Genomic DNA, 103,239 nt, shown 5'->3' with positions numbered 1-103,239 from the left:
CCACCGCGCCCTCCAACGCATCATCAACCAAGATCAACCGACGGCGGCTTGACACAGGGCAACTCATGCCGCGCGCCGCAGGTGGGTGGCCGGGTTTCGGCGCGGGACCTGTTCGGGGGTCGATCCACGCGGGTGGGATGAACCCGGGTAGCCCGTCGCGGATCTGGATGATCCACTCGCTGTCGTGTTGCAGCCGATGATGCGCCTTGCAGAGCAGGACGCAGTTGTCGAGGCTGGTCGGTCCGCCGTGTTCCCAGTACTGAATGTGGTGCCCGTCGCACCAGGAGGGTGGTCGGTCGCGGCCGGGCCAGGCGCACCCTTGGTCGCGGATGATCAACGCTTGCGGATGGCATCCGGGATGGTGCGGGTGGAGCGGCCGATGTCGAGCAACTGGCTGGATCCACCCAGGACGGTGGGGATGATCCCGGAGTCGCAGGCCAGCATCCGGAGCTCTTTGGCGGTGAGTGCACCGCCGAACTCGAGCACCGCCCCGCGGGCCCGGTTCTCCAGGTCCTCCAACGCGACGGTGACGTTCACGTGCGGTCGGTGCCCGCCTCGCTGCGGGACGTCGCCGCGGTCGAGGACGAACCCGCAGATATCGGCCAGCGCATCGGCCTGACGCTGCCCGATCGTGCGGAGGTCTTCCTTGCCGAGGGGCTTGGACTTGGCGTCGAGCAGTGCGGCGATGGTGGCGAACTTCAATGCGCAGCGGTCCTCGCGAGTCCGGCTTCGACGACCGCGAGGTCGTCAGGGCTGGCCCGCGACGCGGCCGAGCTGGCGGGTAACAGCGCCGGCAGCTCGGCGCCATCAAGCGCAACGCGCGGGCAGACCTGCTCCACGGCGACGGTATGGCGTCGGGCCTCAGCCCATTCGAACCCGAGCTGATCGACCAGTGCCCGGTTCACCGACTTGTAGCCACGCGCGACGAACGCGCCCCGCCGCTGCAGCTCGGCCACGGTGTCGACCGTCAACACGGTCAGCTGCCGCCCGACCCCTGCACTGACCCGCAGCGCGGCGAGCCGCTCGTCATCACTGCCGTTCTCGACCACGGATCGCAGCGCAACGGTCGCCTCGCGAAGGAGGCGGTGCGCATCGGCGACCGTGCTGGACATACCCACATCATACTCGAACGAATGTTCGGTCGATGGTGTTTCGAGTGGTATTTCTGCAGCTCAGAGCTGTTGTGCGTGTCGTGTCGGCCGTGCGCGCGCAGCGCGCACGCCGGGTGCAGAGTTCCCTCCCGGAGATCTGCTCCGCCGGTGAGGCGGCACGAAAGCCGGGCACGCCACCCAACCGCACCCGACCGGCGGCAAAGCCGGGGCACGCCACCCAACGCGACCCGAACGACCCGTACATCCACGCACCCCGCCGACCCCAACTCGCGGGCCAGTCCATCCCAACTCGCGGGCCGATCCGTCGCAACTCGCGGGCCGATCCATCCCAACTCGCGGGCCGATCCGTCGCAACTCGCGGGCCGATCCACCCCAACTCGCGGGGCCATCCGTCCGAACTCGCGCACGGCCCGAGCCACCCCTACCGCGCCATCACCGCCAACCGCACCGCCGACGTCCCGAACCCGGTGGGCAGCAGCCCGGCCGGTGTCCGCATCCGCTCCAGCTCTGCCGGGGTGTAGCGGATGCACTTGCGGTGCCACTCGAGGATCCCCGACATCCACTCCTTGAGGTCATCGGCGTGGCGGGTCAGGATCGCGCGGGCCTCCTCGTCGAGCTGTGCCTCCTCGAACAGCGCCGGTAGCCCGGTGGCGACGATGTGCTCGAACTGCTCCATGCGGGCCCGCATCAGGTCGGCGACGACGTCGCGCGCGACGATGCGGTCGACGCCGAGGAAGTGCTCCACCACCAGGACCATGTTGTGGATCTCGCCGTCGTACTGCACCTCCTTCTGGTAGGAGAACAGGTCGTTGGTGAACGCGGCGTAGTCCTGCGCGGCGGTCTCCAGCTCCCGCATCACGCGTGTCTGGTAGATCTCGGGCGCCACGGAGTTCGCGTGCGGTAGGCGGGTGAGGCTCGCGGTCAGGTCGGCGCCGAAGGTCCGGCGCCGCATCTCGATGTAGTCGACGGGGTCGGGGATGCGGTGCTGCGCGTCGTTGGCGAGCTCCCACAGCCAGCTCGACGTCATGTCCTCGACAGCCACCCGGAACTGCGCGCGGGCACTCGCCGGGAGCGGTCCGGCGGTGCGCCGCCAGAGATCCTCGAGCCCGCGCTCCATCGGGTTGAGCGGATCGGGCACCGCGGCGCCGACGTCGAGCGGCATGAACAGCGACAGCCGGTCGTTGGCCAGTTTCGCCGCCACCAGGTCGCGCCGGGTTCCGAAGATCAGCGGGAAGTAGTCGTCGGCGTAGGTGCCCCAGGCCAGCCAGTCGGACGAGACCTGCAGTTCCGGCACGCTCGCGTCGGCGTGGATCATCGCGGCGCAGTGGGCGAAGTCGAACCCGACGAACCGGCGCTCGTCCCAGACCCCGCCGGCCTCGACGCCCGGTACCGAGTCGAAGAAGCCGACGCTGCGCGCCCAGCCCACCGCGTAGTGGCGGATCTCGTCGAGGTGTGGGCTCGTCCGGATCGGATACGGCATGTACAGCTCGGGCAGCGGCAACTGTCCGACCGGCACGAACGAGGCGTGCGTGTAGGAGCGCGCCCGCACGGCCAGCCCGGGGGAGCGGGCCGCTGAGGTGCCCAACCCGGTGGGGCCGCCCAGCGCCGAGGTCGCCGCGGCGCCCTCGTTCATGTACCGGCTCGACCGCGCGTGCCACTCGTGCCCGCCCGCCTGCCAGTCCTGCAGCCCCTTGACGTACGCGGCGACGCCGAGAGCCTCGTGCGGCAGCACCGCGTTCTCCACGAGCAGTGCCGGGACCTCGATGATCGCGGTGTTCTCGAACTGGTGCAGCCGCGAGGTGAGCTGGTCGTTGACGAGCTCGGCGGCCTCCTGCGTCGGGATGTCGAAGAACCGCTCGAACACCAGCACGGCGTTGGAGTTCTCGCCCTCCTCCTGCACCTCCCGCTGGTAGGAGAACAGGTCGTTGCGCAGGTGCACGGCGTCGGAGAACGTGTCGGACAGGACGCGCATCGGCCGGGTCGACGCGACGCTGTCGGGGATCTCGGCGCCGACGGCCACCTCGACGAGGTTCGCCGACCACGGCGCCCCGCCCACGCGGCGGCGCATCTGGACGTACTCGATGGGGTTGGCGATGCGACCGCGGTCGATGTTGTCGAGTTCCCACATCGACTCGACCATGAGGTTGTGCGTGCTGGTGACGAAGCGCTGCCGCCAGCCGTCCGACATCGTGGGCACCGTGCGGGCCCAGAGGTCGGCGAGCCCGAGCTCGGCCGGGCTCGTCGGCTCGGGTGGTGAGCCCGTCATGAACAGCTCGAGGCGGTCGAGGTAGGCCTGCGCTCCCCGCATGTCGTGGGAGTACTTGAAGTGCTCGAGGAAGTGGTCGTCGAAGAAGAACACCCACACGTACCAGTCGGTGATCAGGTCGAGCATCGCGCCGTCGCAGTCGGGGTGCGTGTAGGCGCACATCAGCCCGTAGTCCATGCGGGCCAGCCGGTCGTCGTCCCAGACGAGGTCGCCGCCCGGGGTGGCCGCGTCGAGCATGCCCATGTCCCGCGCCCACGCTGCGCTGTGCGTGCGGGCGCGTTCCAGGTTCGGGTTGATCCGGGCCGGATGCGGCAGGTAGAAGGCGGGCAGTGTGAAGGCCTGCAAGGGAGTTCCTTCCGAACGGGTGGATCGACTACTGGGCCGGCTGCATCTGGTCGAGCGCCTCACCGAACGCGTCGGGACCGACGCCGAACAGGCCGTCCAACGGGTGGGTCAGCTGGATCGAGAGGAAGATCGTGGTGCCGACCATGAACGCGAGCATCCCCAGCACGGCCAGGTTCGTCGGCCGGGCGCTGATGCCCACGAGCAGCGGGAACGCGACCATCAGGACGGCCGCGACGATGGTGGCGCCCAGCAGCACGTCGTTGAACGGGTCGCTGCTGGTGGCGAGGTCGACCCGCGACCGGTGGTTCTCGTCGACCACGCGCATGTCGGACAGCCCGTTCTCCCGGGTGTACTGCGAGACGGTGTCGGTCACCGGCAGTGCCGCGAAATCGTCGCGCACGGTGGCGATGATCTCGGCGGTGCGCGGGTCGGCCTCGCCCTGCGCGAGCAGGCCCCATTCCGTGTCCGACACCCGCGCCGCGTAGCTGCGCAACTGGGCCTGCACGGCGCTGCGATCGGGCTCGGGCATGTACTGGGCCTGCCGGTACGCGTCGATCAGCGCGTTGGACTCGGTGTCGGCGCTGCTGCCGATGTCGGCACCGAGCTGCCAGGCGAAAACGATGTAGAAGGCCAGCACAACGGTGAACAATGCACCGATGATTCCGCCGACGAAGGATACGGAGTCGGAATCGGAATCGCCGGCGGACACGGGCTCACGACGACCTCGAAAGAATCCGATAGCGACGATCAACAAGGTGGGCAGGGCGACGAACAGGACGACGTCGAATACCACGTCGGATGCCCCCGGTCAGAATTCGCGGAACGTGTGGATGGTCGAATGCAGGACGTCAAGTTAGGTCACGGCCGCGCGCCCGGTGAAGCCACCGCCGCCGCGGTTCGCCGGATGGAGTGAACCGACACCAGCGGGGTTACCCGGCGGCAGCGGACGGTATAGGAACTTGCATCCGACGGTCCCGACGCGGCGCCCGTTAGTAGTTGATCATTGATCGCCGCTGCGCGGTGTCAACCCACCGTGACCCCGCCAGCGGGTATGACACGACCGATTGTGGGGCTCCATGTGAGGCACAGGACGCGAACGCTCGCGATCCTCATCGTCGCTCTCACCCTCGTCCTGATCGCCGCTCCGGGATGGGCCGCGGGCGCGACCCCGCGCGGGGCGAAGATCACCGTGACGACGGCCGTGACGCCGGGGCGGACCTGGGCGGGTGCGGCGGTGGTGCAGTCCGCGCAGGTCACGAACGTCGGTGCGACTGACGCCGTCCTGATCGCCGTCGAGCTCGATCCCCGGCTGCGCTGCCGGCGGCAGACCAGCCTGCCCGTGCCCGGAGTGCTGCGGCCGGGCGAGACCCTCGTCGCCTCCTGCCAGGGCAGAGCGCCGCTGTTCGACGCGAACCTCGTCGCGTTCGCGTGGGGCATCCGGCCGTCCGGGGTGGGGCTGCTGCGTGACCATGCGTTCACGACGCTGGAGATCCTCGCCCCGCCCGTGCCGGCCCCGGTGCCACCCGCACCGGTCCCCGCTCCGGTCGTCCCCGCTCCGGTCGTCCCACCGCCGGCGCCGGTCGCGCCCCTGCCCTCGCCGCTGCCCCCACCTGCGCCCCTGCCGTCCCCGCCGCCCCTGCCGGCCCCGGTGAAACCGCCGTCACCTGCACCTTTGTCGCCACCTGCGCTCCGGACTTCACCTGCGCCCCCGCCTGCGCCGGCTCCGCGGCCCATGCCCGTCTCCCCACCTGCGGCACGCCCGGCGCCACCCGTGCCCGCGCCGATTCCAGCGCCGATTCCAGCGCCGATACCCGCACCCCAGCCACCACCCACTCCACAGGCGGCGGCCCCGCCGGTGACGCGCGCGGTCCCCGCCCCGCCAGTTGCAGCTGCCCCGCCGGTCGCCCCCGCCGCACCCGTCGCTCCTGCGCCGGTGGTGGTGCCGCCACCGCCCGCCGCGCCTGCTCCGGTCCCGGCTCCCGCACCAACTGCGGCGCCGGCCCCTCGACCTGCGCCGTTGGTCGCGCCGCGACCCGTTCCGCAGGCGCTGCCGGAGCCGGCCGCGACGCCGCCGCCGGCTCCCGCGCCGCAGGCGCCGCTGCCGCCGCGTCCGGCCGTGGTCGCCAAGGTCAAGGCCGGGCCACTGGCCTCGCCCGTGCGCACCGCCGCGGTCATCGGCGTGCTCAGCGCGCTCGTCATGACCGTGAGCGTCGGGGCGATCCTCGCGGTGCTCCGGATCCGATGATCATGAATTCCGCACGGGAATTGTCGATCAAGAAATCGGACGCATTCGGCGCACTTGCATATCAACCGCAGGTGACTCTCCGATCCATCGGCCCCTTTCGTGTACTTGCCCGGCCGCAACGAATGGGTACGGTGAACACGGTCAGCAACTGACCAATCACGCGATGCGCCTCGCGTCGTCCGGTCCGCACAATTCGGGCATTCCGCCAGGAGCCCCGGCGGACAATTGTGGACGCCGCGCATCGCCCGGTAATCGACCTCTCCCGATATTCCCGAATTGGTGGTGTGTGGTGACTGTGACCGATCCGATCGGCTCAATCGTCGACGAGGTGGCGCAGCGGACGAGCCTGGACACCGCGGCGGCGCGGAACCTGGCGACGACGACGAAATCCGTTCCGCAGATGCAGGGCATCACCTCGCGGTGGTTGTTGCGCATGCTGGAGTGGGTGCAGGCCGACGGCGGCGTGTTCCGGGTCAACCGGCGGTTGAGCTACACCGTCGGGGACGGCCGGGTCGAGTTCGTGACCACCGGCACGCAGGTGCGGGTCATCGCGCGGGAGCTGGGCGAGCTGCACCTGCTGCGCGGCTTCGACGACGAGCCGGTGCTGCGGGCGCTGGCGGACCGGTTCGTCCAGCGCGAGTTCGCGCCGGGCGACGTGCTGGTGGAGGCCGGCTCCGTGGCCGACGAGACGTTCCTCGTGGCGCACGGCAAGCTCAACAAGATCGGTTCCGGCAAGTACGGCACCGAGACGATCATCGGCGTGATGGCCGACGGTGACCACTTCGGTGACGGGATGCTCGCCGACGCCAGCGGCGAGTGGCCCTACACCGTCAAGGCCGTGACGCCCTGCACGGTGCTGAGCCTCTCGCGGCAGGCGTTCGAGGAGATGAACGGCAACGCCGGTGGGTTGCGCGCCCACATCCAGCACCGGCTCGCGAGCACCGACCGCCCGCAGAACGCCGCCGGTGAGGCCGCCGTCGACGTCGCGTCCGGTCTGGACGGCGAGTACGAGCTGCCCAGGGCGTTCGTCGACTACGACACGAGCCCGCGCGAGTACGAGCTGAGCGTGGCGCAGACCGTGCTGCGCGTGCACAGCCGCGTCTCCGATCTCTACAACAAGCCGATGAACCAGACCGAGCAGCAGTTGCGGCTGACGATCGAGGAGCTCCGCGAGCGCCAGGAGCACGAGCTGGTCAACAACCCCGACTTCGGGCTGCTGCACAACGCCGACCTGCCCAACCGGCTCCACGCCCGTACCGGACCGCCCACCCCCGACGACTTCGACGAGCTGCTCTCGGTGGTCTGGAAGGACCCCGGCTTCTTCCTCGCGCACCCGCGGACCATCGCCGCGTTCGGGCGGGAGTGCTCCAAGCGCGGCATCTACCCGCAGGCCATCGACATGATGGGGCACCAGGTGCCGGCGTGGCGCGGCATCCCGGTGCTCCCGTGCAACAAGATCCCGATGAGCGCCGCCCGCACCAGCTCGGTGCTGCTGATGCGCACCGGCATGGAGAACCAGGGCGTCGTCGGCCTGCACCAGACCGGGCTGCCCGACGAGTACCAGCCCGGGCTCAACGTCCGCTTCATGGGCATCGACGAGCGGGCCGTCATCTCCTACCTCGTCAGCGCGTACTACTCGGCCGCCGTGATGGTGCCCGACGCGCTGGCGATCCTGGAGAACGTCGAGATCGCGCGCGAGGACTGAGATGACCCTCTCCGACGAGCAGGTCGACACGGCGGGCGCGCCGAAGACCAGCCTGGGCACCGCCGCCGCCCGCAACCTCTCGACCACCACCAAGTCCGCCCCGCAGATGCAGGGCATCTCCCCGCGCTGGCTGCTGCGCAAGCTCGCGTGGGTGGAGGTCGACAGCGGCACCTACCGCGTCAACCGGCGGCTGACCCACGTGGTCGGCGACGGTCGCATCGAGTACATCCAGACCGGCTCCGCGGTGCAGGTGATCCCCGACGAGCTCGGCGAGCTGCCCGCGCTGCGGACGTTCACCGACACCGCCGCGCTCACCGCGCTGTCGCAGCGCTTCGAGCAGCGGTCGCTGGCGGCGGGGCAGGTGCTGGCCGAGTTCGGCAACCCCGTCGACGAGATCGTGCTCGTCGTCCACGGCAAGATCAGCAAGCTCGGTACCGGCCCGTACGGCGACGTCACGACGCTGGGCATGCTCGGCGACGGCGACCAGCTGGGCTCCCAGCTGCTCAGCGACCGCGCCAGCATGTGGGAGTACACGGCCAAGGCCGTGACGCCCTGCATCGTGCTCGTGCTCGGCCGGGGCGCGCTCGAGGAGTTCCTCGCCTGGACGCCCGCGCTGCGCGAGCACCTCGAGCAGGGTTCCACTGAGCCGGAGCCCAGCGGCAACAAGTACGGCGAGGCACCCGTCGACATCGCCGCAGGCCATGCCGGTGAGGCCGTGCTGCCCAGCACCTACGTCGCTTACGACGCGGCCCCCCGCGAGTACGAGATGAGCGTCGCGCAGACCACCCTGCGCGTGCACACCCGCGTCGCCGACCTGTTCAGCAAGCCGATGGACCAGACGCAGCAGCAGTTGCGCCTCACCGTCGAGGAGCTGCTGGAGCGGCAGGAGGACGACCTGCTCAACAACCCGGACTTCGGGTTGCTGCACAACGTCGCGTTCTCGCAGCGCATCCAGACCCGCACCGGCCCGCCCGGCCCCGACGACATGGACGAGCTGCTCAGCCGCCGTCGCAGCACCGCGTTCTTCCTCGCCCACCCGAAGGCGATCGCCGCGTTCCGGCGCGAGTGCACCAGCCGGGGCCTCTACCCGGCCGACGTCGACGTCGACGGGAAGCAGCACACGGCGTGGCGCGGCGTGCCGGTGCTGCCGTCGAACAAGATCCCGATCAGCCCGGAGGGCACCAGCTCGATCCTCGCGATGCGCATCGGCGAGGACTCGTCGGGCGTGGTGGGCCTGCGCCCGGGGACGCTGCCCGACCAGCACGCGCCGGGACTCAACGTCCGGTTCACCGGCATCGACGACCGTGCCGTGATGTCGTACCTGGTCAGCAGCTACTACTCGGCCGCGGTGCTCGTGCCCGACGCGCTGGGTGTGCTCGAGAACGTCGAGCTCGGGCGATGACCACGATGGACACCGAGCAGCGCACGACCGGGATGTTGGGCACGACCGGGACGTCGAGGTGGCCTGCCGCCCGGCAGGTCGCCGCCGACGTGCTCGACGCCTGCAAGCGGGAGGTGGAGCCGGCGATGCGCGCCGCGGTCGACACGCTCCCCGACCCGGTGCGCCACATCGCGGGCTACCACCTGGGTTGGTGGGAACCCGACGGGCGGCCGTCGCAGGTGGGCGGGGGCAAGGCGATCCGGCCCGCGCTGACGCTGACGGCCGCCGCCGGCGTCGGCGGTGCCACCGGGGTGGCGGTGCCCGCCGCGGTTGCCGTCGAGCTGGTGCACAACTTCTCGCTGCTCCACGACGACGTGATGGACCGGGACACGACCCGGCGCCACCGCCCGACGGCCTGGTCGGTGTTCGGGGCATCGCCCGCGATCCTGGCGGGCGACGCGCTGCTGACGCTCGCGATGGACGTGCTCGCGGCGAGCCCGGCGGGCCGCTCGGGTGTGCGCGTGCTCAGCGCCGCGGTGCAGGAGCTGGTGGACGGGCAGATCGCCGACCTGGACTTCGAGCAGCGCAGTGACGTCGGGATCCCCGAGTGCCTGCACATGGCCGAGTGCAAGACCGGTGCGCTGCTCGGCGCGGCCTGCGCGCTCGGCGCGGCGGCTGGCGGTGGCAGCCCGGCGCAGGTTCAGGAGCTCGACCGGTTCGGCCGGGACCTGGGCGTCGCGTTCCAGTTCGTCGACGACCTGCTCGGCATCTGGGGCGATCCGGCGACCACCGGCAAGCCCGTGCGCAACGACCTGCGCTGCCGCAAGAAGTCACTGCCGGTCGTGGCGGCGCTGCGGTCGGGGACGCCCGCGGCGCGCGAGCTGGACCTGCTCTACCACCGCAAGCAGCAGTTCTCCGACGCCGAGCTCGAGCACGTCGCCGGGCTCGTCGAGCTGGCCGGCGGGCGCGCGTGGAGCAAGGAGCGCGCCGCGGCGCTGCTCGCGGGCGCGCTGAGCAGGCTGGGCACGGCGGCCCCCGGCGCGGACGCGCAGCTGCGCGCGCTCGCCGAGACGATGGTGCGTCGTGACCGGTGAGGGGCCCGCCCGCACCGTGCTGCTGGCCGCGCCCCGATCGTTCTGTGCGGGCGTGGAGCGGGCGATCGCCGCGGTCGAGCAACTGCTCGACGAGCACGGCGGCCCGATCTACGTGCGCCGCCAGATCGTGCACAACACCCACGTCGTGGCCGAGCTGGAGGCGCGCGGCGCGGTGTTCGTCGAGGAGCTCGAGGCCGTGCCGGAGGGTGCCGCGGTGGTGTTCGCCGCGCACGGCGTCGCACCCGAGGTGTGGCGGCAGGCCGCCGAGCGCGACCTGGAGGTGACCGACGCGACCTGCCCGCTGGTGGCGAAGGTGCACGCGGAGGCGCGCCGCTTCGCCCAGCGGGGCGACACGGTGATCCTCGTCGGGCACGCCGGGCACGAGGAGACCGTCGGCACGCTGGGCGAGGTGCCGCAGCAGACCGTGCTGGTGGAGTCGGTCGCCGACGTCGAAGCGCTGGTGGTGGCCGATCCGGAGCGGGTGTCCTACCTGACGCAGACGACGCTGTCGGTGGCCGAGGCCGCGGAGATCGTCACGGCGTTGCGGGCGCGGTTCCCGGCGTTGCGGGGCCCGGCGTCCGACGACATCTGCTACGCCACCACCAACCGTCAGCTCGCGCTCGCGGCGATCACCGACGAGGCCGACCTCGTGCTGGTGGTGGGCTCGCGCAACTCGTCGAACTCGGTGCGCCTCGTGGAGCTGGCGCGCCGCCGCGACACCCCGGCGCACCTCGTGGAGGACGCGGGGGAGATCCGCGACGAGTGGCTGACGGGGGTGCGGGTGATCGGGTTGACTGCCGGGGCGTCGGCCCCGCCTGCGCTGGTGGACGACGTGGTGAGCGCGCTGCGGCGCCGGGGCCCGCTGACCGTCGAGGAGCGGGTGGTGGCCAGGGAGAGCGTGCGTTTCCAGCCGGCGGTGCGCGCCTGACGGGGACCGGGAGGTGTCAGTTCCGGTCGACCTCCATGGTCTCGTCGATCGTGCTGACGGCCAGCAGCGCGCTCCCGCTGTGCTCCTCGCGCCGCTCCGCCAGCACCCCGACCGCGACGGCAGCTCCGGGGTGCTGCCGTCGGCGGCCCAGGTGACCTGCTGCCCGAACTCCCGGTCGGTGCTCGACGGACGAGCAGTCCGCTACCCGTTAGGGGATCCGGGCCCCGGAACGCAGAAACCCCCGGCACCGGTGGGTGGCGGGGGCTTCTGACTGCCTGAGGGATCAGGAGAAGTGGTGGTGCGACCAGGAGTTGAACGAGTCCTGGATGTGGCTGACGCTGTGCTGCGAGTCGTCGACCCAGGTGTTGCCCGAGTTCTCGGTGTGGGTGTGCTCGTGGGAGCTGTTGTCGCTCCAGTCGTTGTTCGAGTTGTGGGCCGAGTTGTCGACCCAGCTGTTACCCGAGTTGTGCGCCGAGTTGTCGGTCCAGGTGTTGTCGACGTTGTGCAGCGAGTTGTCGGAGTTGTCGACCGACGTGGAGCCGCTGCCCGTGTTGAACGCGCCGCCGTCGCCGACGGTGACCGCACCGGTGTGGGTGCTGGTGGCGTCGCCGTCGCCGAAGCTCGTGGTGTTGCCGTTGCCGTTGACGACGTGGTTGTTGGCGCCGACGACGTTGCCGTTGCCCGAGACGTTGCCGTTGCCGAGGATGTTGCCGCTGCCCGAGACGATCGTGGAGCCGGTGATCGCACCACCGGAGGCAACCGAACCGTCGCCCGCAGCCTTCACCGCGTGGTTGTCCACGTTCTGGGTGACGTGGACGGGGCGCTCGTGGTGGTTGTTGTGGTGCTGGTGGTGGTTCGTCAAGTTCTTCTCCGTCGATGGTGGGGAACGGGCCGACGGGGTGGGCCGGCCGCTGTGATCAAAAGTTAGGCCGGGGGGTGCGGGGGGCCATCGGGGATCGGCCCGGGTTCTCAACACGCTCCGTTTGGGGATCGGGGATCCTTCCCCCATAGGGGGTCGCCTGGGATCCGATCGGGTGAACGACCGCGGTGCTCCTGGCCTGCAGCGAACGACCCTGGGCGACGGAGTGTCACTACGGCGTCGTCGTGCTCGGCGCTCCGGGGCTCTCGGGATCCGCCAGGTGGATGCTGCGCAACGGCCGCGCCATGAGGTCGTGCACCAGCGGGGCGAAGTGCTCGGGCGGCTGGGTGTCGTAGATCGCGACCGAGTTCACGCTCTACTCCATCCGCAACCCGGACGCCGCCCGCGCGCTCGCGGCGGAGCTGCTCCGCGGGCTCTACGCACGCGTCGGGGTCGAGCCCGACGTCGACCTGGACGACCTCGCCCGCCTGGTCATCGCGGTGGTCGAAGGCGCGCGGACGCAGAGCTACGTCGAGCCCGACGTGCTTGCGCCGGGCCGGTTGGAGCAGCAGTTCCGGCCCCGGATCCTGCGTGGCCTCGCTGCCGGAACCTCAGGTCTGCCCCAAGTTCCTGGACCGCCGTCCGATCCCGGCCCTACCGTCGAAACCGCTCGCTGACGGGGCGTGCGGTTCGAGGAGGCATCGGCGATGGCTACGACGGTCGACACCCAGCTCAGTGCCCGTGACGTCGCGATACTGCGCGAGGTGGCGGGCGGGCGGGCCGAGTTCCTGCTCAGCGCCCTCTACCTGGAGGGCCGCTGCTGCTGCGACCAGGCCGCCGCGCTGCGGCTCGTCCAGGACGGGCTGATCGCACCGGTGTCCGACGGTGTCGCGGCCGGGCGCGTGCCGGCCCGGCTCACCGCGACCGGGATGCAGGCGCTCACGCCGTAGTCGCCCGCTCCGGGCGAATGGGAGGATCTTCCGAAGGCACGCATCGCCCGTCCGGGAGGTGCCGTGCCGGGACCCGGGGGAACCTCGCACGTGATCGGTCATCGAGCAGCACGGCTACTGGGCAGCGTCCTGATCGTGGGCTCCGCACTCGTCGGCTGTGCCACCGCGATCCCGGGCACCCCGGGCTCGGAACCGCCGCCGCCCGCCGTCACCACGAAGCCGGTGCAACCGCTGGTCGCGGCGCTGCGCAGCCTGGGATACGACTGCGGGCAGGCGGCGCAGGCTCCGGTGCCGGTCTGGCAGTGCTTCGCGACGGGCGACGGCGGCGTGCAGTTCAGCGTCGCGGTCCAGGCGCGTGCCGACGCCACCACCGGAGGGCTGCTGGTGTCCGGATCGCCCCCGGAGGGCGGCGGTGGCGCCACCGGTGGTCCCGTGCCCAAGCCCGCCACCGACGCCCTGATCTCCAGGTTGCTCCCGCAGGTGCTCGCCGAACCGCAGCTCGCCGGCGCGACGGAGTGGGTACGCATCTCGTCGGACCGGAGCGTGCCGGTGCCCGGGCTGCACATGAGCTACGGGCAGACCTACGGCAACGGTGCCAAGTTCGAGCTGCTCACCGCCGACAGCGCGACGCTGCAGGTGCAGGATCCGGCGCAGGCGAGCGCCAGGACGATGGCCGGTGTCGCCGTCCCCGCGCTCCAGGGGTTCGGGCAGGGCAACGGGATGGCGTGCGACACGAGCTCCAGGGGCTCGCTGAGCTGCGCGGACAAGGCCACCTACCTGCGGTCGATGAGCGTCACGCCCGGCCGCTCCGGCGGGGTCGACCTGGCCACGTTCACGCTGCGCACCGGTGACCGGGCGCAGGCCGTCGCGCTGTTCACCGCGTTCGCCACGGTCGTCTCCGCCGACGGCGCCGCCGACACCGCAGAGTGGCTGCGGCGCCGGGTCGGCGCCGACGGGGAGTTCTCGACGGCGGCCCCCGGCGGCGTCCGGTTCACGGTGCGGGTGGCCCGCTCGGCCGGGCTGGACCCCGAATACCGGATCCTGGCCGCACCCGTCCTGTTCTGAGATCCGAACCCGTTCGGGGCGCAGGTGTCTCAAGTTTCACCACATCCGCTCGTTCCGTCGCCCGGTGCCCCACACTGTCGCGATGCAGGCGATGCGAGTGCTGCGACTGGTCACCCATGCCCGGACCCGGCAGCCGGTGCTGCTGCTCGGCGAGGTCGATGGCGAACGCTGCGTCCCGATCTTCCTGCGCCGCCCGCAGGCCGACGTGATCGCGATCGGGCCGCGTGACGACAGCGTGCCGGGCATGACGCAGGACCTGCTCGTGCCCGTCGTGGCGCAGCTCGGGCACCCGCTCGTCGGCGTCGAGATCACGGCACTCGTCGAGGGGGCCTACTCCGCGGAGCTGGTGTTCGAGTCCGGTACGCGCGTCGAGGCCCGGCCCAGCGACGTCCTCGCGCTCGCCGTGCGGGAGGGCCTGCCGATCGGCATGGCGGAGTCGATCCTGGACGAGGTGGGCCAGCCGATCGCGGAACTGTTCCCCGACGGCGGTGACTCGCCGCCGGAGGAGCAGATGAAGGAATTCCGGGAGTTCCTCGACGACGTCTCGCCGGAGGACTTCAGCAACCCGTCCTCGTAGTCCTGCAACCCGTTCGGGAGGGTCCGCGTCACATCGGGCGCGGTGAACGGGAGCAGGTCGATCAGGCGTGGGTGCCGGTGCTCCACAGCGCCTTGTTGCCCAGCCCGTAGACCACGGCGTTGCAGTCGTCCTGGACGCCGAGCCACGCGCCGGGGTTGCGGCCGGTGGCGGAGTCCCAGATCGGCTTGTTCGAGGCCGAGCTGAGCACGAGGTTGCCGTCACCCTGCATCTGCAGCCGGGCGCCGGGGTTGCCTGCCGTGCGCGAGCTCCAGAGGTTCCGGTCGCCCACGGTCAGATTGAGCACCACGTTGCCGTCGCCCTGCATGCCCAGGTAGCACTGGTGCGACCGCGAGCGCACGACGTCGCCCGGTTCCAGGACGCCGCCCGCGGCAAGCTTGCCCAGCAGCACGTGGCGTGACCACAGCGCGACGCCGGACGCCGAGTAGATCACCAGGTTGCCGTCGTTCTGCACGGCCAGCACGGCGCCGGGGTTGCCCCCGGTCTCGGTGTTGTACAGGGCCTTGCCGAGTGCGGAGTAGACCACCAGGTTGCCGTCGGTCTGCATCACCGTCTGCACGCCGACACCCTGCGTGCGCGTGCTCCAGGCGGCGACGCCGGGGGCGCTGTAGAGCACCAGGTTGCCGTCGCTCTGCTGCACCAGTGTGTAGCGCCCGTCGGCGGAGTGCACCGACTTGTTGGTTGTCAGCACGGTGCCGCCGGTGAGCACATCGGATCGGGCGGCGGGGGCGGCCGAGGCGACCGCGGGCAGCGCCGCCACCGATGCCAGCACCAGAACTGCGCCCAGCATCAACTTCCTGACCAGCACGGAGCTTCCTCTTTTCAAGAATCGTGAAAGGGGTGCCGAGCAGGCGGGGAGCGATCTCGGCGGCTCATCATGGACTCCTCGCGGATGCTGTTCAACTCGCTTAAGCGAGAATTGAAGAATGCCGAAGGGTTCATTGCGGGAGGTGACCGGGAGCGATGTGTCGATGACGCGGCGTGGTGGCCGATTGCGTATCGGGGACAATGTGGTCATGACCGGAAAGAACGCTGCCAACCGAGGGCGCTGGTGGGCCGCGTACAGCATCGCCGCCGCGGCCGACACGATCGCGGCTGGGGCGGGCCGGGCCCGGATCCGCCGGTTCACGAAGCCGGCGCTCATGCCGCTGCTGGCGGTGGCCGGCGGCGCGCCGCGGGTCGCCGTCCCGATCGCGGGCTCCTGGGTCGGTGACGTCGCGCTGATGACGAAGAGCGATGCCGGACTGCTCGGTGGGGTGGCGGGGTTCGCGGCAGCACACGTGGCCTACCTGCGCGAACTTCATCGGATACGGCCGCGGGCGGCTCGTCGGTCCCGTGTCGAGAGCGTGACCGCCGTGGGATTCGCCGCCACGACGGCCGTCGCGGGCGCGGCGATCTGGCCCCGGCTCGCCGACCGACCCGCACTGCGCCTTCCCGTGCTCGGCTACGCCTGCCTGGTGAGCGCGATGGGCCAGGCCGCCGTCGGGACCGGCACCCGGATCGGGGGCCCCGACGGCCGCCGCCTCGCGCTGGGCGGGGCCCTGTTCGTGGTGTCCGATGCGCTGGTGGCCACGTCGATGTTCGGCGGCGACCGGCGCCGAATGGTGGATGCGGCGGCGATGGCCACCTATACCGCCGCGCAGGGGCTGCTCACCCACGCACTTGTTGCGCGATCACGGACAATGGCTGAAGGTCAGCCTTGATGGTCGAGGTCATCGCGAAATCGACGCACGAGATCGACGCCATGGCGGAAAATGGGCCGGAAATCCGCCACCACGTCGATCTCGTGCGTGTTCAGCGGCCCAGCGCGCGCGTCAGGTCGGCGACGATGCGCGCCGGCTCGTTGTAGATGTCGTACTTCGTGTAGCGGTAGATCCGCCAACCCTGGTCGACGAGCCGGGTGTAGCGCCCGGCGTCGCGCAGGACCGCCTCGGGCGTGGTGTGGTCGCCGCCCTCGTACTCGATGGCGATGCGGTGCTCGGGGTAGGCGAGGTCGAGCCAGATCGCGCTGCGAGCCGCGGGATTCTGCACCACCCACTGCACCTCGGGACGGGGGAGCCCGGCGCGGGTGATGATCAGGCGCAGTCGCGTCTCCATCGGCGACCCCGCCCGACGATCGGCGTGCGCGAGCGCCTCGGCGACCCCGGCGTTGCCGCGGGTGCGCAGCCCGTGGGCGGCGTAGTGGAGCAGGACGTCGGGGAGGAACCCACCGCGGTTGGCGAGTGCGTCGATGGCGACGACGCGCTGCCCGAGGTCGCCGCGGCGGGCGAGGTCGTAGGCGGTGCGGAGGTGGTTGGTGACCGGGATGCCGGCGACGTGCGTGATCTCGCCAGGGGCGAGGTCGGTGCGGTGCAGGAGCAGGCCGGGATGGCTGCGCTGGCCACGGGGCGAGACGGTGATCTCCGGGAGGGCGTCGAGTGGTGCGCAGTCGGCGCGCAGCAGCACCGCTGCCGAGTAGCCGGACAGCACGCCGCGGCCGTCGAGGTAGCGGTGGGCGGCGACCGAGCGCAGGCGCAGGTTCGGCGGGGTGGCCGCGGCGCGGACGAACGTGTCGGGGTAGAGCCGCAGGTAGCCCGGACCGCGGAGTCGATGACGGGTCGACAGTCCCGCGGCGACGGCGGCGGAGCCACGGAACGCGGTGGGCCAGCCCGGCACGTCGTCCACGCCGAAAGCATGACCGGCGGCGCGCCGCGGCGGGCCCGTTTCGGAAATCACGCACGAGATCGACGCCATGGCGGAAATCGGGCCGGATTTTCGGCACCACGTCGATCTCGTGCGTGGCGCGTCGCTGCACTGCCGGCTCACGGCGACGGCGCTAGCGTTCCCGGTGTGCGCACACTTGCCCGGAGCCTCCCACTTGTCGCATTGCTGGTACTCGTCGCGTGCTCGGCGCCCGCACCGTCGTCCGCCGCCCCCGTGACATCGACCGCTCCGACCGCCGGTGGCGCCGAGGCCGTGCCGTCGGTGGCACCGCAGACCGCGCCGCGGGTGCTCGCGAGCGGGCTCGAGGTGCCGTGGGGGATCGCGTTCCGGCCCGACGGGTCCGCGCTGGTCACCGAGCGGATGTCGGCGCGCTTGCTGCGGGTGACCCCGGCCGGGGTCGTCACGCCCGTCGGCACCGTCGCAGGCGTCGTGCCCGCCGGTGAGGGTGGCCTGCTGGGCGTCGCGCTGTCCCCGGCGTACGCCACGGATCGTGCGGTCTACGTCTTCTACACCTCCGCCACCGACGACCGGGTCGTGCGCCTCACCGCCGCAGCCGACGGCACCGTCGACGGGGCCGCGCAGCAGGTGATCGTCTCCGGGATCCCGAAGGGTGCCATCCACAACGGCGGCGGGCTGGCGTTCGGCCCCGACGGTCTCCTCTACGTCTCGACGGGGGAGGCCGGCCGTCGCGGCCCGGCCCAGGACCTCGCCGACCTGGGCGGCAAGATCCTGCGGGTCACGCCCGCGGGTGCGCCGGCGCCGGGCAACCCGTTCGGCACGCTCGTCTACAGCTACGGCCATCGCAACGTCCAGGGCCTCGCGTTCGCCCCCGACGGCACGCTCTACGCGTCGGAGTTCGGGCAGGACACCTTCGACGAGGTCAACCGGATCACCGCCGGTGGGAACTACGGCTGGCCGACGGTGGAGGGCACCGTGCACCGCGACGGGTTCGTCGATCCGCTGGCGGCGTGGAAGACCAGCGACGCGTCGCCCAGCGGCATCGCGTTCGCCAAGGGATCGGTCTGGCTCGGGGCGCTGCGGGGCGCGCGGCTGTGGCAGGTGCCGGTGTCCGGCGCGGTCGCCGGGACGCCGGTGGCGTCGCTCGCCGCGCAGTTCGGCCGGTTGCGCGCCGTCGCGACCACTCCCGACGGTTCGGCGCTGTGGGTCTCCACCAGCAACCGCGACGGCCGGGGCTCGCCGGTGGCGCAGGACGACCGGATACTGGTGGTCCCCCTGAGCTGAACCCCGGAACTGTCAGCGGTGCCCGGTACCGTCGGCGGTAGTCGAGGGGGAGGTGCCGGGTGGACGAGCCGGGGGACGTTCCGTCCGCTGTCCTCGCGGCGCTGCGGGCGATCTGCCTGGGGCTGCCGGAGGTCCATGAGGAGCGGGCCTGGGTCGGGGTGCGGTGGATGGTGCGCAGGCGCACGTTCGCGCACGTGCTCCCGGTGGAGGAGGGCCGTCCGCAGGCCTACGCCCGCGCCGTGGGTGCCGACGGGCCGCTGGTGGTGATCACGTTCCGGTCCCCGGCCGCGGAGATCGCGGCGCTCGTCGAGTCCGGGCCGCCGTTCTTCTGGGCCGGGTGGGGACGCGACGTGATCGCCATGGTGCTGGGCGACGGGCCCGGTGGCGACCCGGTCGAATGGAGCGAGGTCGCCGAGCTGCTCACCGAGAGCTACTGCGTGTTGGCCCCGAAGAAGCTGGTGGCCAGGGTGGATCGGCCCGACGGCGCGCTCGCCTGATCCGCCGGGTGCGCGGTCAGCCGAGCGTGGCCGCCACCGCCGCGAGGATCTCTGCGGGTTCGCTGCGGGTGATCGCGCTGGGCGAGACGCAGGCCGTCACATCTCCAGGCCGGCCTGGAACATGACGGGCCGCACCTCCACGGTCGTGGCGGGAAGGTTCGCGGCGATCTCGAGCGCGCGTTCGCGGTGCTCGCAGTCGATCAGGTAGTAGCAGGCCAGGTACTCGGGGGCCGCGAGGTGGGGGCCGGTGGTCGCGTCGGCCCGCCCGTCGCGCACGCGGATCACCACGGTGCCGGCCGGAGCGGCCAGCGTCCCTGTCGTGATGAGCTCGCCGGACTCGATGACCGCGTCCACGAACCGGCCGTGTCCCGCGGTCAGCCGGCGGGCGTCCCACGTCTCGGGGGCCATGTGCAGTGCGAGCAGGAACTTCATGGCGACTCCTCGGGGTCGGATCCCTTCACCCGGGGGTCGTAGCCGAGGCCGGCTCCTCGACGTCCGGGGCGTATATTCCGTAACGCGTACATAGCCGAGTACGTATGTTCGGGGTGTGACGGAGGCGCTCTGGACGGCACTGGTCGACCCGAACCGGCGAGCACTGCTCGACGTGCTGCGGCGGCAGGCGAGCGCGGTGGGTGAGCTGGTCGACGCGCTGGGCATGAGCCAGCCGATGGCGTCCAAGCACCTGCGGGTGCTGCGCGACGCCGGGCTGGTGCTCGTGCAGGTGCAGGCGCAGCGGCGGATCTACTCGATCAACGCCGCCCGGCTGGCCGAGCTCGACGCCTGGATCGCGCCCTACCGCCACCTGTGGAACGACCGGCTCGACGCACTGGGCGCGCATCTCGATGCCCACCCCGGTGCCCACCCCGACCCGAAGGAGACGTGATGGACCGCGGAACGTACCTCGAGCACGACGGGCGGCCTGCCGTGCGCTTCCAGCGCACCAACCCGCATCCGATCGAGCGGGTGTGGGCGGCCGTGACCGACCCGGGCGAGCCGTGCTCACCATGATCGACGTGCTGGGCAGCCGCGACGAGACGGCCCGCAACGCCGCCGGGTGGAGCGTCTGCCTCGCCGAGCTCGACAAGGTCGTGGCGGGCGCCGCAGCCGACGGACCGCATGCCGATACCGCCGCCTGGGAGCCGTTCTACGACGCCTACGTCGCCGACGGCGTGCCGTCGGGAGCGCCGGTCCCGGGCCGTCCCCAGCCCTGACGCCCAGCCCTGACGCCCAGTGCGGTGGGTCACAGCGTGCTGATCACGATCGCCCCGGCCGCCACCACCGCAGCCGCGACGGCGCGGCGCGCGCCCAGCCGCTCGCCGAGGAACAGCGCGCCGAGCAGCGCGCCCACGACGATGCTGGTCTCCCGCAGCGCCGCGACGGCGGCCAGCGCGCCGCTCGTCTGCGCCCACAGCACGAGCCCGTAGGCCACCAGTGCCACCGCGCCGCCGGTCAGCCCGAGCAGGGCGTGCTGGCGCAGCTGCCCCGGCAGCGCGCGGCCGCGCCGGGCCAGCGCGATCAGCGGTAGCACCGGGCCGTGCAGCAGGAAGATCCACGCGGCGTAGGTGAGTACCGGGGCTGTGGTGACGCCGATCCCGTCCACCACGGTGTAGGCGGCGATGAGCAGGCCCGTGCCGAACGCCGCAGCCAGCGCGGGCAGCTGCGCGCGGTGCACGCCGCCGAGCAGTACCAGCAGGATCAGGCCCGCCGAGACGACGAGCACGCCGATCAGCTGCGCCACCGGCAACGGCCTGCCGAGCACGACGACGGAGACCAGCGCGACGACCCACGGCGACGTCCCCCGCGCCAGCGGGTAGACCTGGCTGAACTCGCCGAGCCGGTAGCTCGTCAGCAGCATCAGCTGGTAGCCCGCCTCCAGTGCCGCCGAGACGAGGACGTACGGCCACGCCTGCGGGGGCGGCGGCCCGGTCACCAGCGCCGCGGTGCCGGCGATGGCCGTGACGGCGATGCCGATCAGGGTGAAGCCGACGAGGCGGTCGCCGATGCCGTGGGCGACCGCGTTCCACGCCGCATGCAGCACCGCGGCGGCCAGCGTGACGGCGACGACGCCGGCACCGAGCCCTGGCGCGAACACGGGTCAAGGGTTGATCGCGAGGAACAGGAACGCCGCCAGCAGCACCAGGTGGATGCCGCCCTGCAGGCGGGTGGCGCGGCCGGGAACCACCGTCAGGACGCTCACGACGATGGTCAGCGCGAACAGCACCAGCTGCGTGGACCCGAGCCCGAGCAGCAGCGGCTGTGGCAGCCAGATCGTGGCGATCGCGATGGCCGGGATCGTCAGCCCGATGCTCGCCATCGCCGAGCCATAGGCGAGGTTGAGGCTGATCTGCACGCGCTCGCGACGGGCGGCGCGCACCGCGGCGAGCGTCTCCGGGGCCAGCACGAGCAGAGCGATCACGACGCCGACGAACGAGGGCGGGAAGCCCACTGCCTGCACGCCTGCCTCGATCGCGGGCGACTCGATCTTGGCGAGGCCGACCACCGCGACGAGCGCCACGAGCAGCAGCCCGAGGCTCGTCCAGGTGGCGCGGGTCGACGGCGGCGGGGCGTGCTCCTCACCCTCGGCGGGCTCGGCGGGCTCGACGGCCGGGCCCGCCGCGGTGACGGGCAGGAAGAAGTCGCGGTGGCGCACGGTCTGGGTGAACACGAACATGCCGTAGAGCGCCAGCGAGGCGATGGCCGCGAACGTCAGCTGCCCTGCGGAGAACTCCGGTCCGGGGGTGCTGGCCGTGAACGTCGGCAGCACGAGGCAGGTGGTGGCCAGCGTCGCGACCGTGGCCAGCGCCGCTCCGGTGCCCTCGGCGTGGAACAGCGTCATCCCGTAGCGCAGCGCGCCCACCAGCAGTGAGATACCGACGATGCCGTTGGCGGTGATCATGACGGCGGCGAAGACGGTGTCGCGGGCCAGCGACGCCGTCTCCGGCCCGCCCGAGACCATCAGCGTGACGATCAGCGCCACCTCGATGACCGTGACCGCGACGGCGAGCACGAGCGACCCGAACGGCTCGCCGACCTTGTGCGCCACCACCTCCGCGTGGTGCACCGCGGCGAGCACGGCGGCGGCCAGCACCACCGCCACGAGTACGACCAGCACCACGCCGAGCTGGGCGGTCCAGGTGGCCGCGAGCACCACGAGGGCGAGCGGGGGTACGACGGTGGTCCAGGACAGCGACGGGGAGCGGGCCATGCCGTCCACCCTGGCAGAAGGCGTTGCGCCGACGCGGTGGCGTCAGCGGATCGGGGAGCGCTGCGGCCAAGGGTAGGCCGGCAGCGGTGCCGGACCGTGGTTGCGCGTGCCGCGCTCGAGCGCGGCCTGCAGCGGCCAGAGCCGCAGCGCGACGTTGCGCAGGCGCAGCGTCGTGAGGGTGCGGGGGATGCGCATGCCCGCTGCGGGTGCGATGCCGCGCTGCGCCGTGTGACCAGCGGTCGCGGCCGGGACTCGTAGGCGGCGAACGCGATCCGGTGGTCGCCGCCCGCCGCGGCGAGCTCGTCCGCGAGCAGGTAGGGGCCGACCATGCCGAGGCTGCTGCCCTGGCCCGTCAGGAAGGATCGTCGACGCGGCGCCGCGGAAGTTGTAGACGCCCGCGGTGGTACCCGGCGTGGAGTACAGCAGGGCCTCCCGCGCCCGGCCCATGCTCGAGTCCACAGTGGCCACGGCGACGTGCAGCCCGGGGTGGCGCACGAACGTCGACTCGGGCCCGGAGGCCAGCCGCCGAACCGGTACTCGACACTGTCGCCGACCGCCTCGTGCAGGATGCGCATCAGATCGCCGCGGGTCAGCTCCGCGTCCCGGCTCGCCCCGGCACGGCGCACGGCGCCCAGGTTCATCCCCGACACCCGCCGGCCCGCAGCATCCACGATGGACAGCCACTCGGTCTCGCCACTCGCTTCACGGATCCCGTCGAGCACGCCCATCCGCGCCGCGACGTCGATCGCCGGGCCGCGGACGTCGATGGGGTAGCCGCCTGCGCGCAGGTGCGCTATTCCGGGTTCCTGGCCGACCCCACGGTCTTCCGGCGCTTCAGCGGCGTGCTGATCAGGGCGACCGGGCTGGTGGCGGGCCCGCCCCCCGACCTCGCGGCGACGGTCCGCGCCAGCCAGGCCATCGCGGTGCTCGCCGACCCGATCGCCATGTACGCCGATGCGCCGCCGGAGCAGTTGTGCCGCGAGATCCTGCGCGGCGCCGACCTCCTGCTGGAGCCGCCCGGCTGACTGGTCAAGCGGGCTGGTGCTCAGGCGCTCGTCAGTCCCCGGCCGTTGCGACGGAGTGATCCCCCGCCAGCCCTGCCGTCCACTTCTCCTCGACGCGCCCGAACCGCCAGACCGCCAGCGCCACCAGCCAGGCGGCGACGAACAACGCGACGATCCCGTACCCGGCGTAGTCGAGCGGGATCGACGCGATGGCGGCCAGCGGTCCGGAGTCGATCCCGGCCTGGTCGGTGAGCACGCTGATCAGCTCGATCGTGCCGATGATCAGCGCTACGGCAACCGACAGCGCGGTGATCGTGATGTTGTAGAAGACCTTGCGCACCGGCTTGGCGAACGCCCATCCGTACGCGAAGTTCATGAACACGCCGTCGAGCGTGTCGAGCAGGCACATCCCGGCCGCGAACAGGACCGGCAGCACCAGCACGGCGTAGAACGGCAGGCTGAAGGCTGCGGCGCCGCCGGCCAGCACCAGCAGTCCGATCTCGGTCGCGGTGTCGAACCCGAGCCCGAACAGCAGCCCGACCGGGTAGATCTGCCACGGCCTGGTGATCGACTTCGTGAGCCCACCGAGGAAGCGGTTCAGGAAGCCGCGGCTGTTGAGGTGGTGCTCCAGCTCGGTCTCGTCGAAACTGCCGCGGCGCATCCGGCGGAACACGCCGATGATGTTGAGCAGTACCACCAGGTTCAGGATTCCCAGTATCCACAGGAACACCCCCGACACCGACGCGCCGATGATGCCGGTGATCGAGTGCAGTGCCGAGCCGTCGTCCTCGACCTGCCCGGCCAGCGCCCTGACGCCGAGACCGAGCAGGAAGGTGAGCCCGAACACGATCGTCGAGTGGCCGAGTGAGAACCAGAATCCGACCGACAGCGGCCGCCGTCCGCCGTCGGCCATCAGCTTGCGGGTGGTGTTGTCCACGGCGGCGATGTGGTCGGCGTCGAACGCGTGCCGCATGCCGAGCGTGTAGGCGAGCACGCCGACGCCGATGCCGTAGATGCCGGTGGCGCCCAGGTCGTAGTGCTGCGGGATCACGAACGCGATCAGCACGCCGAAGCCGATCACGTGCAGCAGGGCGATGAAGCCGAACATGCCGCCGAGTGACGTCCTGTCCTGGCGGGTGAGCGTGGTGGTGGGTGGAGCGTCGGATCTGGTCATGGTGGCCTCACGTGCGAACAGCTCGTACTCGACCGGGTGACGGTAACCCCGGATGAACCCTGCTTGCAGGTGCAAGTCCAGTGCAGGAGTGGATATCCGGTTTGTCCTGGGGGGTTCGTCCCGATCGCGTGATCCCGGCCTCGCCGGGATCGAGGGCCTATCCTCTTCTCGCCCCGCTTCCCCCGTGGCGCGTCCCGACCGAGCGATCCACGGGGAGAACCCATGTCCAATCGTCGTGAGCCCTGCCCGCGCTGCGGCCGCGAGCCCGGCCCGGACCTGGTGCTGGAGGGCTGGCGGCCGTGCCTGTGCGGTGGCCACCGCACGACGCGGTGCCGCGCCGACACCGGCGGCTGCGGCCACATCCACTACGAGCCGCCGCTGGTGGAGGGCAAGTGCGTGGCGCCGGGAGCGTGGTGAGTCCTACACGGCGCCGCCGTTGACGTCGGCCAGGAACGCCGCGATCACGCGCAGCTCGTCGGCGTCGCGGGTGTCGAGCACGGCCGCCAGGTGCTCGGCGTGCTCGCGGTAGTGCTCGCCGAGGCTCGCCATCGCCGCGGGCACGAGCACCACCAGCACCTTCCGTCGATCGCCGGCATCGCGCTCCCGGCGCGCGTAGCCGGCGCGTTCCAGGCGGTCGATCACCCCGGTGACGCTGCCGCTGGTGAGGCCCGTCAGCTCCGCGAGCCGTCCGGGCGTCAGCGGGCCGTGCTGGCCGAGCAGGCTCAGGAACTGGGAGTCGCTGGCGCCCAGGCCGATGCGCTGGGCGACGGCCTGGTTGTGCAGCACCACGCTGGCGATGAACCGCACGACCTCGGCGCCGACCCGTCCCCGCAACTCGTCCGCTTCCACGACCGCCCCCTTGACAATATCTCGTGATGCCAAGATATTTGGAGTACCAAGATAGTTGGCAGGACGAGTGATCGTACCGGGAGCGATGATGACCACGGCACTGGTGATCGGTGGTGGGGTGGCGGGCCCCGTTGCCGCGATGGCGTTGCGGCGGGCGGGGATCGAGGCGGCGGTGTACGAGGCCCATCCGGGTCCTGCCGATGACATCGGCTCGTTCCTGACGCTGCAGATCAACGGCATCGATGCGCTGCGGGCCGTCGATGCCTACGACGCCGTCGCCGGCGCGGGGTTCGCGACGCCGTCGATGCGGCTGCGCAGTGGAAGCGGCAAGCTGCTCGGCGAGGTGGGCACCGGGGCCCCGCGTCCCGACGGGACGGTGAGCGTGACGTTGCGCCGGTCCGACCTCTACGCGGGCCTGCGCGACGAGGCCGCCCGGCGCGGGGTCCGGGTCGAGACGGGCCGCCGGCTCGTCGATGCCACCACCGCGGCCGCCGGGGTACGCGTCACCTTCGCCGACGGCTCCACCGCGGAGGCCGACATCCTGATCGGCGCCGACGGGCTCCATTCGCGCGTCCGCACGCTCATCGACCCGGGGGCCGCGCCTGCCCGCTACCTGCCGGTGCTGAACGTCGGGGGCTACGCGCCGCCGCAGCCGGACGTCACCGGATCCGGCGGGTACGAGATGGTGTTCGGCAAGCGGGCGTTCTTCGGCTACGCGGTGGCGCCGTCGGGGGAGATCTGGTGGTTCGCCAACCCGTCCCGCCGCGACGAGCCCGACCCCGGCGAGCTGGCCGCCATGACCACCGCGCAGTGGCGCTCGTGGCTCGCCGAGCTCTACGCCGACGACCGGTCGCCTGCCGCGGCGCTCGTCGCGTCGACGCCCGGCGAGCTCGTCGGGCGGGCCACCTACGACATGCCTCCGGTGCGGCACTGGCACCGGGACCGCATGGTGATCATCGGTGACGCGGCTCACGCGACGTCGCCCTCGTCGGGCCAGGGTGCGTCGCTGGCGATCGAGGACGCCGTGCAGCTGGCACGCTGCCTGCGCGACGTCCCCGGAACGGCAGCGGCGTTCGCCGCGTACGAGTCGCTGCGCCGCACGCGGGTGGAGAAGGTCGTGGCGGCCGGCAGGCGGACGAGCAACGCGAAGGCGGCGGGGCCGATCGGGAGGGCACTGCGGGACGCGGTGCTGCCGCTGGTGCTGCGCAGGGTGGGCAGCGGCCCGGGCTGGGTGCACGAGCACCACATCGACTGGGACGCGCCCGTCGTGCCGTCGCGCTCGTCGCCGGAAACGGGACATGTGACGCAACGCTGATGTAGTTGCAGGGCGAACTGAGGCTAGGCTCCCCTCATGAATCGACAGGGTGGCCGCGTACTCGCGGCGGTCGTCGCCGTGCTGGCCGTCGTGGTGGCGGGGTGTGGCGGCACGATCCAGGCCGACGCGGGGGCCGGCAATGCCGACGTCGCCACCGGCGGCAGGCTGTTCGCCACGGCCGATGCGGAGACGGCCAAGTTCGGTGCCGACGTCGGCCCCGGGGTCTTCCCGCGCACCATCACGCACTCCCGTGGCACCACGAAGGTCCCCGCGAAGCCCACCCGGGTGGTGGTGCTCGACGCCGGTGAGCTCGATGCCGTGCTCTCACTGGGCGTCACCCCGGTCGCCACCGCCACCACGAACGCGACCGTGCCCTCCTACCTGCCCGCGGCCAAGGGCATCCCCACGATCGGTGAGCAGAACTCGCTGAACCTGGAGGCGATCGCCGCGGCGAAGCCGGACCTGATCCTGGGCAGCAAGCTGCGCGCCGACCAGCTCTACGACAAGCTCTCCACCATCGCGCCCACCGTGTTCAGCATCCGGCCCGGGTTCCCGTGGAAGGAGGATTTCCTGCTCGTGGGCTCCGCGCTCGGCGAGGAGACCAAGGCCGTGCAGGTGCTCAACGACTACCAGACCGCGGCCAACGAGGTGAAGGCCGAGCTCACCGGCGCCCCGACGATCTCGCTGGTCCGCTTCATGCCGGGACGGCTCCGCCTCTACGGCAACCTGTCGTTCCTCGGGGTGATCCTCGAGGACGTGGGGCTCGCCCGACCGAAGATCCAGGACATCGACGAGCTCGCGACGGAGATCTCCACCGAACGCATCAACGAGGCCGACGCCGACTGGATCTTCTACGCCAGCTACGGCCCACCCGCAGGCACCGACCAGAACGCCGTGGTCAACGGCCAGCTCTGGGCCGGACTGTCGGCGGTGAAGGCCGGGCACGTGCAGGCCGTCAACGACGAGGTCTGGTTCCTGGGGCTGGGCCCGACGGGAGCGGGTCAGGTGCTGAAGGACCTGCAGGGGTACCTGGCGAAGCGGTAGCTTCCTGCAACGGCGCGCCGGGACCGGCGCTACACCCCCGGCGGCGTCGGGAAGCCACCCACCGCCTGCTCGAACGTGTGGGCCACCCGCAGCACCGTGGCGTCGTCGAACTGTCGCCCGATGATCATCATCCCGGTCGGCAGCCCGTCCACCAGCCCGGCGGGCACGCTGCAGGCCGGATGGCCGGTCACGTCCGTCACGCAGGTGTTGCCGATCATCTCCAGCGCCCTTGCGATGATCTCCTCGCGCGATGCGTCGGCCGCGGGCAGCAGGCTGGCCTGGATCGGTGTGGTCGGCATGACGAGCACGTCGTAGCGCGACAGCGCCTCGTCGTAGGCCGCCGCGAGCTCGACGGCGAGCGTGCGCGCCATCGCGTAGTGCGCGCCGTGGTGGGCGTCGATCATCGGGCGGCCGGCCAGCAGCACCATCTTGACGGTCTCGGAGAAGCGGCTGCCGTCGCGGCGCCACTGCGCGCCGTAGTGCGCGACGAGTTCCGGGTCGTACTGCCCCTTCCAGTTCATGCCGTAGCCGTTGGCGTCCACCATCTGCGCGACGACACCCTCGGTGCCGATCACGTCCCAGACCTTCGCGCCGTCGAGGTGCCAGGGGATCGAGACGTCCTCGCAGACCAGCCCGGCGCCGCGCAGCGTCTCGACGGCACTGCGCACGGCGTCGTCGACAGCGGCCGTGGAGTTGGGGCGGGCGAACCCCTCGGTCACCACGCCCACCCGCAGGCCCTGCGCGCCCTGTGCCAGCGCTGCCACGTAGTCGACGGGTGCCAGCGAGCGCGGCTGGCGGGGGTCGTGGCCGTCCGGTCCGGCGAGCACGCCGAGCATCAGTGCCGCGTCGGTGACGGTGCGGGTCATGGGACCGAGATGGTCGATCGTGGACTCGATCGGGAACGCGCCGGTGTAGGGCACCAGACCGTGGGTCGGCTTGTGCCCGACGATCCCGGTGAACGAAGCCGGCATCCGGATCGAGCCGCCCTGGTCACCGCCGGTCGCGAGATCGACGATGCCGGCCGCCACCAGTGCCGCGCTCCCCGAGGACGACCCACCCGTGCTGCGCGTCTCGTCCCAGGGGTTGCGCACCGAACCGGTGCGGGCGGTGTGCGAACCACCGGAGAAGCAGAGGTCCTCGCACACGGACTTGCCCGCGATCGTCGCGCCCGCGGCGAGCAGCCGGGAGACGATCGTGGCGTCGCGGCGCGGCACGAAGCCCTCGACCGTGGCGGAGCCGTTCATCAGCGGCACCCCCGCGACGGACGTGTTGTCCTTGACCGCCACGGTGCGCCCGGCCAGCGGCCCCTCACCGGAGCCGGTCACCTCACACGTCACGTACCAGGCGTTGAACGGGTTGTCGGCGGCGGTAGGACGCGTCCACTTGCGGTCCGGGGCAGTCGGGGCCGAGGCCGCGTAGAGCTCCTCGACGGCGTCCCAGGACGCGAGCAGCCCGTGGACGAACGGCGTGAACGACTCGATGTCGGCGCCGGAGAGGCCCAGCCCGTAGCGCTGCGCGACCTGGGAGAGGGTGTCGTGATCCGGCGGGATGATGGGCATGGGGATCCTCGCGATCGGCACCGGGAAACGGTGCTGGCGACAGTAGGGAGCCCCCGGAATTCACGTCAATGCGTGAGCGCACATCGGCGGAAATCAGTCCCCATGGTTCGCGCCCGACGTCAGCCGGTCCGGCTCTGCATCGTGGCGCCGGATGCCGACTCGGCCGCGGCCTGCACCTCGGCGAGCGAGCTCTGGAACAGCTCCTGCAACAGCTTGATCACGTCCTGCGCGGGGCCGGTGGCGTCCACCGAGTAGTACCGGAACCGGCCGGTACGGCGCTCCGCGATCAGGCCCGCGGTGCGCAGCACGCGCAGGTGGCTCGACACGGCGGTGCGGCCCACGCGCTGGATCGCGTCGGAGAGCTCACCCGCGCTGCACTCCTCGCGCTCGGCGAGCACACCGAGGATCTCCCGGCGGACCGGATCGGCCAGCGCGTCGAACGCGAGATCGGGGGCCGTCATCGGTCGCTCCTCCCGGATGAGTCAGTGCCCGTTGACACGTCCTGGTCAGCCTAACCGATCAGGATCGCTGCCCGGCCGTGCCCATCTCCTGCAGCCCGACGACCCGCAGCAGGTCCAGCGCCTGCGCGCCGCTGCTGCCGGGGGCCGCCGAGTAGACGATCAGCACCTGGTCGTCGTCCCGGACGTGCAGTACGTCGCAGTCGAGCTCGATCTCGCCGAGCTGGGGATGGTGGAGCACCTTCGTCTCGCCGTGCCGCTCGTCGAGCTCGCGAAGCTCCCAGATCCGCGCGAAGCGCTCGCTCCCCGCGCGCAGCTCGCGGATCAGCGCGGCCAGCGTGGGGTCGTCGGGATAGCGTCCCGAGGCCCGACGCAGGTCGCAGGCGAGTGCCCGGTCCAACCGTTCGCGCCGGCCGTCGTCGCCGCCGACCCGGGTGCCGCCGACCCGCGGGCTGCCGAGGAAGGCCTGGCGGGCCACATTGCGCTCGGCCAGCGGCACCGCCGACATGTCTCCCAGCAGGGCCGCCGCCATGGGGTTCCACGCCAGCACGTCGGTCTTGGCGTCGAGCAGCAGCGCGGGGGTGTCGGTGAAGCGGTCGAGCAGCCGCAGCACGCTGGGGCGCACGGCGGTGCGGATCCTGCCGGGCAGCGGCGGGCTGCCACCGGCGAGCCGGAACAGGTGGTCCCGCTCGGCGTCCGTGATCCGCAGCGCCCGGGCGAGCGCGCCGAGCACCGCGTCGGACGGATGCGGGCCGCGGCCCTGTTCCAGGCGCGTCAGGTAGTCGACCGACATGCCCGCGAGCCCGGCGACCTCCTCGCGGCGCAGCCCCGGGGTGCGGCGGCGCACCCCGGCCGGCACTCCGACGTCGGACGGCTGCAGCCGTTCTCGCCAGGTGCGCAGCACGGCGCCGAGCTCGGTGCGATCCACCCCTCCAGCATGCCCCTCGCGAGCCGGTTCAGCCTGGTATCGCCGGACCCCCGCTGCGCGCGGCGAGGCTGGTGACGGCGTGTCGGGTGATGCCCGACCGCACGGCGGTGTTGACGACGCAGAGCAACGGCATCACCACGATCAGCACCCAGAACAGCGCGTGCGGCCACTCCGAGAGCTCCACGAGCTCCCAGGTCTCCTTCACCGCGATCAGCGCGGCCCCGCCGGCGACGAAGAACCACCCGGTCGCCTTGTTGACGTAGGAGAACAGGCCGTCGAGCTGATCGGGGTTCAGCGACTGCATCACGGCCGTCCGGAACTGGCGCCGCCGCCGTCGCCGCAGCCAGTAGCCGACCGGCGGGACCAGCCACCACCACGGCGAGACGCGCGGGTAGCGATCCTGCAACGTCGCGGACGCGGCCTCGATCTGGTCGGTCTGGATGTCCTCCTCCCGCAGCTCCAGCGAGGCCTGGAAGATCGGCCCGGCGACCAGCAGCCAGGCCCCGAGAAAGCCGCACCAGGCGATCACGTGCTCCATCCGCGGGACGGTAGCAACAGGAACGGCGCACCCTGGTCGTCAGTGCACGCGGCGCTGGTGCCGTGGCGGGTGCCGGCCGGATCGGTCGCGGTCCCCCCGGCCACCCGCACCGCCGCGACGGCCGCTTCGAGGTCGGGGACGGTGAAGGTGGGCAGCACCGAGGGCTCGTCGTGGCCGCCGGCGAGCCCGGTCATCGGCCGGGTGTGGCCGCCCGCGGCCACCTCCATGTGCCAGTAGCCGGGGTCGGCGCCGGGGACGAACCGCCAGCCGAGCACCGTGCCGTAGAAGGCCCTCGCCCGGGTGGCGTCGGGCACGCGGAGCTCGGCGTAGTCGAGCTCGACGGCGCCGGGGACGATCTCGGCCGCGTCGCCCCCTGCGGTCATCGATGCGGCGGGCGCGGAGTACATCGCGAACTGCAGGCCCTGGTCGTCGACGCAGCCGGCGACCCGCCCGAACTCCTCGGTGACCGGATCCTCGGCCGTGCCCCCCGCGGCACGCACCAGCACGACGGCGACATCGACGTCCGGCACGGCGAAGCACGGGAAGAGCGACGGCTGCTGCTGCCCGCCGAACATGCCGAGGTGCGTGCGCAACCCGGTCACCCGACGGCCCTGCGGGTGGCCCGCGCTCTCGACCGTCCAGCCGAACACCGAGTGGTAGAACCGCTCGGCCACGACGACATCGGGGCGCCACAGCGACGCGTAGCCGATGTCGCCTGCCCGGCTGGTCGCCGGTTCCCGCGCGATCATCCAGCGATGCCCGGACGGGTCGAGCACGGAGCCGCCGCGACCGTCGGGCGAGTCGGTGACGGGCCGGTCGAGCACCGCGCCTGCCGCGACGGCGCGCGCGACCACGGCGTCCGGGTCGCTCACCTCCAGCCGCAGCGACTGCGACGGCCCGCCCCGCCCGACCGGAGCCACGAGCCCGATCTCCGGGTACTCGTCGGCCAGCATCAGCACGCTGTCACCGAGCGTGACCTCGACGTGCCCGACCCGCCCGTCGGGCATCACGATCGGCTCGCCGCGCCGGGTCGCGCCGAACACCTCGACGTAGAACGCGACGGCCGCGCGGGCGTCGGTGACGGCGAGGTAGGGCGTCAGGGCGTGCAGCCGGACCGGAGCGAGCGTCGTGGGTCGGTCGGTCGTGGTCGTCATGGCGGGCTCCTGGGGGTCGAGCAGCGCGCGTTCGATGCGGCTGCGCAGTGCTGCGGCGAAGGCGGGATCGGGATCGACGGGCCGGACGGGCGCGCGTAGTGCGTCGAACGGATCGGTCATCGCCCGCCTCCCTCGATGCTCGGGTAGCTGTGGCGGAACGCGGTGCGGGCCCTGGTCAGCAGAGCCTCGGTGGCGGCGACGGTGCGGCCGAGGAGCCGGGCCACCTCGGCCACGGAGAGCCCGTCGAGGTAGCGCAGCGTCAGCGCCGCGCGATGGTGGGCCGCCTGAGCCGCGAGCACCTCCTGGGTCAGGAGCGCGTCGAGGCGCTCGTCCCACGGATCGTCGGGCGGATCGGGCTCGGCGGCGACGGCGTGCAACCCGCGCGCCTCCCGGTCTGCGGCGCGCCAGTGGTCCACGAGCTTGTGGCGCGCGATGCCGATGAGCCAGCCCGTGGTGGGTGTCGGCGGCGGTTGCCGCCGGCAGGCCGAGACGGCCGCGAGGAACGTCTCCGCCGTCAGGTCCTCGGCGACGGCTCGGCCGCCGCAGCGCGCCAGCAGGTAGCCGTAGACCTGCGGCAGCGCCGCGTCGTAGACCTCGAGCAGCGCCGCGCCCGATTCGGGACGCACCTTCTCGCTGCCGGTCATGCCCCCTCATCGGTCCGGCGGGGCCGCCTCCGACGGTGCTTCACCCGATCGTTGCAACGGGGGCGTCAGTGCTCGCCCAGGAACTCCGTGAACACCGCCAGCCACCTGCCGGCGGCGTCCAGGTGCGGCCCGTGCCCGGAGCCGTCGAACATCTCGGTGCGCACCGAGCCGCCCGCGGCGCTGTAGCGGGCCAGCACGTCCCGCGTCTGGCTCACCATCTGCTGCGGCGGGTAGGTGTCGGTGCCCGGCCAGCCCGGCACCGCACCGGCCGCACCCAGCGTGCCGAACTCGAGCGCGGAGCCGTCGGCCACCACCAGGTCCGCGACACCGTGCGTCCAGAGCACGGGCGGTTTCGGGTCGACGTCGACGATGCCCGACCAGTTGCAGTACTTCGGCGACAGCGCGTTGAGCACGCCGCGGACGCCGGGCGCGATCCCCGGCCAGTTCTCCGACGGCGTGCTGTCGCCGGGGTAGTGGTCGGCGCCGGTCGCGGTCAGCAGGATCTCCGCGACGAGCAGGTCCTCGCGCTCGGGTGGCTCGCGGTGGGTCGGGGCGAAGTAGAAGGCGTTCATGACGTTGCGGATCGAGAACGGGCTCTCGCCGGACGCGTCGCCGTCGACGAGCCGCTGCACGAGCTCCGGGTTGGCGCTGCCGCCGCCGGTGCCGGCGTGGTCGGGCGTGCACGGGGTGCCGTCGGGGTGCGTTCCGCCGTAGCCGTAGGGCGAGACGGTGCCGATGAACGTCAGCGACGCGACCGGCCGGTCCATCGCGTACCGCGCGATCGCCGCCCCGGCCGTCGACCAGCCGACCAGGTTCGGTGGTGCAGTCACGTCCAGCGCGGTGAGCAGCGCGAACAGGTCGTCGGCCCAGTCGGCGAGCCCGCGGGTGGCGTCGATCGGAGCCTGCTCGGTGCGACCGAACCCCCGCATGTCCGGCGCGATCACGCGGTAGCCGGCCGGCATCCCGGGCATCAGGTGCTCGTAGAACCGGGCTGTCGAGAGGTTGCCGTGGATCATGACCACCGGCGTGCCGTCGGCGGGACCGGACTCGAGGTAGTGCATGCGGATCCGGTCGGTGTCGACGGTCGCGGACCGGACGCCGGGCAGCAGAGTCATGGCGCGGATGCTCGTTGCCGCGCCGCCCGGTGGTCAAGGGCCGTGCGGGGTATGCCGGGATGTATCAGGAGCGCGGCCCGGCGCCTCCAGGTTCACGTGCGAGCCGACCACAGCGAAGATGCGATCCCCACCCGTTTCGGATGTCCCCCGATGTGCCCGGCGACGGCGTCGGCGCCATCTCCGACGCTGTTCCGGGCGTGGGTGCATGCCACCGTCATCGAGATCGGGGCGGCCGGTGCCCGCCTCGCCACGTCCGCGGGTCTGGGCCTGGAGCCGGGGCTGGTCCTGTCGTTCACCGTCACGCTGCCGTTCACGGGCGCGCACGAGGTGGCGGCCACGGTCGAACGCATGGTGGCGGCGCCGCGCGGTATCAACGTCGTCGACGTGCGATGGGCGCCACCGCCGCGCGCCTTCCTGCTCGCGATCGCCGTGTACCTGCTGCTCACCGATCGGGCGCTGACGCCGGTGCGGCTGCGCGCCGCCGGGCTGCCGGTGCGCCCGGTCGAGCGGGCGCTGACCTACGGCCGGGCCGAGCTCGACGAGCTGGGCGCGATCCACGACCTGCGCCTGCGCGCGCATCAGCACGAGGGCAGGCTCGACGGGCTGCGGGCCGCCGATCTGGCGTCGCCGTTCGACGCGTACTCCTGCCATCTCGTGTGCCGCCACGGCACGCGCATCGTCGGCTACGCGCGGCTGATCGAGGTCGACGGCGACCCGGCGCGCAGCCAGTACGTCGCGTGGGGCGGTCACGAGGTACCGCCGTGGATGTGGCGCGCGGGCTTCGTCGAGGGCGGTGCCGGCGCGGTCGACCCGGACTTCCAGCGGGCGGGGCTGTTCCTGCCGCTGCTGCAGCACCTCGTGCGCGTGGCCGTGGAGTCCGGGCACCGGTACGTGCTGGGCGGCTGCGAGGACGACCTGCTGGAGATGTACGTGGAGTGCGGCTACCAGCTGCTGGAGACCCGGCAGGTGGAGCCACGGCCGGGTTGGTCGTTCCGCTCGCACCTGATCCACCTCGACATCGACGCACTGGTCGCGGGGAAGCTGGCCGGTCGGGATGTCGAGGCGATGGCGGAAGCGGCCCGCTTCGCGCTCCGGCGGCTCGCCGCCGCCTGAGCGGTGCGATCGTCAGCCGGTGATCGTCAGCACGTCGTCGACGGACCTGCGCAGCGAGCGCGCGACGGGACCGGTCGCTGTGCCCAGCCGCAGCGCCAGCAGCATCGTGGCGTCGGGTGGCAGGTCCGCGGCGGCGCGCAGCTGCCGGTCGGCCTCGGCGACGATCGTGCGGGACCAGCCGTCCAGCGCCGTGGTGGCCTCCGGGAGGTGCTGGGTGAGGAACGGGCCGCCGTAGGGGTGTACGCCGATGCCGAGCCCGGTGGCGGCGAGCCACAGGCGCAGCAGTCCGCGGCCGGCGTCGACCATGGCGGCGCGGTCGGTGCCCGCGGTGCACAGCACGAGTGCCGCGCCCGCGCTGCGGAAGGCGGTGCGGGTGGCGTCGCCGAGCGCGTGTCCCCGGTCGATCCGGCGCAGCTGCGCCATGGCGGGGGCCGAGCGCAGCACCTCCATGGCGGCGAGATCGTCGGGGGCGAGCGCGAGTGCGGCGAGGTCGAGCCCGTCGCGGGTGGCCAGCGCCTCGGCGGTGGACCAGCGGATCTCGGAGACCAGCTCGCGGTGCAGCTCAGGGGTGAGGAACCGCGCCCGGTCGAGGTCGGCGAGCGCGTCGCCGAGGCCGGTGAGCGCGGCCGGGTCCGCCACGATCGTCACGTCGAGCGGGGTGCCGGCGGTGGCCAGCGCGCCGAGCGCAGCGGGGTGCAACGGCGCCGACGGTGGCGCGCTGCGCCGGCAGCAGCGCCGGGCGAGCAGGTCCAGGTCGGGGCTCGCCGCGGCGGGCCGTGGTGTGCGCCGCAGCGCCAGCCGCCAGGCCGCCCCGGTGGGTGCCGCCACCGGCTCGGTGGCGAAACCGAGCGCGTGCGCGCCGATGAGCGCGGCCGCGAGCGCCGCACCCAGTGCCAGCGCCGAGGCGCGGCCGTCCACGTCGAGCAGCGATGCCCGGGACGCGTCGATGTGGGCGTCGAGCACGCCACCGCTCGCGGTGAACCGCCACGGCTGGGCGTTGCCGCCCGACGGCGCGAGCGTGGCGCACGTGACGACGAACCGCAGCTCGGCCGGGGTGGGGCGGTCGCCGGATCCGGGCTCGGGCAGCACCAGCTCCGGGGGCTCGACGCTGACCGGCTGTGCCGTGAACGGGCGCGGCGGCCGCTGCGGGCGCTGCGACCCGTCGCGGACGAGCGCGTCGAGGTCGGCCTCGAAACGACCCGACACCGTGAGGTCGCCCAGCGCGATCCGACGCACGGCGTTGGCGGCCATCGCGCCGCCGAGCACCACGTCGGAGGCGAGCTGGGGCCACGTCGAGAGCGACTGCCGCACCTCCACGAGCGAGGCGGCCGTGCGCGGCTCGAGCCGGTCCGCGTCGAGGATCCGCAGCACGTAGGGCACCTTCTGGCGGGTCGTCAGGCCGCGCAGGTCCGCCGCCGTGACGCCGTCGAGCGCGCCGTGGAACGCGGGCCGATCGGGCTCGCGATCGAACCGTTCGACATCGAGCAGGCCGCGGTCGCTGGTGACCATGACGACGGGCAGCCCGACCGCCCGCGCCCGCTCGCGCAGCAGCAGCTTGATCTCCAGGTCGTCGCACTCGTCGAGCAGCACGTCGGCGCCGTCGAGGAAGGCGTCGACGCGGTCGGGCCGGACGCCGTCGAGGTGCACGCGGACCGCGATGTAGGGGTCCAGCTCGGCGATCTCGCGCGCGGCCAGCACGGCCTTGTTGACACCGATGTCGGCGATGCCGCCCGCGACACGGTTGAGGTTGGACAGCGCCAGCTCGTCGAAGTCGGCGAGCCGGATCTCGCCGCCGATGCCCTCCCGGACGAGCGTCTGCGCCACGGCGCGGCCGACCGACAGCCCGGCCACCGCGATCCGCAGTCCCAGCAGCACATCCTGCTCGGCAGTGGTGATCTTGTGCCGGTTGCGGTCCAGCCGCAGCTCGCGGTGCAGCGCCGCGGGCAGCACGTGCACCAACCGGCGCGACCACGGGTAGTGCACCCAGATACCGAACAGCTCGCGCGGCGTGCCGGCCAGCAGCGCGGCGATGTGCTCGGCGACGTCGGTGGTGTCGAGGACGCGACCGGGGACCCTGCTGCGCACGAGTTCCTCGAGCTGGACCCCGATCGAGTCGATCACCTCGAGTTGCGGGTCGACGGCAAGCCCGCGCAGCACCACCCGGTCGTCGGCGACGGCGCCGTCCAGGACGGTGGGCGCGTGCGCCGTACCGGTGTGGCGGGCGTTCCGCAGGAGGGCGATCAAGCCGCCGGGCACGGGGCCGGGTGCGGGTTGCGCGGTCATCACCGCTGCTCGTCGCCCGGCAGCGGCGTCGCCAGCACGACGTCGGCGAGCCGGGGGAGCAGCGCGTCCGCGGCGAACCGCAGCCCGAGGTCGGCGAAGGCGCCGAGCTCGCGCTGGACCAGCTCGCCCAGCTCGCCGGGATAGACCCGGCGGGCCCGCAGCGCCGCGGTGCGCAGCCGGGTGCGCTCGCGCTGGTCGATCGGGCAGGCGCTGCCGGTGATCGCGGGCGGGGCGTCGAACACGTGGATGGTCATCGGGCACCTCCTCGGGGTGTCCGATCAGTCTCGGGTCGTACGGGCGGGTGGGGCACGCGTAGTCGGCTACCCGGATGTGGTGCGAGCGGCTCAGCCCACCGCAGGTACCGCGGCCCGGGAGGGTGAGCGCGGCCGGCACCCCCACCACCACGACCGCCGCCCCGATCCGCACGGCCGGCACGAGACCGTCCACATAGGCCGGACCGGACGTGTAGCTGCCGTACGCGCTGAAGACGGCGGTGAGCACGGCGACGCCGAGCGCGACACCGATCTCGCGCAGCGTGCTGTTGGTGCCCGACGCCCTGCCGTGATCGACGGATGCGACCTCCGCGAAGGCGACGGTGGCCACGGGCGCACCGTCGAGCTGATTCGTTGCGTTGTGAAGTAGTGGGGTCGATACTCCGACGATGGCTCTGATCACGACCTCCGGTGTCCACCACGTCCGGCTCACCGTCACCGACCTCGCCCGGTCCCGGGCGTTCTACGGGGACGTGCTCGGTTTCGCCCTCGCCGCGGAGTCTCCCGGAGACCCGAGCGACCCCGCGGTGCGCGAGGATCCCGCCCAGCTCTACGGCGGGGTCGTGTTCGAGACCAACGGGATGCTGTTCGGGCTGCGTCCCGTCGCGCCCGGCGACGACCGGTTCGTCAGCGAGCGGGTCGGGCTCGACCACCTGAGCTTCACCGTCGACTCCCGCGACGCGCTCGTGGCGGCCCGCGACGCGCTGGAGGAGCACGGCGTTCCGCACGGCGAGGTGATCGAGCTGGCCGCCTTCGGCATCGCGATCCTGTCCTTCAGTGATCCTGACGGCGTGCACCTGGAGCTCACCGCCGCGTTGTAGCGGCCCCGGCGGTTCGTTCCGGTCATCCGCCGTCGATACAGGTAGCGCGCTACTCGTGATCCGGGCGACGACCAGGTCCACCGTGTCGGTGAACAGGGTCGGTCGGTTGAGGAGAGATCATGAGAACTGCCTATCGAGTACTGGCGTACCTCGTGGCGGTCGAGGTCGTCATCCAGGCGGCCGCCATCGCCTACGCGTTCTTCGGAGAGTCCAAGTTCATCAGCGACGGCGGCGTGATCAACAAGGCCGTCATCGAGAGCCAGTCGGCGGAGTTCGACGGTGTGCTCGGGTTCGCGGTGCACGGCATCAACGGCCAGCTGATCACGCCGCTCATCGTGGTGCTGCTGCTGGTCGTGTCCTTCTTCGCGAAGGTGCGGGGCGGCGTCAGGTGGGCAGCCGTGGTGGTGGTGCTCGTCGCGCTGCAGGTGGTGCTGGGGATCTTCGGCGGCGACATCCCGTTCCTCGGGCTCCTGCACGGTCTGAACGCGCTGGCCGTGTTCACCTGCGCGATCATCGCCGCCCGGCACGCCTCGGCACGTGTCGAGGCCCCGGTGACCACGGGCGCCACGTCCATAGCCTGATGATCGCCCCGGCCGCGGTCGCGGTGCCGCCGGCGCGCCGTCGCAGGCGGCTCGCGGTCGCGGTCGCGGCCACCCTCGTCGTGCTGGCCCCGCTCGGCTGGTTCTGGCAGCAGAGCCTCCTGCCGCGCAGCTACTCCGTGATGGACATGGGCTACCTCGACCACGGCGGCGGCCCCGCGGCCGCGATGACGGGCCACGGCATGGCCCCGATGCCGATGCCGATGCCGACGCGCAGCGTCACCGACCTCACCGCCGCCCCCGGCGTGCCGGACGTCGATCTCACCCTGACCGCCCGCGCGGGGCCGATCGACCTCGGCAACGGCCGGACGGTCGACGGTTACACGCTCAACGGCACGTCGCCGGGCCCGGTGATCCGGGCGCAGCAGGGCGATCTCGTGCACGTCCGGCTGCGCAACGAGTCGGTGCCCGGCGGCATCACGCTGCACTGGCACGGCGTCGACGTGCCCAACGCCGACGACGGCGTCGCCGGGGTCACCCAGGACGCGGTGCCCGTCGGCGGCGAGTTCGACTACCGGTTCGTCGCGGCGCAGGCCGGCACGTTCTGGTACCACTCGCACCAGCTCGCCCACGAACAGGTCCAACGTGGACTGCTGGGGGCGCTCGTGATCACCCCGCGTGGCGGCACGGGGGCCGGGGCCGACGCGCTCCTGCTCAGCCACGTCTACGCCGGCACCGCCACGATCAACGGACGCCCCGGCGCCGTCGCGTTCCCGGCGGCGCCCGGCACGCGGGTGCGGGTGCGGGTGATCGACACCGACAACGGCGCGACACCGGTGTGGGTCAGCGGCGCCGCGTTCCGGGTGGTCGCCGTGGACGGCGCGGAGATCGGCGGCGCGACGCCCGTCCAGGACACCGCGGTACTGGTGACCGCGGGCGGCCGCGCCGATCTCGAGATCGACATGCCCGCCGACGGTGCGGGCGTGCGGGTGGAGATCGGCGGCGCGGCACTCGTGCTGGGCTCCGGCCCCGTGCGCGCGCTGCCCCGCCCACCGCGGACCCTCGACATGCTGACCTACGGGGCCCCGGCGGCACTGCCGTTCGACCCGGCCACCGCGCAACGGCGCTTCGACTACGTGATCGGACGCGGCCCGGGCTTCCTCGACGGGCTGCCCGGTCTCTGGTGGACGGTCAACGGGCACCTCTTCCCGGACGTCCCGATGTTCGTGGTGGCCGCAGGCGACCTGGTCGTCATGCACATCGCGAACGACAGCGGCGAGGCGCATCCGATGCACCTGCACGGCCATCACGCGGTGGTGCTCGCCCGCGACGGGGTGCGCGCCACCGGCGCGCCGTGGTGGGTCGACTCGCTCGACGTCGAGAACGGCCGGTCCTACGACGTCGCGTTCGTGGCCGACAACCCGGGGATCTGGATGGACCACTGCCACAACCTGCCCCACGCCGCGGACGGTCTGGTCGCACTCCTGATGTACGAGGGCATCACCACGCCGTTCCGCGTGGGCGGGGGATCGGCCAACGCGCCGGAATGATGGCCCGACATCGCGCCTGGAGCTTGACCTGGAGCGCGCTCCAGGGTGCAGCCTCGACGGCATGCAACACAGCACAGAACACGATGCGGACAGGGTGACGGTCGGCCCGTGGCAGGTCCCGGCGCTCGGTGTCGGGACGTGGGCGCTGGGCGGGGACTGGGACTTCGACGGCAGACCCGCCGGTTGGGGCCAGGTCGACGACGACGCGTCGATCGCGGCACTGCGAGCCGCCCACGACGGTGGCGTGCGCTACGTCGACACCGCCGACGTCTACGGCTGCGGCCACGCCGAGCGCGTGGTGGGCCGGGCGATCGCGCCGTTCCGCGACGAGGTCGTGCTGGCGACGAAGGTGGGCCTCGTCTTCGACGAGGACACCCGCACCGGTGCAGGCACCGACCTCTCGGCCGAGTACATCCGGCGGGCCTGCGACGCCAGCCTGCGCCGGCTGGGCGTCGATCACATCGACCTCTACCAGATCCACCCCGGTGGCACGTCGGCCGCGGACGCGCAGGCCGCGGTGGCGGCGTTCGAGGACCTCGTGGCGGAGGGCAAGATCCGCGCCTACGGCAGCAGCGCCACCGAAGCCGTCTCCATCGACGCTGTTGCGGCCGGCGGGCACGGCGTCGCGGTGCAGCAGGAGCTCAACGTCTTCGGCGCCGACGAGGCTGCGCTCGAAGCGTGCGGCCGTCTGGGGCTGGCGGTACTGGCCCGCAGTCCGCTCGCGATGGGCCTGCTGTCCGGTCGCTACCGCACACCGGACCAGCTGCCGGCAGGTGACGTCCGGCGCAACACGCCGTGGTGGACGTTCTTCGACGCCGAGCACATGCCGGAGTGGCTCGCCCGGATCGACGCGGTGCGCGACCTGCTGACCGCAGGCGGGCGCACGTTGGTGCAGGGATCGCTCGCCTACGTCTGGGGACGCTCGCCGGGTGCCGTCGCGTTGCCCGGCGTCCGCACCGCCGCGCAGGCGAAGGAGCAGGCCGGGGCGCTGGAGTTCGGCCCGCTGACCGCAGCGGCCGTTGCTGACATCGACGCGGTACTCGGGCCACGATCGTCGGCATGAACATCGCCGAGGCCGCGCGGCAGACCGAGCTGAGCATCGACACCATCCGCTACTACGACAAGCTCGGGATCCTCGGCGAGCTGTCGCGCACACCCGGCGGTGCGCGCACGTTCACCGAGGGCGACCTGGGCTGGCTGCGGATCCTGCGGTGCCTGCGCGACACCGGCATGTCGATGGCCGACCTGCGGCGGTTCGTCGCGGTCGACGGCGACCGCGACCCCGGCCGCAGGCGCGAGCTGCTGGAAGCCCACCGGCGCGACGTGCTGGAGCGGATGGAGCGCACCCGCCGGGAGCTGCGGGTGATCGACGGGAAGATCGCGGCCTACCGCGACCTCGAGGAGCGCGGCGTGGAGCCGGTGGCCACGACCATCAGGTGAGCTCCACCCACATGTCGGGCCCGGGGTCGTGGATGCGGCGGGTGCGTCCCGGCGGCACGGCGTCCTCGTGGACGTCGGTGGTGTAGAAGCGCACCTCGTGCCCGTCGGGGTCGTGCGCCATCGGCAGGACCCAGCCGACGGTCGTGCGGTGGACGCCGCCGTGCTCCACGCCGTGCTCGGTGAGCCGGGCGGCGAGAGCGGTGATCGTCTGCTCGCCGGGCACGCCGATGGAGAAGTAGTCGAAGCCGGCCGCCGCGGCGGCCCGGTCCGGGTTGCGGCGCAGGGCCAGCTCCGGACCGCCCGCCGGATGCTCCAGCGATACGCCGGCGACCACACCGGACTCCACGAACTCGATGATCTTGCGATAGCCGAGTACCCGTTCGTACCACTCCACGGAGCGGTCCAGGTCGCGCACGGGCAGCTTGAGGTGGTGGACGCCGTCGAGCACCGGGACGTTGTCGGTCATGGGGATGAGCCTCCGCTCGGGGTCGTTGCCGGTCACGGGTAATCGCCTACCTGATTCGCGCCGACGAGCGCGACGAGCTCGGTGCGGGTGCCGGCGTGCAGCTTGCCACCGGCCCGGTAGAGATGACCCTCGACCGTGCGGACCGACACCACGAGCCGGGCCGCGATGTCCTTGTTGGACATACCGCTCGCCGCGAGCATCACGACCTCGTGCTCGCGGCGGGTGAGGGGGAGCGGGCGCGCCGCGGCGCGCAACGCCGGTGTCAACGCGCCGCCGCACGTCCTGGAGAGCTCGGCCGCGCGCGCCGCCGAGGCGATGGCGGCCTGCCGCGCATCACGGTGGCCGTGCGCGAGCGCAGCCTGCGCCGCGGCGTCGGCGGCGAGCAGCAGGGCGCCGTCGCGCTGCAGGCACTGTGACACCGCATCGAGGCCCGCACCGTCGTGCGCGGCCAGCGCCGTGACGTGGGCGACCGCCGGTCCCGCCTGGTCGGCGAGCTCGGCGAGCCGTGGGGCGGCGGCAACGTCACCGAACCGCACCGCGGTGTGCAGCGCGCCCACCTCGGTCTCCCCGTCGCCGCTCACCCGCGCGGCGGCGGCAGCGCGGTGCGCGTGCCGCACCGCCTCACTCACCGATCCGGTCGCGGCGGCGGCCCAGGCCAGTGCCAGCAGCCCGGCGGGGTCGCCCTGCGCGGCGCCGGCTGCCTCGGTGGCACCGGTGGCGTCGCCCAGCATCCCCAGCGCGCAGGCCAGCTCGGCCGCGGCCGTCGTCGCGGACGTGCCGTCGGCGGCGGGCCCGTGGAGCGTCAGCACCGCACGGGCGTCCCGGAGCAGGCGTGCGGCCGCGCGCACCTGCCCCTGGCGCAGTGCAGCCCTCCCGTGCTCGATGTCCCGGCGAGCCGTGTCGGTCGGGTGCGCGGCGTCCCCGGTGCCCGCACGCCCGACGGTCGCGAGGGCCGTGCGCATCCGCATCCGGTGTGCGGCCCCGGCGCGCGCGGTCAGCAGGACGCCGTAGAGGGGTAGTGCCAGCCGCACCGCAGGGCGGGCCGCGTCGTCGACGGCGAGCAACCCGCACCCGTCCGCCGCCTCGACGGCGTCCGGGCCCGCCAGCTCCTCGAGCACCCCCAGCTCGAGCGGGCCGGCCGTGGCGATCAGCGCCGCCGCCCGTTGCGCTGCCGCGGGCACCGCGCCGACGTGGGCATCGATCAGGTCACCCAACCGCGGGGTGAGGACCGGGCGTCCCGACCACAGCCAGACCCCCGCCGTGCACCGCAGCCGCCCGTCCGCGACCTCGTCGGCGACGAGTTGCCGCAGCAGCACGAGATCTCCTCCGGTCAGCTCCCACAGCGACGTCGACGCCCGCCGCTCCACCTGGCCGTCGAGCGCGGCCTCCACGAGGTCCCGGACGTCCGTGGCGTCGGGCGCGGGGAGATCGACGCGCTGCAGGTGGCCGTCCTTCCACAGCGCGGTGACGGCGTCGGGCGCCGGCACACCCGAGCGCACGGTCGCGAGCACCGCGACCCCGCAGCGGAGCGCGAGGTGGTGCAGCAGCGCGGCCGAGGCGTCGTCGAGCAGGTGCGCGTCGTCCACGGCCAGCACGGTCGTGCCGCGGGCCCGCAACGTCACGGCCATCCGCTGCAGGCGCGCGCCGTCGGGCACGGTGGCGGGAGCGAGCTGCGGGAGCAGCGGCGCGAACGCGCCCAGCGGCACCCGGGCCGCCGCTGCCGTTCCGGTGACCCAGCACGTCGCCGGGTCGTGCCCGGAAGCCGAGATCGCCGCCATGGCGAGCCGGCTGCGGCCCGACCCGGCAGGTCCCGCGAGCACGGCGCCTGCCGGCCGGGCGCGGCGACCCAGCGCCGCGAGCACGGCGGCGAGCTCGGTATCGCGGGCGACGAGCGGCCACGCGGGCAGTGGGGAATCGGTCGGGGGATGGGGCAGCGGCCGGATGGCCTGCGTCATCGGAAGCTCCTCTCGTCGCGGTGAGCGGCTCGCTGCGGGCGGGGCGAACACGAGGAAGAGCCGGGACGGCGGACGTCTGATGCATCCGTTCGGGTGAAGGGTGGGATCAGGAGCTGTGATCGGTTGCTCTCCCCTCCATGAAGCGTGATCCGGCACAATGCGGGCCTCAGACGAACGGAGGTCGGGCGTGGCCGAGGACACCGGTCTGTTGCTGGCCGCCGCCGGTGCTGGCGACCAGGCATCCTGGGACGAGCTCGTCACGCGGCACAACGGCCTGCTCTGGGGGATCGCGCGCGGCTACCGGCTCGGCGTCGCCGACACCGGTGACGCCGTGCAGACCACCTGGTTGCGGCTCGTGGAGAACCTCGACCGCATCCAGGATCCGGAACGGCTGGCGGGATGGCTCGCCACCACCGTGCGCCGGGAGTGCCTGCGGGTGCTGCGCCGCACCGGCCGCGAGCGTCCCGGTCCGGATCTCGACGAGATCGGCGACCTTCCCGACCACGCCGACCCGCTCGACGCCGGCCTGCTCGCCGACGAGCGCGACGCCGCACTGTGGCGGGCGCTGGCCGCGATCTCGGCGCGCTGCCAGCAACTGCTGCGGGTACTCATGTCCTCCCCACCACCGGCCTACGCCGAGGTCGCCGTCGCACTGGACATGCCGATCGGCAGCATCGGTCCCAGCCGCCAGCGCTGCCTCGACCAACTGCGCCGCATCGTGAGCACCGACGACCTGCTCGGCTCCCCGGCCGGTGACCCCCGATGAACCCCGAGCACGAGACCGACGACGACCTCATCGAACGCCTACGCCGCATCGCGGCGGAGGTGGACGCGCCGCCCCCGGACGTCCTCGTCGCGGCGCGGGCCGCGTTGGCGACCCGGCGCCTGGACGAGGAGCTGGCAGAGCTCGTCATGGACTCCGAGTCGGCCGGGGCCGGGCAGGTCCGGGCCGGGGCCGACACCGTGCGGCTGCTGTCGTTCGAGTCGCCTGCCGTCTCGGTGGAACTGCAGGTGCAGGTGACGGCCACCGGGCGGGCGGTGCGCGGCCTCGTCGCCGGGGCCGTCGGCGAGGTGGTGCTGGAGGGGCCGGGGCAGCAGCTCACCGCCGAGCTGGACGAGGACGGGTGGTTCGCCCTGCCGGCAGCACCCGCGGGCACGGTGCGGCTGCGGCTGCGCACCCCGGACGGCACTGCCGTCACGAGCAGCTGGATGTCGCTCTAACCGGCACCGAAGCAGCGGAACGCGGCCGCGGCCGGCAGCTCCTGCTGGGCGCGCGCCAGGGCCGACGCCGGATCGAGCCTGCGTCGCCGGTGGCCGTCGAAGCGCAGCATCACCGCGTGGCTCAGCTCGTCGGGAACCGGCAGCACGGTGGCCACGAGGCTCGTGGTGCCCATGGCGAGCAGCGCCGCGGCCAGGCCCAGCTGCTCGTCACCGGGCCGCACGTCGGGGAGCCCGGACTCGCAGGCCGACAGCACGACGTGGCGCGGCGCGCGCTGCAACCGTTCCATGTCGTACACCGTGAGCGGCCCGTCCGGGCCGCCAGCGCGGAGACCTCGCGCGCGGCGTGCGGCAGGCCGGGCCCGGCCACGAACACCTGGCGGCCCCCGGACCGTCCGTCGCGGCCCGCATGCACAGCGCGGCCGACGGCGCGACGGACACGGGCCGTCCTGCGCAGGACGGCAGCGCGGCCCAGGGGACGGCGTGCAGTGCGCCGGTGGGCACGACGACGAGCTCGCGGCCGTCGCAGAGGTCGGCGAGCGGGCCCAGCAGCAGGGCGTCGAGCCGCTCGCCGACCCGGTCGGGGATGGCCACTCTCGATGTAGAGCTCTTCGGCGCGTTGCAGGTCCTCCTCGACCGCGGGCCAGTCGCGCAACCGGGTGTTGAGGATGGCGCGGTTGTTGCGGAGATCGGCCTCGATGAGGGGGCTGCCACCGGCGCGGTGCAGCGCATTCGCTGCCTCCGTGTAGGTGCGTGCGGCCTCGGGCAGCTTGCCGATCTCGGCGAGTACCAGTGCGCGGTTCATCCGCAGCCGGGCGCCGGGCTGATCAATCTTTCCTTCGGTGGGGTGGCGGCCGAGGACGCACCGCCTCGAGTGATCCAGTACGCGCTGGCGTTGTTGTCCGCGGATGTCGAGGTCGTGTGCTCCGCCGGGAACTTCGGTGACGCCCAACCCCATTGGCCTGCCGCGTTCGATCGGGTCACCACGGTGGGTGCGGCAGTGTTGCCTCCCGCCGACCTGCCGGTGCGGACGGACCCGACCGCTGCGCCGTTCAGCTGCCGGGGCGACTGGGTCGACGCCTACGCGCAGGGCGTGGACGTGCTCGGCCCCTACTGCACCTTCTCCGAGACGGCAGCGGGTGCGGAGGCGCTCGGCGTGCTGCCACAGGAGTTCACGGGCTGGGCGCGATGGAACGGAACCTCCTTCGCCGCGGCGAAGGTGACCGGCATGATCGCTCGGGAGATGGCCGACCATCCGGAGCTCACTGCGCGCGAAGCGAGCGATCAACACCGGAAGGCTGCAACGTCCAAGGTGAACGGCGTGCCGCTGCTCCTGCCGAAGGCCCGCCCTTCCTAGCTCTAGAAGGGTGGGAGGTCATCGAGGTCGACCACCGCTGGCGCGGGTGGCTCGGGTTCGTGTTGCCGTGGTGGTTCGAGGATCGAGACGTCCAGCATCGCGCCGGAGCGGTCGGTGATCTCCGGTTCCTCCTCGCGGGGGACCGGTGCGGGCAGGTTGGGGGCGATGGGTGTGCCGCGGGTTCGGTAGATCCGGCCCAGCGGTGAGCGTCAGACGAACTGCCCCGGCGATGGTTGCGTGAGTCGCCAGCCCCCGCGGTGTTTGAGCGCGTGGTGGAAGGCGCAGAGGCAGTCCAGGTTGTCGTCGACGGTGAGCCCGCCGTACGCGTGGTCGAGGGTGTGGTCGATGTCGGTGCGGACGGCGTGTCGGCGGCAGCCGGGTCCGACGCAGGTGCGGTCGCGCATCCGGACGTGGCGCTCGAGCGCTGCCCGGGCGAATCTTGCGCGTGGGTGAGTGCCCGCGCTCGGGTCGAGGCGGTGCGCGTACTGCTGGGCAATGTCGGCGATCACCATGGCCCAGTTGTCGGGCAGGTCGCTGCGTGCGGCGAGCTCGTGCAGCAGGGTGAGCGGAAGGTGGATCTCCACGATGCCCCCGCGGCAGGCGGAGCCGGCGCTGGGCGGGTAGGGGCGTCTGGTGGTGATGCCGCCGTGGATGAGGTAGCCGTCGGGGTCGGTGATGGCGAACCACCATTGGGCCGAGCGTTGTCGGCGGACCAGCTCGCGGGCTTGTTCGGCCAGGATGGGTCCCCATCGGGGTAGTTCGGCGGGGTGGTTGTCGAGGCCGAGCAGGGTGGCGGCGCCGACGCGTATCTCAACGCCTTCGCGGGGGCCGCCGGGGGTGGGTCGGGTGGTTGCTGGTTGTTGATCGGGCCGGGCTTCGTGCGCGCTTGACGATGGCGTGTTCGGTGCGGGCCTGCTCGGTGCGGGCTCGGCCGGTGCTGGCTCTGGGCTGGTGGGCTCGGCAGCTGCGGCGTGCGGCGCCTCGTCGGGGGTAGCGGCAGCGTCAGTCTCGGCGTTGCGGCCTTCGGTGACCATCACCGCGATGATGTCGGTGCGTCCCAGCCCGGCAAGTGTCCCGTCGAGGAGCCGGACGAACAGGTCGGCGCGGACCTGGTGGACGGTGCCGGGGTGTCCGGCGCGACGGATCGCGTCGGCGAGGTCTTCGAGCCGCGCCGCCGCGGCAGCGGCTTCGGTCGGCGTCAACCCATGGGCGGTGATGGTGGCAGTTCCGTCGGCTGCGAGGTAGCCGGTCACGCCGCGTTCGCGGACGGCGGCTTGGTATTTCTTGCGGGAGTACGACTGGTCGACGGCCAGGACTTCGCGCAGCAGCCGTTGGGCGAGTTGCCCGGTGGTCCACCCCTCGGCCGGTGGGACGAGCCGCGTGCAGATCCGCTCGATCTGGGGGTCGGTGAGGTCGGCGAGGTAGTCGGCGAACGCGCGCGCCTTGTGGTGATCGAGTCGTCCGGCCAGGAGTGCGGCGTGCACGAGCGGGAGCTGGTTGACGAGTATGGAGGCGAATTCGCGTTCGTAGCCGGTGCGGCGTGCGGTGAAGGTCAAGGCGGCGGCGATTTCGGCGTCGGCCCAGTCGCCGGTGCTGCGGTGCAGCAGCCGGTGGGGGTCATCCGGGTCGGGGTCGCTGCGCGAGATCTGGTCAAGGGCTGCGGCGTAGAGGGCGAACAGTTGTGAGGTCTGTCGCCAGGTCGCCTGGAGTACGTCGACCTTCTGGTCCTGCGGGATGGCGGTGAAGTCGAGGTTGGTGAGGGCGGCGAGCAGTTCGGGGCCGGGCGGCAGTGCCGCGAGGCTCGGTAGCTGCTGGTCAACCATCATGTGTCGACCATATGTTCGAGGTCTGACAGTTCTCGGCTGTTCCGGGGCTGTCCCGGTAAAGAATCTTGAAGAACTTTCGGGCCCGGAGGAGCGCGCCAACCCCCGGACGGCCCACGCGACCGTCGGTCCCAACCCGCGGGTCAATCCATCGCAACTCGCGGGTCAATCTGTCGCAACTCGCGGGTCAATCTGTCGCAACTCGCGGGTCAATCCATCGCAACTCGCGCGCTTACCTGCACGGACCCGTAGCTGCGGGCACGCCCGACCCGGTTTCCCGAGTGCCCTGCCTGGCGAGAGAGCCCGTGCGCGCGCAGCGCGCACCCCGGGGCCGCCCCGAACCCTCCCCGAGACCTGCCCCGCCGGCGAGGCGTCGGTGAAGCCGGGGCACGGGACCCAACCGCACCCGACCGCCAGGCACGAAACCAGCGCACAGAACCCCAGCTCGCAGTGAGGGGCGAACGACCCCAGCAGACGATCAAGCAGCTCAGGGAAAGTGCACGTACTCGTAGTCGAACGGCTTGTCGTTGATCCCATGCGTGGGAGGCGCGATCCAGCCTGCGATCTTGCCCGGCTCGTAGACGGGCCGCATGAGGCTCCGGACGTGGGTCTTGTCGGCCTCGGTGGGCAGCCAGCAGTCTTGCTTGGCCTTCCACGTGTCGGCGCCGACCACGTCGCCCTTGGGCGTGATGTGGTGCCCGGAGAACACGCCGACCTGCCGGTTGAAGCCCACGTGCGGCAGGTAAAGGCGCTGCTCGATGCCGGCCTTCTCCAGGATCCGGTTCCAGCGCTTGACCCCGCCCGCGCAGTCGGACACGTACTCGTTGCGCAGGTCCTGGTTGAGTGCCAGCAACGCCGGCACCTCGGACGTGGCCATCGCCCCGTCGCGCACGACGTCGATGTGGCCGGCGTCCTCGGTGAGGACGTGGTCGTCCTTGCGCCGCTCTTCCTGCCAGCGGCCCTTGAGCCCGGCGGTGAAGTAGTTGGCGGCGTTGGTGGACTGCTCGGAGCCGAACAGGTCCAGCGAGACCGAGTAGTGGAAGTTGATGTACTTCTGGATCACGTCGAGCGGGATGCCACCGCGGGGCGCGATCTCGTCGGTGTCGAACTCGCGCATCAGCTCTGCCGCACGGGCCACCACGCGGTCGACACCGGTGGTGCCGACGAACATGTGGTGCGCCTCCTCCTTCAGCATGAACTCGCAGGTGCGGGAGAGGGGGTCGAACGCCGACTCCTTCAACGTGCCGAGCTGGTACTTGCCGTCGCGGTCGGTGAAGTAGGTGAACATGAAGAACGAGAGCCAGTCGGGCGTCTCCTCGTTGAACGCGCCGAGGATGCGGGGGCTGTCGAGGTCACCGGAGTTGCGCTGCAGCAACGCCTCCGCCTCCTCGCGGCCGACCCGACCGAAGTAGGCGTGCAGCAGGTACACCATCGCCCAGAGGTGGCGGCCCTCCTCGACGTTGACCTGGAAGAGGTTGCGCAGGTCATACAGCGAGGGCGCGGTCTCACCGAGGCGGCGCTGCTGCTCGACCGACGCGGGTTCGGTGTCGCCCTGGATCACGATCAGGCGCTGCAGGTCGGCGCGGTACTCGCCGGGCACCTGCTGCCAGACGGGCTGGCCCTTCTCCGCGCCGAAAGCGATCTTGCGGTCGGTGTTGCGCTCGGCGAGGAACACGCCCCACCGGTACTCCTCCATGGCGACGTGGTCGAAGTGCGCCCACCCCTCCCGCCCGACGGCGACGGCGGTGCGCAGGTACACGTCCTCGGTGGGGACGGCCGGGCCCATCGTCTTCCACCAGTTGAGGAAGTTGGGCTGCCAGCTCTCCAGCGCGCGCTGCAGCTTGCGGTCGCCGGCGAGATCGACGTTGTTCGGGATCTTCTCGCTGTAGTCGATCGACATGGTTCTAGACCCGCCTCCGGTCGAACTCCGCCTTCTGTCCCGTGCCGTACCTGCGCAGCGCCCCTTCGGGGCCGGATGCGTTGGGTCGCACGAAGATCCAGTTCTGCCACGCGGTGAGCCGCGCGAAGATGCGCGACTCCATCGTCTCCGGGCCGACGAACCGGTGGTTGGCCTCCATGCCCGTGAGCGCGTCGGGGGACAGGGAGGCGCGCTCCTCGAGCATGATCCGGATCTCGTCCTCCCAGTCGATGTCGTCGGGGGCGTCGGTGACCAGCCCCAACTCCATCGCCTCGGCACCCTCGATCCGGCGGCCGGTCTCCTGGCGCAGCTTCGCGACGTGGTCGTCGTCGCCGTAGAAGCGCGACGCCAGCCGGGAGAGGCCGTTGCTCATGGGGAACGTGCCGAAGTTGCTGTCCGAGAGCACGAGCTGGGCCGGTTCGCCCTCCTCGTCCCCGTCCTCCATCAGGCCGTCGAGCATGTACTGGCGATCGCAGGCCAGTGCCAGCTCCAGCAGCGCCCCCGCGAAGCAGGAACCGGGCTCGATGAGCGCGATCAGCGAGCGCGACGTGACGTCGAGGCGCTTGAGGGTGCGCTTGAAGTAGTGGCGGATCTCGTTGACCAGCCAGTCCCCGGGGGATTTGGCACTCCCGCTGTACTGCTCGATGACCCGCTCGAACGCCAGCGCGTGCTCCACGGCGCCCTTCGTCTTGATGATCCACGTGCCGAGCTCGAGCTCGTTGGCGCGCAGCCGCAGGATCAGGTCGTCGAGCTCGCGGGTCATGGCCAGCGGCCAGAACGCGGCGCCCAGCTCGTGGACGCGCTCGACGGTGTCGGGCACGTCGCCCTCCGGGCCGTGCACGGTGATCTCGACGAGGCCCTGCTCGCGGTCGAACGTGGCCTCGACGTGCTGGTAGCGGATGCCGTCTGCGGACTCCTCGCGCTGCAGCGGGGGGAGCGCGATGCCCTGGGCGTCGGTCGGGCGGGTGGACAGCGCCGCGGCCGTGGCGGCGCGCTCGGCGACCGTCTCGTCCCAGCTGCGCTTGGGGATCACCTCGTCCACGAGCCGCCATTCGACGGCTTGCTTGCCGCGCGCGCCCTCCGCCTTCGTGGCGAAGACGTCGGCGCGGTCCTTGCGCACCCGGCGCTTGTCGATCACGCGCGTGAGGCCGCCGGTGCCGGGCAGCACGCCGAGCAGCGGCACCTCGGGCAGGGAGACGGCCGAGGAGTTGTCGTCGATCAGCAGGATCTGCTCGCACGCCAGCGCCATCTCGTAGCCGCCGCCTGCCGCGGTGCCGTTGACGGCCGCGATCCACGTCTGGCCCGAGTGGGCCGTGGCGTCCTCGATGCCGTTGCGGGTCTCGTTGGTGAACTTGCAGAAGTTCACCTTCCAGGGATGGCTCGACTGCGCGAGCATCCGGATGTTGGCGCCTGCGCAGAAGTTGCGGTCCTTCGCGCTGGTCAGCACCACCGCCCGGACACCGGGGTGCTCGAAGCGCAGCCGCTGCGTGGCGTCGTAGAGCTCGATGTCGACGCCGAGGTCGTAGCTGTTCATCTTCAGCTCGTAGCCGGGCACCAGGCCCGCGGACTCGTCGACGTCCAGACGCAGGTACGCGACATCACCCTGGACGTCGAGCTGCCAGTGCTTGTACGACGCCGGTGCGGTGTCGAACGCAACGGTGGGTTCGGTGGTGGTGGTCATCCGAAGGCCTCCTGTGCTGGATGACAGTTACTCTACAACACTCTGGTCATTCGTCATAGCTGTGTAGAACATTGCGCGTGTCGAGTCGGGTGGCGGATACCCGATCACCAGATTCCCTGTAAGGCTCTGCAGCCATGGTTGCCCCCGCGATCGCCTCCGTCGACCGGACCCCCGAGGAACGCGCGGCCGCCGCTCTGGAGCTGGTGGGCCGCGATCCCGAGCTCGCGCTCGCCGAAGCCGACGCCGCTGTCACGGAGGCCGCGGGCGCGGGCGACGCCGCGTCGCTGGGCACCGCGCACCGGGCCGCCGCGCTGGCGCTGCGCGAGCTCGGCGATCTCGCCGCGGCCGAGACGCGGTTGCGCCAGGGGATTCGGGCCGCCGTGCGCGGCGGAGCCACGGTCACCGTGGCCGAGGTCCGCGCGACGCTGGCGTTCGTGCTGCTCGACCGTGGGCGGGCACGCGCGGCGCTCGCGCAGGCCGACACGGCGGCGGTCGGGCTGACCGGTCTGCCGGCCATGCGGGTCGCGGCCCAGCGGGCGCTCGTGCTGCACCGCATCGGTCGCCTCGACGAGGCGCAGGCCGAGTACGGTGCCGCGCTGCGCTCGCTGGAGAAGGCAGGCGACCAGCTCTGGGCCGCCCGGGTGCACAACAACCGGGGAATGCTGCGCTTCCACCGGGGCGCGCTCGACGCCGCCGACGCCGACTTCATCCGCGCCGAGCAGCTCTACAGCGGGCTCGGCATGACGATGCTGGCCGCGGAGTCCGATGCCAACCGCGGCAACGTGGCCGCGCTGCGCGGCGACGCACCGATCGCACTGGCCAGCTTCGATCGCGCCGACCTGCAGCCGCCGCTGGCGAGCAAGCCGAAGCCCCAGCTGCTCGTGAGCCGGTGTCAGGTGTTGCTGGCGGTGGGCATGGTCGAGGAGGCCCGGACCACCGCCGAGCACGCGGTCACCGCGCTGCGGGCCGCTGGCCGCGAGGCAGACCTGGCGGAGGCGCAGCTGCTGCTGGCCACGGCGTCGTTGAGCGAGTCTCCCGAGAGCGCCGAGGCGCAGGCGCGGATCGCCCACGCCACCTTCCGCCGCCAGGGCCGTCCCGGGTGGGCGATGCTGGCGAACGTCGTTGCGCTCCGCGCGGCCGAGCGCAGCGGTGCTGCGCCGCGGTCGCTGATCCGCACGGCCCGGGACCGGGCCGCCGAGCTGGTCGTGGCCGGCTGGCCCATCGCCGAGCTCGATGCGCGGCTGATCGGCGCGCGGGCCGCGTTGCGCGTGGGGGACGTCCGGACCGCGCGCGGGGTGCTCGAAGCGGCCGGGCACGGGCGGCGGTCGGGCCCGCTGGAGCTGCGGGTGCGCCGCTGGCACGCCCAGGCGCTGCTGCGCCACATGGTCGGGGACCGGCGCGGGTCGCTGGCGGCGCTGCGGGCCGGTCTGAGCCTGGTCGAGCACCGGCAGGCGGTGCTGGGAGCCACCGAGTTCCGGGTGCACGTGGCGTCGTTCGGGGCCGAGCTGGCCGAGCTGGGTATGGAGCTGGCGATCGAAGGCGGCAAGGCCAGGGAGATCCTCGTCTGGGCCGAGCGCTACCGGGCCCGGACGTTGCGCCTGCGGCCCGTCACGCCGCCATCGGACCCCGAGCTCGCCGAGGCGCTGGCCGATCACCGCCGGCTACGGGCCGGTCTCGAAGCGGCGCAGCTGGAGGGTGGCGCCGGTGGCACCCGCGGCCGGCTGGGGGCTGCGGAGGAACGGGTGGTGCGGGCGAGCCGGGTCACCCGCAGCCCGCTGCACCGCCCGGCTGACGGCCCGATCGACGTGGCCCGCCTGCTGGAGCGGCTGGGCGCGGCCGCCCTGGTCGAGTTCATCATCAGCGAGGACACCCTGCTCGTCGTTGTCGCCGGGGGCGGGCGCGCGCAGCTGCACCGGCTGGCACCGATGGCGGCGGTGGCCGCGCAGGCCGAGGCGGCCAACGCGGCATCGCGCTCGCTGGCCACCGGTTTCGGCACCGAGCGGGGCCGGGCCGTCGCCCGGTCGGCGATGGAGGCGGCGGCCGGACGGCTCGACACCGTCCTGTTCGGACCCCTGCGCCCACACCTGGGTGACGGGCCGATCGTGCTGGTCCCCAGCGGCCCCCTGCATTCCGTTCCCTGGGGGTTGCTCGCGACCCTGGCCGCCCGGCCGGTGTCGATCGCGCCCTCGGCCGCGGCCTGGCTGCGGGCGGTCCAGGCGCCGCCTGTGGCCGTCGGAGCCGCCGTGCTGGTGGCCGGTCCGGGGCTCGCCGCCGCCGCGGACGAGGTGAGCGCCATCGCCGCGGACGACCGGGCGGCGACGGTGCTGACGGGAGCGGACGCCACCGTCCCCGCGGTGCTCGCCGCTCTGGACGGGGCTCGCCTCGCGCACGTCGCCGCGCACGGCGCCCTGCGCGTCGACAACCCCCTGTTCTCGTCGCTCGTGCTGGCGGACGGGCCGCTCACCGTCTACGACCTCGAACGCCTCACGGTCGCCCCGGACACGGTGGTGCTGCCCGCCTGCCAGTCCGGGGTGTCGGCGCTGCGCGCGGGTGACGAGATGCTCGGACTGGTGTCGGCCCTGCTGGCGCTGGGGGCCCGCACCGTCGTCGCGTCGGTGCAGCCGGTCTCCGATATCACGACCGCACCGCTGATGGTGGCGCTGCACCAGCACCTGCGCCGCGGGCTCGCCCCGGCAGAGGCACTGGCGAGCGTGCGATCGGGGGTCGATCAGGACGACTCCGGTGCGGTCACCGTCGCGGCGAGCTTCCAGTGCTTCGGTGCCTGAGAGCGGTCACCACCTGATCAGGTCGTTCGCCACGTCGTGGCGCAGCGCCGGGCCGCCCCGCAGCGTCGGCCAGGTCGGTTCCTGGGGCTGGTTCTGCAGCCACTCCTGGAGCACCTGAGCGGCCGGCGTCGTCGGGTTACGCATCAACCGGTCGCAGATCGACGCCGCCACCAGCGGCGCGGCGAACGACGTGCCGCTCCACCGGGCCCAGCCGTCGAACTCGCTGCCGTCCGCGAGCGGCCACTTGATGAAGGTGCTCTGCACGTCGACGCCGGGCGCGTACACGTCGGCGACGTTGCTCTTGAACCACGGCTTGGGCGGGTTCTGGGTGTGGTCGAAGGCCCCGACGGCGACCACTCCGGGAAGCGACGCCGGCCAGAACGGCCGCGTGACCAGCTCCGGGGAGTCGCCCGCGTTGCCTGCCGCCGCCACCACGATCTTGCCGGCGGCGACCAGCTGCTGCACGGCTGCGGCCAGCAGGGCGGGTACCTCGTTGTCGACGGTGTAGGCGCCCAGCGACAGGTTCACGACCTTCACATCGGTCGCGACGAGCTCGGAGAGCGTGGCGGCGATGATCGCCTCGTCACCTTCGCCCGAGGAGTTCAGGACGCGGCGCAGGAGGATGTCGAGCAGCGCGGACACCCGCGTGATCAGGCCGCTGATGAACAGTCCGTGGCCCGCCTGCCGGTCGGCGATCCCGTCGCCGTCGGCGTCGACGGGATCGCCGGGGATCACCTCGATACCCCGCCGGGTGAGCACCGGGCCGAGCTGGCCGGGCAGGGACTCCCAACCCTCCGGCAGGCCGTTGTCCAGCACCGCGATGTCGTTCAGGCCGTCGGTCGCGGGCTCGACGGCCAGCAACGCGGCCGGTGGGCCGCCGACCGCGACGGGCGTGCCCCCGGGGCCGCCGTGGTAGAAGTTCTCGCCGCACAGGACGTGGTGATAGCGCAGGCCCGGCCGGCGCTCGTCGCTGACGAACGTGGAGTACTCGGACACGCCCTCCCACAGCCGCATCTCAGTTCCGGCGGCCTCGAGCCGGGCGTTCAGATCCCCCGAGTCCGGCATCCCCACGCGGTTTCGCCAGCTGCTCTGCGACTGCTCGTACCGCCTGCCACCGGCAGACTCGAGGTGCGACGCCAGATGTGGCTCGGCCGCGGCCTCCACCAGTAACTCGCCGGGCCGCACCAGCGCATCGGCGCCATCGTCGGAGCGCACGATGGCGACGGGCGAGGTGAACCAGTTCTCGGGAGCTTCCACGATCCGCACGCTCATCTCCCCATACTCGCTCGGGGCCCCGGCCCGCGTCACGAGTAACCGGCTACCCGACCACGAGCTCCCCGGCCGCAGCCCGCAGCCGGAACCGCTGGATCTTGCCCGTGGCGGTCTTGGGCAGCTCCTCGACCGCCACCACCAACCGCGGTCGCTTGAACGACGCCAGCTCCGCCTTGCAGAAGGTGACGACCTCGTCGGGGTCGAGCACCACCCCGGCCCTGGCGACGACGTAGGCGACGGGCTTGTCGAGCCCGTCGGCGTCGGGCACACCTATGACGGCGGCCTCGGCGATGCCCGGATGCTCGAGCAGCCGGGCCTCGACCTCGGTGGGGCTGACCCAGATCCCGCCGACCTTCAGCACGTCGTCGGCGCGCCCGAGGCAGGTGTAGCTGCCGTCCTCGCCGCGCACGTACTGGTCGCCGGTGCGCATCCACTCGCCCTGGAACACCGCGCGGTTGACGGCGGTGCGACACCAGTAGCCCGTGCAGATCGACTCCCCGGAGATGAACAGCATCCCGGGCTCGCCGGGACCGTCGATCACCGAGCCGTCCGGGCGCCGCAGCTCCACGGCGTAGCCGGGCACGGGGAACCCGGAGCTGCCGGGCACCGCCTTGCCCGGCACGTTGGAGATGAAGATGTGCAGCGCCTCGGTGGAGCCGATGCCGTCGAGGATCTCGAAGCCGTACTGCTCCTGGACACCGTGCAGCATCCGCGCCGGCAGCGTCTCGCCCGCCGAGACGCCGTTGCGCACGGTGGCGAACGCTGCGCGGGGCAGTTCGGCGGCGAGCGTCGGGCCCCAGAAGCTGGGCACGCCGAACAGCAGCGTCACGCCGTGCTCCGCGGCCAGCTCGGCGAAGCGGGCCGGGTTGGGGCGCGCCGGCTCCAGAACGGCGCTCGCCCCCACCGAAAGGGGGAAGAACATCGAGTTGCCGATGCCGTAGGCGAAGAACAGCTTCGCCGCCGAGAGGCAGACGTCGTCGGGGCCGATGCCGAGCACCTGGCGGCCGTAGGTCTCGCCGACGTAGCGGATGTCGACGTGGCGGTGCATCGCGCCCTTGGGCGTGCCGGTGGTGCCGGACGTGTAGAGCCACAGCGCGGGCGACTCGTCCCAGGTCGGGTAGGGCGTTGCCAGTGGCTCAGCGGCGCGCAGCGCGTCCCAGGTCAGCCCGGTGACACCCGGCTCGACCTGGGGCGGGGTGGCGCCGGTGAGGACGACATGGCGCAGCTCGGTGGCCGCGGCCGCCGCCGCGACAACGGTGCCGGCGAACTCCTGGCTGCCCAGCAGGACGCGGGCCCGCGAGTCGGTGACGAGCGTGGCGAGCTCGCCCCCGGTCAGCATCGTGGACGACGGGACGGCGACCGCGCCGAGGTACATGGTGGCGAGGATGCCGACGGCCAGCTCCAGGTCGTCGACCATGCAGAGGAGCACGCGCTCCTCGGGGCGCACGCCGATGGCGGCGAGGCCACCCGCGACGCGGTGGACCTCCTCGGCGAGCTCCTCGTAGGTGGTGGTGCCGCGGGGGTGGTGGAAGGCGATACGGTCGCCGTCACCGGCCCGGACGCGCTGGTCCGAGAGGTGAACGGCGGCGTTGAACGGTTCCGTCATCGGTGGCTCCGGGTCCGGTTCGGGGTGTCGACACTCTACAGCTTGATCACGTAACTTCAAGGTTTCGTAGAAGATCGTGCGAGGTCTCCATTCGGGTGCGCCTGCGCTTCCCAGACACATGCGCACCCTGATATGAACGGACAACGTGGCGTGGCACACACCCGTTCACCCCGCACCTCGACCGTTCAAGGGAGAACAGCGAATGCAGACCCGTGGAGCCATCGTCCGGCAGGCACCGGGCAAGTACGAGGTCGTCGACCTCGATCTCGACGACCCTCGCTCCGACGAACTTCAGGTCAAGATGGTGGCGTCGGGCATGTGCCACTCCGACGACCACATCGCCACCGGTGACATCCCGGTCGGCGTCTACCCGATGGCGGGCGGCCACGAGGGCGCCGGCATCGTCACCAAGGCGGGCAACAACAGCAAGGGCATCAAGGAGGGCGACCACGTCGTCTTCTCGTTCCTGCCCTCCTGTGGCCACTGTCGTTGGTGCGCGCAGGGCATGCAGAACCTCTGCGACCTCGGCGCGGGCATCCTCGCCGGGCCGCGCTGGACCGACCCCACGAGCTACCGGCTGCACCTCGCCGGCACCGACACCCCGGTCGGTCAGATGTGTGGCATCTCGACCTTCCTCGAGACCACCGTCGTCTCGGCCGACTCCGCGGTGAAGGTGCCTGACGACATCCCGCTCGACGTGGCCTGCCTCGTCGGCTGCGGCGTCGGCACCGGCTGGGGTTCGGCGGTCAACTCCGCCAACGTCCAGCCCGGCCACACCGTGATCATCATGGGCATCGGCGGCATCGGCATCAACGCCGTGCAGGGTGCGGCGCACGCCGGCGCGTCCAACGTCATCGCGGTCGATCCCGTCGCGTTCAAGCGCGAGAAGGCGCAGGAGCTCGGCGCCACCCACGCCGTCGAGACGATGGAGGAGGCCACCGAGCTCGCCAAGCAGTTCACCAACGGGCAGGGCGCCGACTCGACGATCGTCACCGTCGGCGTGATCAAGTCCGAGCACGTCGGACAGGCCATGGGCTCGATCCGCAAGGCGGGCACCTGCGTGGTCACCGCACTGGGCAACATGACCGACGTCGGCGTGCCGATCTCGCTCGCCGACCTGACGCTGTCGCAGAAGCGGCTGCAGGGCGCGCTGTTCGGCGCCTCCAACCCGAACTGGGACATCCTGCGCCAGCTGCAGCTCTACCGCGAGGGTGTGCTGAAGCTCGACGAGCTGGTCACCAAGACCTACAAGCTCGACGACATCGGCCAGGGCTACCAGGACATGCACGACGGCAAGAACATCCGCGGCGTCATCAAGTACGACGCCTGATGTAGCTGTTCACGGCGGGGTGGTCCGGGATCCGGGCCACCCCGCCGACGTCTTCGCGCGAAGGAGATCCGTGACCGCAGTACCCATCCCCGTCGTCGGGCTGCGCCGCGAGCGTGAGGTCCTCACCGTGGCGCTGCTGACCGGCCGACACGTCGTGATCGAGGGCCCGCCCGGCACCGGCAAGTCGACGCTGCTGCGGTCCATCGCCCGCGACACCGGCCAGCAGGTGGTGTTCGTCGAGGGCAACGCCGAGCTCACCCCGGCCCGGCTCGTCGGCCAGTTCGACCCCTCCCAGGTGCTCTCGGACGGCTACCGCCCGGAGGCCTTCGTCGACGGTCCGCTGCTCACGGCCATGCGGGAGGGCGGGCTGCTCTACATGGAGGAGCTCAACCGGGTTCCCGAGGAGACGCTCAACGTCCTCATCACCGTGCTCACCGAGGGCGAGATCGCGGTGCCGCGGCTGGGCACCGTGTACGCGGGCAAGGACTTCCGGCTCATCGCCGCGATGAACCCGTTCGACGCCGTCGGCACCGCGCGCGTCAGCCAGGCCATCGCCGACCGGATGTGCCGGGTGGTGCTCGGCTACCAGGACGAGGACGGCGAGCGGGCCATCACGTCGTCGGTGAGCGGGCTCGCCGGGCGCTGGGTCGAGCTGTCCGTGGCGATGACCAGGGCCACCCGTGAGCACCGCGACGTCCGGATGGGCTCGTCGGTGCGCGGTGCGATCGACCTGTCGCTCGTGCTGACGGGGCTCGCGCAGTTGCGGAACGAGCGCGCGCCGGGCCGCGAGACGGCCCGCGACGCCGCCTACGCCGCGCTCTCGGGCCGCATCCGGATCGTCGACGGGGTGGACCGCACCCCCGAGTCGGTGATCGACGAGCTGCTCGCGGCGCTCTGGCCGGCCGACACCGTGGAGCCCCCGGAACCGGCCGACGAATCCGAGGAATCCGACGATCCCGGGGACGCCGAGGGAAAAGCACCTAGCCTGCCGAACCCCTCGGCAGGCTTCCAGCCCCGTTCCCGGCCCGGTCGCGAGCAGTCCGCCCGCACCAAGGGCCGCGACCAGATCGCGTCCCAGCACCCGTCGTTCGAGGAGGTGTCGCCCGAGCTGGGCGAGCTCGACGTCGAGGCGTTCGACGCCGCCGTCGCGCGCGATCCCGAGGCGGCCGCCGCGCTGCTCGCCGACATGGCCGTCGCCACCGACGCCGCGCTGCGGGCCGCTGCGCGCAGGCTCGCCGGCCGGGTGTTCATCCGGCTGGGCCGGATCGGCCCGGCCAAGGCACGGGGAACGCGGCGCCTCGGCCCGTCCAAGGGGCTCGAGGGCGACCTCGACCTGGACCGCACCCTCGAGGGCTGGAACCCCGGCCGCTCCGGGCGGCCCACGGCCGAGGACATCGTGACGCGCACGTGGACGGCGCACCGACGCGCCGTCTGCCTCGTCGTCGACATCTCCGGATCCATGCAGGGCCTCGCCGTCGCGCTCGCCGCCGTGGCCGCTGCGGGCGTCGTCGTTGCCAACGAGAACGGGCCGCCCGCGCTGCAGCCGTCCGTGCTCGCGTTCGGTGCGGGCGTCCGGGTGCTGCAGGCACAGGGGGTGCGCAGGCCACCTGAGGAGCTGCTGTCGGATCTCGTGGCGCTGCGCGGGCACGGCACCACCGACCTCGCCGCAGGCCTGCGCGAGGCGTCCAAGCAGCTGGCCGGTGCCGTCGCCGACGAGCGGCTGGTGGTGCTGCTGTCGGACTGCCTGCACACCGCGGGCGGCGAGCCAGCCGAGGCGCTCGGTGGCATCGACCGGCTGCAGGTGCTCGTACCGCTGGGCGGCGCCGAGGCGGACGCCGCCGCCGCTGCGCTGGCCGGTCGTGGCGGGGGCCGGGCGCAGACCGTGCGCAGGCTGGCCGACGTCGGACCGGCCCTGACGCGGATCCTGGGCTGACACGGATCAGCACGCCGATCGCGCTGACCGGCCGGCCGACGTTCATGAGCCAGGTGCGCCTCACCGACACGAGTAGCGGACTACTCGACCGGAACGGGCCGGGCAGCGCCAGTGTTGCGGTGAGTGCCCGCTGATCCTCGAGCCCCGGAGTCGCCCGTGTACGTGAGGATCCAGACCGGCCCGACACCCTGCGGTGAGCTCGCAGCGGCATTCGCGCCCGGGACCAGGCACTCGCAGGTGATCGGGGGATCCGGACCGGCGTTCGCGGAGCGGTACGCGCTGCGGGGCCCGGCGGGCGACTGCGTCGTGACCGTCCGGCCCGGCGGCCCGGATCCGGTCGACGCCGACCGCGCCGGCGCCGACCTGCTCTACGAGGTGGTCGCCGACGGTGCGCCGGAGCGGGTCACCGGTGGTGCCGGAGTGGCGGCCGTGCTCTGGTTCGACGGCCCCATCCACCCCGTCCGGCTCGCGCTGCTGCGGCGGGCCTTCACCGAGCGGATCCTGCGAGCCGTACCGACGGCGCCCGGGCTGGTGCGCTGCCTCGTCGGCTGGCACGCCGGCACCCGGTCGCTCGTGGAGGTGATGCTGGCGACCTCGGTCGAGGCGATCGACGCGGCAGGCGCCACGGTCAACGCCCCGTTCGATGGCGCACCCTTCGAAGCCGAGCCGTGCGGGCCGGACCGGCTGGAGCCCTTCGTCGTCGTTGCGCAGTCCCGCTAGCACCGACCTCGCACACCTTCACCGGTCGTCGCACACCGCCGAACGTGTGCGAGGACTGGTGACGGTATGCGAGGTTCGGATCCGCGATTCCGAATCTCGGTGCTGGCACTGATGCATTCCGGTGCGAACTGCGCCACCCTGATCGGGTGACGACAGCGTTCGCGATGCAGCACCGACCGAACTGGCCGCTCGTCGGCCGGGCGGCGGAGCTCGCCGCCATCGCCGCGGCGCTGCGCGGCCGCGAGGGTGCCCGCGGTGTCGTGCTGGTGGGTGCCGCGGGCGTCGGGAAGACCAGGCTCGCTCGGGAGGCGCTCGCCGCGGCCGCCACGGGCGGTTCGGGCGCCCACTGGGTCGCGGCCACCCAGTCCGCGAGCGGGGTGCCACTGGGCGGTTTCGCCCCCCTCCTGCGCCACCTCGACCCGGACGCGGTGGGCATCGCCGCGCTGCACGGCGCGGCCACCGAACTGCTCCGGGACGCGCCGCGGGCGGGGATCGTCGTCGGCATCGATGACGCGCACCTGCTCGACAGCATGTCGGCGACGCTCGTGCACCACCTCGCCGTCGACCGCGGCGTGCCGCTGGTGATGACCCTGCGCAGTGGTGAGCAGGTTCCCGACGCGGTCACCGCGCTCTGGAAGGACGGACCGCTGTTGCGGCGGGACCTGCAGGCACTCACCGCTGCCGAGACGGCTGCGCTGCTGGCAACGGTGCTCGGGGGTGCGGTGGAGGGCGACACGGCCGAGCGCATGTGGTCCGTCACCGCCGGCAACGTCCTGTACCTGCGCCATCTCGTCGACGGGGAGCTGGAGGCCAGCAGGTTGCACCGCGTCGCCGGGGTGTGGCGGTGGCGCGGTGACCTGACGCTCCCACCGCCGCTGCGCGACCTGATCGACGCGCGGATCGGGCGGCTGCCCGACGCCGTGCGGGAGATGCTGGAGCTGGTGGCGCTCGCCGAGCCGCTCGACGTCGACCTGCTCGCCCGGCTCGCGGAGCCGCAGACGATCGACCTGGCCGAGCAGCGCAGGCTCGTGGCCGTTACGCGGTCCGATGGGCGGCTGGAGGTTCGACTCGCGCACCCGCTGCACGGCGAGGCCGTGCGCGCCGCCCTGTCGACGTTGCGGGCGCGCAAGCTCCGTGGGCTGCTGGCGGAGGCGCTCGCCGGGTCCGCACCGCAGGACGTGCTGCGGCGCGCGGTCCTCGCGCTCGACAGCGACCTGCCCCCGGACCCGGAGCTGTTCCGGGCGGCCGCGGTCGAGGCCAACCGGCTCGGTGCCCTCCCGCTGGCCGAACGGCTGGCTGCGGCGGCGAGCGTCGCCGGAACCAGCTTCGACGCCGAGCTGATGCTCGGCTACGCGCAGGGGTGGCAGGGCCGCAACAACGACGGCGCCGGGCGGCTCGCGGCAGCCGCAGCGCTCGCCGCCACCCCCGAGGAGCAGATCCGCGCCGCGGTCGGTGAGGTGTGCATCAAGTGGTGGGGGCTCGGTGACGCCGCAGGCGCGCGGGCGGTCCTCGCCAGGGAGCTGGCCGTCGAGCGGCCGGCGGCGATGCGCGCCGAGCTGGAGGGGCTGCGGGCGGTGATCGTCCTGCTCGATGGGGCGCCCGCGGAGGCGGTGGACCTGGCGCGGGCCGTGCTCGCCGGACCGCAACCGTCGTCGCGCACCGTGACCTACGCGGGGCACGCGCTGGTGGCCGCGCTCGCCGTGACGGGCCGGTGCGACGAGGCACTCGCGATGGTCGAACCCGTACTGGCCGCGGCCGCGGCACTGCCGGACACCGCCGTGCTGCGCGCCGGCATCTGGGACGGGCACCTGATGGCACTGCGCCTGACCGGCCGGCTCGCCGCGGCCGCCACGGCCGCGGCCGGCTACGTCGCCGATGCCGGTGACAGCGCGTTGATGCGCTGCAAGGCGGGGCTCTACCAGACACTGGTCACGATCGACACGGGCGCGGCAGGGCCCGCGGTCACCGCGCTGCGCGACACGATCGCGAGCTTCGACGGACGGGACCCGTCGGACTGGACCTACCACTGCCAGGTCGCGCTGGCCACGGCGCTGGGCATGACGGGCGACGGTGCGGGCGCCACGGCGGCACTGGTCGCGGCCACGGCACTGAGCCGCCCGACCGTCACGTTCTTCCGGCCGGACGTGCTGCTCGCGCAGGCCTGGGCGGCCGCTGCCGACGGCGCCGTCACCGAGGCGATCGCGGGTGCGCAGGCGGCAGCCGCCGCGGCGGCGGGCACCGGCCGCCCGGCCGTCGAGTCCGCCGCACTGCACGTGGCGGTGTGCTTCGGTGACCGCGCCCCGGCGGAGCGGTTGGCGACACTGGCCGTCGAGCTGGACAGCCCCCGCGCCGCGGCGGCCGCCGCCCACGCGGCGGCGCTGGCCGCCGATGACGGCACCGCGCTCGACGAGGCCTCGCACTCGCTGGCCGGGATGGGCGTGCTGCTGCACGCCGCCGACGCCGCGGCGCAGGCCGCCCAGGCCCACCGGCGCGCCGGGCGCAGGGGAGCGGCCGCCGTGGCGACGGCCCGCTCGCAGCAGCTGGCACTGCGCTGCCCCGGCGCGCTGACCCCGGCGCTGCGCGCCTCCGCACATCCGTTGCCGATCACCGACCGGGAGCGCGAGATCGCGATGCTGGTGTCGGCAGGGCTGCCCAACCAGGCGATCGCCGAGCGGCTGTTCGTCTCCGTCCGCACGGTGGAGGGGCACATCTACCGGGCCTGTTCCAGGCTCGGCATCACCGACCGGGCGGCGCTGGGGGCGTTGGTGGGCGCGGGGTAGGGGAGCTAGACCACCCGCAGCCCGTCCAGGTAGAAGCCGAGGAAGCGCCGCCACTCCCGCGGTGACTCCTCGATCACCCGCGTCATGGCCCAGATCAGCGTGGCGAGGTCGGCGGGCCCGAAGTCGGCCCGCAGCCCGCCCGTCCTGGCCCGCTCGATGATGTGGCCGACGTGCTGGAAGCCCGCGCCGCAGGCGGCGGCGACGTCGGTGTTCTCCGGCGCGTTGCGCGAGATCGCCTCGCGCAGCCCCCGGTCCTGGGACTGCAGCTCGAAGATCCCCTCGATGAACATCACGAAGCCGTGCCAGGGATCGGGGTCGAGCAATGCGGCCTCGGCGACCTGGTCGAGTGCTGCGATCCGGCTCGGGAAGATCGCGCCGATCAGGTCGGAGCGCTGCGGGACCGCCCGACCGCACTCGTCCTCGGCGTCGGACCCGGCCTCGGCATGTCGATCGCGCAGCGGTCCGGGCGGGAGGGCTTCGCGGTGGCGCTCGTCTCGCGCAGCGCCCCGCGATGCTGGAACGTGGCGGCGGGGGACTGCTCATCGCCGGCGGGCTCAGCGGCCAGATCCCGATGCCGATGCTCGGCGCGCACACGCTGGACCCGGACGACATCGCCGACGAGGCGTGGCGCCGCTACGCCGAGCGCGACCGCGCCGAGGCCACCTTCGACCCGCTGGGGTTCGCCGCGCAGGGCTGAGCGGCGGCCGAACCACCCCCGCAGGGCCGCTGCGGCCCCTGCGTAGGGTTGCCGCCGTGGGCACCATCGTCAGCTTCCACGCACATCCCGACGACGAGTCGATCAGCTCCGGCGGCACGCTGGCCAGGGCTGCGGCCGCCGGGCATCGCGTCGTACTGGTCTTCGCCACCCGCGGTGAGCTCGACGCGGCCGTGCCGGGCGTCCTCGAGCCCGGGGAGCAGCTCTCGGTGCGGCGCACGGCCGAGTCCTACGCGTCGGCAGCGGTGCTCGGCGCGCAGCGGGTGGAGTTCCTCGGCTACACCGACTCGGGCCCGATGGGCGCTCCGAGCAACGACGCGCCGTACAGCTTCTGGCGGGCCAACGTCGAGCACGCCGCCAAGCTGCTGGCGGTGATCCTCGACGAGGAGGAGCCCGACATCCTCACCACCTATGACGACAACGGTGGTTACGGGCGGCCCGACCACATCCAGGTGCACCGGGTGGGTGCGCGCGCCGCGGAGCTCTCGGCCGTCCCGGTGGTGGCGCAGGTCACGATCAACCGCGACTGGATGACGCGCGGTGTGCGTGGCGTCACGGAGGCCGGCCAGGCGCCGGAGGGTTGGGAGGCCCCGCGGGAGGTGCCGACGTTCGGCAAGCCCGAGTCGGAGATCACCCACCGCGTCGACGCCGTCGACTTCGTCGACCAGAAGCGCGCCTCGATGCGGGCGCACGCCAGCCAGATCGGACCCGAGCACGTGCTGCTCGCCATGCCGGAGCCCATGTTCGCGATGGGGATGGGTGTGGAGTTCTTCATCGTCGACCCGGTGCCGAACCCGGCCTCGGCGCCCGAGGTGTTCGAGGAGCTGTTCACACCGCTCCGACGCTGAGGACGTGACGGTCACCCCACCGGGACGGGCCGCCGGATCATCCCGCGGCCCACCAGCTCCAGGGTCAGCGTGACGGCCACCGTCGCCCCCGCCACCTGCATCAGCAGCACCAGCAGCTGCACGGCGCCCGCCTGGATCGGGGTGGCCCCGCCCATCAGCATGCCGACGAACGCGCCGGGCAGCGACACCAGCCCGACGGTGCGGGTCTGGTCGAGTGCCGGCATCAGCGCCTGTGCGGCGGACGGCCGCGCGATCTCCAGCGCGGCGTCGCGCGGCAGGAAGCCCAGCGCCAAGGCCGCTTCCACCTCCCCGCGCCGGGCGTGCAGCTCGTCGAGCGCGCGCCTGCCGGCGAGCGCCGTGGCGCTCATCGCGGAGCCGATGAGGATGCCGGCCATCGGGATCACGGCGATCCCGCTCGCCGGTACCACGCCACCCGCCACGAGCGCCCCGACCACCGGCAGCGGGCAGATCGCGATCGGGATGAGCGCCCACCACCCGGAGCGGTCGACGGTCATCCGACGACCGCCGGTCCAGGCCGCCACCACGACCATGACCAGCACGAACCCGATGCTCGCGAGCGCCGATCCGACGATCGCCCCGATCAGCAGCGACACCGCCCCGAGCTGCAACGTCGCCCGGACGGCCGCTGTCACGGTCGAGCGGGCGACCCCCAGCCGGGCACCGGCCGCGACCGCAGCGGCGAGGACGACCGCCAGTACGGCGGCCACGCCCAGTGCCGGACCGATCACCACCGTCGTCGAACCCATGCGATTCCTTCCGCTCGATCAGTCACATCCCCAACCCGGGGCGCGCCTTCGACAGCGAGTAGAGCTACGATCCTGACCGAGCTACGCAGACCCACAGCAGGGGCTCTCACATCACGGCCCAGCGCAGGAGGCAGTCTCAATGCAGGAGGATGGACAGTGACGGCCGTCGCCCCCAAGCCGATCACGACGCGCCCCTATCCGGCGCGGCGTTCGGTCAAGGGATCCACGCTGCTGAAGATGCTGCGCACCACGGATCCCAAGGACATCGCGATCCTGTACCTCGTCACCTCGTTCGGCTTCTTCCTGGCCGGCGGGGCGATGGCGCTGCTCATGCGCGGTGAGCTGGCGGTGCCGGGGCAGCAGTTCCTGTCCAACGAGCAGTACAACCAGCTGTTCACGATGCACGGCACGATCATGCTGCTGCTCTACGCGACGCCGATCCTGTTCGGCTTCGCCAACTACATCGTGCCGCTGCAGATCGGTGCGCCCGACGTCGCGTTCCCGCGGCTCAACGCGTTCTCCTACTGGCTGTTCCTCTTCGGTGGCCTCATCGTCCTGAGCGGCTTCCTGACGCCGGGCGGTGCCGCCGACTTCGGCTGGTTCGCCTACACCCCGCTGTCGGACGCCATCCACTCCCCGGGTGCCGGTGCCGACCTGTGGATCATGGGTCTGGTCGTGGCCGGTCTCGGCACGATCCTCGGTGGCGTCAACTTCATCACCACCATCGTCTGCATGCGCGCTCCCGGCATGACGATGTTCCGGATGCCGATCTTCACCTGGAACATCTTCGTCACCGCGATCCTCGTGCTCATCGCGTTCCCGGTGCTGACGGCCGCGCTGCTGGGCCTGCTGGCCGACCGCCAGCTCGGTGCCCACGTGTTCGACCCCGCCAACGGCGGCGTGATCCTGTGGCAGCACCTGTTCTGGTTCTTCGGCCACCCCGAGGTGTACATCGTCGCGCTGCCGTTCTTCGGCATCGTCTCGGAGATCTTCCCGGTCTTCGCCCGCAAGCCGGTCTTCGGCTACAAGAGCCTGATCTACGCCACGATCTCGATCGCGGCGCTGTCGGTGGCGGTGTGGGCCCACCACATGTACGCAACGGGCGCGGTGCTGCTGGCGTTCTTCTCCTTCACCACGTTCCTCATCGCGATCCCGACGGGCATCAAGTTCGTCAACTGGATCGGCACGCTGTGGCGCGGCAAGCTGACGTTCGAGACGCCGATGCTGTTCGCGCTCGGCTTCCTCGCCACGTTCCTCTTCGGCGGTCTCACCGGCGTGCTGCTGGCCTCGCCGCCGGTCGACTTCCACGTGTCCGACACGTACTTCGTGGTGGCGCACTTCCACTACGTGCTGTTCGGCACGATCGTGTTCGCCACCTACGCCGGCATCTACTTCTGGTTCCCGAAGATGACCGGCCGGATGATGGACGAGACGCTCGGCAAGTTCCACTTCTGGACCACGTTCGTCGGCTTCCACATGACGTTCCTGGTGCAGCACTGGCTGGGCAACGAGGGCATGCCGCGCCGCTACGCCGACTACCTGCCGATCGACGGTTTCACGATCCTCAACTCGATCTCGTCGATCGGGGCGTTCATCCTCGGCGCGTCCACGCTGCCGTTCATCTGGAACGTCTTCAAGAGCTACCGCTACGGACGGGTCGTCACGGTCGACGACCCGTGGGGCTTCGGCAACTCCCTGGAGTGGGCCACGTCCTGCCCGCCGCCGCGCCACAACTTCACCGAGCTGCCCCGGATCCGTTCGGAGCGCCCGGCGTTCGAGCTGCACTACCCCCACCTCGTCGAACGGTTCCGCAACGAGGCGGAGTCAGGGCACAAGGCGCCCCCCTCCGAAGTGCTCGCGAAGGCGACGGCAGGGGAGACGATCCCGGGCGACGATCCCCGAGAACGCTAAGCGGAACAAGGAGCCGATGTCCGAGCGGACAGGAACACCCGGTACTAGTACCACTGTCCTGATCACGGTCACCGGCCCCGACCGGCCGGGCGTCAGTTCGGTGCTGTTCGCCGCGCTCACCGCCCACGGCGTCGACCTCATCGATGTCGAGCAGGTCGTGATCAGGGGCCGGCTGACGCTCGGTGCGCTGGTCGAGGCCCACCACGACCCCGAGGGGTTGCAGGAGGCCGTCGAGCAGGCGATGGCGAGCATCGCCATGCAGGTGCACACGTCGCTGGGGGAGCCCGGCGACGACAGTGTCCGGCGCAGCCCCACGCACGCGGTGCTGATCACCGGCCAGCCGATCACGGCCCGCGCCTTCGGGTCCGTGGCCAGGGCGCTGGCCGGGGTCGGCGCCAACATCGACTCCATCCGCCGGGTCGCCGACTACCCGGTCACCGGGATCGAGCTGATGGTGTCCCCGGTGCCCGGTCAGGGCTCCGAGGACTACCCGCCCGGCACGCTGCGGGCGCGCCTGGTCGAGGTGGCGCGCGAGGCCGGTGTCGACGTCGCGGTGGAGCGGGCCGGGCTCGCGCGGCGCAGCAAGCGGCTCATCGTGTTCGACGTCGACTCCACGCTGATCCAGGGCGAGGTCATCGAGATGCTCGCGGCGCGCGCGGGCGCGGCGGCCGAGGGCCAGGTGCGAGACGTCACCGAGGCCGCGATGCGGGGCGAGCTCGACTTCTCGGAGTCGCTGCGCCGCCGGGTCGCGGTCCTGCAGGGGCTGCCGGAGTCGGTGATCGACGATGTCGCCGCCGAGCTGGAGCTGACCCCGGGTGCGCGCACCACGATCCGCACGCTCAAGCGCCTCGGCTACCGCTGCGGTGTGGTCTCCGGCGGCTTCACCCGCGTGATCTCGGGGCTGGCCGCCGACCTGGGCTTCGACTTCGTCGCCGCCAACGAGCTCGAGGTCGTCGACGGGCTGCTCACCGGGCGCGTCGTCGGTGAGATCGTCGACCGGCCGGGCAAGGCCACGGCACTGCGCCGCTTCGCGGCCACGTTCGACGTGCCGCTGGAGCAGTGCGTGGCGGTCGGTGACGGCGCCAACGACATCGACATGCTCACCACGGCCGGTCTCGGGATCGCCTTCAACGCCAAGCCCGCGCTCAGCGCTGTCGCCGACGCCGCGCTCACCCACCCCTACCTCGACGTCGTGCTGTTCGTGCTCGGCATCACCCGCGACGAGGTCGAGCACGCCGACGCCATCGAAGGCGTCGTGCGGCGGGTGCCGATCGCATGACCGGTCGCATGGGTCCGATCGCGTGAGCGCAGCCCCCGCCAACTCCGTGATCCAGTCGCTGGCGGAGCGCTACCGGCGCCGCGAGGACGGATTCCCCGCCGAACCCGACGGTGTCGTGCGCGCCATGCCGGTCGTGCTGCGCCTCGAGCGTCCCCCGGCCGCCCGCACGCCCGTGCTGGAGGCGGCCGCCGCTGCCGCGCTGGCGGTCTGCCTCGATCCGCGCGTCGAGCCGGGCGGCGAGTGGCACGACGCGGTGGAGCTGTGGGTCACCCACCGGATTCGCAAGATCGCCCGCAGGGCCCGCGGCGTGCAGTGGGACGCCGTGCAGGAACTGCCCGGCGTCACCTGGGAGGTCGACGGCGCGCAGGCGCGCGCACTGCTGCCCGGCCCGGTCGACGAGGTGCCCAAGACGGTGTCGAAGCTGCAGATCGGCGGTACCGACCTGGAGCGTGACGACCCCGGCCCGCCGCCCGCCGGGGTGCCCGTGATCTGGGTGAACGCGGGTCTGGGCATGTCGGTGGGCAAGGCCGCGGCCCAGGTCGGGCACGCGTCGATGCTCTACGCGGCGGCACACGACCTCGCGACCGTGCCCGCGTTCGCCGTCCGCGATGCCGACGAGCGGCGTTGGGCCGCGATGTGCGCCCAGCTGCCCGATGGCGCCATCGCGGTGCGGGACGCCGGCTTCACCGAGGTGGCTCCGGGGAGCATCACCTGCATCGCCGTACGGCCGGAAACGGGCTGACGGAGGCCTCGCCCTACCCTTCGGGAGTGGACGCCACCGAGGAGACCGAGGACAGCTCGTTCGAACGCACCGAGGTGCTGGCCAAGTACCTCACCGAGCAGATCGGCACGCTCCCGGAGACCGAGCCCGCGCTGGAGCGGATGCACGCCGCCGGCATCGACACGATCACCGCCCACCAGCGCCTCGGTGTCGCCGCCGTGCCGTTCGTCGGCGAGGCGCCCGACGGGACGCCCCGACTCGACCGGGACGGGTGCGGTGCGGCGTTCGCGGCGATGCCGATCGTGCGCACGCAGGACGCCATGCAGGCACTGCTCGACGTGGTGCGGCAGCGGCGGGCGGTGTTCGGCGATCGGCTGCTCGAGTTCGTCGCGAAGCGGCTGGCCATCGATCCGGCCAACCCGGTCTCCGAGTTCATCGTCGAGGAGGTCGAGGCCGACGCGCTCGAGGACGCGACGTCGGCCGTCACGCTGCTGGCGCCCGACATCCTGGTGCACGTCCCGACGTTGGTGGGCGGTATCGTGCTGACCCACCGGCTGTCGGAGACGGAGCGGGCGGAGGGCTACCTCGTCCTCGACAGCGACCTCGCCGGCTTCCTGCGCCACCCGGCACCGCGGGTGGCGAGCGGCGTCGTCGAGGTCGACGACCCGGGCGGCGAGCAGCCCGTGGTCTGGGAGGGCCCCGACGGCTGGCTCGACGCCTTCGAGCCCGACACGCTGCTCGCCGTCCGGGTCGACGGTGGTGAGCTCTCGATCGAGGTGCTCGACACCGACCCGGCGGCGCCCGACGAGCTCGTCGCCACGCTGCGCAAGGCCTACGACGCCGAGACCGAGGCCGACCCCGACAGCGAGGGCCGCGACGACGGCGCCGGGCGGCTGCCCGTGCCGGCCGAGCTGCTGCTGATCAGCATGCTGTACCGGGACCCGAGCGCGTTCGGCGAGCCGCAGCTCCCGCTCACGGAGCTGGCCGCGGCGGCCGGGTTGGAGCTGCGCGGCGCGGAGTTCGGGCACGACGCCGCGGTGTGGGTGCAGGCGGCGGCGGTCGACCGGCAGCACCGCCTGGAGCACGAGCTCGAGTCCCTCGACGACGTGGCCACGGCACTGCTCGCGCTCGACGAGATCGAGGACGCCGATCCGGCCGTCGTGCGTGGCGCGCTCGACCGGCTGCAGGAGCCGCTCATCCTGGTGGCCGTCACCGAGGAGCTGCTGCTGGCCCACGAGCCCGCCGGTGTCGCCACGCTCGCCGAGCGGCTCATCGCCGTGGCCGGCACCGGTCGTCGGGCAGCGGTGGCGGCCTGGATCGCGGCCCGCGCCGCGGAGCGCGACGGTCGGGTGCTCGACGCCGAGTCGCACCTGCGGGCGGCGTCGCGGTTCGGGGACGGCTGGCCGTTCGTCGAGGACCAGCTGGCGCGCTACGAGTTCGATCGGGGCGACGCGGCGGCCGCGCTGGGCCGCTGGCAGTCCATCGAGGTCCCCGCCGACGATCCCGACGTCGAGGTGGCAGCGCTCTTCGCGTCGGCGACCGGCCCCGAGCCTGGCCGCAACGAGCCCTGCTGGTGCGGATCGGGGCGCAAGTTCAAGCAGTGCCACCTGGGCCGCGCCGGCACGGCCACCCTGCAGCAACGCACCTCGTGGCTCTACCGGAAGGCCGCGGGCTACCTGGAGCAGCTCGGCGGCGGGGCAGACGATGCGATGGCCGACTACGCGGCGGCCGCGGGCCTCGGCGACGACATCGACACCGCCTACGTCCTGCCGCTCGTCGTCGACGTCGCGCTGGCCGAGGGCGGCTGGTTCGCGGCCTTCCTCACCGCACGCGGGCCGCTGCTCCCGGAGGACGAGGCCGAGCTCGCGGCGCTGTGGCTGAAGGCCGAGCGGTCGGTCTTCGAGGTGGTCGAGGCCGGCAGCGTGCGCAACCTGCGCACCACCGAGATCGCTGCCGTGCCCCTGCTGGACCTCGCGACCGGCACGTTGCTGTGCGGGCGGCTGCTCCCGGACGGGGTGGGCGTGTTCTTCGCGACGGGAGCGAGCTTCGTGGTGCCCGCCGAGCAGCGCGACGAGGTGCTCGAGCTGCTCACCCAGCCCCTGGGGTTCGCGCTGCTGGAGTGGGTGACGGCGAAGGCCTTCGCCGAGTCGTAGGAGCGCTACGCGTCCACCGGCGCCGCGCGCAGCCGCCGCAGGGCGGCGTGCACCTTCTCGCGGTCGTCGGTGGTCCAGAACGGCGGCAGCGACGCCCGCAGGAAGCCGCCGTAGCGGGCCGTGGCCAGCCGCGGGTCGAGGATGGCGACCACGCCGCGGTCGTCCATGCCGCGCAGCAGCCTGCCGGCACCCTGTGCGAGCAGCAGGGCGGCGTGGGTGGCGGAGACCGACAGGAACCCGTTGCCGCCGCGGGAGTCGGTGGCGCGCTGCCGGGCCGCGACGAGCGGGTCGTCCGGGCGCGGGAACGGGATGCGGTCGATGATCACGCACGACAGTGACGGCCCGGGTACGTCGACGCCCTGCCACAGCGACAGCGTGCCGAACAGCGACGTGGCCTCGTCCTCGGCGAACTTCTTGACCAGCTGCATCGTGGAGTCGTCGCCCTGGCACAGCAGCGGCGTGTCGAGCCTGCCGCGCAGCGCCTCGGTGGCCTGCTTGGCCGCGCGCATCGACGAGAACAGGCCCAGCGTGCGCCCGCCGGCGGCCTCGACCAGCCCGGCGATCTCGTCGAGGTAGGCGGGCGGGAGCCCGTCGCGGCCAGGCGGTGGCAGCCGCTTGTTGATGTAGAGGATGCCGCTGCGGGCGTGCGCGAACGGCGAGCCGACGTCCATGCCGGACCACTTCGGGGCGTCCGGATCCGGCACCGGGTCGGTCTGGCTCTCGGCGACCTTCTCCGGCGGCAGGCCCCACTGCCGGGCCAGCGCGTCGAAGTTGCCGCCCAGCGCCAGCGTGGCTGAGGTGAGCACGACCGTGGAGCGGCCGAACAGGCGCTCGCGCAGCAGCCCGCCGACCCACAGCGGCGCGGCGTGCAGCACTTTGTAGCGGGAGTGGTCGGGGCCCTGCTCGGCGAGCCAGACGACGTCGTGGCGCTTGGCGGGATCGGACTCCTCGAACACGCCCAGCAGGCGTGTGGCGATGTCGACGACCTCGTCGAGGGAGGCCTGCGCGACCTTGCGGCCGACGGCGCCGTCGGGATCGTCCTTGCGCTCCCCGCCCAGCGCGGTGCGGCAGGCCGACGCGGCGCTGAGCACGGCCGACAGCGCGCCCGACGCGGGCTGCGGAAGGGAATCCCACCGGCCGGGCGGCAGATCCTCCAGCACCATCGCGAGGCCCTCACCGGCCTCGGCGAGCCGATCGGCCGCGGCCTGGTCGATGAGCTTGCCCAGCCGCCGCGACGTGCTCACGACGATGCCGGACGTCAGCTCGCCGGTGGCCACGCCGGTGACGCGATCGACCAGCTCGTGGGCCTCGTCGACGACCACGACGTCGTGCTCGGGCAGCACCGGGCGCCCCTCGAGCGCATCGATGGCGAGCAGGGCGTGGTTGGTGACGACGATGTCGGCCTTGCCGGCCTCGGCCTTCGCCTTCTCCGCGAAGCACTCCTCACCCACCGGGCACTTGGCAGCGCCGAGGCACTCGCGCGCGGTGACCGAGACCTGGCGCCACGTGGCGTCGGTGACGCCGGGCACCAGCTCGTCGCGATCGCCCTTCTCGGTGGTGTCGGCCCACTCGTGCAGCCGCTTGACCGCGCGCCCCATCGCCGAGATGGCGAACGGGTCGAACAGCTCGTCGGCCGGGTCGACGTCGTCGCCGCCCCCGTGCAGCTTGTTGAGGCACAGGTAGTTGCGCCTGCCCTTGAGGATGGCGAACGTGGGGGCGCGACCCAGCAGCGGCTTGAGCGCCTTCGCCAGCCGGGGCAGGTCGCGGTCGACGAGCTGGCGCTGCAGGGCGATGGTGGCCGTGGAGATCACGACCGTGGTGCCCTTGGCCACCGCGTGGTGGATCGAGGGCACCAGGTAGGCCAGCGACTTGCCGGTGCCGGTGCCGGCCTGCACCGCCACGTGCTCGCCGCTGCTGATGGCCTTGCGGACGGCCTGCGCCATCGCGTCCTGCCCGTCGCGGCGCTCCCCACCGACCGATTCGACGGCGGCGGTGAGGAGTTCGGCAACCCCGGGGAGGTTCTTCGCGCTGCGTCCAGGGGCCACCGCAGCAGGTTACCGGTCGACCCCGACGTCGTGTGGCGGAACGGTTCATTGCACGTCCGGGGCAACCTTTCGCCGGTTTCGTACGTCTATCACCCTGACCGGATGCTGAACCCTGGGGGAGGGTTTCTGATGGGTATCAGGAACGTCATCAGCACAGCGGTGGCCGCGGTGGGGACCGCGGCGCTCGTGATGCTGGCCGTCACGGCGCCTGCGAACGCGGCACCGTCACCGGCGCCGCCCGTGGCCGTGGCACCGGTGCCACCGCCCACCGATGTTCCCGGCTGTGAGCGCGGCTGCAGCGTCGCGTTCGACCGGCAACTGCCCGACGACGTGCGGTTCGTCGGGCTCAACACGCCGCCGGACGGGGGACCGGGGCCGAGCGTGCTCGTCTACCTGATCGGGGGCGAGGTCCACGACGTGCTGGCCTCTCCGGAGCCGGCCGCCGTCATGGACGCCGCGTGCGGCTACGCGGGCGATGCCCAGCGCTGCTCGGTCTCCTACGAGGTGGGGGCGCACAGCTCCAAGGTGCGCACGATGCTGCTCACCGGTGACCGGGGGATCGAGATCACCGACCACGTGGGTGGCGACGCGCCCGACGCGTACGTGACCGACCTCGACGGCAACGGCCGCGGCGATGCGACCGTGCGGATGAGCACGTTCGACCCGGCCTACGCGGGGGCGCCGCAGTACTGGGAGACCTACGTCGAGCTCGACGGGGCGTTCGTCCACACCGGCTGCGGGCCGCTGGAGACCGAGCGCAGCGCGCCGCCCGTGGCGCCGCTGACGGGGGCCTGCCCGCACCCGTGACCGGCCCGGCGCGGCAACGGGCCGGCACGGGGCCGTCAGGCGATCGTGACCCCCGCCGCCCGCATCTCCGCGACGGCGCGCTCGGTACTCTCCGGCGCGACCCCGGCACACAGGTCCAGCAGCACGGTGGTGGTGAAACCGGCTGCCGCCGCGTCGAGCGCCGTGGCGCGGACGCAGTGGTCGGTGGCGACGCCCACCACGTCAACCGCATCGACGTCGTGGGCCTGCAGCCACTCGCGCAGCCCGCTGCCGCCCGGTTCGGCGCCCTCGAACCCCGAGTAGGCCGCCGAGTAGGCGCCCTTGTCGAACACCGCCTCGACGGGCGCGACGTCCAGTTCGGGGTGGAACGACGCCCCCGGCGTGCCCTTGCGGCAGTGCGGCGGCCAGGTGTCGACGTAGTCGGGTGTGGCGGAGAAGTGCGCGCCCGGGTCGATGTGGTGATCGCGGGTGGCGACGACGTGGTCGTAGCGGCCAGCGCGGGCGTGCAGCGAGACCGCGGCCGCGACCGCCGCCCCGCCTGCCACCGCGAGCGAGCCGCCTTCGCAGAAGTCGTTCTGGACGTCGACGACGATGAGCGCGCGCGTCACCTGAGGCCCTCGAAGACCGTGGGGATGGCCGGTTCGCCGCGCGAGAGCTTGAGACCCTCCCACGGCACCGACACCAGCGCCGCGCGCAGCCGCTCGCGCGACTGCTCGAGCGCCGGACGGTCGGGCACCAGCTCGCCACCGCGGATCATCGGCACGGGCAGCACCCGGTCGTGCGGTCCGGCAGCGGGCGGGGTGGCCGCGAGGAACACGACCTCCTCGACGGCCGTGCCGGTGGGCTTGAAGCGTCGCAGCGCCGACTTGCGCCCGCCGCGCGACTCCTTGGACTGGCTGCGCTTGGCGACGGGCCTGCCGTCGACCTCGACGAGCTTGTAGACCATGCCGGCGGTCGGCGCCCCGGACCCCGTGACGACCGACGTGCCGACCCCGTAGGAGTCGACGGGCTCGGATCGCAGTGAGGCGATCGCGTACTCGTCGAGATCGCCGGACAGCACGATCTTCGTGCCGGTGGCACCGAGCGCGTCGAGCTGCTCGCGGGCCTGGCGGGCGAGCACGCCCAGGTCACCGGAGTCGATGCGGATGGCGCCCAGCGTCGGGCCGGCCGCCTCGATGGCCAGCTCGACGCCGCGGTGGATGTCGTAGGTGTCCACGAGCAGCGTGGTGTCGGCGCCCAGCGCCTTGACCTGGCTGGTGAACGCCGAGAGCTCGTCGTCGTGCAGCAGCACCCAGGCGTGCGCGGCCGTGCCTGCCGTCGGGATGCCGTGGCGACGCTCCGACTCCAGGTTGGACGTGGCCGCGAAGCCGGCCAGGTAGGCGGCCCGCGCCGACGCGACCGCGGCGGCCTCGTGGGTGCGCCGCGACCCCATCTCGATGATCGGGCGCCCGGCGGCGGCCGAGACCATCCGCGCTGCGGCTGAGGCGACCGCGCTGTCGTGGTTGAGGATCGACAGCGCCAGCGTCTCGAGCACCACGGCGTCGGCGAACGTGCCGCTGACGGTGAGGACGGGTGACCCGGGGAAGTACAGCTCGCCCTCCGGGTAGCCGTCGACGTCGCCGGAGAAGCGGTAGTCGGCGAGCCAGTCCAGCGTGCTGCGATCGACGATGCCCTCGAGCGCGGCGAGCTCCTCCGGGCCGAAGCGGAAGCGCTGGATCGACTCCAACAGCCGTCCGGTGCCGGCCACGACGCCGTAGCGCCTGCCGTCGGGCAGCCTGCGTGCGAACAGCTCGAACACGCAGTGGCGGTGGGCGGTGCCGTCGGCCAGCGCCGCGGTCAGCATCGTCAGCTCGTAACGGTCGGTCAGCAGCGCGGTGCTGACACCCGTCGAGGACGGACTCCCAGTCATACCAGAACCCTATGTGCCGTGCGGGACCTGCGGGGAAGGTGTCACCATGGAGCACATGGCCGCGCCGCTACCCACACCCACGCGCCAGGTGGATCCCGTCGTCGCCGAGGAGTCGGCGTCGGAGTCGCCATGGCAGGCGATCGTGTGGAACGACCCCGTCAACCTGATGTCGTACGTCACCTACGTGCTGCAGAAGCTCTTCGGCTATCCGGAGTCGAAGGCCAACGCGCTGATGCTCGACGTCCATCACAAGGGCAAGGCGGCGGTGTCGGCAGGCGACCGCGACAAGATCGAGGGCGATGTGGCCAAGCTGCACGCCGCCGGCCTCTGGGCCACGATGCAGAAGGCGTGAGCACCCACCCGTGAACGGCTGGAAGAAGTCCGGGCGGGGCCGCAACCTGCGGCTCGTCGCCACGATGGAGGCACAGGAGACCGCGGTGCTGCGCGGGCTGCTGATGGAGGTCCGGCAGCTGCTGGACTCGCGCACCGACGACAACCCGGCCGACGAGCTGGCCGTGCTCACGGGCATCCGCACCGGCCCGTCCACGCGGCCCGACGACCGCGTGCTCGCCCGCCTGCTGCCCGACTTCACCACCGAGGACGCCGATCTCGCCGCGGGCCTGCGGTCGCTGCACGAGCCCGAACTGATCGTCGCGAAGCAGGCGGCGGCGGCCCACGTGCTCAGCACGCTGCCCGAGGAGGGCGGCCGCATCGAGCTCACCCCGGATTCGGCCGACACCTGGCTCGCCGCGCTCAACGACGTCCGGCTGGCGCTGGGCACGGCGCTCGACGTCAGCGAGGACATGCCCGACGACCTGCCGCCCGACGACCCCCGCGCCGCCCACATCGGTGTCTACCAGTGGCTCACGTTCGTGCAGGACGCGCTGGTGCAGAGCCGCATGCAGGTCAGGTGACGGGCAGCACGGATCTGCAGGAGCTGATCGCCGGGCTCGATCCGCAGCTGCACGAGGGTGTGCACGTCTTCGCCACGGTCGAGCGCGACACGGTCCTGGACGTCACGCCGGTCGCTGCGATCGAGGAGGACGAGGGGCGCACGCTGGTCCTGCGTGCCGACGACGCGAAGCGCCTCGGCATCGCCGCTGCGTATCCGTGCGCGTGGATCACGCTGCGGGTGCACTCGGCGCTGGCCGCGGTCGGCATGCTGGCGCGCATCACCACCGCGCTCGCCGCGCACGGGATCAGCGTCAACCCGATCTCCGGCTTCCACCACGACCACCTGTTCGTGCCGCACGACCGCGCCGCCGACGCGATGCGCGTGCTGCAGGAGCTGCGGGCCGGTTCCGCGAGCCGGCGCACCGTCGTCGGCGAGTACGAGGTCGACGACGACCCGGCCCGCATCGACCGGGACGTGGCCTGGACGTTCCTCTCCACCGAGGCGTACTGGGCGCGCTGGCGCACCAGGGCCGATCTCGAGACGCAGCTGGACCGCTCATGGCGTGTCGTCGGGGCCTACCGGCGCGACACCGGCGAGATGGTGGCGTTCGCGCGCGCCGTCTCCGACGGGGTCTCGTTCGGTTACCTCGCCGACGTGTTCGTGCTTCCCGGTGCCCGGGGCGCCGGGCTCGGCACGGCCGTCACGGCGGCGGTGGTCGACGACGACCGCACCCCGCGGGTGCGGTGGACGCTGTTCACGAACGACGCCCACGCGCTCTACCGGCGCTTCGGGTTCGTCGCGGCCGGCGAGACGGCGATGGTGCGACCGAGTCCGATGGGGCAGTAGCGCGACTGAATCGATATTGACCGGACAATTTCGTGTGCGTCACACCCGTGGCAGGTGCAGCGGCCGCCGGCGGGCCCGTACCCTGGAGCCCGTGCTGGTGATCCGAGCCGATCTCGTTGCCGAGATCGTCGCCCACGCCCGGCGGGACCATCCCGACGAGGCGTGCGGAGTCATAGCCGGGCCCGAGGGATCGGATCGCCCGGAACGGTTCATCCCGATGCTGAACGCCGCCCGCTCGCCCACGTTCTACGAGTTCGACTCGGGCGACCTGCTGCGGCTCTACCGCGACATGGATTCCCGTGACGAGGTGCCGGTGGTGGTCTACCACTCGCACACCGCCACCGAGGCCTACCCGTCGCGCACGGACATCTCCTACGCCTCCGAACCGGAAGCGCACTACGTGCTTGTCTCCACCCGCGAGGAGGGGAACGACGAGTTCCGCTCGTTCCGGATCGTGGATGGCGTGGTCACCGAGGAAGACGTCGACGTCGTCGAGAGTTACATGTTCGCGCACACCGGCGCGGACGACGTTCCCGACAACAGCTGACGTCTCCGTCCCGACCCCGTACCACCCATCGATCCAGGAGCTCTTCTCGTGGCTGTCACCGTTTCCATCCCCACCATCCTGCGCACGCACACCGGCGGCGAGAAGTCCGTCGAGGCCAAGGGCGGCACGGTCGCCGAGGTGATCGACGACCTCGAGGCCAACCACGGCGGCATCGCCGCCCGCCTCATCACCAACGGCGCGCTGCACCGCTTCGTCAACATCTACGTCGACGACGAGGACGTGCGCTTCTCGGGTGGCCTGCAGGCTCCGGTGGGGGAGAACTCGTCGTTCACGATCCTCCCCGCCGTCGCCGGCGGCTGATCCGTCGTGGCGCTGTACCACTCGCTGCTGCAGGCGGTCGGTGACACGCCACTGGTGGGGTTGCCCAGCTTCTCGCCCGCGCCGCACGTGCGGCTGTTCGCGAAGCTCGAGGACCGCAACCCCACCGGCTCGATCAAGGACCGTCCGGCCCTTGCCATGATCGAGAAGGCGGAGGCCGACGGCCTGCTCGCACCCGGGGCCACCGTGCTGGAACCGACTTCGGGCAACACCGGCATCTCGCTGGCGATGGCCTGCAAGCTCAAGGGCTACTCGCTGATCTGCGTGATGCCCGAGAACACGTCGATCGAGCGTCGGCAGCTGCTCGAGATGTACGGCGCCCGGATCATCTCCTCGCCGGCTGCGGGTGGCTCGAACCAGGCCGTGGCGATGGCCAAGGGCCTGGCTGCGGAGCACCCCGACTGGGTGATGCTCTACCAGTACGGCAACCCGGCCAACGCCGACGCGCACTACCGCACCACCGGCCCGGAGATCCTGCGCGATCTGCCCAGCGTCACGCACTTCGTCGCGGGCCTGGGCACCACCGGCACGCTGGTGGGCACCGGGCGCTTCCTGCGCGAGCGCAAGCCCGAGATCCAGATCGTCGCGGCCGAGCCGCGCTACGGCGAGCTGGTGTACGGGCTGCGCAACCTCGACGAGGGGTTCGTCCCGGAGCTCTACGACCCGGAGGTGCTCACGTCGCGCTACTCCGTCGGCTCCCACGATGCGCTGCGCCGCACCCGGGAGCTGGTGGCCCAGGAGGGCATCTTCGCCGGCATCTCCACCGGCGGCATCCTGCATGCCGCGCTGGCCGTCGCGGAGAAGGCGGCGGGGTCCAAGGAGCCCGCCGACATCGTGCTGATCGTGGCCGACGGTGGTTGGAAGTACCTGTCCACCGGTGCTTACAGCGGCACCCTCGACGAGGCCGCCGAAGGCATCGACGGGCACCTCTGGGCCTGACGCTCACCGCGCCGCCGGGCGCGGCGCCGGTGAGCCGTCAGGAATTCTTCAGCCGCTCGCGGGGTGTTTCCGCGTAGCCTCGACGGCATGGTCGCCCCTGCGCCGGCCCCGCGCCGGTCGATAGCCCGCGTGCTGCCGGCCCACCCGGTGCCCGCCGCGCTCACGATGCTCGCCTTCACCGCGCTCCTGTACGTGATCGAGATCGTCGATCGCGTCACCTCGCTGGGACTCGAGAACGACGGCATCATCTCGCGGAACCTGTCCGGGCTGTGGGGCATCCTCTGGGCGCCCCTCCTGCACGGCGGCTGGGATCACCTGCTGTCCAACACCATCCCGTTCCTCGTGTTCGGGTTCCTGGCGATGGCGGGCGGGATCCGCCAGTTCGTCGGCGTCACGGCGCTGATCTGGCTGGTCAGCGGGCTGGGTGTGTGGCTCATCGGGCCGGACCGCACCTCCACCATCGGCGCGTCCGGAGTGATCTTCGGCTGGCTCGTGTTCCTGCTGGTGCGCGGCTTCTTCGCCCGCAGCCTCGCCCAGATCGGGGTCGCGGTCGTGCTCTTACTGGTCTGGGGCAGCGTGCTGCTCGGCATCCTGCCCGGCCAGCCCAACATCTCCTGGCAGGCCCACCTGTTCGGGGCCCTCGCCGGGCTGCTGGCCGCGGCACTGGTGGCGCGGGCCGACCGCTCGAAGCGCCCGGTGCCCCTACCCGGCCTCTAACGGGCGCCGCACACCGAGCGCAGGGCCCGGTCGAGCGCCTCCTGGTGCAGCGGGTCGAGGTGCAGGCGGTCCACCTCGCTCGCGCGCGCCGCGCCGAGCTGGGCGGCGCACCCGGCGCCGGACCGCGCGTCGCGGGTCGCGACCAGCGCGTCGAGCAGCTGGCCGGTCACCGCGTCGAGCACCGGACGCACCGTGGCCAGGTCCGGCGCCGTGGCAGGGGCCTGCTGCGGCTGGGCCGTCCAGCTCTCGAAGAGGCCGTACTGCACCACCTTGTTCGCCTCGATCTGGTCGCGGAACACCGACGCCGCCACCGCGGGGTCGAGGCCGCGTGGTGCGGATCCGGCGGCAGCCGCGTCGAGCACCGTCTTCTCGCGCGCGGGGTCCTCGATCGCACCTCGCGTGCCCCACTTGGCAGCGGCCACGGTGTCGGCGGTGGCGAGGCGGCGCTGCGCGGTGTCGACGACCGCACCCAGTGGTCCGGGGTCGGCGGGCGCCGGCGCGGCGGGCGCCGTGCAGGCCGTCAGGGCGGCGAGCACGGCGATGGTCGATGCAGTCACCAGCAGCGGTGTGATGCGCACGAGATCCCCCGAGGGGAAACGACGGCAGGGCGCGGCCCGTCCCCCCAACGGCCCGCCCGTCCACCCTGCATCACCGGGACGAGCCGTCGGAAGCCGGTGGCGAGAAGTCGCCACGGACGGGTGCGGGTGGCCGGCTCGCGGGCGCGGCTACAGTCGGGAGCCGTGAACCTCGACGCTCCGATCGGCATCTTCGACTCCGGGGTCGGCGGCCTCACCGTCGCTCGCGCCGTGATCGACCAGCTGCCCGCCGAGCGCGTCGTCTACGTCGGGGACACCGCCAACGGCCCCTACGGCCCGCTGCGCATCGCCGACATCCGCATGCACGCGCTGGCCGTCGGCGACGCGCTGATGGAGCGCGGGGTCAAGGCGCTCGTCGTCGCCTGCAACACGGCATCCGCGGCGTGTCTGCCCGACATCCGCGAGCGCTACCCGGTGCCGGTGGTGGAGGTCGTGCGGCCCGCGGTGCGCCGGGCCGTCGCGGCCACCCGCACCGGCCGGATCGGCGTCATCGGCACGGTCGCCACCATCGGCTCGGGTGCCTACCAGGACTCGTTCGCCGCCGCCCGCGACATCGAGGTCACCGCCGTGGCCTGCCCGCGGTTCGTCGACTTCGTGGAGCGCGGCATGACCAGCGGCCGCCAGATACTCGGGCTCGCGCAGAGCTACCTGGAGCCGCTGCAGCGGGCGTCGGTCGACACGCTCGTGCTCGGCTGCACCCACTACCCGCTGCTCGCGGGCGTCCTGCAGATCGCGCTGGGGCCCGACGTCACGCTGGTGTCGAGCGCCGACGAGACCGCGAAGGACCTCGTGCGCGTGCTGATGGACACCGAGCTCGCCCGCGACGCCGAGGACCCGCCCCACGGGCCGCACGAGTTCCTGGCCACCGGCGACCCCGACCAGTTCCGCAAGCTGGCGCGTCGCTTCCTCGGCCCGGAGATCGGCGCCGTGGCCGCGTTGCCGATGGCCACGCTGCCGGTGTAGTCCCGGACATCTACCTAGAACGGTGCGAGGTCGTCGAGGGCGACCACGGCCGGCGCTGGCTCGGGTTCGTGTTTCCGTGGTGGTTCGAGGATCGGGACGTCCAGCATCGCGCCGGATCGGTCGGTGATCTCCGGTTCCTCCTCGCGGGGGACTTTCGGGCCCGCAGTGCGCCAACCCCGGCCGGTCCACTCACGTGACCGTCGGTCCCGACTCGCGGGCGCATCCGTCGCAACTCGCGGGCCGATCTGTCGCAACTCGCGGGCACATCCGTCGCAACTCGCGCGCTGACCTGCTCTGGCCGTAGCTGCGGGCACGCTTGACCTGGTTTCTCGGGAGCCCTGCCGGGCGAGAGAGCCCGTGCGCGCACCCCCAACCTCCTGGAGACCTGCCCGCCGGCGAGGCGGCACGAAAGCCAGGGCAGGCCACCCAGCCGACACACCCGACCGGCAGGCACGAAAGCCGGGCACGCAACCCAACCGCACCTGACCGGCAGGTGCGAAACCCGCTACCGCTCGGCCGCCAAGACTCCGTCCAGCAGTCCCGGATACAGCGAGTCCAGGTCGTCGCGGCGCAGCGTGCTGATCCGCCGCGTGCCCTCGGCGTGCACCGAGATCACACCGGCCTCGCGCAGCGTGCGAACGTGGTGAGTGCGTGTGGACTTCGTCACCGGCAACGGCACCTCGCCGCACGCGATGCCCTCGGGAGCCGCGGCCAACGCGCGGACGAGCACCAGGCGAACGGGGTCGCCGAGGGCCTGCAGCACGTTCTCGACGCGGATCTCGGCACGCGTCGGTTGGGGCAGCAGTGCCGGTTCGGTTGTCGTCACAATCAACATAGTACGACATCGGTGGTAGTTCGACGAGTCTCGTAGTACGGTCTTCATCGTACTAACGTCCACTCTTTCGGAGGACCTGGTGTCCGCACGGACTCTCCTGCTCGCTGCCGGCGCCTTCGCCGTCGGCACGAGCGCCTACGTCGTCACGGGCGTCCTGCCGGCGGTCAGTGCCGAGCTCGGCGTCTCCGTGACCACGGCGGGCCAGCTCAGCACCGTCTTCGCGCTCTCCTACGCGGTCGGTGCCCCGCTGCTGGCCACGCTGACGGGACGGTGGGACCGGCGGACGCTGCTCGTCGCCGCCCTGCTGCTCGCCGCGGTCGGCAACGCGCTCGCCGCCGTGTCCACCAACTTCCCCGTCCTGGTCGCCAGCCGCGTCGTCAGTGCGCTCGGGGCGGCCGTCTACACCCCGGCCGCCACGGTCGTGGCCACGCAGTTCCACGCTCCCGAGCACCGCGGCCGCGCCGTCGCGATGGTGTTCGGCGGGCTCACGTTCGCGCTCGTCCTCGGTGTCCCGGCCGGCAGCATCCTCGGACCCGTCATCGGCTTCCACGGCGTCTTCGGGCTCATCGCCGCGGCGTCGGTGCTCGCCGCGATCGCCGTCCGGTCGTTCCTGCCCGCGGTGGCCGCACCCGCGCACATCGGCCTGCGGGACCGGCTCGCCGTGGCTGCCGACCGCCGCGTGCTCACGATGCTCGGGGTCACGGTGTTCGGCGTGCTCGGCGCGATGAGCGTCTACACCTACGTCGTGCCGCTGCTGGCGGCCTCGGCGGCCGTCGCAGGCCCGGTCGTCAGCGCCCTGCTGCTGGTCTACGGGCTGGGTGCGCTGCTCGGCAACGCGATCGGCGGCCGGGCCACCGACCGCTGGGGCAGCAGGCGCACGCTGCTCACCGGCATGGTCGGCTTCACCGTCCTCGCCGTGACGATGCCGGTCACCATGACGACGATCGGCAGCGCCGCGGTCGTGCTCTTCTTCTGGAGCATGTTCACCTGGTCGGTCAACCCGCCCATCCAGAACCTGCTGCTGGGCTTCTCGGCCACCAGCGGTGGCCTGCTGCTCTCGCTCAACGCGTCGGCGATCTACCTCGGCGCCGGGCTGTCCGGCGTCGTCGGCGGCGTCGTCATCGCGACGCTGGGCGTGCTGGCGCTGCCGCTCGTCGGCGCGGTGCTCGGAGCGATCGGCGTGGGGCTGTTCGTGCTGCTGGGCCGGCAGAACGCTCGGGCCGAGGCGGCGGAACTCGCCGAGATGGCTCCGGTACCGTCCGGCATGTGATCGACGCGCTGGTGATCGTCGGGTACGTCGCGACCGGTGCGCTGGCCGTGTTCGGGATGGTCACCACCATCCTGAACCGGCCGCCGGACCGGATCGCGCGCTTCGCCGTCGGCGCGGTCGTCGCGCTGCTCGTCGTCCAGGCCGTGATCGCCGCCGTGCGCGTGTTCACCGGGGTCGAGCTGGCCGAGACGTCCACCTTCCTGATCTACCTCGTGGTGTCGGTGTGCGTGCTGCCGATCGCGCTGCAGTTCGCCTCCACCGAGCCCACCCGCTGGGGCGGCCTGGTCATCGCGGTCGCGGCGATCGCCACCGGGGTGGCTGTCTGGAGACTCCAGGACCTCTGGGTCCCGATCGGCGGCTCCGGTGCCTGAGGCCCCCCGCGCCACCTCGTCGGGCCCCGGCCGGGTGCTGATCGCCGTCTACGGCATCTTCGCGCTCTCGGCCACGGCCCGGGCCGGCGTCCAGATCGCCGGCAAGTTCCACGAGGCCCCGGTCGCCTACCTGCTCTCCGCGCTGGCCGGGCTCGTCTACATCCTCGCGACGATCGGCCTGGCCGGCCACGGACCCGGCTACCGCAGGCTGGCCTGGACCGCCGTCGGGTTCGAACTCGTCGGCGTGCTCGTCATCGGCACCATCACCGTGTTCGACAAGGGCGACTTCCCCGCCGACACCGTGTGGTCGATCTACGGCCGCGGTTACGGCTTCATCCCGCTGGTGTTACCGCTGGTCGGCCTCTGGTGGCTGAGGCGCACCCGCGCGCGTTAGCGTGCCTCCCATGAGGCTGATCGTGCTCGGGTGCTCAGGCAGTGGACCGGGGCCCGACGCCCCGGCGTCGGGGTACCTGGTCGAGGCGGGCCCGGCGCGGCTCGCGATGGACATGGGCAACGGCACGTTCGGCGCGATGCAGCGCCACCTCGATCCGTGGTCGCTCGACGCGGTCCTGTTCTCCCACCTGCACCCCGACCACTGCGCCGACTTCTCCTCGCTGGTGGTCCACCGCCGCTACCACCCCTACGCACCGGTCGATCCCCGGGCGGTACCGCTGGCCGTCCACGCGCCAGGCGAGGCGCCGGAGCGATTCGGGCGGGCCTACGCCGCGTCGTCGGCCGAGCTCGCCGAGACCGACCTGTCGGACGTCTTCACGTTCCACCCGCTCACCGAGGGCGGCTCCGCCGAGGTGGCGGGCACCACGCTGGGCGCGAGCCTCGTCGACCATCCCTGCGAGGCCTACGCCCTGCGCATCGAGCACGCGGGGAAGTCGCTGGTCTACAGCGGCGACACCGGACCCTGCCAGGGGCTCGTCGACGCCGCCCGCGGGGCCGACGTGTTCCTCTGCGAGGCCACCTGGCCCCACACCGGCGAGTTCTGGACCGAGCCGCCGCCCGGCGTCCACCTCTCCGGGCGCCAGGCAGGCGAGGCCGCCGCCGCGGCCGGGGTCGGCAGGCTGCTGCTCACCCACGTGCCGTCCTGGTTCGACGGCGAGGTGCTGCTCTCCGAGGCCAAGGCGGCCTTCGACGGGCCCATCGAGCTCGTCGCGCCCGGCGGCACCTACGACGTCTGACGGGCGTTCACCGGGCTCTCAGGCGCCCGACCTAAGCTTGCCGCCGTGACACGCGCAGACGGCAGGACCGACGACGAGCTCCGCCCGGTGAAGATCACCCGGGGATTCCAGAAGCACCCGGCAGGGTCGGTGCTCGTCGAGTTCGGCGACACGAAGGTGCTGTGCGCCGCCAGCGTCACCGAGGGCGTGCCGCGCTGGCGCAAGGGCTCCGGGCTGGGCTGGCTCACCGCCGAGTACGCGATGCTCCCCTCGGCCACCAACACCCGCAACGACCGCGAGTCCGTCAAGGGCCGCGTCGGCGGGCGCACCCACGAGATCAGCAGGCTGGTCGGGCGCTCGCTGCGCGCCTGCATCGACCTCAAGGCGCTCGGCGAGAACACCATCGCGCTCGACTGCGACGTCCTGCAGGCCGACGGCGGCACCCGCACGGCCGCCATCACCGGCGCCTACGTCGCGCTCGCCGACGCCATCACCTACCTCGGCGCCCACGGTCGCCTCGCCGACCCGAAGCCGCTGTCGTGCCAGGTGGCAGCCATCAGCGTCGGCGTCGTCGACGGGCGGGTGCGCCTCGACCTGCCCTACGAGGAGGACTCCCGCGCCGAGGTCGACACCAACGTCGTCGCCACCAACACCGGCACCCTCATCGAGGTCCAGGGCACCGGGGAGGGCGCCACGTTCACCCGCAGCACGCTCGACACCATGCTCGACATGGCGCTCGCCGGCATCGGCGAGCTCACCCGCCTGCAGGCCGAGGTGCTGGCCCAGCCCTACCCGGGCGAGCTCCCGTGAGCCAGGTGCTACTGGCCACCCGCAACGCCGGCAAGCTCGTGGAGCTGCAGCGCCTGCTCGCGGCGTCGGACGTGCCGGGCCTCGAGGTCATCGGCCTGGCCGACGTCCCCGAGTTCCCCGAGGCCCCCGAGGTCGGCGCCACGTTCGCCGAGAACGCCCTCGTGAAGGCCCGCGACGCCGCCGAGGCCACCGGGCTGCCGTCCGTGGCCGATGACTCCGGGCTCACCGTCGAGGCCCTCAACGGCATGCCCGGGGTGCTCTCGGCACGCTGGTGCGGCCGCCACGGCGACGACGTGGCCAACCTGGAGCTGCTGCTGGGCCAGCTCGGCGACGTGCCGGACGAGCGCAGGGGAGCGGCGTTCATCTGCGCCGCCGCGCTCGTGGTGCCCGGCACGGGCAACCGGCAGGCCACCGAGACCGTGGTGCACGGCGAGTGGCCGGGACGCATCGTGCGCGGCCCGCTCGGCGCCAACGGGTTCGGCTACGACCCGATCTTCGTGCCCACCGGAGAGGAGCGCACCTCCGCCGAGCTCAGCCCCGACGAGAAGGACGCCGCCTCGCACCGGGGCCGGGCCATGCGCGCACTGCTCCCGCTGCTGCGCGCCCTCACCTGAGGTCAGCGCGGCTCGGCGAGCACGCGCTGGGCCACCCGGAACGCGGAGTTGGCGGCGGGCACGCCGCAGTAGATCGCCGTCTGCATCAGCACCTCGATGATCTCCTCGCGGGACAGCCCGTTGTTCAGGGCGCCGCGCACGTGCAGCTCCAGCTCCTCGAGGTGCCCGTGCGCGACGAGCGCGGTGAGCGTGACCGCGCTGCGCATCCGCCGGTCCAGGCCAGGGCGCGTCCAGATGTGCCCCCAGGCGTACTGGGTGATCATCTCTTGGAACTCGGCCGTGGTGGCGTCGGCGCGGGCGATCGCGGCGTCGACGTACTCGGTGCCGAGCACCTCACGGCGAACGGCCAGGCCGTCGGGATCGAGGTCGAGCGGGCGAGCGGGCTGCGAGCTGGTCACGAACCCGCACGCTAGCCGAGCCGGTACCGTCACAGGGGTGCAGGTGCAGTGGGGTCGCGTCGCGGCCGGGTTCGGAGCGATCGTGGTCGTGGCGCTCGTCGGTGTGGCGCTCGTGCTCTCCGGCGGCATCGACGACGTGCGCAGGCTCGTGGCCGATGCCGGGTTCTGGGCCCCGCTGATCTTCGTGCTGCTCCACGTCGTGATCACGATCGGGCCGGTCCCGCGCACCGCCTTCACCGTGGCGGCAGGCGTGCTCTTCGGGTCCGCCACCGGCCTGGTGCTCGCGATGGTCTCCACGATGATCGCGGCGGCCGCGGCGTTCTGGCTGGTGCGGCTGGCGGGCGGCCCGTTCGTGGAGCGCCATGCCCACCGCTCCGGCGTGGCCTGGCTGCGGGCCCGGCTCGACCGCAGCGGCCTGCTGGCGATGATCTCGTTGCGGATGATCCCGGCCGTGCCGTTCTCGGTGATGAACTACGCGTCCGGGTTGTCCGGAGTGCGATTCCGCTACTTCCTCATCGGCACGCTGGTCGGAACGCTGCCCGGCACCGTGGCCGTGGTGGTGCTGGGTGACGCCGTGACGGGCGGGCAGCCGCCGCTGGCGATGCTGCTCACGTCGGTCGCCGGGGGCGTGATCGGGGTGGCCGGGTCGCTGGTGGCGGCCCGGCGACCGGTCGAGCCGGAGCCCGAACCGGAGCCGGTGCTCTGACGATCGGGGTGGTGCCGGCGACGGGAGTCGAACCCGCACTGTCTCGGACCTAAACCGAGCCTCTCTGCCGTTGGAGTACGCCGGCGTTCTTGCATTTGCTGCAACCGCGCCTCCGTGAGCGCTGACAGCCAGGACCGAGGATACGGAAGTCCTCGCGCCGGTTGCAGCCGTGGTCGCGAGCAGCTGCTCAGATCTTGAGGTCCTTGCGCAGCTTCGCCACGTGCCCGGTGGCACGCACGCCGTACTGCGCCACCTCGATCTTGCCGTCGGCGTCGACGACGAACGTGGAGCGGATCACGCCGACCACCGTCTTGCCGTACATCTTCTTCTCGCCGAACACGCCCCAGGCGTCGAGGACCTCCTTCTCCGGGTCCGACAGCAGCGGGAACGTCAGTCCCTCGGCGTCGCGGAACTTCGCGAGCTTGGTCGGCTTGTCCGGGGAGATGCCGATGACGTCGAGGCCCGCCGTGCCGAACTCGGCGAGGTTGTCGCGGAAGTCGCAGGCCTGCTTGGTGCAGCCCGGGGTGCTCGCGGCCGGGTAGAAGTAGACGACGACGCGGCGGCCGCGGTACTCCGAGAGGGACACCGGCTTGCCGTCGGCGTCGGGGAGGGTGAAGTCGGGGGCCGGGTCGCCGGCGGTCAGGCGGGTGCTCATGCCCGCGATCCTTCCACGTGATCTACGGTGTTGGCCTGCACATCCACCAGTCGTCAGGAGGCGTCGTGGCGCGCGACCCGGAGACCATCCAGCGCGAGATCGAGAAGACGAGGGACGCACTGGCCGCCAACCTCGACGTGCTGAGCGATCGAGCCAACCCGAAGCGGCTCGTGGATTCTGGCAAGGAGTCCGTCCAGGCCAAGCTGGCCGATCCGAAGATCAAGTACGGCCTCATCGCCGTGGGAGCGCTGGTGGCGTTCGCCCTGCTCCGCAAGCTGTTCCGCTAAGGGTCTGCGCTGAGAGTTGCGCTGACGAAGCGCTACCGGTTGCTGAGCGCCGCCGCGGTCTCGAGGACCGTGGCGCGCTCGGCACCTGCTGCGACGAGCGGGCGGTAGCGGGCCACGAACCGGGCGGCCCCGAACCCGGCCACCGCCATCAGCCGGTCGCCTGCGAAGAAGCCTGCCACGGTGCCGCGCAGCGGGCCGCCGGTCATGCCCTCGCCGTGCAGCGCGGTCACGTCGTCGGCCAGGTCCGACCGCCCGATCAGCTGAATCTTGAGCCCGAACTGGTCGGACCAGAAGTACGGCACGGTCGGCTGGGGCGGGTCGGCACCGAGGATGTCCCGGGCCACGACCGTGGCCTGGTCGCCTGCGCTGGTCCAGTGCTCGTGGCGGTGGCGGTCGCCGTACACGGCGTCCTCCCAGCAGGCGACGTCGCCGACGGCCCACACGCCGTCGAGGCCGTGGACGCGACCGCTGGCGTCGCAGGGGATGCCGTTGCCGAGGTCGATACCGGTGTCGGCGAGCCAGTCGACGTGCGGCGTGCCGCCGATGCCGACCACGCAGGCGTCGGCCTCGAAGGTGCGCCCGTCCTCGAGCGCGACGGCCACCCGCTCGCCCGCGTCGAGGAACCCGGTGAGGCGAACGCCGGTGTGCAGGTCGACGCCGCCCTCGGTCATCAGGCGGGCGGCCAGCGCGCCCAGCACCGGTCCGAGCGCGCGGCCCGACGGCACGTCCATCGCCTCGAGGACGGTGACGGCGACACCGCGGGCGACGGCGGCGCTCGCGACCTCGGCGCCGATGAACCCGCCGCCGATCACGAGCAGCGAGCCGATCTTCTCGAGCGTGGTGCGCAGCGCGAGCGCGTCGTCGAGGGTGCGCAGGGTGCAGGCCGCGGCCGGCTGGCCGGGCAGGGTGCGGGCGACCACGCCGGTGGCGAGGACGATGGCGTCGCTGTGCAGGGAGGCGCCGTCGGACAGCTCGATCTCGCCCGGTCGCAGTGCCACGGCCCGCAGGCCCAGGTAGGTGCGCACGCCGAGCTCGTCGAGGGCCTCGAGGGAGCGGAGGACGATGCGCTCGGGCTCCCAGTCGCCGGTGAGCACCTGCTTGGACAGCGGCGGCCGGTCATACGGAGCGTGGATCTCCGCGCCGACCAGGCTGATCCGGCCCTGGTACCCGGCCGAACGCAGTTGTTCGGTGGTGCGCAGGCCGGCGAGGCCGGCTCCGACCACCAGAACGTGCTCCGGCTGTCCTGCCACGGAGGCCTCCTCTTCACCAGGTCCGGCCCCGGGCAGGGGTCGTCGACAACCATCCTGACTGACCGTCAGGCGTCGCGCGTCTCCGGGTCGAGCCGGGTGCGGAGCCGGTCGAGCGTGCGGGCCAGCAGCCGGGAGACGTGCATCTGCGAGATGCCGACCTGGTCGGCGATCTGCGTCTGTGTCAGGTTGCCGAAGAACCGCAGCAGCACGATCGTGCGTTCGCGCTCGTCGAGCTCGGCGAGCAGCGGGCGCAGGGCCTGGCGGAACTCGACCTGGTCGAGCGCGGCGTCGGCCTCCCCGACGAGCTCGCCGACGGTGGCGCTGCCCTGCTCGGACGAGAGCATCTCGTCGAGGGAGGAGCTGCGGTAGGCCTCGGAGGCCTCGAGCCCCTCCAGCACCTCCGCTACGGGGACGCCGAGCTGCTCGGCGATCTCGCTGGGCCGCGGGGCCCGGCCCAGCCGCTGTGCCAGGTCGGGGACGACGCCGTTGATCGAGACGTGCATGTCCTTGAGCCGCCGCGGTACGCGCATCGACCAGCCGAGGTCGCGGAAGTGCCGGCGCACCTCGCCGCTGATGGTGGGCACCGCGAAGGAGAGGAAGTCGCTGCCGCGCTCGGGGGAGAACCGGTCGACGGCGTTGATGAGCCCGACCGTGGCGACCTGAACCAGGTCATCGATGGGCTCGCCGCGGCCGCTGAACCGGCGCGCGATGTGCTGCGCGACAGGCAGGAAACCGGTGACGAGCTCGTCTCGCAACGCCTCACGGCGTGGGTCGTTCGCATCGAGTGCGGCGTGCTGCTCCAGCAGCGGGACGAGATGGCCGTACTCGGAGTCGGCTCCCGTCACCGGGTGGGTTCGCCAGCGCGCTTGTCGAGGCGGATGCCGACCGTGGGGCCGTGGCCGTCGGAACTCGGGGTGCTGTGGGTCTCCACGTCGTCGGCCAGTGTCTGGAGCACGCGCCAGCCGAACGTGTCGGTGGAGACGGCGGCATCGGCGCGTCCGGCCTGGACCTCGACGTGCACCTCGATGCGTTCCGGGCGGACCAGGAACGTGCAGCGCAACGTGGCGCGCGCGGCGGCGACGTCGACCAGCGTGGCGCAGGCCTCGTCGACGGCCATGCGCAGATCGGAGATCGCGTCGAGGTCGAAGTCGGCTCGGGCGGCGAGATCGGAGGCGACGGCCCTGATGGTCGGGATCAGGGCGGCGTTAGCCGACGTCCGGACCTCCACGGTCGACACCCCGTCGAACGTGTCGGTGGATGAGGGGAAGTCCAGGTCGGGCACGTCGACGGAGTTCCTTCCGGGAGTGGGGGGAGCGGGGGCCGGGCGTGGCGCTGCGTCTGCTGGGGGACTTTACCGCCCCGATGGCATTCGCTGGTGATGGGCGATCGACTTCGGTTCGCGCGGGCCGTGACGGGCCGGTCGGCGGCGCCGATCGGTTCGGGTCCGAGGTGTGGTGGACCGGTCGGGGACACATCGTGGCTGTTCACGGCGGATGGGTGCGACCGGCGGTGTCGTCCACGATGGACCCTGGGCGGACCTTGGCTACCGGCCGGTAGATCGGCCACTCACGGACCAGGGAGCGCCGTTCGTCGTTCGCATCCGCCGGAACGGGACGGCCGGTATGGGGGCAAGGGTTGACTTCGATCAGGAACGAGCGCCTCTGGGGCGAGGCGTCAAGGGGGACGTGTAGATGGTCGCGGCACCGGAGACGTGCATCTCCGCGCCAGCAGTCACCTCTGCGGCCGGCATTCCGGCAGCGCGGGTGCGGCGCAGGCGCGCCGTAGCGGTGGCCGTGAGCGCCATGGAGTTGTTGCGCCCGAGCTCCGATCTGGCCCGGTTGGCCGAGAGCTTCGACGAGTTCGACCTGCTCGTGGCCGCTGCCGATCGCAGCACGGCTGCGCCCGGTGCGGTGGGCGTGCTCGGCTCCACCGTCGCGGTGCGCATCGAGGACCTCGCTGACGACGAGGGCGACGACGGCGAGGACGCCGACCTCGAAGATGATGATGATGACGACGCCATCGATGACATCGACGAGGTCGCCGACGGGGTAGCCCGGCTGGGTCTGCCACAGCTGCACCTGCATCGGCTCGGCCTGCCCGCGCCGCTGGATCCCGCGGCGGGCAGCGACCTCGTGGCCGCGATGAGCGAACTGGTCGGGTTCGATCCGGAGCCCGGTGTCTACTGCCTCGCTCCGGCGGCGTTCCCGCCGGATCCGGCCCGCGAGGTCGTCATCGCCGCGGCACAACGGATCGCGCGCGTCTATGGCGTCCCCCTGTTGCGCTATCGGTGCATGGAACTCTCGGTGGTGGCCGAGAGCTCCGCCTGACGATCGTCGGGGGCTCACGCTCGTCGAGGCCCGGCACTCGTCGGGTCAGCTCGCGATCGCGATGCCCTGGCGCTCGAGGATCATCCGGCGCTCGGCCTCTGCCATGCCACCCCAGACGCCGAAGGGCTCGCGGGTGCGCAGGGCGAACTCGCGGCACTGTTCGAGCACCGGGCAACGCCGGCAGACCTGCTTGGCCTGTTCGGTGCGGCGGGCGCGCGAGGGGTTGCGCTCGCCGTCCGGGTGGAAGAAGACGCCGCTGTCCATGCCCCGGCAGGAGCCGAGCCGCTGCCACTGCCATTCGAAGTCCATCGGGCCGGGGAGCCGCGAGACGTCGCTCATGGGATGTCACCTCTTGTCCGCTCGTGCCCAGGGCCACTGGGCGCTTGCGGACGGGTCCCCCGGGGCGACTGCCGCCAAACACGCAGGCAGCACTCATTCCGGTGTGACGTGCATCACTCCGAGGAGCTCAGGCGGGAGCCAGCGCGTCGCCCAGGGTGTCGTGGATGTCGAACATCGGGATCAGTCCGGCGATCGTCAGCGGCCGCAGCACCCGCCGCGCGTTGCAGGCCAGCCGCAGCGTGACGCCGGCCGCGATCGCCGCATCCCGCATCTCGACGAGGACCGCGAGCCCGCTGGTGCCCAGGAACGAGATGCCGTCCAGCGACAGGACCACGAGCTCGGCACCCGCGGTGTCCAGCTGCTCGAGCACGACCGTGCGGAGCTGCGGGGAGGTGAGCATGTCGACCTCGCCGCCGACCGCCACCACGATCCGGCCCTCCGACGCGGTGTGCACCCCGAGTGAGATCTGGTCGTCGGGATCCTCAGCGCGGCGGGCCGACGCTGAGGTGGTGGCGGTGTTCCTGGCGGTCTCGGACATCGACGCCACCGTAAGGGTCCCGGGCCCGCTGTGCCACCGCAGGCAAGAATGGGGCACCCGCAGGCAAGAATGGAGCCCCCGCAGGCAAGAATGAGCACCGCCGGTAGGAAACAGCTCAGGGCAGCAGGCGGTGTCCGCCGTCGGGCGTGCGAGCGGAGCGTCCGGTCCTGGCCAGCAGCTCCAGCAGCGGAACCGCGACGCGCCTGCTGGTGTGCAGGGCCTGCCTGGCCGCGCTCAGGGTGAACTCGGGGCCCAGTCCGGCCAGCACCTGGACGGCCTGCTCGTCGGCGCCGGGCAGCAGCACGACGTCCTCGGTGAGGCGCAGCAGCTCACCCGCCTTGACGAGTGCGGCCAGCTGGCGCGGGCCCAGCCCGAGCTCGGCGAGGCGGGCCGACTCGGGCGCGGCGAAGGGGTCGCGACCGAGGTCGGCGTGCAGTGCTGTCAGAGCGCCCTGCAGGGTGGCGGGCGGGCCGTCCGGGCCGGGTCGCATCACGCGGCCGCCCTGCAGCACCAGTCCGGTGCCGGCGGGGCCGGCATGGCGCAGGACGGTGTCGACCAGGCGGGGCTCGGGCAGCCCGACGGCGCGCCGGGCGGCCTGCACCGGCAGGCCCGGGTCCAGCGGATCGGTCGCATCGTGGGCCGCGACGGCCGCAGCCAGCTCCCCGGCGACGGCGACCGCGTGGGCGGGGTCGAGCAGCCAGCCGGCGGCGCCGGGAGTCCCGGTGCGGGCCAGCGCGTCCAGATCGGCCGCGGGAACGCCCATCGCCGTCAGGTCGGTGCGGCGGGCGAGGCGCCGCCGCCGCAGCTCCGCGGCCGCGTCGGGGGTCCCGGTCATCGAGGCCAGCTCGGTGGCCCGGCGCGCGGCCGCGCCCCGGCGGCGCAGCGGTGGCGGGGCGACGTCGAGCACGGTGATGCCCGCCGACACCCGGCGGCGGCCCGGGTCGCGGAGCACGGCGGCGTCCCCGATGCGCAGCGGGAGCGGCCTGCGCAGCTGCAGGCGGGCGGTGTCGGTGCCCAGCGGGCGCACGCGAACGCCGACGGCGGCGGCGCCGATGTGCAGCTGCAGCTCGGTGGGCAGGTCCGCCACGTCGGGGGCGGTGCCGCGGACCGCCCGGAGCCGCACGTCGACGGTGTCGGTGGGCTGCCAGGCACCCGGCGTGAGCAGCACGTCGCCGCGGGAGACGGCCTCCAGCGCGACGCCGCGCAGGTTGACCGCGACCCGGCTGACCCCGCGGGCCTGCGTGACGGCGGCACCGAGGCTCTGCAGGCCGCGCACGGCGACCCGGCGGGTGCCGTCGGCGGTGGCGAGGTCCAGCTCGTCGTCGACGCGGAGCCGCCCCTGTGCCAGCGTGCCGGTGACCACCGTGCCTGCGCCCCGGATCGTGAACGCGCGGTCCACCCACAGCCGCACGTCCGCGGTGGTGGAGCCGGCCGGCAGCTGCGTGGCGAGTGCCTCGAGCGCTGCGCGCAGCTGTGCCATCCCGGCGCCGGTCGCGGCCGACACCGCGACGGCCGGCACGTCGGCCAGCGGCGTGCCGGCGAGGTGCTCGCGGGCGTCGTCGAGGGCGAGCTCGGGGTCCATCAGGTCGCTGCGCGAGATCACCAGGAGGCCGTGGCGGACACCGAGCGCCGTGAGCGCGTCGAGGTGCTCGCCGGACTGCGGCATCCAGCCCTCGTCCGCGGCCACGACCAGCAGCACCGCCGGGACCGGGCCGACCCCGGCGAGCATGGTGGTGACGAACCGTTCGTGGCCGGGGACGTCGACGAACGCGATCGTGGCGCCGGACTCCAGGGTGGTCCACGCGAAGCCGAGGTCGATCGTCATGCCGCGGCGGCGCTCCTCGGCGAAGCGGTCGGGCTCCATGCCCGTCAGTGCTCGCACCAGTGTGGACTTGCCGTGGTCGACGTGGCCCGCGGTGGCTAGGACGTGCACGGGCCGCCGCTCGGGATGGCAGGAGGGACGCCCTGCTGACGTTGAGCGTCAGGAAGGACGCCCTCCTGACGTCCGGCGACCGCCAGCACCGCCGCCGCCAACACCGCATCGGACTCCGGCGCCAGCGCGCGCAGGTCGAGCAGGCAGCGGCCGTGTTCGGTGCGGCCCAGCACGGCCGGATCCCCCGCGCGCAGGGCGGCGGCGTACCGCTCGGGCAGCGCCACGGCGGCGCTGGGCAGCACCACCCCCGGCGCCCCGCCGCCACCGACGGTCGACGCGGTGTCGCAGGCCGTCGCCTCGACGCCCGCGGCCCGCAACCGGGCTACCAGCCGCTCGGCCCGCGCCCGCAGCTGATCGGTGGTGACCTCCAGCGCCAGCCGGACCGGCGGCAGCGGGCCGAGCAACGTGGCCTCGAACGCGGCGAGCGTCAGCTTGTCGACGCGCATCGCCCTGGCCAGCGGGTGCCGGCGGATCCGCCCGACCAGCTCCGCCCCGGCCCCGGCCGCGCCGAGCAGCAGCCCGGCCTGCGGGCCGCCGAGCAGCTTGTCGCCCGACGCCGTGACGAGGGTGGCGCCGGTGGCGAGCGCGGTGGCGGCGTCCGGTTCGGCCGGTAGCAGCGGGTGCGGGGTGAGCAGCCCGGAGCCGATGTCGACGACGAGTGGCACCCCGAGGTCGGCCAGCTCGTCGAGCTCGCAGGAGCGGGTGAACCCGCTGACCACGAAGTTGGACGGGTGGACCTTGAGCACGAACGCCGTGTCCGCGCCGATCGCGGCGGCGTAGTCGGCGCGGCTGACGCGGTTGGTGGCGCCGACCTCGCGCAGCCGCGCCCCGGTGGACGTCAGTAGGTCGGGGATGCGGAAGCCGTCGCCGATCTCGACGAGCTCGCCGCGAGCGATCACGATCTCGCGCCCGAAGGCCAGCGTCGAGGCGACCAGCGCGAGCGCGGCGGCCCCGTTGTTGACGATGTGGGCCGCACCCGCGCCCGGGACGGCGCCCAGCAGCGCGGCGATCGCGGCGCTGCCGCGCGGCCCGCGGCCGCCGGTGGCCAGGTCCAGCTCGACGTCGCAGGTGCCCGCGGCGAGCTCCACTGCGGCGCGAGCGGCCGCCGACAGCGGGGCCCGGCCGAGGTTCGTGTGCAGCAGCACGCCGGTGGCGTTGAGCACGGGGCGCAGGTCGGTGGCGGCGGCCGGCAGCGCGGCGAGCACGGCGTCGACGACCTGATCGGTCGGCAGCTCGCCACGCCGGGACCGGTTCTGCGCGTCGACGACGGCGGCCTTCACCCGGACGCGGCCCAGCCGCTGCACCGCGTCCGCCACCCGTGGCTCGGCCAGCAGCGTGTCGGTGCGGGGGACGTGCCGCCGGGGATCGACCCTGGTCACCCCGGCAGCGTAGCGACCCGGCTACTTCGCGGCGGCGTTCGTGCCCAGCTCGGCACCCAGCAGCGTGTGCAGCCGGGCCATCTCGCCCCGGACGCCCTCGTGCAGGCCGTCGATGCGGCGCAGCTCCTGGTCGGCGGCCTCGCGGCGGCGGCGCGTCTCCTGCTCGCTGCGGTGCCGGACCTCCTCCGCGCGGCTCTGGGCCTCGGTCACCAGCTGGTCGGCGTTGTGCTGCGCGTCGTCGGCGATGCGGGCGGCCTCCTCGCGGGCGCCGGTGAGGGTGGCCGCAGCCTGCTGCTCGCGCTCCTGCAGGGCGACGTTGCGCTGCGCGGCCTCCTGGTCCAGCTCCGCGGAGCGGGCGATCAGGGCCTGCTCCACCTCGTGGCGATGGCGCTCGGCGTCGGCGCGGGCCTGCTCGACGAGCGCGGTGGCCTCGTTGGCGGCGCGGTTGCGGACGTCCGCGGCCTCGTGCTCGGCCAGGCGCAGGATCTTCTCGGCCCGGAAGCCGAAGCTCTCCTGGGAGATCGCCGGCGTGTTCTCCGAGGCCTGCGCGCGGGCGTTGCGCAGCTCGCCCTCGGTGGCGCGGGCGTGCTGCTCGGCGGCCTGGCGGGCCGACTCCGCTGCGGCGAGCCGTTCGCGCAGCTCCCGCAGCTGGGCATCCACCTGGTCGCGGTCGTAGCCACGCCGGACGAGGTCGAACGAGTTGCCGGCGGGAGAGGGAATGCCATTGGTCTGAACGGGGCTCTGCGCGGGCGTGATTGTCACGTTCGGTAGCTTCTTCGCCCGAACGAGTGCGCAACCATCCGCAATCGCCCGGCGGACGGTCTCATGCGGTGAGCGCACGCGCGTCCGGCATAGGGTGCTGGCGTGTCGTCCACAGCTCCGATCCGAACCCCAACGACCCGAACCCTGACGCAGTTCAGCCACGGCGCCGGTTGCGGGTGCAAGCTCGCGCCCGGCCTGCTCGCCGACGTGCTGCGCACTCTCGTTCCCTCGACGAATCCGGATCTGCTCGTCGGCACCGAGACCGGTGACGACGCCGCCGTCTGGCGCCTCGACGCCGACCGCGCACTCGTCGCCACCACCGACTTCTTCACCCCGGTCGTCGACGACCCGCGCACCTGGGGCCGCATCGCCGCCCAGAACGCGGCCTCGGACGTCTACGCGATGGGCGGGCGGCCGCTGTTCGCGCTCAACCTGGTGGCGTGGCCGTCCACGGAGCTGCCGATGGCGATGCTGGCCGAGGTGCTCGCGGGCGGTGCCGAGATCGGTGCCGAGGGCGGGTTCGCCGTGGTCGGCGGGCACAGCGTCGATGACCCGGAACCCAAGTACGGCCTCGCCGTGGTCGGTGAGGTGCATCCGGACCGCATCCTCACCAACGCCGGTCTGCGCGACGGCGACGTGCTGGTGCTCACCAAGGCGCTCGGTGTCGGCATCGCCACCACGGCGATCAAGGCCGGCACGGCGCCTGCGGCGTTGCAGGACGCCGCGGTGGCGTCGATGGTCGCCAGCAACGCGGCTGCGGCGGCCGCTGCGCTGCGGGCCGGTGCCACCGGCTGCACCGACGTCACGGGGTTCGGGCTGCTGGGGCACCTGATGAAGATGGCCGCCGCGTCGGGCGTCGACGCCGCGATCGACGTGGCCGCGGTGCCGTTCCTGTCCGGGGTCCGGGAGCTGGCCGCCGGCGGCACGGTGCCCGGCGGCACGCGGCGCAACCGGGACTGGGTCGCTCCCGCCGTCGACGTCGGGGCGTTCGGTGAGCTGGAGGCCCTGTTGCTCGCCGACGCGCAGACCTCCGGCGGGCTGCTGTTCGGCGCTGCGCCCGACCGGGCCGCCGCGGCGGTGGCCGAGCTGGGCGGGGTCGCGGCCGTGATCGGTCGGGTCCGCACCGGCACCGGCCGCATCACCCTGCACTGACCACCACCCGGCGGGTTAGCGTCACGTTGTGGCTGAACCCGTCGACCGGACCTGTGACCGCACCCGCGCCTGGGTGAACGAGGCGATCCGGCTCGTCGAGGCCGACGCCAACCGCTCGGCCGACACGCACCTGCATGCGTTCCCGATGCCGCCCGAGTGGGGCGTGGACGTCTACCTCAAGGACGAGTCGGTGCACCCCACCGGCAGCCTCAAGCACCGGCTGGCGCGCTCGCTGTTCCTGTATGCGCTGGCCAACGGCTGGATCGTCGGCGGCACCACGGTGGTGGAGGCGTCCTCGGGCTCGACGGCGGTCTCCGAGGCCTACTTCGCCCGGCTGATCGGCGTGTCGTTCGTGGCGGTGATGCCGCGCTCCACGAGTCCCGAGAAGATCGCGCTGATCGAGCGCTACGGCGGGAAGTGCCACTTCGTCGACCGCGCCCCCGAGATCTACGCCGAGGCGCAGCGGCTGGCCGACGACACCGGCGGCCACTACATGGACCAGTTCACCTACGCCGAGCGGGCCACCGACTGGCGGGGCAACAACAACATCGCGGAGTCGATCTTCAGCCAGCTCTCGCTGGAGCGCTACCCCATCCCGGAGTGGGTCGTGATGAGCGCCGGCACGGGCGGCACGTCGGCCACGATCGGGCGCTACCTGCGCTACCGCCGCCACGACACGCGGCTGGCCGTTGTCGACCCGGAGAACTCGGCGTTCTTCCCCGGCTGGGTCACCGGCGCCGCCGACTACGCCACCGGGATGCCCTCCCGCATCGAGGGCATCGGCCGTCCGCGCATGGAGCCCAGCTTCGTGCCGAGCGTGATCGACCTGATGATCCCGGTGCCCGACGCCGCGAGCGTGGCCGCCACGCGCCACCTGCGGGACGTGACGGGCCGCTGGGCGGGCGGGTCCACCGGCACCAACCTCTGGGGCGTCTGGCACCTGGTGGCCCGGATGCGGGCGGCGGGGACGCGCGGCAGCATCGTCACGCTCATCTGCGACGGCGGCGAGCGCTACCAGCACAGCTACTACGACGACGACTGGGTGGCGAGCAAGGGCATGGACCTCGCGCCCTACACGGCGACCCTGGAGCGGTTCTTCGCGACGGGGGAGTGGGCACCGCCGGAGAACCCCTGAACGGGGCCGGGCTCGACCTGGGAGAGTGCGGTGTTGGTCGTATTCGCCGCTGATGACTCGTCTGACTGATCGGTCCCGTTCGCCCGCCGTTCACCGATCCGTCGTCCTGATCGGGGACGGTGACGCCCGGCCACCACCCGGTCGAGTGAACCTCGGCCGGCCCGTGCACGGAACGGAGAACACGTGAGCGAGCTCGCGAGCCGCACAGCGGAGCCCGGCAAGACCGAACCCGACGGCCTGTCCCGGCGGGGCTTCCTGCAGCGCAGCGCCGCTGCGGGCGCCGGCGTGATGCTGATCGGCAGCACCGAGATGCTGATCACCGCGCCGGCCGCGGCCGCGGCGCCGCAGCAGGCCGGCTACGGCCCGCTCGTGGCCGACCCGGCACAGCGACTGGCGCTGCCGAAGGGCTTCGGCTACACGCTGGTGTCGGAGGCGGGTGCCACGATGCTGGACTCGGGCGAGCCGACGCCGCGCAACCACGACGGCACAGGAGCCTTCTCGCGCCGCGGCGGCGGCACCGTGCTGGTCACCAACCACGAGATCCGCGACCCGTTCGGCACCGACCTACCCGTGCCGCACCACGACGGCCTCACCTACGACCCGGGCGCTGCCGGCGGGTGCACCGTGGTCCAGGTCGACCGCGACGGCAAGCGGCTCGGCGAGACCGTCGGCGTCGCCGGCACCGCCACCAACTGCGCGGGCGGCGTCACGCCGTGGGACACCTGGCTCACCTGCGAGGAGATCGACGCGCTCGCCGGCAAGGACGGCTTCCAGAAGGACCACGGCTACGTCTTCGAGGTCGACCCCTACGACGCGGGCGCGAACGCCGACCCCCGGCCGATCAAGGCGCTGGGCCGGTTCGAGCACGAGGCCGCCGCCGTCGACCCGCACCTCGGCGACGTCTACCTCACGGAGGACTCCGCAGGACCCAACGGCCTGCTCTACCGCTGGAAGGCGCCGGAGAACTTCAACGGCAGGCGCGGCGGGTTCCGGAGGCTCGGAGCGACCGACGGCGTGCTCGCGGCGATGAAGGCCACCGACGGCGCCGGCAAGCACGTGCCGGACCTGTCGCTCGCGACGAAGACCGGCACCGTCTACCGGGTCGAGTGGGTCCCGGTGCCCGACCGCGACGGGCGCACCGTGGCCACCCGCAAGCAGTTCGCCGACGGTGACATCACGCGGGCCCGCAAGCTCGAGGGCGCGTGGTGGGACGGGCCGGGTGTCTACATCGTCTCGAGCTTCGCCCGCGCCGAGAGCCCGGTGGTGCACGACGGCCAGGTGTGGCTCTACGACCCGCGCCGGTCGACGCTCACGCTGAAGCTGCTGTTCACGAAGAACCCGGACCCGGCGCGCGACGGCGCCTTCGACGGTCCCGACAACATCAGCGTCTCGCCCTACGGTGGCGTGATCCTCGCCGAGGACGGTGAGGGCATCCAGCACCTCGTCGGCGCCACCCCGAGCGGCGCGACGTTCCCGATGGCACGCAACGACTTCGT

The 103,239-nt window shown here is 72.6% G+C and carries 110 protein-coding genes and 1 tRNA gene (1 of these 111 cut by a window edge); 60 read left to right on the top strand and 51 right to left on the bottom strand.

Translation table 11 applies throughout. The annotated features are described in order from the left end of the window. The 5 genes from ACFPFQ_RS22155 to ACFPFQ_RS22135 form a co-directional block, all read right to left on the bottom strand. Positions 1 to 337, bottom strand: a 337-nt coding sequence (locus ACFPFQ_RS22155) for an HNH endonuclease signature motif containing protein (RefSeq protein ID WP_379621773.1), incomplete at its 3' end; no start/stop codon positions are given. Then, positions 334 to 702: a DUF222 domain-containing protein gene (locus tag ACFPFQ_RS22150; protein WP_379621771.1), complete on the bottom strand. Its 369-nt coding sequence runs from the start codon at positions 700 to 702 to the stop codon at positions 334 to 336. The genes ACFPFQ_RS22155 and ACFPFQ_RS22150, both read right to left, overlap by 4 nt. Further along, positions 699 to 1,112: a hypothetical protein gene (locus tag ACFPFQ_RS22145; protein WP_379621769.1), complete on the bottom strand. Its 414-nt coding sequence runs from the start codon at positions 1,110 to 1,112 to the stop codon at positions 699 to 701. The genes ACFPFQ_RS22150 and ACFPFQ_RS22145 overlap by 4 nt, the downstream gene beginning before the upstream one ends. Positions 1,113 to 1,533: 421 nt before the next feature. After that, positions 1,534 to 3,723 (bottom strand): terpene synthase family protein, encoded by a 2,190-nt coding sequence (locus ACFPFQ_RS22140; protein WP_379621767.1) that lies wholly within the window; start codon positions 3,721 to 3,723, stop codon positions 1,534 to 1,536. Between the two features lie 28 nt (positions 3,724 to 3,751). Then, positions 3,752 to 4,372, bottom strand: a complete 621-nt coding sequence (locus ACFPFQ_RS22135) for a hypothetical protein (RefSeq protein ID WP_379621765.1) — start codon at positions 4,370 to 4,372, stop codon at positions 3,752 to 3,754. A gap of 429 nt (positions 4,373 to 4,801) precedes the next feature. Here ACFPFQ_RS22135 and ACFPFQ_RS22130 point away from each other — a divergent pair, with 429 nt between their 5' ends. The 5 genes from ACFPFQ_RS22130 (at position 4,802) to ispH (ending at position 11,076) form a co-directional block, all read left to right on the top strand. Next, positions 4,802 to 5,968, top strand: a complete 1,167-nt coding sequence (locus ACFPFQ_RS22130; protein ID WP_379621763.1) for a hypothetical protein — start codon at positions 4,802 to 4,804, stop codon at positions 5,966 to 5,968. Between the two features lie 289 nt (positions 5,969 to 6,257). After that, positions 6,258 to 7,673, top strand: coding sequence for a family 2B encapsulin nanocompartment shell protein (locus ACFPFQ_RS22125; RefSeq protein ID WP_379621761.1), 1,416 nt, complete (start codon positions 6,258 to 6,260; stop codon positions 7,671 to 7,673). Position 7,674: 1 nt separating this feature from the next. Next, the gene (locus ACFPFQ_RS22120) at positions 7,675 to 9,075 is read left to right on the top strand and encodes a family 2B encapsulin nanocompartment shell protein (RefSeq protein ID WP_379621759.1); all 1,401 of its coding nucleotides are present in this window, start codon (positions 7,675 to 7,677) and stop codon (positions 9,073 to 9,075) included. 32 nt (positions 9,076 to 9,107) lie between these two features. After that, positions 9,108 to 10,148: a family 2 encapsulin nanocompartment cargo protein polyprenyl transferase gene (locus ACFPFQ_RS22115; protein ID WP_379621807.1), complete on the top strand. Its 1,041-nt coding sequence runs from the start codon at positions 9,108 to 9,110 to the stop codon at positions 10,146 to 10,148. Then, a complete protein-coding gene (gene ispH, locus ACFPFQ_RS22110; RefSeq protein WP_379621757.1) occupies positions 10,138 to 11,076 on the top strand; it encodes a 4-hydroxy-3-methylbut-2-enyl diphosphate reductase in 939 nt (312 codons plus the stop codon). Before ACFPFQ_RS22115 ends, ispH begins: the two co-directional genes overlap by 11 nt. 283 nt (positions 11,077 to 11,359) lie before the next feature. Here the strand turns inward: ispH and ACFPFQ_RS22105 are convergent, their stop codons facing one another. Next, entirely contained in the window at positions 11,360 to 11,938 is a 579-nt protein-coding gene (locus ACFPFQ_RS22105) for a hypothetical protein (protein WP_379621755.1), read from the bottom strand. Between the two features lie 229 nt (positions 11,939 to 12,167). Then, positions 12,168 to 12,308 (bottom strand): hypothetical protein, encoded by a 141-nt coding sequence (locus tag ACFPFQ_RS22100; protein WP_379621753.1) that lies wholly within the window; start codon positions 12,306 to 12,308, stop codon positions 12,168 to 12,170. Between ACFPFQ_RS22100 and ACFPFQ_RS22095 the strand changes: the two genes are divergently transcribed. From ACFPFQ_RS22095 to ACFPFQ_RS22080, 4 genes are all read left to right on the top strand, one after another. Beyond that, positions 12,292 to 12,612, top strand: a complete 321-nt coding sequence (locus ACFPFQ_RS22095; RefSeq protein ID WP_379621805.1) for a TetR family transcriptional regulator C-terminal domain-containing protein — start codon at positions 12,292 to 12,294, stop codon at positions 12,610 to 12,612. The genes ACFPFQ_RS22100 and ACFPFQ_RS22095 overlap by 17 nt on opposite strands. Before the next feature lie 30 nt (positions 12,613 to 12,642). Next, positions 12,643 to 12,885: a hypothetical protein gene (locus tag ACFPFQ_RS22090; protein WP_379621751.1), complete on the top strand. Its 243-nt coding sequence runs from the start codon at positions 12,643 to 12,645 to the stop codon at positions 12,883 to 12,885. A 135-nt stretch (positions 12,886 to 13,020) separates the two neighbouring features. Continuing rightward, entirely contained in the window at positions 13,021 to 13,950 is a 930-nt protein-coding gene (locus ACFPFQ_RS22085; protein ID WP_379621749.1) for a hypothetical protein, read from the top strand. 82 nt (positions 13,951 to 14,032) lie between these two features. Continuing rightward, the gene (locus ACFPFQ_RS22080) at positions 14,033 to 14,527 is read left to right on the top strand and encodes a bifunctional nuclease family protein (RefSeq protein WP_379621747.1); all 495 of its coding nucleotides are present in this window, start codon (positions 14,033 to 14,035) and stop codon (positions 14,525 to 14,527) included. A gap of 61 nt (positions 14,528 to 14,588) precedes the next feature. Here the strand turns inward: ACFPFQ_RS22080 and ACFPFQ_RS22075 are convergent, their stop codons facing one another. Further along, complete coding sequence (locus tag ACFPFQ_RS22075) at positions 14,589 to 15,353, bottom strand: hypothetical protein (protein WP_379621745.1); 765 nt, start codon at positions 15,351 to 15,353, stop codon at positions 14,589 to 14,591. 208 nt (positions 15,354 to 15,561) lie between these two features. Here ACFPFQ_RS22075 and ACFPFQ_RS22070 point away from each other — a divergent pair, with 208 nt between their 5' ends. Continuing rightward, positions 15,562 to 16,248, top strand: coding sequence for a lysoplasmalogenase (locus ACFPFQ_RS22070; protein ID WP_379621743.1), 687 nt, complete (start codon positions 15,562 to 15,564; stop codon positions 16,246 to 16,248). Between the two features lie 91 nt (positions 16,249 to 16,339). Here ACFPFQ_RS22070 and ACFPFQ_RS22065 read toward each other — a convergent pair whose 3' ends face one another. After that, positions 16,340 to 17,209 carry an endonuclease domain-containing protein gene (locus tag ACFPFQ_RS22065; RefSeq protein WP_379621741.1) on the bottom strand — a complete coding sequence of 290 codons (870 nt, stop codon included), beginning with the start codon at positions 17,207 to 17,209 and terminating at the stop codon, positions 16,340 to 16,342. A gap of 252 nt (positions 17,210 to 17,461) precedes the next feature. Here ACFPFQ_RS22065 and ACFPFQ_RS22060 point away from each other — a divergent pair, with 252 nt between their 5' ends. Together ACFPFQ_RS22060 and ACFPFQ_RS22055 are read left to right on the top strand one after the other, a co-directional pair. Beyond that, positions 17,462 to 18,490 (top strand): PQQ-dependent sugar dehydrogenase, encoded by a 1,029-nt coding sequence (locus ACFPFQ_RS22060; RefSeq protein ID WP_379621739.1) that lies wholly within the window; start codon positions 17,462 to 17,464, stop codon positions 18,488 to 18,490. Between the two features lie 59 nt (positions 18,491 to 18,549). Then, positions 18,550 to 18,987 carry an MmcQ/YjbR family DNA-binding protein gene (locus tag ACFPFQ_RS22055; protein ID WP_379621736.1) on the top strand — a complete coding sequence of 146 codons (438 nt, stop codon included), beginning with the start codon at positions 18,550 to 18,552 and terminating at the stop codon, positions 18,985 to 18,987. 96 nt (positions 18,988 to 19,083) lie between these two features. Here the strand turns inward: ACFPFQ_RS22055 and ACFPFQ_RS22050 are convergent, their stop codons facing one another. Beyond that, positions 19,084 to 19,419 carry a YciI family protein gene (locus ACFPFQ_RS22050; RefSeq protein WP_379621733.1) on the bottom strand — a complete coding sequence of 112 codons (336 nt, stop codon included), beginning with the start codon at positions 19,417 to 19,419 and terminating at the stop codon, positions 19,084 to 19,086. Between the two features lie 115 nt (positions 19,420 to 19,534). Between ACFPFQ_RS22050 and ACFPFQ_RS22045 the strand changes: the two genes are divergently transcribed. The 3 genes from ACFPFQ_RS22045 to ACFPFQ_RS22035 are packed head-to-tail and all read left to right on the top strand — an operon-like array spanning position 19,535 to position 20,198. After that, complete coding sequence (locus ACFPFQ_RS22045; RefSeq protein WP_379621731.1) at positions 19,535 to 19,870, top strand: ArsR/SmtB family transcription factor; 336 nt, start codon at positions 19,535 to 19,537, stop codon at positions 19,868 to 19,870. Next, positions 19,870 to 19,995: a hypothetical protein gene (locus ACFPFQ_RS22040; protein WP_379621729.1), complete on the top strand. Its 126-nt coding sequence runs from the start codon at positions 19,870 to 19,872 to the stop codon at positions 19,993 to 19,995. Before ACFPFQ_RS22045 ends, ACFPFQ_RS22040 begins: the two co-directional genes overlap by 1 nt. Further along, a complete protein-coding gene (locus ACFPFQ_RS22035) occupies positions 19,992 to 20,198 on the top strand; it encodes a hypothetical protein (RefSeq protein ID WP_379621727.1) in 207 nt (68 codons plus the stop codon). The genes ACFPFQ_RS22040 and ACFPFQ_RS22035 overlap by 4 nt, the downstream gene beginning before the upstream one ends. Positions 20,199 to 20,227: 29 nt before the next feature. Here the strand turns inward: ACFPFQ_RS22035 and ACFPFQ_RS22030 are convergent, their stop codons facing one another. The 3 genes from ACFPFQ_RS22030 to ACFPFQ_RS22020 are packed head-to-tail and all read right to left on the bottom strand — an operon-like array spanning position 20,228 to position 22,387. Further along, positions 20,228 to 21,079 carry an EamA family transporter gene (locus tag ACFPFQ_RS22030; protein ID WP_379621725.1) on the bottom strand — a complete coding sequence of 284 codons (852 nt, stop codon included), beginning with the start codon at positions 21,077 to 21,079 and terminating at the stop codon, positions 20,228 to 20,230. A gap of 3 nt (positions 21,080 to 21,082) precedes the next feature. After that, a complete protein-coding gene (locus ACFPFQ_RS22025) occupies positions 21,083 to 22,192 on the bottom strand; it encodes a calcium:proton antiporter (RefSeq protein WP_379621723.1) in 1,110 nt (369 codons plus the stop codon). A gap of 42 nt (positions 22,193 to 22,234) precedes the next feature. After that, positions 22,235 to 22,387: a hypothetical protein gene (locus ACFPFQ_RS22020; protein ID WP_379621721.1), complete on the bottom strand. Its 153-nt coding sequence runs from the start codon at positions 22,385 to 22,387 to the stop codon at positions 22,235 to 22,237. Between the two features lie 365 nt (positions 22,388 to 22,752). Between ACFPFQ_RS22020 and ACFPFQ_RS22015 the strand changes: the two genes are divergently transcribed. Next, complete coding sequence (locus ACFPFQ_RS22015) at positions 22,753 to 23,217, top strand: hypothetical protein (protein WP_379621719.1); 465 nt, start codon at positions 22,753 to 22,755, stop codon at positions 23,215 to 23,217. Positions 23,218 to 23,248: 31 nt separating this feature from the next. On the opposite strand, the gene ACFPFQ_RS22010 is transcribed toward ACFPFQ_RS22015, so the two are convergent. After that, positions 23,249 to 24,370, bottom strand: a complete 1,122-nt coding sequence (locus tag ACFPFQ_RS22010; RefSeq protein WP_379621717.1) for a HoxN/HupN/NixA family nickel/cobalt transporter — start codon at positions 24,368 to 24,370, stop codon at positions 23,249 to 23,251. A 222-nt stretch (positions 24,371 to 24,592) separates the two neighbouring features. Between ACFPFQ_RS22010 and ACFPFQ_RS22005 the strand changes: the two genes are divergently transcribed. Then, positions 24,593 to 24,787 (top strand): hypothetical protein, encoded by a 195-nt coding sequence (locus tag ACFPFQ_RS22005; protein WP_379621715.1) that lies wholly within the window; start codon positions 24,593 to 24,595, stop codon positions 24,785 to 24,787. A gap of 3 nt (positions 24,788 to 24,790) precedes the next feature. Here ACFPFQ_RS22005 and ACFPFQ_RS22000 read toward each other — a convergent pair whose 3' ends face one another. Further along, positions 24,791 to 25,219, bottom strand: a complete 429-nt coding sequence (locus ACFPFQ_RS22000; RefSeq protein WP_379621713.1) for a MarR family winged helix-turn-helix transcriptional regulator — start codon at positions 25,217 to 25,219, stop codon at positions 24,791 to 24,793. Positions 25,220 to 25,307: 88 nt separating this feature from the next. Here ACFPFQ_RS22000 and ACFPFQ_RS21995 point away from each other — a divergent pair, with 88 nt between their 5' ends. Together ACFPFQ_RS21995 and ACFPFQ_RS21990 are read left to right on the top strand one after the other, a co-directional pair. Further along, positions 25,308 to 26,534: an FAD-dependent oxidoreductase gene (locus tag ACFPFQ_RS21995; protein ID WP_379621711.1), complete on the top strand. Its 1,227-nt coding sequence runs from the start codon at positions 25,308 to 25,310 to the stop codon at positions 26,532 to 26,534. Between the two features lie 36 nt (positions 26,535 to 26,570). Continuing rightward, entirely contained in the window at positions 26,571 to 27,578 is a 1,008-nt protein-coding gene (locus ACFPFQ_RS21990) for an ABC transporter substrate-binding protein (protein ID WP_379621709.1), read from the top strand. A 29-nt stretch (positions 27,579 to 27,607) separates the two neighbouring features. Here the strand turns inward: ACFPFQ_RS21990 and ACFPFQ_RS21985 are convergent, their stop codons facing one another. The 7 genes from ACFPFQ_RS21985 to ACFPFQ_RS21955 all read right to left on the bottom strand — a co-directional run bounded on the left by ACFPFQ_RS21985 (position 27,608) and on the right by ACFPFQ_RS21955 (position 33,974). Further along, on the bottom strand, positions 27,608 to 29,137 hold the full coding sequence (locus ACFPFQ_RS21985) for an amidase (RefSeq protein ID WP_379621706.1): 1,530 nt from the start codon (positions 29,135 to 29,137) through the stop codon (positions 27,608 to 27,610). 119 nt (positions 29,138 to 29,256) lie between these two features. Then, on the bottom strand, positions 29,257 to 29,598 hold the full coding sequence (locus ACFPFQ_RS21980) for an ArsR/SmtB family transcription factor (RefSeq protein WP_379621703.1): 342 nt from the start codon (positions 29,596 to 29,598) through the stop codon (positions 29,257 to 29,259). 58 nt (positions 29,599 to 29,656) lie between these two features. Beyond that, complete coding sequence (locus ACFPFQ_RS21975) at positions 29,657 to 30,523, bottom strand: helix-turn-helix transcriptional regulator (protein WP_379621701.1); 867 nt, start codon at positions 30,521 to 30,523, stop codon at positions 29,657 to 29,659. A 28-nt stretch (positions 30,524 to 30,551) separates the two neighbouring features. Beyond that, positions 30,552 to 31,061 (bottom strand): hypothetical protein, encoded by a 510-nt coding sequence (locus ACFPFQ_RS21970; RefSeq protein ID WP_379621699.1) that lies wholly within the window; start codon positions 31,059 to 31,061, stop codon positions 30,552 to 30,554. Then, positions 31,049 to 32,335 carry a VOC family protein gene (locus ACFPFQ_RS21965; RefSeq protein ID WP_379621697.1) on the bottom strand — a complete coding sequence of 429 codons (1,287 nt, stop codon included), beginning with the start codon at positions 32,333 to 32,335 and terminating at the stop codon, positions 31,049 to 31,051. The genes ACFPFQ_RS21970 and ACFPFQ_RS21965 overlap by 13 nt, the downstream gene beginning before the upstream one ends. After that, complete coding sequence (locus ACFPFQ_RS21960) at positions 32,332 to 32,859, bottom strand: RNA polymerase sigma factor (protein ID WP_379621694.1); 528 nt, start codon at positions 32,857 to 32,859, stop codon at positions 32,332 to 32,334. Before ACFPFQ_RS21960 ends, ACFPFQ_RS21965 begins: the two co-directional genes overlap by 4 nt. A 65-nt stretch (positions 32,860 to 32,924) precedes the next feature. Then, on the bottom strand, positions 32,925 to 33,974 hold the full coding sequence (locus ACFPFQ_RS21955) for an alpha/beta fold hydrolase (protein WP_379621692.1): 1,050 nt from the start codon (positions 33,972 to 33,974) through the stop codon (positions 32,925 to 32,927). Between the two features lie 201 nt (positions 33,975 to 34,175). Here ACFPFQ_RS21955 and ACFPFQ_RS21950 point away from each other — a divergent pair, with 201 nt between their 5' ends. After that, the gene (locus ACFPFQ_RS21950) at positions 34,176 to 35,087 is read left to right on the top strand and encodes a hypothetical protein (protein WP_379621690.1); all 912 of its coding nucleotides are present in this window, start codon (positions 34,176 to 34,178) and stop codon (positions 35,085 to 35,087) included. Between the two features lie 12 nt (positions 35,088 to 35,099). On the opposite strand, the gene ACFPFQ_RS21945 is transcribed toward ACFPFQ_RS21950, so the two are convergent. Both ACFPFQ_RS21945 and ACFPFQ_RS21940 read right to left on the bottom strand, forming a co-directional pair. Beyond that, complete coding sequence (locus ACFPFQ_RS21945) at positions 35,100 to 37,370, bottom strand: Rv1355c family protein (RefSeq protein ID WP_379621688.1); 2,271 nt, start codon at positions 37,368 to 37,370, stop codon at positions 35,100 to 35,102. Beyond that, positions 37,370 to 37,624, bottom strand: a complete 255-nt coding sequence (locus ACFPFQ_RS21940; protein WP_379621686.1) for a hypothetical protein — start codon at positions 37,622 to 37,624, stop codon at positions 37,370 to 37,372. The genes ACFPFQ_RS21945 and ACFPFQ_RS21940 overlap by 1 nt, the downstream gene beginning before the upstream one ends. A 407-nt stretch (positions 37,625 to 38,031) precedes the next feature. Between ACFPFQ_RS21940 and ACFPFQ_RS21935 the strand changes: the two genes are divergently transcribed. From ACFPFQ_RS21935 to ACFPFQ_RS21915, 5 genes are all read left to right on the top strand, one after another. Then, positions 38,032 to 38,463: a VOC family protein gene (locus tag ACFPFQ_RS21935; RefSeq protein ID WP_379621684.1), complete on the top strand. Its 432-nt coding sequence runs from the start codon at positions 38,032 to 38,034 to the stop codon at positions 38,461 to 38,463. Positions 38,464 to 38,582: 119 nt separating this feature from the next. Continuing rightward, positions 38,583 to 39,044 (top strand): DUF6220 domain-containing protein, encoded by a 462-nt coding sequence (locus ACFPFQ_RS21930; protein WP_379621682.1) that lies wholly within the window; start codon positions 38,583 to 38,585, stop codon positions 39,042 to 39,044. Next, positions 39,044 to 40,552 (top strand): multicopper oxidase family protein, encoded by a 1,509-nt coding sequence (locus ACFPFQ_RS21925; RefSeq protein WP_379621680.1) that lies wholly within the window; start codon positions 39,044 to 39,046, stop codon positions 40,550 to 40,552. Before ACFPFQ_RS21930 ends, ACFPFQ_RS21925 begins: the two co-directional genes overlap by 1 nt. 94 nt (positions 40,553 to 40,646) lie before the next feature. Further along, a complete protein-coding gene (locus ACFPFQ_RS21920; protein ID WP_379621678.1) occupies positions 40,647 to 41,615 on the top strand; it encodes an aldo/keto reductase in 969 nt (322 codons plus the stop codon). Beyond that, positions 41,612 to 41,992 (top strand): MerR family transcriptional regulator, encoded by a 381-nt coding sequence (locus tag ACFPFQ_RS21915; RefSeq protein WP_379621676.1) that lies wholly within the window; start codon positions 41,612 to 41,614, stop codon positions 41,990 to 41,992. The genes ACFPFQ_RS21920 and ACFPFQ_RS21915 overlap by 4 nt, the downstream gene beginning before the upstream one ends. Here ACFPFQ_RS21915 and ACFPFQ_RS21910 read toward each other — a convergent pair. Together ACFPFQ_RS21910 and ACFPFQ_RS21905 are read right to left on the bottom strand one after the other, a co-directional pair. Beyond that, a complete protein-coding gene (locus ACFPFQ_RS21910; RefSeq protein WP_379621673.1) occupies positions 41,985 to 42,458 on the bottom strand; it encodes a VOC family protein in 474 nt (157 codons plus the stop codon). The genes ACFPFQ_RS21915 and ACFPFQ_RS21910 overlap by 8 nt on opposite strands. A gap of 32 nt (positions 42,459 to 42,490) precedes the next feature. Next, complete coding sequence (locus tag ACFPFQ_RS21905) at positions 42,491 to 44,413, bottom strand: helix-turn-helix transcriptional regulator (protein ID WP_379621672.1); 1,923 nt, start codon at positions 44,411 to 44,413, stop codon at positions 42,491 to 42,493. 187 nt (positions 44,414 to 44,600) lie between these two features. Between ACFPFQ_RS21905 and ACFPFQ_RS21900 the strand changes: the two genes are divergently transcribed. Both ACFPFQ_RS21900 and ACFPFQ_RS21895 read left to right on the top strand, forming a co-directional pair. After that, complete coding sequence (locus ACFPFQ_RS21900; protein WP_379621670.1) at positions 44,601 to 45,179, top strand: RNA polymerase sigma factor; 579 nt, start codon at positions 44,601 to 44,603, stop codon at positions 45,177 to 45,179. Continuing rightward, positions 45,176 to 45,634: a hypothetical protein gene (locus tag ACFPFQ_RS21895; protein ID WP_379621668.1), complete on the top strand. Its 459-nt coding sequence runs from the start codon at positions 45,176 to 45,178 to the stop codon at positions 45,632 to 45,634. The genes ACFPFQ_RS21900 and ACFPFQ_RS21895 overlap by 4 nt, the downstream gene beginning before the upstream one ends. On the opposite strand, the gene ACFPFQ_RS21890 is transcribed toward ACFPFQ_RS21895, so the two are convergent. Next, entirely contained in the window at positions 45,631 to 45,921 is a 291-nt protein-coding gene (locus tag ACFPFQ_RS21890) for a CHAT domain-containing protein (protein WP_379621666.1), read from the bottom strand. The genes ACFPFQ_RS21895 and ACFPFQ_RS21890 overlap by 4 nt on opposite strands. Further along, positions 45,842 to 46,225, bottom strand: a complete 384-nt coding sequence (locus tag ACFPFQ_RS21885; RefSeq protein ID WP_379621664.1) for a CHAT domain-containing protein — start codon at positions 46,223 to 46,225, stop codon at positions 45,842 to 45,844. The genes ACFPFQ_RS21890 and ACFPFQ_RS21885 overlap by 80 nt, the downstream gene beginning before the upstream one ends. Here ACFPFQ_RS21885 and ACFPFQ_RS21880 point away from each other — a divergent pair. Beyond that, a complete protein-coding gene (locus ACFPFQ_RS21880) occupies positions 46,218 to 46,988 on the top strand; it encodes a S8 family serine peptidase (RefSeq protein ID WP_379621662.1) in 771 nt (256 codons plus the stop codon). The two genes, ACFPFQ_RS21885 and ACFPFQ_RS21880, sit on opposite strands and share 8 nt — an antisense overlap. A 209-nt stretch (positions 46,989 to 47,197) precedes the next feature. Here ACFPFQ_RS21880 and ACFPFQ_RS21875 read toward each other — a convergent pair whose 3' ends face one another. From ACFPFQ_RS21875 to boxC, 3 genes are all read right to left on the bottom strand, one after another. After that, complete coding sequence (locus ACFPFQ_RS21875; protein ID WP_379621660.1) at positions 47,198 to 48,913, bottom strand: HNH endonuclease signature motif containing protein; 1,716 nt, start codon at positions 48,911 to 48,913, stop codon at positions 47,198 to 47,200. Between the two features lie 385 nt (positions 48,914 to 49,298). Beyond that, positions 49,299 to 50,711, bottom strand: a complete 1,413-nt coding sequence (gene boxB / locus ACFPFQ_RS21870) for a benzoyl-CoA 2,3-epoxidase subunit BoxB (RefSeq protein ID WP_379621659.1) — start codon at positions 50,709 to 50,711, stop codon at positions 49,299 to 49,301. A 4-nt stretch (positions 50,712 to 50,715) separates the two neighbouring features. Then, positions 50,716 to 52,410, bottom strand: coding sequence for a 2,3-epoxybenzoyl-CoA dihydrolase (gene boxC / locus ACFPFQ_RS21865; RefSeq protein ID WP_379621657.1), 1,695 nt, complete (start codon positions 52,408 to 52,410; stop codon positions 50,716 to 50,718). A gap of 134 nt (positions 52,411 to 52,544) precedes the next feature. Between boxC and ACFPFQ_RS21860 the strand changes: the two genes are divergently transcribed. Beyond that, on the top strand, positions 52,545 to 55,196 hold the full coding sequence (locus ACFPFQ_RS21860; RefSeq protein ID WP_379621655.1) for a CHAT domain-containing protein: 2,652 nt from the start codon (positions 52,545 to 52,547) through the stop codon (positions 55,194 to 55,196). Positions 55,197 to 55,202: 6 nt separating this feature from the next. Here the strand turns inward: ACFPFQ_RS21860 and ACFPFQ_RS21855 are convergent, their stop codons facing one another. Continuing rightward, entirely contained in the window at positions 55,203 to 56,468 is a 1,266-nt protein-coding gene (locus ACFPFQ_RS21855; protein ID WP_379621653.1) for a S8/S53 family peptidase, read from the bottom strand. Between the two features lie 46 nt (positions 56,469 to 56,514). Further along, positions 56,515 to 58,074, bottom strand: coding sequence for a benzoate-CoA ligase family protein (locus ACFPFQ_RS21850; protein ID WP_379621651.1), 1,560 nt, complete (start codon positions 58,072 to 58,074; stop codon positions 56,515 to 56,517). 202 nt (positions 58,075 to 58,276) lie between these two features. Here ACFPFQ_RS21850 and ACFPFQ_RS21845 point away from each other — a divergent pair, with 202 nt between their 5' ends. The 4 genes from ACFPFQ_RS21845 to ACFPFQ_RS21830 all read left to right on the top strand — a co-directional run bounded on the left by ACFPFQ_RS21845 (position 58,277) and on the right by ACFPFQ_RS21830 (position 64,837). Further along, positions 58,277 to 59,404 carry an NDMA-dependent alcohol dehydrogenase gene (locus ACFPFQ_RS21845; protein ID WP_379621649.1) on the top strand — a complete coding sequence of 376 codons (1,128 nt, stop codon included), beginning with the start codon at positions 58,277 to 58,279 and terminating at the stop codon, positions 59,402 to 59,404. Positions 59,405 to 59,474: 70 nt separating this feature from the next. Then, positions 59,475 to 61,337 carry an AAA family ATPase gene (locus ACFPFQ_RS21840; RefSeq protein WP_379621647.1) on the top strand — a complete coding sequence of 621 codons (1,863 nt, stop codon included), beginning with the start codon at positions 59,475 to 59,477 and terminating at the stop codon, positions 61,335 to 61,337. A gap of 156 nt (positions 61,338 to 61,493) precedes the next feature. Next, entirely contained in the window at positions 61,494 to 62,057 is a 564-nt protein-coding gene (locus ACFPFQ_RS21835; RefSeq protein WP_379621645.1) for a hypothetical protein, read from the top strand. A 146-nt stretch (positions 62,058 to 62,203) separates the two neighbouring features. After that, on the top strand, positions 62,204 to 64,837 hold the full coding sequence (locus ACFPFQ_RS21830) for an AAA family ATPase (protein WP_379621643.1): 2,634 nt from the start codon (positions 62,204 to 62,206) through the stop codon (positions 64,835 to 64,837). A gap of 5 nt (positions 64,838 to 64,842) precedes the next feature. Here ACFPFQ_RS21830 and ACFPFQ_RS21825 read toward each other — a convergent pair whose 3' ends face one another. After that, complete coding sequence (locus ACFPFQ_RS21825) at positions 64,843 to 65,160, bottom strand: hypothetical protein (RefSeq protein WP_379621641.1); 318 nt, start codon at positions 65,158 to 65,160, stop codon at positions 64,843 to 64,845. 188 nt (positions 65,161 to 65,348) lie between these two features. Between ACFPFQ_RS21825 and ACFPFQ_RS21820 the strand changes: the two genes are divergently transcribed. Then, positions 65,349 to 65,534, top strand: coding sequence for a hypothetical protein (locus tag ACFPFQ_RS21820; RefSeq protein ID WP_379621639.1), 186 nt, complete (start codon positions 65,349 to 65,351; stop codon positions 65,532 to 65,534). 56 nt (positions 65,535 to 65,590) lie between these two features. Next, positions 65,591 to 66,400 carry a PIG-L family deacetylase gene (locus ACFPFQ_RS21815; RefSeq protein ID WP_379621637.1) on the top strand — a complete coding sequence of 270 codons (810 nt, stop codon included), beginning with the start codon at positions 65,591 to 65,593 and terminating at the stop codon, positions 66,398 to 66,400. 11 nt (positions 66,401 to 66,411) lie between these two features. Here the strand turns inward: ACFPFQ_RS21815 and ACFPFQ_RS21810 are convergent, their stop codons facing one another. Further along, the gene (locus tag ACFPFQ_RS21810) at positions 66,412 to 67,167 is read right to left on the bottom strand and encodes an ABC transporter permease (protein ID WP_379621635.1); all 756 of its coding nucleotides are present in this window, start codon (positions 67,165 to 67,167) and stop codon (positions 66,412 to 66,414) included. Between the two features lie 156 nt (positions 67,168 to 67,323). On the opposite strand from ACFPFQ_RS21810, the gene ctaD reads away from it, so the two are divergent. The 4 genes from ctaD to ACFPFQ_RS21790 are packed head-to-tail and all read left to right on the top strand — an operon-like array spanning position 67,324 to position 73,231. Continuing rightward, positions 67,324 to 69,078: a cytochrome c oxidase subunit I gene (gene ctaD / locus ACFPFQ_RS21805; protein ID WP_379621633.1), complete on the top strand. Its 1,755-nt coding sequence runs from the start codon at positions 67,324 to 67,326 to the stop codon at positions 69,076 to 69,078. Positions 69,079 to 69,094: 16 nt separating this feature from the next. After that, entirely contained in the window at positions 69,095 to 70,357 is a 1,263-nt protein-coding gene (serB, locus tag ACFPFQ_RS21800) for a phosphoserine phosphatase SerB (RefSeq protein WP_379621631.1), read from the top strand. Positions 70,358 to 70,379: 22 nt separating this feature from the next. After that, positions 70,380 to 71,099 carry a peptidyl-tRNA hydrolase gene (locus tag ACFPFQ_RS21795; RefSeq protein WP_379621629.1) on the top strand — a complete coding sequence of 240 codons (720 nt, stop codon included), beginning with the start codon at positions 70,380 to 70,382 and terminating at the stop codon, positions 71,097 to 71,099. Between the two features lie 26 nt (positions 71,100 to 71,125). Further along, on the top strand, positions 71,126 to 73,231 hold the full coding sequence (locus tag ACFPFQ_RS21790) for a YecA family protein (RefSeq protein ID WP_379621627.1): 2,106 nt from the start codon (positions 71,126 to 71,128) through the stop codon (positions 73,229 to 73,231). A gap of 5 nt (positions 73,232 to 73,236) precedes the next feature. On the opposite strand, the gene ACFPFQ_RS21785 is transcribed toward ACFPFQ_RS21790, so the two are convergent. Next, on the bottom strand, positions 73,237 to 75,174 hold the full coding sequence (locus tag ACFPFQ_RS21785; protein ID WP_379621802.1) for an ATP-dependent DNA helicase: 1,938 nt from the start codon (positions 75,172 to 75,174) through the stop codon (positions 73,237 to 73,239). A gap of 231 nt (positions 75,175 to 75,405) precedes the next feature. On the opposite strand from ACFPFQ_RS21785, the gene ACFPFQ_RS21780 reads away from it, so the two are divergent. Beyond that, complete coding sequence (locus ACFPFQ_RS21780) at positions 75,406 to 76,083, top strand: hypothetical protein (protein WP_379621625.1); 678 nt, start codon at positions 75,406 to 75,408, stop codon at positions 76,081 to 76,083. 35 nt (positions 76,084 to 76,118) lie between these two features. Here ACFPFQ_RS21780 and ACFPFQ_RS21775 read toward each other — a convergent pair whose 3' ends face one another. After that, complete coding sequence (locus ACFPFQ_RS21775) at positions 76,119 to 76,670, bottom strand: isochorismatase family protein (RefSeq protein ID WP_379621623.1); 552 nt, start codon at positions 76,668 to 76,670, stop codon at positions 76,119 to 76,121. Next, positions 76,667 to 77,971, bottom strand: coding sequence for a nicotinate phosphoribosyltransferase (locus ACFPFQ_RS21770; protein WP_379621621.1), 1,305 nt, complete (start codon positions 77,969 to 77,971; stop codon positions 76,667 to 76,669). Before ACFPFQ_RS21770 ends, ACFPFQ_RS21775 begins: the two co-directional genes overlap by 4 nt. Before the next feature lie 55 nt (positions 77,972 to 78,026). Here ACFPFQ_RS21770 and clpS point away from each other — a divergent pair, with 55 nt between their 5' ends. The 7 genes from clpS to ACFPFQ_RS21735 all read left to right on the top strand — a co-directional run bounded on the left by clpS (position 78,027) and on the right by ACFPFQ_RS21735 (position 82,254). Beyond that, positions 78,027 to 78,323 (top strand): ATP-dependent Clp protease adapter ClpS, encoded by a 297-nt coding sequence (clpS, locus tag ACFPFQ_RS21765; protein ID WP_379621800.1) that lies wholly within the window; start codon positions 78,027 to 78,029, stop codon positions 78,321 to 78,323. A 10-nt stretch (positions 78,324 to 78,333) separates the two neighbouring features. Beyond that, positions 78,334 to 78,885 (top strand): DUF2017 domain-containing protein, encoded by a 552-nt coding sequence (locus tag ACFPFQ_RS21760; RefSeq protein WP_379621619.1) that lies wholly within the window; start codon positions 78,334 to 78,336, stop codon positions 78,883 to 78,885. After that, a complete protein-coding gene (locus ACFPFQ_RS21755) occupies positions 78,882 to 79,712 on the top strand; it encodes an ACT domain-containing protein (RefSeq protein WP_379621617.1) in 831 nt (276 codons plus the stop codon). Before ACFPFQ_RS21760 ends, ACFPFQ_RS21755 begins: the two co-directional genes overlap by 4 nt. Before the next feature lie 91 nt (positions 79,713 to 79,803). Beyond that, positions 79,804 to 80,259 carry a Mov34/MPN/PAD-1 family protein gene (locus ACFPFQ_RS21750; RefSeq protein ID WP_379621615.1) on the top strand — a complete coding sequence of 152 codons (456 nt, stop codon included), beginning with the start codon at positions 79,804 to 79,806 and terminating at the stop codon, positions 80,257 to 80,259. Positions 80,260 to 80,307: 48 nt separating this feature from the next. Continuing rightward, on the top strand, positions 80,308 to 80,580 hold the full coding sequence (locus ACFPFQ_RS21745; protein WP_379621614.1) for a MoaD/ThiS family protein: 273 nt from the start codon (positions 80,308 to 80,310) through the stop codon (positions 80,578 to 80,580). Between the two features lie 6 nt (positions 80,581 to 80,586). Then, complete coding sequence (locus tag ACFPFQ_RS21740) at positions 80,587 to 81,537, top strand: PLP-dependent cysteine synthase family protein (RefSeq protein ID WP_379621612.1); 951 nt, start codon at positions 80,587 to 80,589, stop codon at positions 81,535 to 81,537. 87 nt (positions 81,538 to 81,624) lie between these two features. Beyond that, on the top strand, positions 81,625 to 82,254 hold the full coding sequence (locus ACFPFQ_RS21735; protein ID WP_379621609.1) for a rhomboid family intramembrane serine protease: 630 nt from the start codon (positions 81,625 to 81,627) through the stop codon (positions 82,252 to 82,254). Here the strand turns inward: ACFPFQ_RS21735 and ACFPFQ_RS21730 are convergent. Then, positions 82,251 to 82,811: a chorismate mutase gene (locus ACFPFQ_RS21730; protein WP_379621607.1), complete on the bottom strand. Its 561-nt coding sequence runs from the start codon at positions 82,809 to 82,811 to the stop codon at positions 82,251 to 82,253. The genes ACFPFQ_RS21735 and ACFPFQ_RS21730 overlap by 4 nt on opposite strands. Positions 82,812 to 82,994: 183 nt before the next feature. Between ACFPFQ_RS21730 and murI the strand changes: the two genes are divergently transcribed. Beyond that, positions 82,995 to 83,813, top strand: a complete 819-nt coding sequence (gene murI / locus ACFPFQ_RS21725) for a glutamate racemase (protein WP_379621605.1) — start codon at positions 82,995 to 82,997, stop codon at positions 83,811 to 83,813. Between the two features lie 505 nt (positions 83,814 to 84,318). Here murI and ACFPFQ_RS21720 read toward each other — a convergent pair. Next, positions 84,319 to 84,648 (bottom strand): ArsR/SmtB family transcription factor, encoded by a 330-nt coding sequence (locus ACFPFQ_RS21720; RefSeq protein WP_379621603.1) that lies wholly within the window; start codon positions 84,646 to 84,648, stop codon positions 84,319 to 84,321. Between the two features lie 79 nt (positions 84,649 to 84,727). Between ACFPFQ_RS21720 and ACFPFQ_RS21715 the strand changes: the two genes are divergently transcribed. Genes ACFPFQ_RS21715 through rdgB form a run of 6 tightly spaced genes read left to right on the top strand, consistent with a single transcriptional unit; the run spans position 84,728 to position 88,882 of the window. Continuing rightward, positions 84,728 to 85,918, top strand: coding sequence for an MFS transporter (locus tag ACFPFQ_RS21715; RefSeq protein WP_379621601.1), 1,191 nt, complete (start codon positions 84,728 to 84,730; stop codon positions 85,916 to 85,918). Then, on the top strand, positions 85,915 to 86,289 hold the full coding sequence (locus tag ACFPFQ_RS21710; protein WP_379621599.1) for a hypothetical protein: 375 nt from the start codon (positions 85,915 to 85,917) through the stop codon (positions 86,287 to 86,289). Before ACFPFQ_RS21715 ends, ACFPFQ_RS21710 begins: the two co-directional genes overlap by 4 nt. After that, positions 86,282 to 86,683, top strand: a complete 402-nt coding sequence (locus ACFPFQ_RS21705; protein WP_379621597.1) for a hypothetical protein — start codon at positions 86,282 to 86,284, stop codon at positions 86,681 to 86,683. Before ACFPFQ_RS21710 ends, ACFPFQ_RS21705 begins: the two co-directional genes overlap by 8 nt. A gap of 10 nt (positions 86,684 to 86,693) precedes the next feature. Beyond that, the gene (locus tag ACFPFQ_RS21700; RefSeq protein ID WP_379621595.1) at positions 86,694 to 87,479 is read left to right on the top strand and encodes an MBL fold metallo-hydrolase; all 786 of its coding nucleotides are present in this window, start codon (positions 86,694 to 86,696) and stop codon (positions 87,477 to 87,479) included. Positions 87,480 to 87,524: 45 nt separating this feature from the next. After that, positions 87,525 to 88,268 carry a ribonuclease PH gene (gene rph / locus ACFPFQ_RS21695; RefSeq protein WP_379621593.1) on the top strand — a complete coding sequence of 248 codons (744 nt, stop codon included), beginning with the start codon at positions 87,525 to 87,527 and terminating at the stop codon, positions 88,266 to 88,268. Continuing rightward, positions 88,265 to 88,882, top strand: a complete 618-nt coding sequence (gene rdgB, locus ACFPFQ_RS21690) for an RdgB/HAM1 family non-canonical purine NTP pyrophosphatase (RefSeq protein ID WP_379621591.1) — start codon at positions 88,265 to 88,267, stop codon at positions 88,880 to 88,882. The genes rph and rdgB overlap by 4 nt, the downstream gene beginning before the upstream one ends. A 2-nt stretch (positions 88,883 to 88,884) precedes the next feature. Here the strand turns inward: rdgB and ACFPFQ_RS21685 are convergent, their stop codons facing one another. Beyond that, a complete protein-coding gene (locus tag ACFPFQ_RS21685; protein ID WP_379621589.1) occupies positions 88,885 to 89,280 on the bottom strand; it encodes a carboxymuconolactone decarboxylase family protein in 396 nt (131 codons plus the stop codon). A gap of 37 nt (positions 89,281 to 89,317) precedes the next feature. Between ACFPFQ_RS21685 and ACFPFQ_RS21680 the strand changes: the two genes are divergently transcribed. Continuing rightward, a complete protein-coding gene (locus ACFPFQ_RS21680; protein WP_379621587.1) occupies positions 89,318 to 89,986 on the top strand; it encodes a TVP38/TMEM64 family protein in 669 nt (222 codons plus the stop codon). A 9-nt stretch (positions 89,987 to 89,995) separates the two neighbouring features. On the opposite strand, the gene ACFPFQ_RS21675 is transcribed toward ACFPFQ_RS21680, so the two are convergent. Together ACFPFQ_RS21675 and bcp are read right to left on the bottom strand one after the other, a co-directional pair. Next, positions 89,996 to 90,071, bottom strand: a tRNA-Leu gene (locus ACFPFQ_RS21675). 102 nt (positions 90,072 to 90,173) lie between these two features. Next, a complete protein-coding gene (bcp, locus tag ACFPFQ_RS21670; protein ID WP_379621585.1) occupies positions 90,174 to 90,641 on the bottom strand; it encodes a thioredoxin-dependent thiol peroxidase in 468 nt (155 codons plus the stop codon). A 65-nt stretch (positions 90,642 to 90,706) separates the two neighbouring features. Here bcp and ACFPFQ_RS21665 point away from each other — a divergent pair, with 65 nt between their 5' ends. Beyond that, the gene (locus ACFPFQ_RS21665) at positions 90,707 to 90,928 is read left to right on the top strand and encodes a DUF3618 domain-containing protein (RefSeq protein ID WP_379621798.1); all 222 of its coding nucleotides are present in this window, start codon (positions 90,707 to 90,709) and stop codon (positions 90,926 to 90,928) included. Positions 90,929 to 90,960: 32 nt separating this feature from the next. On the opposite strand, the gene ACFPFQ_RS21660 is transcribed toward ACFPFQ_RS21665, so the two are convergent. The 3 genes from ACFPFQ_RS21660 to ACFPFQ_RS21650 form a co-directional block, all read right to left on the bottom strand. Beyond that, positions 90,961 to 92,178 carry an NAD(P)/FAD-dependent oxidoreductase gene (locus tag ACFPFQ_RS21660; RefSeq protein WP_379621583.1) on the bottom strand — a complete coding sequence of 406 codons (1,218 nt, stop codon included), beginning with the start codon at positions 92,176 to 92,178 and terminating at the stop codon, positions 90,961 to 90,963. Positions 92,179 to 92,243: 65 nt separating this feature from the next. Further along, positions 92,244 to 93,023, bottom strand: a complete 780-nt coding sequence (locus ACFPFQ_RS21655; protein ID WP_379621581.1) for a SigB/SigF/SigG family RNA polymerase sigma factor — start codon at positions 93,021 to 93,023, stop codon at positions 92,244 to 92,246. Continuing rightward, positions 93,020 to 93,460 carry an ATP-binding protein gene (locus ACFPFQ_RS21650; protein ID WP_379621579.1) on the bottom strand — a complete coding sequence of 147 codons (441 nt, stop codon included), beginning with the start codon at positions 93,458 to 93,460 and terminating at the stop codon, positions 93,020 to 93,022. Before ACFPFQ_RS21650 ends, ACFPFQ_RS21655 begins: the two co-directional genes overlap by 4 nt. A gap of 409 nt (positions 93,461 to 93,869) precedes the next feature. Between ACFPFQ_RS21650 and ACFPFQ_RS21645 the strand changes: the two genes are divergently transcribed. After that, complete coding sequence (locus ACFPFQ_RS21645) at positions 93,870 to 94,505, top strand: hypothetical protein (protein ID WP_379621577.1); 636 nt, start codon at positions 93,870 to 93,872, stop codon at positions 94,503 to 94,505. 45 nt (positions 94,506 to 94,550) lie between these two features. On the opposite strand, the gene ACFPFQ_RS21640 is transcribed toward ACFPFQ_RS21645, so the two are convergent. The 5 genes from ACFPFQ_RS21640 to ACFPFQ_RS21620 all read right to left on the bottom strand — a co-directional run bounded on the left by ACFPFQ_RS21640 (position 94,551) and on the right by ACFPFQ_RS21620 (position 99,456). Further along, positions 94,551 to 94,844 (bottom strand): WhiB family transcriptional regulator, encoded by a 294-nt coding sequence (locus tag ACFPFQ_RS21640; RefSeq protein ID WP_379621575.1) that lies wholly within the window; start codon positions 94,842 to 94,844, stop codon positions 94,551 to 94,553. A 127-nt stretch (positions 94,845 to 94,971) separates the two neighbouring features. Then, the gene (locus ACFPFQ_RS21635; protein WP_379621573.1) at positions 94,972 to 95,382 is read right to left on the bottom strand and encodes an anti-sigma factor antagonist; all 411 of its coding nucleotides are present in this window, start codon (positions 95,380 to 95,382) and stop codon (positions 94,972 to 94,974) included. Positions 95,383 to 95,497: 115 nt separating this feature from the next. Continuing rightward, positions 95,498 to 97,315, bottom strand: coding sequence for a selenocysteine-specific translation elongation factor (gene selB / locus ACFPFQ_RS21630; RefSeq protein ID WP_379621571.1), 1,818 nt, complete (start codon positions 97,313 to 97,315; stop codon positions 95,498 to 95,500). After that, a complete protein-coding gene (gene selA, locus ACFPFQ_RS21625) occupies positions 97,303 to 98,694 on the bottom strand; it encodes an L-seryl-tRNA(Sec) selenium transferase (RefSeq protein ID WP_379621569.1) in 1,392 nt (463 codons plus the stop codon). Before selA ends, selB begins: the two co-directional genes overlap by 13 nt. Before the next feature lie 21 nt (positions 98,695 to 98,715). After that, positions 98,716 to 99,456, bottom strand: coding sequence for a hypothetical protein (locus ACFPFQ_RS21620; RefSeq protein ID WP_379621567.1), 741 nt, complete (start codon positions 99,454 to 99,456; stop codon positions 98,716 to 98,718). Between the two features lie 120 nt (positions 99,457 to 99,576). Here ACFPFQ_RS21620 and selD point away from each other — a divergent pair, with 120 nt between their 5' ends. The 3 genes from selD to ACFPFQ_RS21605 all read left to right on the top strand — a co-directional run. Continuing rightward, entirely contained in the window at positions 99,577 to 100,608 is a 1,032-nt protein-coding gene (gene selD, locus ACFPFQ_RS21615; RefSeq protein ID WP_379621796.1) for a selenide, water dikinase SelD, read from the top strand. 28 nt (positions 100,609 to 100,636) lie between these two features. Then, the gene (locus tag ACFPFQ_RS21610) at positions 100,637 to 101,743 is read left to right on the top strand and encodes a PLP-dependent cysteine synthase family protein (protein WP_379621565.1); all 1,107 of its coding nucleotides are present in this window, start codon (positions 100,637 to 100,639) and stop codon (positions 101,741 to 101,743) included. A gap of 183 nt (positions 101,744 to 101,926) precedes the next feature. Next, positions 101,927 to 103,239: the 5' portion of an alkaline phosphatase PhoX gene (locus ACFPFQ_RS21605; RefSeq protein ID WP_379621563.1), read on the top strand. Its footprint extends 130 nt past the window's final position; 1,313 of the gene's 1,443 nt are visible here — the first part of the coding sequence; the start codon lies at positions 101,927 to 101,929; the stop codon falls past the right edge of the window.

It is taken from the genome of Pseudonocardia sp. GCM10023141 (assembly GCF_042653605.1).
Note: the sequence above shows the minus strand (reverse complement) of the source record. Positions and strands in the feature narration are given on the sequence as shown.

What these genes read in the sequence shown, in the direction of transcription:
- ACFPFQ_RS21770 (WP_379621621.1), bottom strand. Translation starts at nt 77,971, where the DNA reads ATGACTGGGAGTCCGTCCTCGACGGGTGTCAGCACCGCGCTGCTGACC.
- ACFPFQ_RS21970 (WP_379621699.1), bottom strand. Translation starts at nt 31,061, where the DNA reads ATGGAGCACGTGATCGCCTGGTGCGGCTTTCTCGGGGCCTGGCTGCTG.
- ACFPFQ_RS22010 (WP_379621717.1), bottom strand. Translation starts at nt 24,370, where the DNA reads ATGACCAGATCCGACGCTCCACCCACCACCACGCTCACCCGCCAGGAC.
- ACFPFQ_RS21785 (WP_379621802.1), bottom strand. Translation starts at nt 75,174, where the DNA reads ATGGCGCAGGCCGTCCGCAAGGCCATCAGCAGCGGCGAGCACGTGGCG.
- ACFPFQ_RS21700 (WP_379621595.1), top strand. Translation starts at nt 86,694, where the DNA reads ATGAGGCTGATCGTGCTCGGGTGCTCAGGCAGTGGACCGGGGCCCGAC.
- ACFPFQ_RS21810 (WP_379621635.1), bottom strand. Translation starts at nt 67,167, where the DNA reads ATGGGTTCGACGACGGTGGTGATCGGTCCGGCACTGGGCGTGGCCGCC.
- ACFPFQ_RS21995 (WP_379621711.1), top strand. Translation starts at nt 25,308, where the DNA reads ATGACCACGGCACTGGTGATCGGTGGTGGGGTGGCGGGCCCCGTTGCC.
- ACFPFQ_RS21925 (WP_379621680.1), top strand. Translation starts at nt 39,044, where the DNA reads ATGATCGCCCCGGCCGCGGTCGCGGTGCCGCCGGCGCGCCGTCGCAGG.
- ACFPFQ_RS21910 (WP_379621673.1), bottom strand. Translation starts at nt 42,458, where the DNA reads ATGACCGACAACGTCCCGGTGCTCGACGGCGTCCACCACCTCAAGCTG.
- bcp (WP_379621585.1), bottom strand. Translation starts at nt 90,641, where the DNA reads ATGAGCACCCGCCTGACCGCCGGCGACCCGGCCCCCGACTTCACCCTC.
- ACFPFQ_RS21720 (WP_379621603.1), bottom strand. Translation starts at nt 84,648, where the DNA reads ATGTTGATTGTGACGACAACCGAACCGGCACTGCTGCCCCAACCGACG.
- ACFPFQ_RS22050 (WP_379621733.1), bottom strand. Translation starts at nt 19,419, where the DNA reads ATGAAGTTCCTGCTCGCACTGCACATGGCCCCCGAGACGTGGGACGCC.
- ACFPFQ_RS21860 (WP_379621655.1), top strand. Translation starts at nt 52,545, where the DNA reads ATGGTTGCCCCCGCGATCGCCTCCGTCGACCGGACCCCCGAGGAACGC.
- ACFPFQ_RS22120 (WP_379621759.1), top strand. Translation starts at nt 7,675, where the DNA reads ATGACCCTCTCCGACGAGCAGGTCGACACGGCGGGCGCGCCGAAGACC.
- ACFPFQ_RS21780 (WP_379621625.1), top strand. Translation starts at nt 75,406, where the DNA reads ATGGGTATCAGGAACGTCATCAGCACAGCGGTGGCCGCGGTGGGGACC.
- boxB (WP_379621659.1), bottom strand. Translation starts at nt 50,711, where the DNA reads ATGTCGATCGACTACAGCGAGAAGATCCCGAACAACGTCGATCTCGCC.
- ACFPFQ_RS21960 (WP_379621694.1), bottom strand. Translation starts at nt 32,859, where the DNA reads ATGACCGGCAGCGAGAAGGTGCGTCCCGAATCGGGCGCGGCGCTGCTC.
- ACFPFQ_RS21635 (WP_379621573.1), bottom strand. Translation starts at nt 95,382, where the DNA reads ATGTCCGAGACCGCCAGGAACACCGCCACCACCTCAGCGTCGGCCCGC.
- ACFPFQ_RS21935 (WP_379621684.1), top strand. Translation starts at nt 38,032, where the DNA reads ATGGCTCTGATCACGACCTCCGGTGTCCACCACGTCCGGCTCACCGTC.
- ACFPFQ_RS22090 (WP_379621751.1), top strand. Translation starts at nt 12,643, where the DNA reads ATGGCTACGACGGTCGACACCCAGCTCAGTGCCCGTGACGTCGCGATA.
- ACFPFQ_RS21855 (WP_379621653.1), bottom strand. Translation starts at nt 56,468, where the DNA reads ATGAGCGTGCGGATCGTGGAAGCTCCCGAGAACTGGTTCACCTCGCCC.
- ACFPFQ_RS22020 (WP_379621721.1), bottom strand. Translation starts at nt 22,387, where the DNA reads ATGCGCATCCCCCGCACCCTCACGACGCTGCGCCTGCGCAACGTCGCG.
- ACFPFQ_RS21880 (WP_379621662.1), top strand. Translation starts at nt 46,218, where the DNA reads ATGGCCACTCTCGATGTAGAGCTCTTCGGCGCGTTGCAGGTCCTCCTC.
- serB (WP_379621631.1), top strand. Translation starts at nt 69,095, where the DNA reads ATGTCCGAGCGGACAGGAACACCCGGTACTAGTACCACTGTCCTGATC.
- ACFPFQ_RS21940 (WP_379621686.1), bottom strand. Translation starts at nt 37,624, where the DNA reads ATGACCATCCACGTGTTCGACGCCCCGCCCGCGATCACCGGCAGCGCC.
- ACFPFQ_RS21895 (WP_379621668.1), top strand. Translation starts at nt 45,176, where the DNA reads ATGAACCCCGAGCACGAGACCGACGACGACCTCATCGAACGCCTACGC.
- boxC (WP_379621657.1), bottom strand. Translation starts at nt 52,410, where the DNA reads ATGACCACCACCACCGAACCCACCGTTGCGTTCGACACCGCACCGGCG.
- ACFPFQ_RS22025 (WP_379621723.1), bottom strand. Translation starts at nt 22,192, where the DNA reads ATGGCCCGCTCCCCGTCGCTGTCCTGGACCACCGTCGTACCCCCGCTC.
- ACFPFQ_RS21845 (WP_379621649.1), top strand. Translation starts at nt 58,277, where the DNA reads ATGCAGACCCGTGGAGCCATCGTCCGGCAGGCACCGGGCAAGTACGAG.
- ACFPFQ_RS22070 (WP_379621743.1), top strand. Translation starts at nt 15,562, where the DNA reads ATGACCGGAAAGAACGCTGCCAACCGAGGGCGCTGGTGGGCCGCGTAC.
- ACFPFQ_RS21820 (WP_379621639.1), top strand. Translation starts at nt 65,349, where the DNA reads ATGCTGGAACGTGGCGGCGGGGGACTGCTCATCGCCGGCGGGCTCAGC.
- ACFPFQ_RS21645 (WP_379621577.1), top strand. Translation starts at nt 93,870, where the DNA reads ATGGTCGCGGCACCGGAGACGTGCATCTCCGCGCCAGCAGTCACCTCT.
- ACFPFQ_RS21965 (WP_379621697.1), bottom strand. Translation starts at nt 32,335, where the DNA reads ATGACCGATCCGTTCGACGCACTACGCGCGCCCGTCCGGCCCGTCGAT.
- clpS (WP_379621800.1), top strand. Translation starts at nt 78,027, where the DNA reads ATGGCCGCGCCGCTACCCACACCCACGCGCCAGGTGGATCCCGTCGTC.
- ACFPFQ_RS21735 (WP_379621609.1), top strand. Translation starts at nt 81,625, where the DNA reads ATGGTCGCCCCTGCGCCGGCCCCGCGCCGGTCGATAGCCCGCGTGCTG.
- ACFPFQ_RS21930 (WP_379621682.1), top strand. Translation starts at nt 38,583, where the DNA reads ATGAGAACTGCCTATCGAGTACTGGCGTACCTCGTGGCGGTCGAGGTC.
- ACFPFQ_RS22145 (WP_379621769.1), bottom strand. Translation starts at nt 1,112, where the DNA reads ATGTCCAGCACGGTCGCCGATGCGCACCGCCTCCTTCGCGAGGCGACC.
- ACFPFQ_RS21640 (WP_379621575.1), bottom strand. Translation starts at nt 94,844, where the DNA reads ATGAGCGACGTCTCGCGGCTCCCCGGCCCGATGGACTTCGAATGGCAG.
- ACFPFQ_RS21980 (WP_379621703.1), bottom strand. Translation starts at nt 29,598, where the DNA reads ATGACGGCCCCCGATCTCGCGTTCGACGCGCTGGCCGATCCGGTCCGC.
- ACFPFQ_RS21985 (WP_379621706.1), bottom strand. Translation starts at nt 29,137, where the DNA reads ATGCCCATCATCCCGCCGGATCACGACACCCTCTCCCAGGTCGCGCAG.
- ACFPFQ_RS22005 (WP_379621715.1), top strand. Translation starts at nt 24,593, where the DNA reads ATGTCCAATCGTCGTGAGCCCTGCCCGCGCTGCGGCCGCGAGCCCGGC.
- ACFPFQ_RS22080 (WP_379621747.1), top strand. Translation starts at nt 14,033, where the DNA reads ATGCAGGCGATGCGAGTGCTGCGACTGGTCACCCATGCCCGGACCCGG.
- ACFPFQ_RS22040 (WP_379621729.1), top strand. Translation starts at nt 19,870, where the DNA reads ATGGACCGCGGAACGTACCTCGAGCACGACGGGCGGCCTGCCGTGCGC.
- ACFPFQ_RS21890 (WP_379621666.1), bottom strand. Translation starts at nt 45,921, where the DNA reads ATGGAACGGTTGCAGCGCGCGCCGCGCCACGTCGTGCTGTCGGCCTGC.
- ACFPFQ_RS22035 (WP_379621727.1), top strand. Translation starts at nt 19,992, where the DNA reads ATGATCGACGTGCTGGGCAGCCGCGACGAGACGGCCCGCAACGCCGCC.
- ACFPFQ_RS21945 (WP_379621688.1), bottom strand. Translation starts at nt 37,370, where the DNA reads ATGACCGCGCAACCCGCACCCGGCCCCGTGCCCGGCGGCTTGATCGCC.
- ACFPFQ_RS21915 (WP_379621676.1), top strand. Translation starts at nt 41,612, where the DNA reads ATGAACATCGCCGAGGCCGCGCGGCAGACCGAGCTGAGCATCGACACC.
- ACFPFQ_RS22115 (WP_379621807.1), top strand. Translation starts at nt 9,108, where the DNA reads ATGTTGGGCACGACCGGGACGTCGAGGTGGCCTGCCGCCCGGCAGGTC.
- ACFPFQ_RS21850 (WP_379621651.1), bottom strand. Translation starts at nt 58,074, where the DNA reads ATGACGGAACCGTTCAACGCCGCCGTTCACCTCTCGGACCAGCGCGTC.
- ACFPFQ_RS21990 (WP_379621709.1), top strand. Translation starts at nt 26,571, where the DNA reads ATGAATCGACAGGGTGGCCGCGTACTCGCGGCGGTCGTCGCCGTGCTG.
- ACFPFQ_RS21955 (WP_379621692.1), bottom strand. Translation starts at nt 33,974, where the DNA reads ATGACTCTGCTGCCCGGCGTCCGGTCCGCGACCGTCGACACCGACCGG.
- ACFPFQ_RS21905 (WP_379621672.1), bottom strand. Translation starts at nt 44,413, where the DNA reads ATGACGCAGGCCATCCGGCCGCTGCCCCATCCCCCGACCGATTCCCCA.